Origin of the sequence: Pseudomonas sp. MWU349 (assembly GCF_017947325.1) — a bacterium.
Lineage (GTDB): Bacteria > Pseudomonadota > Gammaproteobacteria > Pseudomonadales > Pseudomonadaceae > Aquipseudomonas > Aquipseudomonas protegens.
In genome coordinates this window covers 225,992-340,095 of the sequence record NZ_JAFEVP010000004.1, presented here as the reverse complement: position 1 = coordinate 340,095, position 114,104 = coordinate 225,992, and the positions used below count along the sequence as shown (strand labels likewise).

Annotated in this window: 106 protein-coding genes and 1 pseudogene (2 of these 107 running past the window's edge); 54 read left to right on the top strand and 53 right to left on the bottom strand. The window is 64.4% G+C overall.

Annotated features, from left to right (window positions below; all coding sequences use genetic code 11):
* The 6 genes from KCG88_RS17885 to dadA form a co-directional block, all read right to left on the bottom strand.
* Positions 1–919 carry the start of an acetyl-CoA hydrolase/transferase family protein gene (locus KCG88_RS17885; RefSeq protein WP_210712818.1) on the bottom strand. It extends 1,013 nt beyond the left edge of the window, so only the first 919 of its 1,932 coding nucleotides appear in the window; its start codon is at positions 917–919; its stop codon lies beyond the left edge, outside the window.
* A gap of 136 nt (positions 920–1,055) precedes the next feature.
* On the bottom strand, positions 1,056–1,472 hold the full coding sequence (locus tag KCG88_RS17880; protein WP_011064205.1) for a c-type cytochrome: 417 nt from the start codon (positions 1,470–1,472) through the stop codon (positions 1,056–1,058).
* Between the two features lie 182 nt (positions 1,473–1,654).
* Complete coding sequence (locus KCG88_RS17875) at positions 1,655–2,203, bottom strand: cupin domain-containing protein (protein WP_015637462.1); 549 nt, start codon at positions 2,201–2,203, stop codon at positions 1,655–1,657.
* A 131-nt stretch (positions 2,204–2,334) separates the two neighbouring features.
* A complete protein-coding gene (gene alr, locus KCG88_RS17870; protein ID WP_210712817.1) occupies positions 2,335–3,408 on the bottom strand; it encodes an alanine racemase in 1,074 nt (357 codons plus the stop codon).
* A 91-nt stretch (positions 3,409–3,499) separates the two neighbouring features.
* Positions 3,500–3,853, bottom strand: coding sequence for a RidA family protein (locus KCG88_RS17865; RefSeq protein WP_047289946.1), 354 nt, complete (start codon positions 3,851–3,853; stop codon positions 3,500–3,502).
* Positions 3,825–5,126, bottom strand: coding sequence for a D-amino acid dehydrogenase (dadA, locus tag KCG88_RS17860; RefSeq protein ID WP_011064209.1), 1,302 nt, complete (start codon positions 5,124–5,126; stop codon positions 3,825–3,827). The genes KCG88_RS17865 and dadA overlap by 29 nt, the downstream gene beginning before the upstream one ends.
* Positions 5,127–5,282: 156 nt before the next feature.
* Here dadA and KCG88_RS17855 point away from each other — a divergent pair, with 156 nt between their 5' ends.
* Positions 5,283–5,771 carry an Lrp/AsnC ligand binding domain-containing protein gene (locus KCG88_RS17855; protein ID WP_011064210.1) on the top strand — a complete coding sequence of 163 codons (489 nt, stop codon included), beginning with the start codon at positions 5,283–5,285 and terminating at the stop codon, positions 5,769–5,771.
* Between the two features lie 44 nt (positions 5,772–5,815).
* Here the strand turns inward: KCG88_RS17855 and KCG88_RS17850 are convergent, their stop codons facing one another.
* Positions 5,816–6,169, bottom strand: a complete 354-nt coding sequence (locus KCG88_RS17850) for a YkgJ family cysteine cluster protein (protein ID WP_047289948.1) — start codon at positions 6,167–6,169, stop codon at positions 5,816–5,818.
* A gap of 148 nt (positions 6,170–6,317) precedes the next feature.
* Here KCG88_RS17850 and KCG88_RS17845 point away from each other — a divergent pair, with 148 nt between their 5' ends.
* Entirely contained in the window at positions 6,318–7,610 is a 1,293-nt protein-coding gene (locus KCG88_RS17845; RefSeq protein WP_210712816.1) for an FAD-binding oxidoreductase, read from the top strand.
* Between the two features lie 27 nt (positions 7,611–7,637).
* On the opposite strand, the gene KCG88_RS17840 is transcribed toward KCG88_RS17845, so the two are convergent.
* A complete protein-coding gene (locus KCG88_RS17840; protein ID WP_047289952.1) occupies positions 7,638–7,880 on the bottom strand; it encodes a DUF1127 domain-containing protein in 243 nt (80 codons plus the stop codon).
* A gap of 180 nt (positions 7,881–8,060) precedes the next feature.
* Between KCG88_RS17840 and KCG88_RS17835 the strand changes: the two genes are divergently transcribed.
* Together KCG88_RS17835 and KCG88_RS17830 are read left to right on the top strand one after the other, a co-directional pair.
* On the top strand, positions 8,061–9,485 hold the full coding sequence (locus KCG88_RS17835) for a PLP-dependent aminotransferase family protein (protein WP_047338120.1): 1,425 nt from the start codon (positions 8,061–8,063) through the stop codon (positions 9,483–9,485).
* 65 nt (positions 9,486–9,550) lie between these two features.
* Positions 9,551–11,119, top strand: coding sequence for a phospholipase D family protein (locus KCG88_RS17830; RefSeq protein ID WP_210712815.1), 1,569 nt, complete (start codon positions 9,551–9,553; stop codon positions 11,117–11,119).
* A 4-nt stretch (positions 11,120–11,123) separates the two neighbouring features.
* Here the strand turns inward: KCG88_RS17830 and KCG88_RS17825 are convergent, their stop codons facing one another.
* Both KCG88_RS17825 and KCG88_RS17820 read right to left on the bottom strand, forming a co-directional pair.
* Positions 11,124–12,269: an MFS transporter gene (locus KCG88_RS17825; RefSeq protein WP_210712814.1), complete on the bottom strand. Its 1,146-nt coding sequence runs from the start codon at positions 12,267–12,269 to the stop codon at positions 11,124–11,126.
* 127 nt (positions 12,270–12,396) lie between these two features.
* Positions 12,397–13,890: an aldehyde dehydrogenase gene (locus tag KCG88_RS17820; RefSeq protein ID WP_047289958.1), complete on the bottom strand. Its 1,494-nt coding sequence runs from the start codon at positions 13,888–13,890 to the stop codon at positions 12,397–12,399.
* A 238-nt stretch (positions 13,891–14,128) separates the two neighbouring features.
* Between KCG88_RS17820 and KCG88_RS17815 the strand changes: the two genes are divergently transcribed.
* A complete protein-coding gene (locus KCG88_RS17815; RefSeq protein WP_015637468.1) occupies positions 14,129–14,491 on the top strand; it encodes a cupin domain-containing protein in 363 nt (120 codons plus the stop codon).
* 58 nt (positions 14,492–14,549) lie between these two features.
* On the opposite strand, the gene rpmG is transcribed toward KCG88_RS17815, so the two are convergent.
* Both rpmG and rpmB read right to left on the bottom strand, forming a co-directional pair.
* Positions 14,550–14,705, bottom strand: coding sequence for a 50S ribosomal protein L33 (gene rpmG / locus KCG88_RS17810; protein WP_003177274.1), 156 nt, complete (start codon positions 14,703–14,705; stop codon positions 14,550–14,552).
* 11 nt (positions 14,706–14,716) lie between these two features.
* The gene (gene rpmB / locus KCG88_RS17805) at positions 14,717–14,953 is read right to left on the bottom strand and encodes a 50S ribosomal protein L28 (RefSeq protein WP_011064219.1); all 237 of its coding nucleotides are present in this window, start codon (positions 14,951–14,953) and stop codon (positions 14,717–14,719) included.
* A 475-nt stretch (positions 14,954–15,428) separates the two neighbouring features.
* Between rpmB and KCG88_RS17800 the strand changes: the two genes are divergently transcribed.
* Positions 15,429–17,012, top strand: a complete 1,584-nt coding sequence (locus KCG88_RS17800) for an ABC transporter substrate-binding protein (protein ID WP_011064220.1) — start codon at positions 15,429–15,431, stop codon at positions 17,010–17,012.
* Between the two features lie 48 nt (positions 17,013–17,060).
* Here the strand turns inward: KCG88_RS17800 and radC are convergent, their stop codons facing one another.
* A complete protein-coding gene (gene radC, locus KCG88_RS17795; RefSeq protein WP_210712813.1) occupies positions 17,061–17,735 on the bottom strand; it encodes a DNA repair protein RadC in 675 nt (224 codons plus the stop codon).
* A 132-nt stretch (positions 17,736–17,867) separates the two neighbouring features.
* On the opposite strand from radC, the gene coaBC reads away from it, so the two are divergent.
* The 4 genes and pseudogenes from coaBC to argB all read left to right on the top strand — a co-directional run bounded on the left by coaBC (position 17,868) and on the right by argB (position 22,125).
* Complete coding sequence (gene coaBC, locus KCG88_RS17790; protein ID WP_041120386.1) at positions 17,868–19,076, top strand: bifunctional phosphopantothenoylcysteine decarboxylase/phosphopantothenate--cysteine ligase CoaBC; 1,209 nt, start codon at positions 17,868–17,870, stop codon at positions 19,074–19,076.
* Between the two features lie 5 nt (positions 19,077–19,081).
* On the top strand, positions 19,082–19,537 hold the full coding sequence (gene dut, locus KCG88_RS17785) for a dUTP diphosphatase (protein ID WP_025130826.1): 456 nt from the start codon (positions 19,082–19,084) through the stop codon (positions 19,535–19,537).
* A 299-nt stretch (positions 19,538–19,836) separates the two neighbouring features.
* Positions 19,837–21,195: pseudogene (locus KCG88_RS17780) on the top strand (phosphomannomutase/phosphoglucomutase); the annotation flags it as partial.
* 24 nt (positions 21,196–21,219) lie between these two features.
* On the top strand, positions 21,220–22,125 hold the full coding sequence (gene argB / locus KCG88_RS17775) for an acetylglutamate kinase (protein ID WP_011064225.1): 906 nt from the start codon (positions 21,220–21,222) through the stop codon (positions 22,123–22,125).
* A gap of 149 nt (positions 22,126–22,274) precedes the next feature.
* Here argB and pyrE read toward each other — a convergent pair whose 3' ends face one another.
* A complete protein-coding gene (gene pyrE, locus KCG88_RS17770) occupies positions 22,275–22,919 on the bottom strand; it encodes an orotate phosphoribosyltransferase (RefSeq protein ID WP_011064226.1) in 645 nt (214 codons plus the stop codon).
* A gap of 81 nt (positions 22,920–23,000) precedes the next feature.
* On the opposite strand from pyrE, the gene KCG88_RS17765 reads away from it, so the two are divergent.
* The gene (locus KCG88_RS17765) at positions 23,001–23,780 is read left to right on the top strand and encodes an exodeoxyribonuclease III (RefSeq protein WP_011064227.1); all 780 of its coding nucleotides are present in this window, start codon (positions 23,001–23,003) and stop codon (positions 23,778–23,780) included.
* Between the two features lie 61 nt (positions 23,781–23,841).
* Here KCG88_RS17765 and KCG88_RS17760 read toward each other — a convergent pair whose 3' ends face one another.
* Complete coding sequence (locus tag KCG88_RS17760) at positions 23,842–24,210, bottom strand: DUF4870 domain-containing protein (protein WP_011064228.1); 369 nt, start codon at positions 24,208–24,210, stop codon at positions 23,842–23,844.
* A gap of 30 nt (positions 24,211–24,240) precedes the next feature.
* On the bottom strand, positions 24,241–24,963 hold the full coding sequence (rph, locus tag KCG88_RS17755; protein WP_011064229.1) for a ribonuclease PH: 723 nt from the start codon (positions 24,961–24,963) through the stop codon (positions 24,241–24,243).
* Positions 24,964–25,235: 272 nt separating this feature from the next.
* On the opposite strand from rph, the gene KCG88_RS17750 reads away from it, so the two are divergent.
* The 6 genes from KCG88_RS17750 to KCG88_RS17725 all read left to right on the top strand — a co-directional run bounded on the left by KCG88_RS17750 (position 25,236) and on the right by KCG88_RS17725 (position 30,526).
* On the top strand, positions 25,236–26,099 hold the full coding sequence (locus KCG88_RS17750; protein ID WP_210712812.1) for a YicC/YloC family endoribonuclease: 864 nt from the start codon (positions 25,236–25,238) through the stop codon (positions 26,097–26,099).
* A gap of 10 nt (positions 26,100–26,109) precedes the next feature.
* Complete coding sequence (gene gmk / locus KCG88_RS17745) at positions 26,110–26,730, top strand: guanylate kinase (protein ID WP_047289968.1); 621 nt, start codon at positions 26,110–26,112, stop codon at positions 26,728–26,730.
* 168 nt (positions 26,731–26,898) lie between these two features.
* Positions 26,899–27,162, top strand: a complete 264-nt coding sequence (gene rpoZ / locus KCG88_RS17740; protein ID WP_007921129.1) for a DNA-directed RNA polymerase subunit omega — start codon at positions 26,899–26,901, stop codon at positions 27,160–27,162.
* 57 nt (positions 27,163–27,219) lie between these two features.
* On the top strand, positions 27,220–29,325 hold the full coding sequence (spoT, locus tag KCG88_RS17735; protein WP_011064232.1) for a bifunctional GTP diphosphokinase/guanosine-3',5'-bis pyrophosphate 3'-pyrophosphohydrolase: 2,106 nt from the start codon (positions 27,220–27,222) through the stop codon (positions 29,323–29,325).
* Positions 29,326–29,349: 24 nt separating this feature from the next.
* Positions 29,350–29,730 (top strand): Rid family detoxifying hydrolase, encoded by a 381-nt coding sequence (locus KCG88_RS17730; protein WP_007921133.1) that lies wholly within the window; start codon positions 29,350–29,352, stop codon positions 29,728–29,730.
* Between the two features lie 55 nt (positions 29,731–29,785).
* Positions 29,786–30,526 (top strand): hypothetical protein, encoded by a 741-nt coding sequence (locus tag KCG88_RS17725; RefSeq protein ID WP_047289970.1) that lies wholly within the window; start codon positions 29,786–29,788, stop codon positions 30,524–30,526.
* Positions 30,527–30,650: 124 nt separating this feature from the next.
* Here the strand turns inward: KCG88_RS17725 and KCG88_RS17720 are convergent, their stop codons facing one another.
* Positions 30,651–31,508 (bottom strand): SDR family oxidoreductase, encoded by an 858-nt coding sequence (locus KCG88_RS17720; RefSeq protein WP_047289971.1) that lies wholly within the window; start codon positions 31,506–31,508, stop codon positions 30,651–30,653.
* A gap of 190 nt (positions 31,509–31,698) precedes the next feature.
* Here KCG88_RS17720 and exbB point away from each other — a divergent pair, with 190 nt between their 5' ends.
* The 6 genes from exbB (at position 31,699) to KCG88_RS17690 (ending at position 38,521) form a co-directional block, all read left to right on the top strand.
* Positions 31,699–32,703, top strand: a complete 1,005-nt coding sequence (exbB, locus tag KCG88_RS17715) for a tonB-system energizer ExbB (RefSeq protein ID WP_210712811.1) — start codon at positions 31,699–31,701, stop codon at positions 32,701–32,703.
* A gap of 6 nt (positions 32,704–32,709) precedes the next feature.
* Positions 32,710–33,138 carry a TonB system transport protein ExbD gene (gene exbD, locus KCG88_RS17710; protein ID WP_047289973.1) on the top strand — a complete coding sequence of 143 codons (429 nt, stop codon included), beginning with the start codon at positions 32,710–32,712 and terminating at the stop codon, positions 33,136–33,138.
* A complete protein-coding gene (locus tag KCG88_RS17705; protein ID WP_210712810.1) occupies positions 33,135–33,887 on the top strand; it encodes an energy transducer TonB in 753 nt (250 codons plus the stop codon). The genes exbD and KCG88_RS17705 overlap by 4 nt, the downstream gene beginning before the upstream one ends.
* A 148-nt stretch (positions 33,888–34,035) precedes the next feature.
* Positions 34,036–34,956 (top strand): hydrogen peroxide-inducible genes activator, encoded by a 921-nt coding sequence (locus KCG88_RS17700; RefSeq protein ID WP_011064238.1) that lies wholly within the window; start codon positions 34,036–34,038, stop codon positions 34,954–34,956.
* A 9-nt stretch (positions 34,957–34,965) separates the two neighbouring features.
* Complete coding sequence (recG, locus tag KCG88_RS17695; protein ID WP_047289974.1) at positions 34,966–37,041, top strand: ATP-dependent DNA helicase RecG; 2,076 nt, start codon at positions 34,966–34,968, stop codon at positions 37,039–37,041.
* Positions 37,042–37,120: 79 nt separating this feature from the next.
* The gene (locus KCG88_RS17690; protein ID WP_011064240.1) at positions 37,121–38,521 is read left to right on the top strand and encodes an aminoacyl-tRNA deacylase and HDOD domain-containing protein; all 1,401 of its coding nucleotides are present in this window, start codon (positions 37,121–37,123) and stop codon (positions 38,519–38,521) included.
* A gap of 58 nt (positions 38,522–38,579) precedes the next feature.
* Here the strand turns inward: KCG88_RS17690 and KCG88_RS17685 are convergent, their stop codons facing one another.
* The 13 genes from KCG88_RS17685 to tagH form a co-directional block, all read right to left on the bottom strand.
* Positions 38,580–38,963, bottom strand: a complete 384-nt coding sequence (locus KCG88_RS17685) for a hypothetical protein (protein WP_015637475.1) — start codon at positions 38,961–38,963, stop codon at positions 38,580–38,582.
* Between the two features lie 140 nt (positions 38,964–39,103).
* Positions 39,104–40,033: a type VI secretion system-associated lipoprotein TagQ gene (gene tagQ, locus KCG88_RS17680; RefSeq protein WP_047289975.1), complete on the bottom strand. Its 930-nt coding sequence runs from the start codon at positions 40,031–40,033 to the stop codon at positions 39,104–39,106.
* 83 nt (positions 40,034–40,116) lie between these two features.
* On the bottom strand, positions 40,117–41,799 hold the full coding sequence (locus KCG88_RS17675; RefSeq protein ID WP_246882754.1) for an SUMF1/EgtB/PvdO family nonheme iron enzyme: 1,683 nt from the start codon (positions 41,797–41,799) through the stop codon (positions 40,117–40,119).
* 22 nt (positions 41,800–41,821) lie between these two features.
* Positions 41,822–43,024, bottom strand: a complete 1,203-nt coding sequence (locus tag KCG88_RS17670; protein WP_210712808.1) for an ABC transporter permease — start codon at positions 43,022–43,024, stop codon at positions 41,822–41,824.
* Positions 43,024–43,740: an ABC transporter ATP-binding protein gene (locus KCG88_RS17665; RefSeq protein WP_210712807.1), complete on the bottom strand. Its 717-nt coding sequence runs from the start codon at positions 43,738–43,740 to the stop codon at positions 43,024–43,026. Before KCG88_RS17665 ends, KCG88_RS17670 begins: the two co-directional genes overlap by 1 nt.
* Entirely contained in the window at positions 43,740–46,841 is a 3,102-nt protein-coding gene (locus tag KCG88_RS17660; protein WP_210712806.1) for a serine/threonine-protein kinase, read from the bottom strand. The genes KCG88_RS17665 and KCG88_RS17660 overlap by 1 nt, the downstream gene beginning before the upstream one ends.
* A gap of 2 nt (positions 46,842–46,843) precedes the next feature.
* Positions 46,844–47,578 carry a protein phosphatase 2C domain-containing protein gene (locus tag KCG88_RS17655; protein ID WP_047289980.1) on the bottom strand — a complete coding sequence of 245 codons (735 nt, stop codon included), beginning with the start codon at positions 47,576–47,578 and terminating at the stop codon, positions 46,844–46,846.
* A complete protein-coding gene (gene tagF / locus KCG88_RS17650) occupies positions 47,579–48,232 on the bottom strand; it encodes a type VI secretion system-associated protein TagF (RefSeq protein WP_047289981.1) in 654 nt (217 codons plus the stop codon).
* Positions 48,229–51,735, bottom strand: coding sequence for a type VI secretion system membrane subunit TssM (gene tssM / locus KCG88_RS17645; RefSeq protein ID WP_047289983.1), 3,507 nt, complete (start codon positions 51,733–51,735; stop codon positions 48,229–48,231). Before tssM ends, tagF begins: the two co-directional genes overlap by 4 nt.
* Positions 51,732–53,057, bottom strand: a complete 1,326-nt coding sequence (locus KCG88_RS17640) for a DotU family type VI secretion system protein (protein ID WP_047338126.1) — start codon at positions 53,055–53,057, stop codon at positions 51,732–51,734. Before KCG88_RS17640 ends, tssM begins: the two co-directional genes overlap by 4 nt.
* A 6-nt stretch (positions 53,058–53,063) precedes the next feature.
* The gene (gene tssK / locus KCG88_RS17635; protein WP_047289986.1) at positions 53,064–54,398 is read right to left on the bottom strand and encodes a type VI secretion system baseplate subunit TssK; all 1,335 of its coding nucleotides are present in this window, start codon (positions 54,396–54,398) and stop codon (positions 53,064–53,066) included.
* A gap of 15 nt (positions 54,399–54,413) precedes the next feature.
* Entirely contained in the window at positions 54,414–54,920 is a 507-nt protein-coding gene (gene tssJ / locus KCG88_RS17630) for a type VI secretion system lipoprotein TssJ (protein ID WP_047289988.1), read from the bottom strand.
* Between the two features lie 64 nt (positions 54,921–54,984).
* A complete protein-coding gene (gene tagH / locus KCG88_RS17625) occupies positions 54,985–56,469 on the bottom strand; it encodes a type VI secretion system-associated FHA domain protein TagH (RefSeq protein ID WP_210712805.1) in 1,485 nt (494 codons plus the stop codon).
* Between the two features lie 392 nt (positions 56,470–56,861).
* Between tagH and tssA the strand changes: the two genes are divergently transcribed.
* The 12 genes from tssA (at position 56,862) to KCG88_RS17565 (ending at position 74,419) form a co-directional block, all read left to right on the top strand.
* Entirely contained in the window at positions 56,862–57,881 is a 1,020-nt protein-coding gene (gene tssA / locus KCG88_RS17620; RefSeq protein WP_047338129.1) for a type VI secretion system protein TssA, read from the top strand.
* A gap of 81 nt (positions 57,882–57,962) precedes the next feature.
* Positions 57,963–58,478, top strand: coding sequence for a type VI secretion system contractile sheath small subunit (gene tssB / locus KCG88_RS17615; protein WP_047289994.1), 516 nt, complete (start codon positions 57,963–57,965; stop codon positions 58,476–58,478).
* Between the two features lie 16 nt (positions 58,479–58,494).
* Positions 58,495–59,988, top strand: coding sequence for a type VI secretion system contractile sheath large subunit (gene tssC / locus KCG88_RS17610; protein ID WP_210712804.1), 1,494 nt, complete (start codon positions 58,495–58,497; stop codon positions 59,986–59,988).
* A 100-nt stretch (positions 59,989–60,088) separates the two neighbouring features.
* Entirely contained in the window at positions 60,089–60,577 is a 489-nt protein-coding gene (locus KCG88_RS17605) for a type VI secretion system tube protein Hcp (RefSeq protein WP_011064257.1), read from the top strand.
* A gap of 160 nt (positions 60,578–60,737) precedes the next feature.
* A complete protein-coding gene (tssE, locus tag KCG88_RS17600) occupies positions 60,738–61,253 on the top strand; it encodes a type VI secretion system baseplate subunit TssE (protein WP_011064258.1) in 516 nt (171 codons plus the stop codon).
* On the top strand, positions 61,250–63,109 hold the full coding sequence (gene tssF, locus KCG88_RS17595) for a type VI secretion system baseplate subunit TssF (RefSeq protein ID WP_210712803.1): 1,860 nt from the start codon (positions 61,250–61,252) through the stop codon (positions 63,107–63,109). The genes tssE and tssF overlap by 4 nt, the downstream gene beginning before the upstream one ends.
* Positions 63,073–64,125 carry a type VI secretion system baseplate subunit TssG gene (gene tssG / locus KCG88_RS17590; protein WP_047289999.1) on the top strand — a complete coding sequence of 351 codons (1,053 nt, stop codon included), beginning with the start codon at positions 63,073–63,075 and terminating at the stop codon, positions 64,123–64,125. The genes tssF and tssG overlap by 37 nt, the downstream gene beginning before the upstream one ends.
* A complete protein-coding gene (tssH, locus tag KCG88_RS17585) occupies positions 64,118–66,793 on the top strand; it encodes a type VI secretion system ATPase TssH (RefSeq protein ID WP_047290001.1) in 2,676 nt (891 codons plus the stop codon). Before tssG ends, tssH begins: the two co-directional genes overlap by 8 nt.
* A gap of 130 nt (positions 66,794–66,923) precedes the next feature.
* Positions 66,924–68,861 carry a type VI secretion system tip protein VgrG gene (locus tag KCG88_RS17580; RefSeq protein ID WP_047290002.1) on the top strand — a complete coding sequence of 646 codons (1,938 nt, stop codon included), beginning with the start codon at positions 66,924–66,926 and terminating at the stop codon, positions 68,859–68,861.
* Between the two features lie 18 nt (positions 68,862–68,879).
* Positions 68,880–69,305: a DcrB-related protein gene (locus KCG88_RS17575; RefSeq protein ID WP_047290004.1), complete on the top strand. Its 426-nt coding sequence runs from the start codon at positions 68,880–68,882 to the stop codon at positions 69,303–69,305.
* A gap of 9 nt (positions 69,306–69,314) precedes the next feature.
* Positions 69,315–73,742, top strand: coding sequence for an RHS repeat-associated core domain-containing protein (locus KCG88_RS17570; protein WP_210712802.1), 4,428 nt, complete (start codon positions 69,315–69,317; stop codon positions 73,740–73,742).
* 17 nt (positions 73,743–73,759) lie between these two features.
* Positions 73,760–74,419, top strand: coding sequence for a hypothetical protein (locus tag KCG88_RS17565; RefSeq protein ID WP_047290006.1), 660 nt, complete (start codon positions 73,760–73,762; stop codon positions 74,417–74,419).
* 24 nt (positions 74,420–74,443) lie between these two features.
* Here the strand turns inward: KCG88_RS17565 and KCG88_RS17560 are convergent, their stop codons facing one another.
* From KCG88_RS17560 to KCG88_RS17530, 7 genes are all read right to left on the bottom strand, one after another.
* Positions 74,444–74,707: a hypothetical protein gene (locus KCG88_RS17560; RefSeq protein WP_210712801.1), complete on the bottom strand. Its 264-nt coding sequence runs from the start codon at positions 74,705–74,707 to the stop codon at positions 74,444–74,446.
* A gap of 41 nt (positions 74,708–74,748) precedes the next feature.
* The gene (locus tag KCG88_RS17555) at positions 74,749–75,183 is read right to left on the bottom strand and encodes a DcrB-related protein (protein WP_047290010.1); all 435 of its coding nucleotides are present in this window, start codon (positions 75,181–75,183) and stop codon (positions 74,749–74,751) included.
* Between the two features lie 111 nt (positions 75,184–75,294).
* A complete protein-coding gene (locus KCG88_RS17550) occupies positions 75,295–75,666 on the bottom strand; it encodes a hypothetical protein (RefSeq protein ID WP_047338133.1) in 372 nt (123 codons plus the stop codon).
* Positions 75,654–76,178 (bottom strand): hypothetical protein, encoded by a 525-nt coding sequence (locus KCG88_RS17545; protein ID WP_210712800.1) that lies wholly within the window; start codon positions 76,176–76,178, stop codon positions 75,654–75,656. Before KCG88_RS17545 ends, KCG88_RS17550 begins: the two co-directional genes overlap by 13 nt.
* A gap of 164 nt (positions 76,179–76,342) precedes the next feature.
* Positions 76,343–76,618, bottom strand: a complete 276-nt coding sequence (locus KCG88_RS17540) for an HU family DNA-binding protein (RefSeq protein WP_011064269.1) — start codon at positions 76,616–76,618, stop codon at positions 76,343–76,345.
* A gap of 189 nt (positions 76,619–76,807) precedes the next feature.
* A complete protein-coding gene (locus KCG88_RS17535; RefSeq protein WP_011064270.1) occupies positions 76,808–77,956 on the bottom strand; it encodes an FAD-dependent oxidoreductase in 1,149 nt (382 codons plus the stop codon).
* Between the two features lie 42 nt (positions 77,957–77,998).
* The gene (locus tag KCG88_RS17530) at positions 77,999–78,166 is read right to left on the bottom strand and encodes a rubredoxin (RefSeq protein ID WP_011064271.1); all 168 of its coding nucleotides are present in this window, start codon (positions 78,164–78,166) and stop codon (positions 77,999–78,001) included.
* A gap of 215 nt (positions 78,167–78,381) precedes the next feature.
* On the opposite strand from KCG88_RS17530, the gene KCG88_RS17525 reads away from it, so the two are divergent.
* Positions 78,382–78,945 (top strand): chorismate lyase, encoded by a 564-nt coding sequence (locus tag KCG88_RS17525; RefSeq protein ID WP_041120419.1) that lies wholly within the window; start codon positions 78,382–78,384, stop codon positions 78,943–78,945.
* Positions 78,945–79,835, top strand: coding sequence for a 4-hydroxybenzoate octaprenyltransferase (gene ubiA, locus KCG88_RS17520; protein ID WP_210712799.1), 891 nt, complete (start codon positions 78,945–78,947; stop codon positions 79,833–79,835). Before KCG88_RS17525 ends, ubiA begins: the two co-directional genes overlap by 1 nt.
* Positions 79,836–79,951: 116 nt before the next feature.
* Here ubiA and KCG88_RS17515 read toward each other — a convergent pair whose 3' ends face one another.
* On the bottom strand, positions 79,952–80,335 hold the full coding sequence (locus KCG88_RS17515) for a hypothetical protein (RefSeq protein WP_210712798.1): 384 nt from the start codon (positions 80,333–80,335) through the stop codon (positions 79,952–79,954).
* Positions 80,336–80,486: 151 nt separating this feature from the next.
* Between KCG88_RS17515 and phoB the strand changes: the two genes are divergently transcribed.
* From phoB to KCG88_RS17500, 3 genes are all read left to right on the top strand, one after another.
* Positions 80,487–81,176: a phosphate regulon transcriptional regulator PhoB gene (gene phoB, locus KCG88_RS17510; protein ID WP_003177195.1), complete on the top strand. Its 690-nt coding sequence runs from the start codon at positions 80,487–80,489 to the stop codon at positions 81,174–81,176.
* A 128-nt stretch (positions 81,177–81,304) separates the two neighbouring features.
* Positions 81,305–82,597 (top strand): phosphate regulon sensor histidine kinase PhoR, encoded by a 1,293-nt coding sequence (gene phoR, locus KCG88_RS17505; RefSeq protein ID WP_217438475.1) that lies wholly within the window; start codon positions 81,305–81,307, stop codon positions 82,595–82,597.
* 117 nt (positions 82,598–82,714) lie between these two features.
* Complete coding sequence (locus KCG88_RS17500) at positions 82,715–84,055, top strand: hemolysin family protein (protein WP_047290024.1); 1,341 nt, start codon at positions 82,715–82,717, stop codon at positions 84,053–84,055.
* Between the two features lie 37 nt (positions 84,056–84,092).
* On the opposite strand, the gene KCG88_RS17495 is transcribed toward KCG88_RS17500, so the two are convergent.
* The 10 genes from KCG88_RS17495 to KCG88_RS17450 all read right to left on the bottom strand — a co-directional run bounded on the left by KCG88_RS17495 (position 84,093) and on the right by KCG88_RS17450 (position 96,219).
* Positions 84,093–84,989, bottom strand: a complete 897-nt coding sequence (locus KCG88_RS17495) for a M23 family metallopeptidase (RefSeq protein ID WP_210712797.1) — start codon at positions 84,987–84,989, stop codon at positions 84,093–84,095.
* 61 nt (positions 84,990–85,050) lie between these two features.
* The gene (locus tag KCG88_RS17490; RefSeq protein WP_047290027.1) at positions 85,051–85,365 is read right to left on the bottom strand and encodes an XRE family transcriptional regulator; all 315 of its coding nucleotides are present in this window, start codon (positions 85,363–85,365) and stop codon (positions 85,051–85,053) included.
* Positions 85,358–85,693 (bottom strand): type II toxin-antitoxin system RelE/ParE family toxin, encoded by a 336-nt coding sequence (locus KCG88_RS17485; protein ID WP_011064279.1) that lies wholly within the window; start codon positions 85,691–85,693, stop codon positions 85,358–85,360. The genes KCG88_RS17490 and KCG88_RS17485 overlap by 8 nt, the downstream gene beginning before the upstream one ends.
* Before the next feature lie 804 nt (positions 85,694–86,497).
* Complete coding sequence (locus tag KCG88_RS17480; RefSeq protein WP_019093932.1) at positions 86,498–87,457, bottom strand: response regulator; 960 nt, start codon at positions 87,455–87,457, stop codon at positions 86,498–86,500.
* A gap of 166 nt (positions 87,458–87,623) precedes the next feature.
* On the bottom strand, positions 87,624–88,385 hold the full coding sequence (phoU, locus tag KCG88_RS17475) for a phosphate signaling complex protein PhoU (protein ID WP_016964958.1): 762 nt from the start codon (positions 88,383–88,385) through the stop codon (positions 87,624–87,626).
* A gap of 121 nt (positions 88,386–88,506) precedes the next feature.
* Positions 88,507–89,340, bottom strand: coding sequence for a phosphate ABC transporter ATP-binding protein PstB (pstB, locus tag KCG88_RS17470; protein WP_011064282.1), 834 nt, complete (start codon positions 89,338–89,340; stop codon positions 88,507–88,509).
* Between the two features lie 170 nt (positions 89,341–89,510).
* Positions 89,511–91,181 carry a phosphate ABC transporter permease PstA gene (gene pstA, locus KCG88_RS17465; RefSeq protein ID WP_011064283.1) on the bottom strand — a complete coding sequence of 557 codons (1,671 nt, stop codon included), beginning with the start codon at positions 91,179–91,181 and terminating at the stop codon, positions 89,511–89,513.
* Between the two features lie 15 nt (positions 91,182–91,196).
* Positions 91,197–93,230, bottom strand: coding sequence for an ABC transporter permease subunit (locus tag KCG88_RS17460; RefSeq protein WP_210712970.1), 2,034 nt, complete (start codon positions 93,228–93,230; stop codon positions 91,197–91,199).
* A 474-nt stretch (positions 93,231–93,704) separates the two neighbouring features.
* Positions 93,705–94,688, bottom strand: coding sequence for a phosphate ABC transporter substrate-binding protein PstS (locus KCG88_RS17455; RefSeq protein WP_016964962.1), 984 nt, complete (start codon positions 94,686–94,688; stop codon positions 93,705–93,707).
* A gap of 241 nt (positions 94,689–94,929) precedes the next feature.
* Positions 94,930–96,219, bottom strand: a complete 1,290-nt coding sequence (locus KCG88_RS17450) for an MFS transporter (RefSeq protein ID WP_199522032.1) — start codon at positions 96,217–96,219, stop codon at positions 94,930–94,932.
* Between the two features lie 403 nt (positions 96,220–96,622).
* On the opposite strand from KCG88_RS17450, the gene KCG88_RS17445 reads away from it, so the two are divergent.
* Positions 96,623–97,027 carry an acyl-CoA thioesterase gene (locus tag KCG88_RS17445; RefSeq protein WP_003229628.1) on the top strand — a complete coding sequence of 135 codons (405 nt, stop codon included), beginning with the start codon at positions 96,623–96,625 and terminating at the stop codon, positions 97,025–97,027.
* 58 nt (positions 97,028–97,085) lie between these two features.
* The gene (locus KCG88_RS17440; protein ID WP_210712796.1) at positions 97,086–97,985 is read left to right on the top strand and encodes a D-hexose-6-phosphate mutarotase; all 900 of its coding nucleotides are present in this window, start codon (positions 97,086–97,088) and stop codon (positions 97,983–97,985) included.
* Positions 97,986–98,089: 104 nt separating this feature from the next.
* Here the strand turns inward: KCG88_RS17440 and KCG88_RS17435 are convergent, their stop codons facing one another.
* The 5 genes from KCG88_RS17435 to KCG88_RS17415 form a co-directional block, all read right to left on the bottom strand.
* Positions 98,090–98,626, bottom strand: coding sequence for a DUF3299 domain-containing protein (locus tag KCG88_RS17435; protein ID WP_011064288.1), 537 nt, complete (start codon positions 98,624–98,626; stop codon positions 98,090–98,092).
* A 137-nt stretch (positions 98,627–98,763) separates the two neighbouring features.
* Complete coding sequence (locus KCG88_RS17430; RefSeq protein WP_016967062.1) at positions 98,764–99,009, bottom strand: GlsB/YeaQ/YmgE family stress response membrane protein; 246 nt, start codon at positions 99,007–99,009, stop codon at positions 98,764–98,766.
* 107 nt (positions 99,010–99,116) lie between these two features.
* The gene (locus KCG88_RS17425) at positions 99,117–100,199 is read right to left on the bottom strand and encodes a 5-(carboxyamino)imidazole ribonucleotide synthase (RefSeq protein ID WP_047338142.1); all 1,083 of its coding nucleotides are present in this window, start codon (positions 100,197–100,199) and stop codon (positions 99,117–99,119) included.
* Between the two features lie 11 nt (positions 100,200–100,210).
* Positions 100,211–100,702 carry a 5-(carboxyamino)imidazole ribonucleotide mutase gene (gene purE, locus KCG88_RS17420; RefSeq protein ID WP_016967060.1) on the bottom strand — a complete coding sequence of 164 codons (492 nt, stop codon included), beginning with the start codon at positions 100,700–100,702 and terminating at the stop codon, positions 100,211–100,213.
* Positions 100,703–101,117: 415 nt separating this feature from the next.
* Positions 101,118–102,032, bottom strand: coding sequence for a LysR substrate-binding domain-containing protein (locus KCG88_RS17415; protein WP_011064292.1), 915 nt, complete (start codon positions 102,030–102,032; stop codon positions 101,118–101,120).
* 181 nt (positions 102,033–102,213) lie between these two features.
* On the opposite strand from KCG88_RS17415, the gene aspA reads away from it, so the two are divergent.
* The 12 genes from aspA to KCG88_RS17355 form a co-directional block, all read left to right on the top strand.
* On the top strand, positions 102,214–103,638 hold the full coding sequence (aspA, locus tag KCG88_RS17410; protein ID WP_047290036.1) for an aspartate ammonia-lyase: 1,425 nt from the start codon (positions 102,214–102,216) through the stop codon (positions 103,636–103,638).
* A gap of 480 nt (positions 103,639–104,118) precedes the next feature.
* Positions 104,119–104,475: a DUF3077 domain-containing protein gene (locus KCG88_RS17405; protein WP_047290038.1), complete on the top strand. Its 357-nt coding sequence runs from the start codon at positions 104,119–104,121 to the stop codon at positions 104,473–104,475.
* A 204-nt stretch (positions 104,476–104,679) separates the two neighbouring features.
* Positions 104,680–105,405 carry a hypothetical protein gene (locus KCG88_RS17400; RefSeq protein WP_210712795.1) on the top strand — a complete coding sequence of 242 codons (726 nt, stop codon included), beginning with the start codon at positions 104,680–104,682 and terminating at the stop codon, positions 105,403–105,405.
* Positions 105,406–105,498: 93 nt separating this feature from the next.
* A complete protein-coding gene (locus KCG88_RS17395; protein ID WP_210712794.1) occupies positions 105,499–106,146 on the top strand; it encodes a hypothetical protein in 648 nt (215 codons plus the stop codon).
* A 42-nt stretch (positions 106,147–106,188) separates the two neighbouring features.
* Positions 106,189–107,208 carry a beta-ketoacyl-ACP synthase 3 gene (locus tag KCG88_RS17390; RefSeq protein WP_210712793.1) on the top strand — a complete coding sequence of 340 codons (1,020 nt, stop codon included), beginning with the start codon at positions 106,189–106,191 and terminating at the stop codon, positions 107,206–107,208.
* Positions 107,208–108,215, top strand: a complete 1,008-nt coding sequence (locus KCG88_RS17385) for an NAD(P)-dependent oxidoreductase (protein WP_210712792.1) — start codon at positions 107,208–107,210, stop codon at positions 108,213–108,215. The genes KCG88_RS17390 and KCG88_RS17385 overlap by 1 nt, the downstream gene beginning before the upstream one ends.
* Positions 108,212–109,066: an MBL fold metallo-hydrolase gene (locus tag KCG88_RS17380; RefSeq protein ID WP_210712791.1), complete on the top strand. Its 855-nt coding sequence runs from the start codon at positions 108,212–108,214 to the stop codon at positions 109,064–109,066. Before KCG88_RS17385 ends, KCG88_RS17380 begins: the two co-directional genes overlap by 4 nt.
* Positions 109,056–110,414, top strand: coding sequence for a F390 synthetase-related protein (locus KCG88_RS17375; RefSeq protein ID WP_210712790.1), 1,359 nt, complete (start codon positions 109,056–109,058; stop codon positions 110,412–110,414). Before KCG88_RS17380 ends, KCG88_RS17375 begins: the two co-directional genes overlap by 11 nt.
* Positions 110,402–111,556, top strand: a complete 1,155-nt coding sequence (locus KCG88_RS17370) for an ATP-grasp domain-containing protein (RefSeq protein ID WP_210712789.1) — start codon at positions 110,402–110,404, stop codon at positions 111,554–111,556. Before KCG88_RS17375 ends, KCG88_RS17370 begins: the two co-directional genes overlap by 13 nt.
* Positions 111,553–112,692, top strand: coding sequence for a hypothetical protein (locus KCG88_RS17365; protein WP_210712788.1), 1,140 nt, complete (start codon positions 111,553–111,555; stop codon positions 112,690–112,692). Before KCG88_RS17370 ends, KCG88_RS17365 begins: the two co-directional genes overlap by 4 nt.
* Positions 112,689–113,702, top strand: coding sequence for an aromatic ring-hydroxylating dioxygenase subunit alpha (locus tag KCG88_RS17360; RefSeq protein ID WP_210712787.1), 1,014 nt, complete (start codon positions 112,689–112,691; stop codon positions 113,700–113,702). The genes KCG88_RS17365 and KCG88_RS17360 overlap by 4 nt, the downstream gene beginning before the upstream one ends.
* A 376-nt stretch (positions 113,703–114,078) precedes the next feature.
* Positions 114,079–114,104, top strand: the 5' portion of a protein-coding gene (locus KCG88_RS17355) for an alanine/glycine:cation symporter family protein (protein ID WP_047290058.1). 1,414 nt of this gene lie beyond the right edge of the window; the window shows 26 of its 1,440 coding nt (coding positions 1–26); the start codon lies at positions 114,079–114,081; its stop codon lies beyond the right edge, outside the window.

Sequence of the window (114,104 nt, the reverse complement as noted above, 5' to 3'; positions counted from 1 at the left end):
AGCCGTAGAGCCCCTGGGCAAAGGGCTCGACACCCCCTTCGCGATCGATCAGCGGCTGCCAGTAGTCCACCTGCAGGTCTGCCAGCAGTGCGCGGTAGCCGTCGTTGTCCGCCTGCCGCGCGAGCAAGGCCGCGGTCAGCGCATCGCCCATGGAGCCAATGCCGATCTGCAGGGTGCCGCCGTCGCGCACCAAGGTGCTGGCGTGCAGGCCTATGCAATGATCCTGGATGCCCACGGGCATGTTCGGCGTGGAGAACAACGTACTGCGTTCCTCCTCGTCGATCAGCAGGTCGAGGTCCGCGGCATCGATTTCCGAGTCCCCCGGCATATAGGGCAGGTCGCTGTGGACCTGGCCGAGGATCAGGATGGTTTCCCCCTGCGCCCGGCGCTTGGCAATCATCGGCAACATGTCGAGGGTGATGTCCGGGTTGCAGCTCAGGCTCAGGCGTCCCGGGTCTTGCGGATCCCTGGCCAGCAGTTGCGCCACCAGGTTCAGACCGGCAGCGTTGATGTCCCGGGCGGCATGGCTGTAGTTGCTGCTGACGTAGTCCTGCTGCGCCGGGGCACTGTGCAGGAGGCTGCCGGGCTGCATGAAGAACTGCTCGACGCGAATGTTCGCCGGCAGGCTGTCGCGGTGCAGGTCAGCGAGAAAATCCAGTTCCGGGTAGTCGCCGAATACCCGTTCGACGAAGGGTTCGAGGAAGCGCTTCTGCAAACCGTCGCCCAGGGCCGGCCGGCCCAGGCTCAGAGCGGTGTAGATGGTCAGTTGGCGTTCCGGCATCCCGGCGATGCGCCGGTACAAGGCATTGGCGAAACGGTTGGGTTTGCCCAACCCCAGAGGCATGCCCATGTGAATGTGTTGCGGCAAACGCGCGAGCACTTCATCCACCGCATGCTCGATAGAACAGGATTGCAGCATCTGACCCTCCGGGGACCGTCCATGAATTGAGGTTGGACCGAGCTTGCCGGGAGTTTGCTGCATTGACCAGTACACAGGGCAAATTACGCCCACAAAAAAGCCGCTCGTAAGCGGCTTTTTCGCTGAAGATGGCGGCTTATTTCAGGCCGGACATCTTCTGGATTGCACCTTTGAGCTCGTCATCGGAGCAATCGGCGCAGGTGCCTTTAGGCGGCATTGCGTTGATCCCGGTGATGGCCTTGGCCAGGATGCCGTCGAGGCCGCCCTGGTGATCGGCGCGCTCTTTCCAGGCGGCGGTGTCACCGATTTTCGGTGCGCCCAACAGGCCGGTGCCGTGGCAAGCGTTGCAGTGCTTGGCGATCACGTCATCCGGGGATTTCGCGCCACCGCCACCGCCCGCAGAGGCGGCCACTTCCATACCCTTGCATTCCTGCCCCTGGACGCAGACCTGGCCGACAGGCTCAAGGCGCTTGGCAATATCATCATTAGTCGCAGCTTGAGCGCTGACTGCCCAAAGGGCCAATACGGTTGCTGGTGCGGCCAGCATTTTCATAATTAGGTTCACGCGTACACCCTCAATGGTGGCTAGTCACGCCTGCGGCCACGGTTTCGCAGGCGGGCGAAAGTATAACGGTTAGCCCGCCACACTGAAACAACCCCAAAGTCGAAGGGGTCTTATTCGCGGCGAAATGTCGCTGGGGGCCTCCCTGCAAGCCTTGCAGGACGCCTCTTGATCTAGAAGTTCGCCGGGGTGGCTGCGCTGATTAGTCGCGCCGGAACATCGAACGGATTACGGAAACGATGCGGCTTCGTACTCTCAAAGTAGTAGCTGTCGCCGGCTTCGAGGACAAATGTTTCAAGCCCCACCACCAGTTCCAGGCGCCCCTCGAGGAGAATCCCGGTTTCCTCGCCGTCGTGGGTGAGCATCTCTTCACCGGTATCGGCACCCGGCGGGTAGATCTCGTTGAGGAAGGCAATGGCGCGGCTCGGATGAGCCCGGCCCACCAGCTTCATGGTCACCGCACCATCGGAGATGTCGATCAGTTCGTGGGCCTTGTAGACGATCTGAGAAGGCGTTTCCTGGAGAATTTCCTCGGAAAAGAACTCCACCATGGACATGGGAATGCCGCCCAGCACCTTGCGCAGCGAACTGATCGAGGGGCTGACGCTGTTCTTTTCGATCATTGAAATGGTGCTATTGGTGACGCCCGCACGCTTGGCGAGTTCACGCTGGGAAAGACCTTTCAGTTTACGGATGGATTGCAGTCGTTCACCGACGTCCAATGCGGCAGCCTCCTAGGCGGGAATCAGGCGTTGTTGTAATTGAGCGTTATCATGGCGACAGCGTTCAGTATTTACAACACTTGCTCCCGATTCCCCCCGGGAAGGCGACTTTCGGTACAGCCCACGGAATCTCAGCCTTCGCTGTACACCAACGGCACCCGGCGCAGGTTGCAGAACAGCTGATAAGGGATGGTATCGGCGGCCTGCGCAACATCGCTGGCGAGAATGTTCTTGCCCCACAACTCAACGGTCGAACCAAGACCGGCCTGGGGCACGTCCGTCAGGTCGACACACAGCATGTCCATGGACACCCGGCCCAGCAGGCGGCTGCGCTGGCCGGCCACCAGTACCGGCGTACCAGTAGGCGCATGGCGCGGATAACCGTCGGCATACCCCATGGCCACCACACCGATGCGCATTGGCCTGTCGGTGATGAACCTGGCGCCGTAGCCCACCGGTTCGCCGGCCGGCAGTTCACGCACGCAGATCACCTTGGACTCCAGGGTCATTACCGGCTGCAAGCGCGCGGCCACCGAGTTGTTTTCTTCGAACGGCGTCGAACCGTAGAGCATGATGCCCGGGCGCACCCAATCGCTGGGTACGCTGGGCCAGCCCATGACCGCCGGCGAATTGCGCAGGCTGATTTCCGCTCCGAGGCCCTGGCGAGCCGCTTCGAATATCGCCACCTGCTCGCTGCTACGCGGGCAGTCCAGTTCATCGGCGCGGGCAAAGTGGCTCATCAGCACGATCTTCTCGACCTTGCCGCTGGCCTGCAGGCGCTGATACGCCGCCTGGTAATCCTTGGGATGCAGGCCGACCCGGTGCATGCCCGAGTCCAGCTTGAGCCAGACCGTCAGTGGCTTGGCCACGGCCGCCTGCTCGATGGCTTCGAGTTGCCACAGCGAATGCACCACGCACCAGAAATCATGCTCGACGATCAGCGCCAGCTCGGATGCTTCGAAAAAACCTTCCAGCAGCAGCACCGGCGCACGAATGCCCGCGGCGCGCAGCTCCAGGGCTTCTTCGATGCAGGCCACGGCGAAACCGTCGGCCTCGCCTTCCAGTGCCTGGGCGCAGCGCACCGCACCATGGCCGTAGGCATCGGCCTTGATCACCGCGAGAGCACGAACTCCCGAGAGTTCACGGGCCAGTTGGTAGTTGTGACGCAGGGCTTGGAGATCGATCAGGGCACGGGCAGGGCGCATGGCGGCAGACTTCTAGGCGGTCATGGGGAATAAAAAACCGGTGCTGGATAACGGCGAGCCGCCACCGGCACCGGGAGAGGGATCTTGTCGCTTAAGGCAGGGCGGCCACTACGGACAGCTCGACCAGGATTTGCGGTTCGCACAGCTTGGCTTCGACGGTGGCCCGGGCCGGCGCCACGCCTTTTGGCAGCCACTGGTCCCAGACACTGTTCATGCCGGCGAAGTGGGCATCGATGTCCTTCAGGTAGATGGTCACCGACAGCAGCTTGGTCTTGTCGGTACCGGCCAGGTCCAGCAGGCGTTCGATGTTGGCCAGGGTCTCGCGGGTCTGCTGTTCGATCCCGGCCTGCATGTCATCGCCGACTTGCCCGGACAGATACACCGTACCGCCGTGGACAACGATCTGGCTCATGCGCTCATTGGTGAGCTGGCGCTGGATTGACATGTTTAGCTGACTCCTGAGGGTTACCGTAACGGGAAATATCGAGGCCTTCGGCGCTGATCTGCGGCTTTTTCTTGGCCATCAGGTCCGCCAGCAGGCGACCGGAGCCGCAAGCCATGGTCCAGCCGAGCGTACCGTGGCCAGTGTTCAAGAACAGGTTGCGGAACGGCGTGGCGCCCACAATCGGCGTGCCATCCGGGGTGGTAGGACGCAGCCCGGTCCAGAAACTGGCCTGGGACAGGTCGCCGCCCTGAGGATAGAGATCGTTGACGATCATCTCCAGCGTTTCACGCCGGCGCGGATTGAGCGAGAGGTCAAAACCGGCTATCTCAGCCATGCCGCCGACCCGGATCCGGTTGTCGAAACGGGTGATCGCGACCTTGTAGGTTTCGTCGAGGATGGTGGAAGTGGGGGCCATGGCCGGGTTGGTGATCGGCACGGTCAGGGAGTAACCCTTGAGCGGGTACACCGGCGCCTTGATGCCCAGGGGCTTGAGCAATTGCGGCGAGTAGCTGCCCAGGGCCAGCACGTAGCGGTCGGCGGTTTCCAGCTTGCCGTCGATCCACACGCCGTTGATCCGGTCACCGGCAAAGTCGATGCGCTGGATGTCCTGGCCGAAGCGGAATTCCACACCCAGCTTGCTGGCCATTTCCGCCAGGCGCGTGGTGAAGATCTGGCAGTCGCCAGTCTGGTCGTTGGGCAGGCGCAGGGCACCGGCGAGGATGTCAGTGACGTTGGCCAGGGCCGGCTCTACCCGGGCGATGCCTTCGCGGTCCAGCAGTTCGAACGGCACGCCGGATTCCTTGAGCACGGCGATGTCTTTCGCCGCGCCGTCCAACTGCGCCTGGGTGCGGAACAGCTGGGTAGTGCCCAGGCTGCGGCCTTCGTAGGCAATGCCGGTCTCCGCACGCAGTTCGTCGAGGCAGTCACGGCTGTATTCGGACAGGCGCACCATGCGTTCCTTGTTCACCGCATAGCGGCTGGCGGTGCAGTTGCGCAGCATCTGCGCCATCCACAGGTACTGGTCGATGTCGGCCGTGGCCTTGATCGCCAGTGGCGCGTGGCGCTGCAGCAGCCACTTGATGGCTTTGAGCGGTACACCCGGAGCGGCCCAGGGCGACGCATAGCCAGGCGAGACCTGGCCGGCGTTGGCGAAGCTGGTTTCCATGGCGGCGGCCGGCTGACGGTCCACTACGGTCACTTCAAATCCGGCTCGAGCCAGATAATAGGCACTGGTGGTTCCGATAACGCCACTGCCCAAGACCAGAACGCGCATTTTCATATCCTCATCGCGGCTTGACCGCTGACGTTTGTTATTCAGAGCAAAGATGGGCGCAGTGTAAGAAACATTGAGCAGTGATTTTCACTATATAACCGCCTATATTTGGCGAGAATTCTCGGCAATATTGCTTTTCACGGAGGGGCATCCCCTATGCGCACTAACCATCAGACCCGTCGGGCCCTGGACAAGATAGATCGCAATATCTTGCGGATACTCCAGGCCGACGGACGCATTTCCTTCACCGAGCTGGGGGAACGAGTGGGCCTCTCCACCACCCCCTGCACCGAGCGCGTGCGCCGCCTGGAACGCGAAGGGATCATCATGGGCTACAACGCGCGGCTCAATCCGCAGCACCTCAAGGGCAGCCTGCTGGTGTTCGTCGAGATCAGCCTGGACTACAAGTCCGGCGATACCTTCGAGGAGTTTCGCCGGGCGGTGCTGAAGCTGCCCCACGTGCTGGAGTGCCACCTGGTGTCCGGCGACTTCGACTATCTGGTCAAGGCGCGGATCTCTGAAATGGCGTCCTACCGCAAATTGCTGGGGGACATCCTGCTCAAGCTGCCCCACGTGCGCGAGTCCAAGAGCTACATCGTCATGGAAGAAGTGAAGGAGAGCCTGAGCCTGCCGATTCCGGATTGAAGCGAGAGGGTGCAGCCTTCGCCGGCAAGCCGGGGTGCGCGGGGCTAGACCAGGACCTGGCGAGTGCTGGCCATGTAGTCGTGGATCTGTTTTTCAACCCGGGGGTGGATCATCTCCACCGGGCGCCGGCCGTTGGGGCAAGGCAGGCTCGGCGTGGTGCCGAACAGGCGGCAGATCAGCGGACGCTCGTCATACACGGTGCAACCGTCGGGCCCCAGGTGCACGCAGTTGAGCTCGTCCATGGCAGCTTCCTGCTCGGCAGCGGTCTTGCGCGGCAGGCGGGACATTTCCTCCGGCGAGGTGGTCACCGGGCCGCAGCAGTCGTGGCAGCCGGGAACGCACTCGAAAGAGGGAATCTGCTGACGCAGGCTGCGGACGATTTGACGGTTACAGCTCATGAAAAAGACTACCGGGGCATGAATAGCCGTGAATTCTGCCCTAAATGCCTGGCGGCAGACAGGACCGGGCGTCCTGCGGTTGCCCCGGCGCAAAGGCCCGACTTATGCTCCGCGCATTTTTACCGACACCATCATCAGGACGCATCCCATGCCCGCCAGCCTCCAGCACGCCGCTTCCTACTATGCCGCCAGCAGCCTGCCGCAACCTGACTACCCAGCGTTGGCGGGCGATCTGACAGCTGATGTGTGCGTGGTCGGGGGCGGTTTTTCCGGGCTCAACACCGCGCTGGAACTGGCCGAGCGTGGCCTCAGCGTGGTCCTGCTGGAGGCGCACAAGATCGGCTGGGGCGCCAGCGGGCGCAATGGCGGGCAGTTGATTCGCGGCGTCGGCCACGGCCTCGACCAGTTCACCAAGGTGGTAGGCGAGGACGGAGTGCGGCAGATGAAGCTCATGGGCCTGGAGGCGGTGGAGATCGTCCGCCAGCGCATCGAGCGTTTCCAGATCCCTTGCGACCTGACCTGGGGCTACTGCGACCTGGCCAACAAGCCGGCCGACCTTGAAGGCTTCGCCGAAGACGCCGAGGAACTGCGCAGCCTGGGCTATCGCCACCCGACCCGGCTGCTGCAGGCCGATGAAATGCACAGCGTGGTGGGTTCCAAGCGCTATGTTGGCGGCTTGATCGACATGGGTTCGGGCCACCTGCACCCACTGAACCTGGCCCTGGGCGAAGCCCGGGCGGCGCAGCAGCTGGGGGTGCAACTGTTCGAGCACTCTGCCGTGACCCGCATCGACTACGGCCACGAGGTCAAGGTCCACAGCAGTCGCGGCACCGTCCGGGCCAAGACCCTGGTGCTGGGCTGCAACGCCTACCTCAACGACCTCAATCCGGAATTGGGGGGCAAGGTGCTTCCGGCCGGCAGCTATATCATCGCCACCGAACCCTTGAGCCCGGCCCTGGCCCAGGAACTGCTGCCGCAGAACATGGCGGTCTGCGACCAGCGCGTGGCCCTGGACTACTATCGCCTTTCGGCTGACCGGCGCCTGCTGTTCGGGGGGGCCTGTCATTATTCGGGGCGTGACCCCAAGGACATCGCCGCCTACATGCGGCCAAAGATGCTGGAAGTATTCCCGCAACTGGCCGCAGTAAAGATCGACTACCAGTGGGGCGGCATGATCGGCATCGGCGCCAACCGCCTGCCGCAGATCGGCCGGCTCAAGGACCAGCCCAATGTGTATTACGCCCAGGCCTATTCGGGCCACGGCCTGAATGCCACGCACCTGGCGGGCAAGCTGCTGGGCGAGGCCATCAGCGGCCAGCACGGCGGCGGTTTCGACCTGTTCGCCAAGGTGCCGCACATCACCTTCCCGGGCGGCAAGCACCTGCGCTCGCCGCTGCTGGCCCTGGGCATGCTCTGGCATCGCCTGAAGGAGCTGGTCTGACGGCCAGCGCCAGCCAAGCGCTGCCGGTCACAGCCGCCAGAATGGCTTGAGGCCCTCGGCCCGCGCTTGCTCAGGGTTCAATCCGACATCGCGCAACTGCTCGGCAGTCAACTCCAGCAATGCCTTGCGGGTGCGCAGCCGATGCCAGTACAGGCCCCAGGTGCCCAAGCCTGACGGCGCGCTGCGCGGCAGAGCCGCCGCCGACCCTTCATGCTCCGCCTCCAGCTCCTGACCGCGTAACGACAGCCGCACATCGCTCAAGCCGTTCATCTGTATTGCTCCTGTTTGCTCAAAGTTGCCATGAGCCAATAGGATGCTTGGTGCGCAAAAACCATTACAGACTCAATACAGCGGTATTAACTCCATACAGTTTTGCCAAAAATCCTGCTGAATCCTGTATTTTTGCCCCATCTGTACCGGTCCTCGCGTCCCCCACTACGAGCCAATGCCATGACCCTCTACGTCAACCTCGCCGAACTTCTGGGCACCCGCATTGAACAGGGCTTCTACCGCCCCGGAGATCGACTGCCCTCAGTGCGCGCCCTGAGCGTCGAGCACGGGGTCAGCCTCAGTACCGTGCAGCAGGCCTATCGCCTGCTGGAAGACAACGGCCTGGCGATGCCCAAGCCCAAGTCCGGCTACTTCGTGCCGCCCAGCCGCGAACTGCCCGCCCTGCCCGCCGTCGGCCGCCCGGCCCAGCGGCCGGTAGAGATCTCGCAGTGGGACCAGGTGCTGGAACTGATTCGCGCCGTACCGCGCAAGGACGTGGTGCAACTGGGCCGAGGCATGCCGGACATCACCACGCCCACCCTCAAGCCTCTGCTCCGGGCCCTGGCGCGCCTAAGCCGGCACCAGGACATGCCAGGCCTGCACTACGACAACATCTACGGCGTGCTGGCACTGCGCGAGCAGGTCGCGCGGCTGATGCTCGATTCCGGCTGCCAGTTGGGGGCCGGTGACCTGGTGATTACCACCGGCTGCCACGAGGCGCTATCCACCAGCATTCGCGCCATCTGCGAGCCGGGGGATATCGTCGCCGTGGACTCGCCTAGCTTCCACGGCGCCATGCAGACCCTCAAGGGCCTGGGCATGAAGGCCCTGGAGATCCCCACCGACCCCATTACCGGAATCAGCCTGGAAGCCCTGGAGCTGGCTTTGGAACAGTGGCCGATCAAGGCCATACAGTTGACGCCCAACTGCAACAACCCCCTGGGCTACATCATGCCGGAGCCGCGCAAGCGGGCACTGCTGACCCTGGCCCAGCGCTTCGACGTGGCGATCATCGAAGACGATGTGTATGGCGAACTGGCCTACACCTACCCGCGCCCGCGCACCATCAAGTCCTTCGACGATGATGGCCGGGTGCTGCTGTGCAGCTCGTTCTCGAAAACCCTGGCCCCAGGCCTGCGCATCGGCTGGGTGGCGCCCGGTCGCTACCTGGAACGTGTACTGCACATGAAATACATCAGCACCGGCTCCACGGCCCCGCAGCCCCAGGTAGCCATCGCCGAGTTTCTCAAGAGCGGCCACTTCGAACCGCATTTGCGCAAGATGCGCACCCAATACCAGCGCAATCGCGACCTGATGCTCGATTGGGTCAGCCGCTACTTCCCCGCCGGCACTCGCGCCAGCCGACCACAGGGCAGTTTCATGCTGTGGATCGAACTCCCCGAGGGCTTTGATGCTCTGAAGCTCAACCGAGTGCTGCTCGAGCAAGGGGTGCAGATTGCCGTGGGCAGCATCTTTTCCGCCTCGGGCAAGTACCGCAATTGCCTGCGGATGAACTACGCTGCCAAGCCAACCGCGCAGATCGAAGACGCGGTACGCAAGGTCGGCGCTGCAGCCATCAAGCTGCTCAGTGAAACCTCGGACTGACCCGATCCGCAGCAGGAAGCCAGCCGTCCCATGCCAACCCGTGCCGTGATGCGAGATGACCTGACTTGAACCCTATACAGGCCTTCACCTGGCTTCTGCTGCTGAGCCTCGGGCTGGGCGGCTGCGCTACCCGCGAGGTGCCGTACCAACCCAGCCAGGCCCTGCCCGCCCGCGATTCGGGCTTTGCCCAGTCGATCCGGGCCCAGGCCGCACCCTACCAGGGGCGTTCCGGCTTTCGCCTGCTGCCCAACAGTACCGAGGCGTTCATGGCCCGCGCCGAGCTGATCCGCAACGCGCAAAGCAGCCTCGACCTGCAGTACTACATCGTCCACGACGGCATCAGCACCCGCATGCTGGTGGATGAGCTGCTCAAGGCCGCCGACCGTGGCGTGCGGGTACGCATCCTGCTGGACGACACCACCAGCGACGGCCTGGACCAGATCATCGCTACCCTGGCCGCCCACCCGCAGATCCAGATCCGCCTGTTCAACCCGCTGCACCTGGGCCGCAGCACCGGCCTGACCCGGGGCATGGGCCGCCTGTTCAACCTGTCGCAGCAGCATCGGCGAATGCATAACAAGCTCTGGCTGGCAGACAACAGCGTGGCCATCGTCGGCGGGCGCAACCTGGGGGATGAATATTTCGATGCCGAGCCTAATCTGAATTTCACCGACATCGACATGTTCAGCGTGGGGCCGGTGGCCGAGCAACTGGGCCACAGCTTCGACCAGTACTGGAACAGCGCCCTGAGCCGCCCCATCGGCGAGTTCCTGTCCAGCACACCTTCCACCAAGGCGCTGGACAACACCCGGCTGCGCCTCGAGGAATCCTTGCAGGACAGCCGCCGACAGAACCAGGCGCTGTACCGGCAACTGATGACCTACCAGACCCAGCCGCGCATGGACATCTGGCGCAAGGAACTGATCTGGGCCTGGAACCAGGCCCTGTGGGACGCTCCGACCAAGGTCCTGGCCAAGGGCGACCCCGACCCGCACCTGCTGCTCACCACCCAGCTGGCACCGGAGCTGAGCGGGGTCGGCAAGGAGCTGATCATGATCTCGGCCTACTTCGTACCGGGGCAACCCGGGCTGGTGTACCTGACCGGGCGCGCGGACGCCGGGGTTTCGGTGAGCCTGTTGACCAACTCCCTGGAAGCCACCGACGTGCCAGTGGTGCATGGCGGCTATGCGCCCTATCGCAAGGCACTGCTGGAACATGGAGTGAAGCTCTACGAACTGCGCCGGCAACCCGGCGAGCGCGGCGGCAGCGGGCCGCACCTGTTCCACAGCGGCTCCTACAAGGGCTCCGACTCCAGCCTGCACAGCAAGGCGATGATCTTCGACCGACGAAAGAGCTTCATCGGCTCGTTCAACTTCGACCCCCGCTCGGTGCTGTGGAATACCGAGGTCGGGGTGCTGGTGGACAGCCCCGAGCTGGCCGAACATGTCCGCGCCCTGGCGCTGCAGGGGATGGCGCCGGCCCTGAGCTACCAGGTCAAGCTGCTGGACGGCAAGCTGGCCTGGGTGACCGAGGACCAGGGCCAGTTGCACAGCCTGGGCCATGAACCCGGCAACTGGTGGCGCCGCTTCAATGCCTGGCTGAGCACCCGCATCGGCCTGGAACGCATGCTCTGAGTGGCTACAACGCAGCCTGGGCTTCGCCAAAAGCCCCCTGGCGCAGCAGCAGGACAAGCAAGCCAAAAGCTCCGGCCGCCACCAGCAGCAACATGGCGTGGCCGCTGACCCACTGGCTGCCGGCCCCTGCCACCAGCGGCCCGATCAGGCAACCGATGCCCCAGAGCTGCGCCACATGGGCATTGGCCCGCACCAGGGCGTCATCGCGGTAACGCTCCCCGATCAGGATCAGCGACAAGGTGAACAAGCCCCCGGCGCTGGCCCCGAACAGCACCCACAGCGGCCAGATCAGCACGGTGCCCAGCAACAGCGGAATGGCCAGGCTGGAACACAGCAGGATCACCGCGCAGCCGGTGAACAGGCCGCGCCGGGAAATCCGATCCGCCAGGGCGCCAATCGGCAACTGCAAAAGTGCATCCCCCACCACCACGGTGCTGACCATGGCCAGGGCAATGTCTTCGGTGAACCCCTGGCTCAGGCAATACACCGGCAGCAGGGTCAGAATCAGCGCCTCGAAAGTAGCGAACAATGCAACTGCCCAGGCAATCGCCGGCAACTTCTGACAGAAGTGCCACAGGTCAAACAGGGTCACGCTGCACGACTCGGTGCTCGGCGCCCCGCTGCGCCCCAACAGCAGGAGCGGTGATGCCACCAGCAAACCCACCGCGGTCCAGAAGCCGTAATCATGCTCAGTACCCAGCAAGCCCAACAGCAGCGGCCCGGCCAACTGGCTCAAGGCATAGCTTGCGCCATACAGCGCCACCAGCCGGCCACGCCACTGCTCCACCACCAGCTGATTGATCCAGCTTTCCCCCAGAATGAAGATGATGGTCAGGACCACTCCCAGTATCAGGCGCAGCACCAACCACAACGGATAGCTGGGCAGCAGCGCCAGCAAGGCAATGGAGATCGCCCCACCCCACAGGCACAGGCGCATCAGGCTGGCGGTGCCGAAGCGCGCCGCCAGGCGGCTGGAGATCTTCGCCCCGAGCAACACGCCAATGGCCGGCATCGCCGCCACCACACCAATTGCAAAAGGCCCGTAGCCCCAGCTTTCGAGACGAAATGACACCAGGGGCATGGTCACGCCCAGGGCCAGGCCGACACTCAGGACTGCGGCCAAAACGGCGAAATAGGTCGCCCAACGCATTTCCACGCTCCTGTGGATCATTGTTTAACATGGCACAGACAACACAGCCGGACTCCCCTTGCGGAAAGTCCGGCTGCGCTATGGATCGACGTCAGGCGGGGCACTGCCCCGCCTCAAGCGACAAGACTCAGAGCTTGATCCAGGTGGCTTTCAGCTCGGTGTACTTGTCGAACGCATGCAGCGACTTGTCGCGACCGTTGCCCGACTGCTTGAAGCCGCCGAACGGCGCGGTCATGTCGCCGCCGTCGTATTGGTTGACCCAGACGCTGCCGGCACGCAGGGCCTTGGCGGTCTGGTGGGCCTTGGAGATGTTGGCGGTCCACACCGCAGCTGCCAGGCCGTAAGGCGTGTCGTTGGCAATCTGGATCGCCTCTTCCACGCTGTCGAAGGCAATCACCGACAGTACAGGGCCGAAGATCTCTTCCTGGGCAATTTTCATCGCGTTGCTGACACCATCGAAAATGGTCGGCTCGACGTAGGTGCCACCGGTTTCTTCCAGGGTGCGCTTGCCACCGGCCACCAGCTTGGCGCCATCGGCATGCCCGGCTTCGATGTAGGACAGCACGGTGTTCATCTGCTGGGTGTCCACCAGGGCACCGACGTTGGTGGCCGGGTCCAGCGGGTTGCCCGGCTTCCAGCCCTTGAGCGCCTCGATCACCAGCGGCAGGAACTTGTCCTTGATGGAGCGCTCCACCAGCAGGCGCGAGCCGGCGGTGCAGACTTCGCCCTGGTTGAAGGCAATGGCGCTGGCGGCGGATTCGGCGGCGGCCTGCAGGTCCGGAGCATCGGCGAACACGATGTTCGGGCTCTTGCCGCCAGCTTCCAGCCACACGCGCTTCATGTTGGATTCGCCGGAGTAGACCAGCAGCTGCTTGGCGATCTTGGTGGAACCGGTGAACACTAGGGTGTCCACGTCCATGTGCAGGGCCAGGGCCTTGCCGACGGTGTGGCCGTAACCTGGCAGTACGTTGAACACGCCCGCCGGAATCCCGGCTTCCACTGCCAGAGCAGCGATGCGGATGGCGGTCAGCGGGGATTTTTCCGAAGGCTTGAGGATCACCGAGTTACCGGTGGACAGCGCCGGGCCCAGTTTCCAGCAAGCCATCATCAGGGGGAAGTTCCACGGCACGATGGCCGCGACCACGCCTACCGGCTCGCGGGTGACCAGGCCTAACTGGTCGTGAGGGGTGGCAGCGACCTCATCGTAGATCTTGTCGATGGCCTCGCCGCTCCAGCTCAGGGCCTGGGCGGCGCCGGGAACGTCGATATCCAGGGAGTCGCTGATGGGCTTGCCCATGTCCAGGGTTTCCAGGAGCGCGAGTTCTTCAGCGTGCTGCTTCAACAGGCCGGCAAAGCGGATCATCACCGACTTGCGCTTGGCCGGCGCCAGGCGCGACCAGACGCCGGAATTGAACGTGGCGCGGGCGTTTTCCACGGCGCGCTGGGCATCGGCGGCATCGCAGCTGGCGATGGTCGCCAGTACTCGACCGTCTACCGGGCTGATGCATTCGAAGGTGTCATTGGAAGCCGATGCGGTGTATTCGCCGTTGATGTACGCGCGACCTTCGATTTTCAGGTCGCGGGCACGTTGTTCCCAGTCGGCACGAGTCAGGGTGGTCATACGAGTGTCCTCCTCTTATTTGTATACAAGCGCCATGCGAACTACGCCGGCACCGCTGAAGAATTCTGCCCGGCCAGCCTGTTTTCGGCCAAAGGCACCCGCCACCCTAAACCAGCGACACCTGTACTTTCAATATATTTGACAAAGCCCGGGCAAACGCCATTGCTATGTGCATTTTAATAAACATAGACTTTGGCCTTCATAGCCACTCGCGCCGCAATCACGGGGGAATACAACAATGAGCATCCACAACGTCGTCGACTTCAGCCAGGCCACCACCGAGGGCGAACGCTACCGCCCCGCTGCGGAAAAAATCCTCAAGGGCGACCCCGAGCAGGCGGTGTTCAACCATTACGCCAGCCCGTGCGGCCAGCTCAATGCCGGGATCTGGGAAGGCGCCGTAGGCCAGTGGACGGTGAACTTCACCGAACACGAATACTGCGAGATCCTCCAGGGCGTATCGGTACTGCGTGATCACGACGGCAACGCCAAGACTCTGCGGGTCGGCGACCGCTTCGTGATCCCGGCCGGCTTCAAGGGCACCTGGGAAGTGCTGGAACCCTGCCGCAAGGTCTATGTAGCCTTCGAACAGAAAGCCTGAATCCCGGGCACAAAAAAACCCGCTTGAAGGCGGGTTTTTTTGTCAGAAGAAAAATCAATTACTTGATTTTGCCTTCCTTGTAGATCACGTGCTTGCGAACAACCGGATCATATTTCTTGATCTCGATTTTGTCCGGAGTAGTACGCTTGTTCTTGTCGGTAGTGTAGAAGTGACCAGTACCGGCGCTCGAGATCAAACGAATCAATTCACGCATGATTAGCTCCCTTAAACCTTGCCGCCATCGCGACGGATTTCGGCCAGCACGACATCAATGCCGCGCTTGTCGATGATACGCATGCCTTTGGCAGATACGCGCAGACGCACAAAACGTTTCTCGGACTCAACCCAGAAGCGGTGATGCTGCAGGTTCGGCAGGAAACGACGACGGGTTTTGTTGTTTGCGTGGGAAATGTTATTCCCAGTCACCGGACCCTTACCGGTAACTTGACAGACTCTAGACATGCCTCAGCCCTCTAAAACCACATGCCCAACCCGGCATGGGTTGGCCGCTTAATCTCTCAGTCATTTGGCGCCAGGCGCCGCGTTTCTTTAGGGTCTTACCGGCTACACCTACAAGCGAAGGAACCGGGCCCCTAGAAAAGAGCGCTGCTTTATACCAGAAAGACCCCAGAGCAACAACAACCGCTGTGCCCAGGATGACGAAAAGTCCTGATTTTCTTGCGCCGGACGCCTGCGGCAAAGGCTACCGCAGAAATCTACCGCTCGTCGCAGAATATATTTCTCCCGAAAGCCCAGGCACAAAACCGCCATTGAGCGCGGTCATGCCTGCGGAAAATCACGCCAGGAACCCCGGCCTAGCACGAGGTTTCGTCACCCGATACAAAAGGGATAGTCATTTTACAAAGAGGTCACTAGGGTAAGGCATTTCCAGACTGCACTCGCAGATGGGCTTTCGATCTGCACAAGGAACCCGACCATGCGCCTTGCCGCCCTCCCGCTCCTGCTCGCCCCTCTCCTGAGCCCCCTGGCCCAGGCTGCCGCGTTGAGCGTCTGCACCGAAGCCAGCCCGGAGGGCTTCGACGTGGTGCAGTACAACTCACTGACCACCACCAACGCATCCGCCGACGTGCTGATGAACCGCCTGGTGGAGTTCGACGCCGATAGCGGCAAGGTAGTCCCCAGCCTTGCCGACAGCTGGGAGGTCTCTGCCGACGGCCTGACCTACGTGTTCAAGCTGCACCCCAAGGTCAAGTTCCACCGCACCGAGTATTTCAACCCCAGCCGCGAGCTGACCGCCGAAGACGTCAAGTTCAGCTTCGAGCGCATGCTCGATCCGGCCCATCCGTGGCACAAGATCGCCCAGAGCGGCTTTCCCCACGCCCAATCCCTGCAGTTGCCCAGCCTGATCAAGAAGATCGATGCCCTGGACCCGCTGACCGTACGCTTTACCCTGGACCACGCCGATTCGACCTTCCTCGCCACCTTGAGCATGGGCTTCGCCTCGATCTATTCGGCGGAGTACGCCGAGCAACTGCTCAAGGCCGGCACCCCGGAGAAGCTCAACAGCCAGCCGATCGGCAGCGGCCCGTTCATCTTCGGGCGCTTCCAGAAAGACGCCTCGATCCGCTACAAGGCCAACCGCGACTACTTTGCCGGCAAGCCGGCGGTCGACTCGCTGATCTTTGCCATCACCCCGGATGCCAACGTGCGCCTGCAGAAGCTGCGCCGCAACGAGTGCCAGATCGCACTGTCGCCCAAGCCCCTGGATGTCCAGGCCGCCAGCGAGGATCCGGCACTGAAGGTCGAGCACACCGCAGCCTTCATGACCGCCTTCGTCGCCATCAACAGCCAGCACCCCCCCCTGGACAAACCCGAGGTACGCCAGGCAATCAACCTGGCCTTCGACAAGGGCAGCTACCTCAAGGCGGTCTTTGAAGGCACCGCCGAAGCCGCCAACGGCCCTTACCCACCCAATACCTGGAGCTACGCCAAGGACCTGCCCGGGTACGCCCACGACCCGGAAAAAGCTCGCCAACTGCTGGCCAAGGCTGGCCTGAAGAACGGCTTCCAGACCACCATCTGGACCCGCCCTTCTGGCAGCCTGCTCAACCCCAACCCCAGCCTGGGCGCGCAGTTGCTGCAATCGGACCTGGCCCAAGTGGGGATCCAGGCGGAAATCCGCGTGATCGAATGGGGTGAACTGATCCGCCGCGCCAAGGCTGGCGAGCACGACCTGCTATTCATGGGCTGGGCAGGCGACAACGGCGACCCGGATAACTTCCTCTCACCACAGTTCACCTGCGCCGCCGTCAAGTCCGGCACCAACTTCGCCCGCTACTGCGACCAGAACCTGGACAAGTTGATCACGGCCGGCAAGACCACCAGCGAACAGGGTGTGCGCAGCAAGCTGTACCAACAGGCCCAGACCCAGATCCAGCAGCAGGCGCTGTGGCTGCCCCTGGCACACCCGACCGCTTTCGCCCTGACCCGCAAGCAGGTCGAGGGCTACCAGGTGAGCCCCTTCGGGCGCCAGGACTATTCGAAAGTCAGCATCAAGTGACCCGCCGGCAGGCTTCAAGGCCCACCCTGGCCTTGAAGCCTGCTGCATTCAGATCCAGCCGTACTCGGCCATCGACAGCGGGTCGCCCTCCCCCACGATGAAGTGGTCCAGCACCCGCACATCGATCAACTCCAGTGCCTCCTGCAAACGACGGGTCACCACCCGATCGGCCGGGCTGGGCTCGCAAATGCCTGACGGATGGTTGTGGCAGAGGATCACCGCCGCCGCGTTGTGCGCCAAGGCGCGCTTGATCACCTGCCGCGGGTACACCGTGGTGCTGTCGATGGAGCCCTGAAACAGCACTTCGAAAGTCAATACGCGATGCCGCGTGTCGAGAAACAGGCAACCGAACACTTCATGGGGCTCGTGGCGCAGCATCGACTTCAGGTAATCGCGCACCACCAGCGGGTTCTCCAACGCGGACTGGCGATGCAGTTTCTCCGCCAGATGTCGGCGGGCCATTTCCAGCACCGCCTGCAACAAGGCGTACTTGGCCGGGCCCAGCCCCAACTGGCGGGTGAAGGTCAGTTGATCGGCCTCCAGCAGCCCGCGCAGGCTGCCAAAGCGCCGCAACAGATGCCGCGCCAGGTCCACCGCGCTCTTACCGGCCACCCCGGTGCGCAGGAAAATAGCCAGTAGCTCGGCGTCGGAAAGGCGGATGGTGCCCTGCTCCAGAAGCCGTTCCCGCGGACGCTCCGCCGCGGGCCAGTCACGAATACTCATCACACCTCCCTGTGCATGGCGCCGCTGTTCGACAGCGGGCGCTGTGCTATCTTAGCCCCCTCTTTTTTGCGTGGTATTTCACCTGGGGAGGGGGCATGCCACGCAGCAATCACTGAACGGAAAGACAGGCCTATGCAGCGGCTGTATCGGAAACGCATCGTGCTCGGCGTCGGCGGCGGCATTGCCGCCTACAAGAGCGCGGAGCTGGTTCGCCGACTCCTCGACCAGGGCGCCGAAGTGCGCGTGGTCATGACCCGGGGCGGCAGTGAATTCATTACCCCGCTGACCATGCAAGCGCTTTCCGGGCACCCGGTCCACCTCGACCTGCTGGACCCGGCTGCCGAAGCCGCCATGGGCCATATCGAGCTGGCCAAGTGGGCCGACCTGGTGCTGATCGCGCCAGCCACCGCGGACCTGATTGCCCGCCTGGCCCAGGGCATCGCCGACGACCTGCTGACCACCCTGGTGCTGGCCACCGATGCCATCGTCGCCGTCGCCCCGGCGATGAATCAGGCCATGTGGCGCGACCCTGCCACCCAAGCCAACACCCAACTGCTGCAAAGCCGTGGCCTGAAGGTCTTCGGCCCGGCTTCCGGCAGCCAGGCCTGTGGCGATGTCGGCCTGGGCCGCATGCTGGAGGCCAACGACCTGGCCCAGTGCGCCGCCGATTGCTTCCAGCATCTGGCGCTGACCGGCAAGCACCTGTTGATTACCGCCGGGCCGACCCAGGAAAACATCGACCCGGTACGCTACATCACCAACCATAGCTCAGGAAAAATGGGCTTCGCCCTGGCCGAGGCCGCGGTTGAAGCCGGTGCCCGGGTGACCCTGATCACAGGGCCAGTACACCTGCCAACCCCCGATAGAGTCACGCGGATCGACGTTGTCAGCGCCCGGGACATGCTCGCGGCCTGTGAATCGGCGATCCCATGCGACGTTTTCATCGCCTCTGCGGCGGTCGCGGACTACCGGCCGGAAGTCGTCGCCCCACAGAAATTAAAGAAAGACCCTACGAAAGGTGACGGCCTGTTGCTGCAGATGGTGCGCAACCCGGACATCCTGGCCACCATTGCCAGCCGTCCCGATCGGCCCTTCAGTGTCGGTTTCGCCGCAGAAACCGAAAACTTGCTCGACTACGCTGCACGCAAATTGAAGGACAAGAACCTCGACCTGATCGTCGCCAACGACGTGGCCAACCCGAGCATTGGCTTCAACAGCGAGGAAAACGCCTGCAGCGTGATTGACCGGGAGTTGCACGCAACTCTCTTCGCCCAGACCAGCAAGGGCAAGATTGCCCGCCAGCTGATCTCTTTTATCGCCGAACGGCTGAACCAGGTTTAACTCGCATGCACGCTTTACAAGCCAAGATCCTCGACCCACGCATCGGCAACGAATTCCCCCTGCCGCAGTACGCCACGCCGGGCTCCGCCGGCCTAGACCTGCGGGCCATGCTCAAGGAAGACACCGTCCTGGAACCGGGCCAGACCTTGCTGATTCCTACCGGCCTGTCGGTGTACATCGGTGATCCGGGCCTGGCGGCGCTGATCCTGCCGCGCTCCGGCCTGGGCCATAAACACGGCATCGTGCTGGGCAATCTGGTGGGGCTGATCGACTCGGACTACCAGGGCGAACTGATGGTGTCCTGCTGGAACCGTGGCCAGACCGCCTTCAACATCGCCGTCGGCGAGCGCATCGCCCAGCTGGTGCTGGTGCCTGTGGTCCAGGCGCATTTCGAAGTGGTCGAGGCCTTTGATGAAAGCCAGCGTGGCGCAGGCGGCTTCGGCCACTCCGGCAGCCACTGATCTACCTCTCGGAGTGGGCAGCCTGCCTGCTCCGACCCCTTGCGATAGCAATCAAGGACCGAGCACCCGCATTTTTTGCAGGGCCTCTGCCCCCCGCCAGGCCGGGCTGCTGACCGGTTCTGGAGAGGGCGGAGCCCGTCAGATGGCACTTTCGCAGTACGAACTCTATGCTGAAAACGCCGTCATACCCTTCAGTTTGAGCCTGCCGGCCTATCCTCCCACGGCCGTACTGCACCCCTTCAGATGGAGCACCCTCAGTGATGAGCAACGCAGCTAAAGTCGCCCCGAAATTCCCCGACAGCATCTTCCGCGCCTACGACATCCGCGGCGTTGTACCGCAAACCCTGACCGCTGAAACCGCCTACTGGATCGGTCGCGCCATCGGCTCCCAGAGCCTGGCCCAGGGTGAACCGAACGTCTCCGTGGGCCGCGATGGCCGCCTGTCCGGGCCGGAACTGGTGGCGCAACTGATCCAGGGCCTGCACGACAGTGGCTGCCACGTCAGCGACGTCGGCCTGGTGCCGACCCCGGCCCTGTATTACGCGGCCAACGTACTGGCCGGCAAGTCCGGCGTGATGCTCACCGGCAGCCACAACCCCTCGAACTACAACGGTTTCAAGATCGTCATCGCCGGCGACACCCTGGCCAATGAACAGATCCAGGCCCTGCACGAGCGCCTCAAGAGCAACAACCTGAGCAGCGCCCAGGGCAGCGTCACCCAGGTCGACATCCTGCCGCGCTACGCCGAGGAGATCATCCGTGACGTCAAGCTGGCCCGACGCCTGAAAGTCGTGGTGGATTGCGGCAACGGCGCCGCCGGGGTGATTGCCCCGCAATTGATCGAAGCGCTGAACTGCGAAGTCATCCCGCTGTTCTGCGAAGTGGACGGCAACTTCCCCAACCACCACCCGGATCCGGGCAAGCCCGAGAACCTCGAGGACCTGATTGCCAAGGTCAAGGAAACCGGCGCCGACCTGGGCCTGGCCTTCGATGGCGACGGCGACCGCGTCGGCGTGGTGACCAACACCGGCAGCATCGTCTTCCCCGACCGCCTGCTGATGCTGTTCGCCAAGGACGTAGTGGCGCGCAATCCGGATGCGGAGATCATCTTCGACGTCAAATGCACCCGACGCCTGATTCCGCTGATCAAGGAATATGGCGGTCGCCCGCTAATGTGGAAGACCGGTCACTCGTTGATCAAAAAGAAAATGAAGCAGACCGGTGCTCTGCTGGCCGGCGAAATGAGCGGCCATGTGTTCTTCAAGGAACGCTGGTTCGGCTTTGACGACGGCATTTATAGCGCCGCACGGTTGCTGGAGATACTCAGCAAGGAAAAATCCACCGCGCAAGAGCTGTTCGCGACCTTCCCGAACGATATTTCTACGCCGGAAATCAATATCCATGTGACCGAAGAGAGCAAATTCAGCATCATTGACGCCCTGCACGACGCGCAGTGGGGCGCAGGCGCCGACCTGACCACCATTGACGGGGTGCGGGTCGACTATGCCAAGGGCTGGGGCCTGGTTCGCGCCTCCAACACCACCCCTGTGCTGGTGCTGCGCTTTGAGGCCGATGACGAAGCCGAGCTGCAGCGGATTAAGGACGTGTTCCACGTCCAGCTGAAACGTGTTGCACCCGATCTCCAACTACCGTTTTGACTGTTTGAAGCACCGGAGCCCTGAATGACCATCGAACGCGATGCCGCCGCCAATACCGCCAAGGTCCTATCCGAAGCGCTGCCTTATATTCGCCGCTATGTCGGCAAGACCCTGGTGATCAAGTACGGCGGCAACGCTATGGAAAGCGAGGAGCTGAAAACCGGCTTCGCCCGCGACATCGTGCTGATGAAGGCTGTCGGGATCAACCCGGTGGTGGTGCACGGTGGCGGCCCGCAGATCGGTGACCTGCTCAAGCGCCTTTCCATTGAAAGCCACTTCGTCGATGGCATGCGCGTGACCGATGCGCAAACCATGGACGTGGTGGAGATGGTCCTCGGTGGCCAGGTCAACAAGGACATCGTCAACCTGATCAACCGTCACGGCGGCAGCGCCATCGGCCTGACCGGCAAGGATGCCGAGCTGATCCGGGCGAAAAAACTCACCGTGACCCGCCAGACGCCGGAAATGACCACCCCGGAAATCATCGATATCGGCCATGTGGGCGAAGTGGTCGGGATCAACACCGACCTGCTGAACCTGCTGGTCAAGGGTGATTTCATCCCGGTGATCGCACCGATCGGGGTCGGCGCCAACGGCGAGTCCTACAACATCAACGCCGACCTGGTGGCTGGCAAGGTGGCCGAAGCATTGAAAGCCGAAAAGCTGATGCTGCTGACCAACATCGCCGGCCTGATGGACAAGTCGGGCAAGGTCCTCACCGGCCTGAGCACCCAGCAGGTCGACGAGCTGATCGCCGACGGCACCATCTACGGCGGCATGCTGCCGAAAATCCGCTGCGCACTGGAAGCGGTGCAAGGCGGGGTCGGCAGTTCGCTGATCATCGACGGTCGCGTGCCCAACGCGATCCTGCTGGAGATCTTCACCGATACCGGTGTCGGCACCCTGATCAGCAACCGCAAGCGCCCTTAAGCGCCAGGCACAAAAAAGCCCTCGTCCGGGATCCCGGGCGGGGGCTTTTTTATCGACGCAATCTTTGTGGGAGCTGGCTTGCCAGCGAAGGCGCTTACGCGGGCAACTCAAGACCCAAAGGCCTCTTCGCGCAAGCCGGCTCCTACAGGTCAGATTCCGTATTGCGCGCGGTAGGCTTCCACTGCGGGCAGATGCTGCTTGAGCGCCGGATCATCCGCCAGGAACTGCAGGACCTGGGTCAGGGAGACGATGCTCACTACGGGAATACCGAAGTCACGCTCGACTTCCTGGATCGCCGACAGCTCGCCGTTGCCGCGCTCCTGACGGTTCAGGGCGATCAACACCCCGGCCGCCTTGGCGCCATCCTGGGACTCGATGATCTGCATCACCTCGCGAATGGCGGTGCCTGCGGTGATCACGTCATCAATGATCAGCACGTCGCCGGTCAATGGCGCGCCCACCAGGCTACCGCCCTCGCCGTGCGCCTTGGCTTCCTTGCGGTTGAAGCACCAAGGCAGATCGCGCTGATGATGCTCAGCCAGAGCAACGGCCGTAGCCGCTGCCAGAGGAATGCCTTTATAAGCCGGGCCAAACAGCACATCGAAGGGAATGCCGCTTTCGACGATCGCCGCGGCATAGAAACGCCCCAGCTGGGCCAGGGCCGAACCGCTGTTGAACAGGCCGGCATTGAAGAAGTAAGGGCTGGTGCGCCCGGACTTCAGGGTGAACTCACCGAAGCGCAAAACCCCGCGATCGATGGCAAAACGAATGAAATCGCGCTGATACGCCTGCATGAAAAAACCCCAGATACCACGGATTTAGCTAATTAGGTAGAGCTCGGGTATCATACACGCACGTGATTTTTGGGGCCATTTATGCGGATCATCAGTGTGAACGTCAATGGTATTCAGGCTGCAGTGGAGCGTGGTTTGCTCAGTTGGCTGCAGGCACAGAATGCCGACGTCATCTGCCTGCAGGACACCCGCGCCTCTGCCTTTGAACTGGACGACCCAGCCTTCCAACTGGATGGCTACTTCCTTTATGCCTGCGATGCCGAAGTCCCTGCCCAAGGCGGTGTGGCTTTGTATTCGCGGTTGCAGCCGAAGGCGGTCATCAGCGGCCTCGGCTTCGAGACAGCCGATCGTTACGGGCGCTACCTGCAAGCCGATTTCGACAAGGTCAGCATCGCGACCTTGCTGCTTCCATCAGGGCAGAACGGCGATGAAGACTTGAACCAGAAGTTCAAGCTAATGGACGACTTCGCCCGTTATCTGGATAAACAGCGACGCAAACGTCGCGAGTACATTTATTGTGGCTCGCTGTACGTGGCGCAACAGAAGCTGGATATCAAGAACTGGCGCGACAGCCAGCAATCTCCGGGTTTCCTGGCACCTGAGCGTGCCTGGATGGACGAGATCATTGGCAACATGGGTTATGTCGACGCATTGCGTGAAGTCAGCCGTGAAGGCGACCAGTACAGCTGGTGGCCGGACAACGAACAGGCCGAGATGCTGAACCTGGGCTGGCGTTTCGACTACCAGTTGCTGACTCCCGGCCTGCGTCGCTTTGTCCGCAGCGCTCGCCTGCCGCGCCAGCCACGCTTCTCGCAGCACGCACCGCTGATCGTGGACTATGACTGGACGCTGACCATCTAAGCGTTTTTTCACCGCCACAAAAAAGCCGACATCACTGTCGGCTTTTTTGTACTTGCTCGCGCTACTTGATCAGGCGCCAGGTGAAGGGGTAGCGATAAGGCACCCCTTCACCAGCCTTGACTCCGCCGATGATGGTCAGCACCAGGGCTCCGATCGCCAGCAGGCCGAACATAAAGAACCCGATTACCACGATCATCAACAGGAAGCACACCGCCGACGCGATGGCGACGGTCAGCTGGAAGTTCAGTGCTTCCTTGCCCTGGGCATCGATAAAGGGATCGGTTTCGCGCTTCATCTGCCAGAGAATCAGCGGTCCGATCAGTGTACCGAACGGAACCCAGATCCCCAGCAAGGCGGACAGGTGACAAAACATCGCCCACTGCCGGACTTCGTGGCTCGGCGTAGGCAGCGGCAGTTGCTCATCACTCATGGTGCTCTCCTTGCTGAAGACCTGCGCCCATCAATCGGCGAGCGCGGCTTGCTGCAGTTGGAAAATCTCGTTCATGCCTTGCTGGGCCAGGGCCAGCATCGCATTCAGTTCAGCCGGCTGGAACGGCGCACCTTCGGCAGTGCCCTGCACTTCGATGAAACCACCAGTGCTGGTCATCACCACGTTGAGGTCGGTTTCGGCAGCCGAGTCTTCCAGATAATCCAGGTCCAGGACCGGTTCACCCTGGTACATGCCGACGGATACCGCGGCAATCATCTGCTTCAGCGGATCGCCGCCTTTGAGGCCACCGCGCTTCTTGATCACTTTCAAGGCGTCGACCAGGGCCACCATGGCGCCGGTGATCGATGCGGTACGAGTACCGCCATCGGCCTGGATCACATCGCAATCGACATACAGGGTGACGTCGCCCAGCTTGGACATGTCCAGCGCGGCGCGCAGCGAACGGCCGATCAGACGCTGGATCTCCAGGGTCCGACCGCCCTGCTTGCCACGGCTGGCTTCGCGCTGGTTACGCTCACCGGTGGCCCGCGGCAGCATGCCGTATTCGGCAGTCAGCCAACCCTGGCCCTGGCCCTTGAGGAAGCGCGGCACACCGTTCTCGACGCTGACCGTGCAGATCACTTTGGTATCACCGAACTCGACCAGTACAGATCCCTCGGCGTGTTTGGTGTAGTTGCGGGTGATGCGGATCGAGCGGAGCTGATCGGCGGCGCGACCACTTGGACGTTTCATAGGGGAACACCTGTACAAGGACGGAAAACTGCCGAGCATTATAAAGCCCGCAACCGCGCCAGGGCACGCCTAAAAAGGCCAAAGGAGCATTTGCACCGCAGATAAGTCCTGTTGCGACGAGCTGCAATGCATTGGCAGCGCCAGGGTTTGGGGGCTCCGACCGCACTGCGCTACAATCCTGCGCCTTCGCAGCCTGTCGGCTTCAATTCATCTTTATCAGGCCCGCCCAACCTCCTCACGGTTGGTGCCGGCACTGAATCGGAGGTACCTCCATGGTGCACAGCATGACCGCCTTCGCCCGGGTAGAACGGGCTGGCACTCAGGGCACCCTGAGCTGGGAACTACGCTCGGTCAACAGCCGCTACCTGGAGCCGCACCTGCGTTTGCCGGAAGCCTTTCGCGACCTTGAGGGCGCCGTCCGCGAAGCCCTGCGCCAGGGCCTGTCCCGTGGCAAGGTCGAGTGCACCTTGCGCTTCATCGAGGAAACTACCGGCAAACCGCTGCAGGTGGATCGCGAGCGCGCCGCGCAGCTGGTCGCCGCCGCCGAGTCCGTCGCCAGCCTGATCCAGCAGCCGGCCGCGCTCAACCCGCTGGAAGTCCTGGCCTGGCCGGGCGTACTGGTGGCCGACGCCACTGACCCGCAGGCCTTGAACAATGACGCCCTGGCCCTGTTCAACCAAGGCTTGAAGGAACTGAAGAACGGCCGCGAGCGGGAAGGCGCCGAACTGGCCAGGCTGATCGACGAACGCCTGTCCTCCATCGAGGAAGACGTGGCGACCCTGCGTGAACTGGTCCCGCAGATGCTCGCGACCCAGCGCCAGAAGATCCTCGACCGCTTCGCCGACATGCAGGCCGAGCTGGATCCGACCCGTCTCGAACAGGAGATGGTGCTGCTGGCACAGAAAAGCGACGTCGCCGAAGAACTGGACCGCCTGAGCACCCACATCATTGAAGTACGTCGCGTGCTCAAGTCCGGCGGCGCGGCCGGGCGGCGCCTGGACTTCCTGATGCAGGAACTCAACCGCGAAGCCAACACACTGGGCTCCAAGGCCTTCGACCCGCGCAGCACCCAAGCTGCGGTCAACCTCAAGGTGTTGATCGAGCAGATGCGCGAACAAGTGCAGAACATTGAGTAAGGCAACTGACATGACCCACAGCACCGGCACCCTGTACATCATTTCCGCCCCGTCGGGCGCGGGCAAGAGCAGCCTGGTCAAGGCCCTGACCGACGCCAAACCGGAGATTCGCGTCTCGGTCTCCCACACCACCCGTGCCATGCGCCCAGGCGAGGTGGACGGCGTGAACTATCACTTCGTCTCCCGCGAGACGTTCGTGAAGATGGGTGAGCACGGAGACTTCCTGGAGCGCGCCGAAGTATTTGGCAATCTCTACGGCACCTCGCAAAGCCACCTGCAGCAAACCCTGGACGCAGGTCACGACCTGATTCTGGAAATCGACTGGCAAGGCGCGGAACAGGTACGCAAGCTGATGCCCCAGGCCCGTTCGATCTTCATCCTGCCGCCGTCCCTGCAAGCCCTGCACCAGCGCCTGACCAACCGTGGGCAGGACAGTGACGAGGTCATCGACGGGCGGATGCGCGAAGCCGTCAGCGAAATGAGCCACTACGTCGACTACGACTATCTGATCATCAACGACGACTTCGCCCACGCGCTGGGCGACCTCAAGGCGATTTTCCGCTCCAATCAGCTGCAACAGAAACGCCAGCAGCAGCGTTTCGGCAAATTGCTGGCTGAACTCCTGGGTTAAAACAGCACTTCCCAAAACCGCTGCAAGCGCTTTACATTGGCACTTGCAGCGCGTTGAAGAGCTTGGTTAAAAAATCAGCGCTTCCCTTAACGCTGGTGATTTTTTAAACTGTTGAGTCCGCTCGCCCATCCGGGCAGCGCGCATATTGCATTTGCTACGAGGAAGACCATGGCCCGCGTAACCGTTGAAGACTGCCTAGAACACGTGGATAACCGCTTTGAGCTGGTCATGCTCTCTACCAAGCGTGCCCGTCAACTGGCCACCGGCGGCAAAGAGCCGAAAGTAGCATGGGAAAACGACAAGCCAACCGTCGTCGCCCTGCGCGAAATCGCTGAAGGCCTGATCGACTACGCAGCCATCGCCGAAGCCGAAATCGTTGAAGATGAGCCGCTTTTCGCTGCTTTCGAGGACGAGTCCAACGAGGCCGTCTGAGCCTATGCCTGGTCGACGTAGCACGGCGCGGGATCACAGCTTACGGCAGGAGACATCATGCCGAGCATAGACGCCCTCGCCGATCGCTTATCGACCTATCTCGGCACGGACCAGGTCAATCTGGTCCGCCGAGCGTATTTCTACGCCGAACAAGCCCATGACGGTCAACGCCGTCGCAGCGGCGAGGCGTACGTCACGCACCCACTCGCGGTAGCGAACATTCTTGCCGACATGCACATGGACCATCAGAGCCTGATGGCCGCGATGCTGCATGACGTCATCGAAGACACCGGCATCGCCAAGGAAGCGCTCAGCGCGCAGTTTGGCGAAACCGTGGCCGAATTGGTGGATGGGGTCAGCAAACTGACCCAGATGAACTTCGAAACCAAGGCCGAAGCCCAAGCGGAAAACTTCCAGAAGATGGCCATGGCCATGGCCCGCGACATTCGCGTGATCCTGGTCAAGCTGGCCGACCGCCTGCACAACATGCGCACCCTGGAAGTCCTTTCCGGCGAGAAACGTCGGCGGATCGCCAAGGAAACCCTGGAGATCTACGCCCCCATCGCCAACCGCCTGGGCATGCATGCCATCCGCATCGAATTCGAAGACCTGGGCTTCAAGGCGATGCACCCGATGCGTTCCGCGCGGATCTACCAGGCGGTCAAGCGCGCCCGGGGCAACCGCAAGGAAATCGTCAACAAGATCGAGGAATCCCTCAGCCACTGCCTGGCCATCGACGGCATCCAGGGCGAGGTCAGCGGTCGCCAGAAGCACCTGTACGGCATCTACAAGAAGATGCGCGGCAAGCGTCGGGCCTTCAACGAGATCATGGACGTCTATGCGTTCCGCATCATCGTCGACAAGGTGGACACCTGCTATCGCGTACTCGGCGCTGTACATAATTTGTACAAGCCACTGCCGGGACGCTTCAAGGACTACATCGCCATTCCCAAGGCCAACGGCTATCAGTCGCTGCATACCACGCTGTTCGGCATGCACGGAGTGCCAATCGAGATCCAGATTCGCACCCGGGAAATGGAAGAAATGGCCAATAACGGCATCGCCGCCCACTGGCTGTACAAATCCAGTGGCGACGAACAGCCCAAAGGCACTCACGCCCGCGCCCGCCAATGGGTCAAGGGCGTGCTGGAAATGCAGCAACGCGCCGGCAACTCCCTGGAATTCATCGAGAGCGTGAAGATCGACCTGTTCCCGGACGAGGTCTACGTGTTCACGCCCAAAGGCCGGATCATGGAGCTGCCCAAAGGCTCCACCGCGGTGGACTTCGCCTACGCGGTACACACCGACGTCGGCAACAGCTGCATCGCCTGCCGGATCAATCGTCGCCTGGCGCCGCTGTCCGAACCCCTGCAAAGCGGTTCCACAGTGGAAATCGTCAGCGCCCCGGGCGCGCGCCCGAACCCGGCCTGGCTGAATTTCGTGGTCACCGGCAAGGCCCGCACCCATATCCGCCATGCTCTCAAGCTGCAGCGCCGCTCCGAGTCCATCAGCCTCGGCGAACGCTTGCTGAACAAGGTGCTCAACGGCTTCGACAGCTCCCTGGAAAAGGTCCCGGCCGAACGCATCCAGGCGATTCTCCAGGAATACCGCCTGGAACTGATCGAAGACCTGCTGGAAGACATCGGCCTGGGCAACCGCATGGCCTACGTTGTGGCGCGCCGCCTGCTGGGCGAAGGCGAACAGCTGCCAAGCCCGGAAGGCCCGCTGGCAATCCGCGGCACCGAAGGTCTGGTGCTGAGCTACGCCAAGTGCTGCACGCCGATCCCGGGCGACCCGATCGTCGGCCACCTGTCCGCCGGCAAGGGGATGGTGGTGCACCTGGACAACTGCCGCAACATCAGCGAAATCCGCCACAACCCGGAAAAGTGCATCCAGCTCTCCTGGGCCAAGGATGTCACCGGCGAATTCAACGTCGAGCTGCGCGTCGAACTGGAACACCAACGCGGCCTGATCGCGCTGCTGGCCAGCAGTGTCAACGCCGCCGACGGCAACATCGAGAAAATCAGCATGGACGAACGCGATGGTCGCATCAGCGTGGTCCAACTGGTGGTCAGCGTGCACGACCGCGTACACCTGGCCCGCGTGATCAAGAAACTGCGCGCCCTGACCGGGGTCATCCGCATCACCCGCATGCGTGCGTAGCCCGTCCATTACAAGGAGTCATTCATGACCAAGACTGTTATCACCAGCGACAAGGCACCTGCTGCCATCGGCACCTACTCCCAGGCGATCAAGGCTGGCAACACCGTCTACATGTCCGGCCAGATCCCTCTGGATCCCAAGACCATGGAGCTGGTGGAAGGCTTCGAAGCCCAGACCGTCCAGGTGTTCGAGAACCTCAAGTCGGTAGCCGAGGCCGCTGGCGGTTCGTTCAAGGACATCGTCAAGCTGAATATCTTCCTCACCGACCTGAGCCACTTCGCCAAGGTCAACGAGATCATGGGCAAGTATTTCCAACAGCCTTACCCAGCCCGCGCCGCCATCGGCGTGGCCGCCCTGCCAAAGGGTGCACAGGTTGAAATGGATGCCATTCTGGTCATCGAGTAACACCTGCGGCGCAGCCCTCAAGGCTGCGCCGTTTTCGTTCTGAAAGGATTTCGTCATGCGCCAAGCGCTAGCTGTTTCGCTGCTCGCCGTACTGCTCGGCGGTTGTGCCAGCGACCCCGCCAAAAACGATGTGGGCGGCATCTGGATCAATCAGGTAGCGATCGACGCAGCCTCCAAGGGCGGCCCTTTGCGTGAAGCCCTCCAGGCCTACGGCCCGAACCTGGAATGGGAGCTCAATACCAAGGCTGGCCAGGCCCGCTACACCAACGGTTTCGAAACCGTCGAAGGCAAGATCATCGGCGACGGTTCCAGCACTGCAAAAGTCGAGTTCTATGGCAGCGCCGCCACCGACTTGAAGCGCCACGGCAAGCAACTGCTGCAAGAGGCCAACGACAATGAGCCCGAGCAGGTCTTCGACCGTCCCAAAGACCCCGCCCCCGAAGGCGCGCCGCTAGGCGCCAACTTCGAGCGCGCCTTGTATTCGGCGTATCTGGGTGGCAAGTGGAAGATCGTCAACGGACCGGGCCTGGGCAACGAAGTGCAGTTCCAGGCAAACGGCGCCGTCCAGGGCCTGCCGGGCGCCGATCGCTACGCCTTGTGCCTGGCGGGCGACTGCGCCTCGATGAGCGGCGGCAACGATAGCATCTGGCTGCAGCTCAACGGCCAGGGCAACTCCTGGATCTTCGTGCGCAAGGATCAACAGCTGGAGATCTTCCAGGCGGTGAATACCGCCCTGGCGGATGAAGTGCCCTCGCTGACGCCGGGCAGCCAGCAGTGGTTGCTGGAAAAGCAGTAGCCGCCCTGTAGCCGCTGCCGCAGCCTGCGACAAGGTCCACAGGACCTTCGGCCTGTCGGCAGCGGCGCCCTCGGGAAGCCGGTCGCAGCCTTCAACCGCCCTCCCCTAAAGCTGCTCGGGCAGCTTAGCCCTGCGTCGTCAGAATCGCTGCATAACCTTCGCGATAACTCGGATAGCGCGGCACCCAGCCCAGCGCCCTGGCCCGGGCGTTGCTGCAACGCTTGCTGCCGGTACGACGCACGCTGGCATCGTCCGCCCATTCGGTGACGCCCAGGTAATCGCGCAGCCAGTCGACGACCTCCGCCAGGGGCGCGGGCGCATCGTCCACGCCGATATAGCAATCATCCAGCGCCTTGCCACTGCGGTCCGCCTTGAGCAGGAACGCCAGCAGGCCCGCAGCATCGTCCGCGTGAATACGGTTGCCGTACAGCGGCGGCTCGATCGCCACACGATAACCCCGGCGCACCTGGGTCAGCAGCCACTCGCGACCCGGGCCATAAATGCCGGTCAAGCGCACCACAGTGGCGGGAATACCGCTGCCCAGAGCCACCTGCTCGGCTTCCAGCATCATGCGTCCCGAGTAGGCCTGGGCCCCGGCCACGGAAGTCTCGTCGACCCACTCACCGCCCTTCTGCTCATAAACGCTGCTGCTGGAGACAAACAGCAAACGCTTGGGCACCTGGCCGCGCTGCTTGAGCCAGCCCAGTACATGCTGCAGGCCATCGACATAAGCCGCGCGGTATCCGGCTTCGTCATGCTCGGTGGCCGCCGCGCAATACACCAGATAGTCCGGCGCCGCCTGCGGCCATTGCCCGGGGCATTGCTCACTGAACAGGTCACCCGCAACGCCCACCACCCCCTGCGGCAAGCGCGATACGTTGCGACGCAGGCCGTAAACCTGCCATTGCTCGGCCAGCAATTGAGTCGCCAGGCGACTCCCGACATCACCGCAACCGGCGATCAATACAGAGGGGGAGGACATCAGAAAACTCCTTTGGGAAAGGTCAAGACTAGCCCTCGCACTGGACGAACGGCTAGCAATCAAGGAAAAAAAGATACTCTATTACTTCTGTTAACAAGAATTACTTGCAATAATAACCGCCCATTTTGTTCTCGGCCCTGCGAGGCCTAGAAGGACATTTCACCCTTTTCTCCTCTCAGGTCCGGCCAGCATGACAAGCACCCAACTCTCCGTCTCGCCAACCAAACGCCCAAGCCCGCTGCGCGCCATGAGCGCGGTTGCAGCGTTGCTGTGCAGCCTGCTGCTGGCACCGACCGCAGCCTTTGCCGATCAGCACGCCCCAGCCACCGCCGCAGCCCCTGCCGCGACCGCTCCAGCCGCTGAACATACGGCCACCGACCCGACCGCTCCAGCCGCAGCCCCAGTGGCCGGCGAGCCAGTCCAGGCCGAAGGCCAGCCCACTATCGGCGAAGACGCTCCTGAAGTCCTGGAAGCCGACAACACCCTGGGCATGGCCCATGACCTGTCGCCGTGGGGCATGTACCAGAACGCCGACATCATCGTGAAACTGGTGATGATCGGCCTGGCCATCGCCTCGATCATCACCTGGACCATCTGGATCGCCAAAGGCTTCGAGCTGATGGGTGCCAAGCGCCGCCTGCGCAGTGAAATCGCCGCGCTGAAAAAGGCCACCACCCTCAAGGAAGCCAGCGCCACCGCCACCAGGGAAGGCACCCTGGCCAACCTGCTGGTGCACGATGCCCTGGAAGAGATGCGCCTGTCGGCTAACAGCCGCGAGAAGGAAGGCATCAAGGAGCGCGTCAGCTTCCGCCTGGAGCGCCTGGTGGCTGCCTGCGGCCGTAACATGAGCAGCGGCACCGGCGTGCTGGCCACCATCGGTTCCACCGCGCCGTTCGTCGGCCTGTTCGGTACCGTGTGGGGCATCATGAACAGCTTCATCGGCATCGCCAAAACCCAGACCACCAACCTTGCCGTGGTTGCCCCGGGTATCGCCGAAGCCCTGCTGGCCACCGCCCTGGGCCTGGTTGCCGCGATTCCTGCGGTGGTGATCTACAACGTCTTCGCCCGCTCCATCACCGGCTACAAGGCCCAGGTCACCGACGCCTCGGCCGAGGTCCTGCTGCTGGTCAGCCGCGACCTGGATCACCAGCCGAACGAGCGCTCCGCACAACCGCACATGGTGAAAGTGGGGTAATCAGCCATGGGCTTGCATTTGAAAGAAGGCGCAGGCGACGACCTGGCCGAAAACCACGAGATCAACGTCACGCCGTTCATCGACGTGATGCTGGTGCTGCTGATCATCTTCATGGTGGCCGCACCGCTGGCCACCGTGGACATCAAGGTCGACCTGCCCGCCTCCAGCGCCAAACCGGCGCCGCGGCCGGAAAAACCGGTGTTCCTCAGCGTCAAGGCCGACAAGCGCCTGTTCCTCGGCGAAGACGAAGTCAAGGCTGAAACCCTTGGCTCCATCCTTGACGCCCGGACCCAGGGCAAGAAAGACACGACCATCTTCTTCCAGGCCGACAAAGGTGTGGATTACGGCGACCTGATGAGTGTGATGGACACCCTGCGGGCGGCCGGCTACCTGAAAGTCGGCCTGGTCGGACTTGAGACGGCAGCCAAGAAATGATCACGACGCGCCAAAGACTGACGCGTTACAGCGGTAGCCTGGCGGTGGTGTTGGGCGTCCATGGGTTGGCGATCCTGCTCGCCCTCAACTGGTCCAAGCCACAGCCCATGCCCATCCCACCCCAAGCCATGGTGGTGGAATTGGCACCTGCCCCTGTGCCGCCTCCACCGGCGCCGCCGAAAGTGGTGACCCCACCACAACCGCCGGCCCCCGTGGAAGAACTGCCCTTGCCGAAACTGGCCGAAGCGCCGAAGCCGACCATCTCGGTCCCCAAGCCGGTGAAACAGAAGCCCAAGCCGCAACCGCCAAAGCCGGTGGTCAAGCCTAAGCCGCCCAAGGAAAAGCCTTCCGAGGAAAAGCCCAGCGACGCCCCGGTCACACCGGCTCCGTCCAAGCAGCCCGCCCCTGCGACCTCTGGCCCGTCACCGGCCCAGGCCGCCGCCAAGGCTAACTGGCAGGGGGAATTGCAGGCGCACCTGGCCAAGTACAAGCGCTATCCGAGCGAGGCCCAGCGTCGAGGCAAGGAAGGCACCAACTCCCTGCGCTTCGTCGTCGATGCCGAAGGCAAGGTGCTGTCCTATGAGCTGGTAGGCAGATCGGGCAATGCCGATCTGGACCGAGCCACCCTGGACATGATCCGTCGTGCCCAGCCGTTGCCCAAGCCACCGGCAGACATGCTCAACAACGGCAGCGTGGAAATCACCGCCTCGTACAACTACGAGATTGACCGCAGCCGCGGCCGCCGCTGACCCACCGCAAGGGCACCTTCAAGGTGCCCTTCGCGTTTGGGCCGCCTGAAGCAGGCATTGGCGGGTGTCGCATTCCACCCTCGGTCTGATAACGTGCGTCTATCGATTGCAGCCGTTATGCTTGGCCGCAACCTCATGGACGCCCGCTATGACTCTTACAGAATTGCGCTACATCGTTACCCTCGCCCAAGAGCAACACTTCGGCCATGCCGCCGAGCGTTGCCATGTCAGCCAGCCCACCTTGTCGGTCGGCGTGAAAAAGCTAGAAGACGAACTCGGCGTGCTGATTTTCGAGCGCAGCAAGAGCGCCGTGCGCCTGACCCCGGTGGGCGAAACCATCGTCGCCCAGGCGCAAAAGGTCCTGGAACAGGCCCAGGGCATCCGTGAACTGGCCCAGGCCGGCAAGAACCAGCTGACCGCGCCGCTCAAGGTCGGGGCGATCTACACCGTCGGCCCCTACCTGTTCCCGCACCTGATTCCCCAGCTGCACCGGGTCGCCCCGCAGATGCCGCTGTATATAGAAGAGAACTTCACCCACGTACTGCGCGACAAACTGCGCAACGGCGAACTGGACGCGATCATCATCGCCCTGCCGTTCAACGAGGCCGATGTCCTGACCCTGCCGCTGTACGACGAACCCTTCTATGTGCTGATGCCCAGCGGCCACCCCTGGACCAAGAAGGAAACCATCGACGCCAACCTGCTCAACGACAAGAGCCTGTTGCTGCTGGGCGAAGGCCACTGCTTCCGCGACCAGGTGCTGGAGGCCTGCCCGACCCTGACCAAGGGCAACGACGGCGCCAAGCACACCACCGTGGAGTCCAGCTCCCTGGAAACCATCCGCCACATGGTCGCCTCCGGCCTGGGCATCTCGATCCTGCCGCTGTCGGCGGTGGACAGCCATCACTATGCCCCCGGGGTGATCGAAGTCCGCCCATTGACCCCGCCGGTGCCGTTCCGCACCGTAGCCATCGCCTGGCGCGCCAGCTTCCCGCGGCCCAAGGCCATCGAGATCCTCGCCGACTCGATCCGCCTGTGCTCGGTGGCCAAGCCGCCCGCCGCGAGCTAAGCAAGCACAATGACTGAGCTGTCGAAGGTGCCGGTCACGGCACTCAAGGGCGTCGGCGAAGCCATGGCCGAGAAGCTGGCCAAGGTCGGCCTGGAAAACCTTCAGGACGTGCTGTTCCACCTGCCCCTGCGCTACCAGGACCGCACCCGCGTGGTACCGATCGGCGCCCTGCGCCCCGGCCAGGATGCGGTGATCGAAGGCACCGTCAGTGGCGCCGATGTGGTCATGGGCAAGCGCCGCAGCCTGCTGGTACGCCTGCAGGACGGCACCGGCGGCCTGAGCCTGCGCTTCTACCATTTCAGCAACGCGCAGAAAGAAGGCCTGAAGCGCGGCACCCGCGTGCGCTGCTATGGCGAAGCCCGGCCCGGCGCCTCGGGCCTGGAGATCTACCACCCGGAATACCGCGCCATCAGTGGCGACGAACCGCCGCCGGTAGACCAGACCCTGACGCCGATCTACCCCCTCACCGAAGGCCTGACCCAGCAACGCCTGCGCCTGCTGTGCCAACAGAGCCTGGCCCTGCTGGGCCCGCGCAGCCTGCCCGACTGGCTGCCGGAAGAACTGGCCCGGGACTATCAGCTGGCCCCCCTGGACGATGCGATCCGCTACCTGCATCACCCGCCGGCGGACGCCGATGTCGACGAGCTGGCCCTGGGTCACCACTGGGCCCAGCACCGCCTGGCGTTCGAGGAACTGCTGACCCACCAGCTGTCCCAGCAGCGCCTGCGCGACAGCCTGCGCTCCCAGCGCGCCCCGGTGCTGCCATTGGCCAGGAAACTACCGGCCAAGTACCTGAAGAACCTGGGCTTCGCTCCCACCGGGGCGCAACAGCGCGTGGGCAACGAGATCGCCTACGACCTGAGCCAGCCCGAGCCCATGCTGCGGCTGATCCAGGGCGATGTGGGCGCCGGCAAGACCGTGGTCGCCGCACTGGCCGCCCTGCAGGCGCTGGAGGCCGGCTACCAGGTGGCACTGATGGCGCCGACGGAAATCCTCGCCGAGCAGCACTTCATCACCTTCAAGCGCTGGCTCGAGCCCCTGGGCCTGGAGGTCGCCTGGCTGGCAGGCAAGCTCAAGGGCAAGGCCCGCAGCGCAGCCCTGGAACAGATTGCCGGTGGCGCGCCGATGGTGGTGGGCACCCACGCGCTGTTCCAGGATGAAGTGCAGTTCAAGAACCTGGCCCTGGTGATCATCGACGAACAGCACCGCTTCGGCGTGCAGCAGCGCCTGGCCCTGCGCCAGAAAGGCGTGGGCGGCCGCCTGTGCCCGCACCAGTTGATCATGACCGCCACGCCGATCCCGCGAACCCTGGCCATGAGCGCCTACGCCGACCTGGACACTTCCATCCTCGACGAACTGCCTCCCGGGCGCACCCCGGTGAACACCGTGCTGGTGACCGACAGCCGGCGCATCGAAGTCATCGAGCGGGTACGCGCCGCCTGCGCCGAAGGGCGCCAGGCCTACTGGGTCTGCACCCTGATCGAAGAGTCCGAGGAACTGACCTGCCAGGCCGCGGAAACCACCTTCGAAGACCTTTCCAGCGCCCTCGGCGAATTGCGCGTGGGGCTGATCCACGGCCGCATGAAGGCCCCCGAGAAAGCCGCAGTGATGGCCGAGTTCAAGGCCGGCCACCTGCAACTGCTGGTGGCCACCACGGTGATCGAGGTCGGGGTCGACGTACCCAATGCCAGCCTGATGATCATCGAAAACCCCGAACGCCTGGGCCTGGCCCAATTGCACCAGCTGCGCGGCCGGGTCGGGCGTGGCAGCGCCGCCAGCCACTGCGTGCTGCTCTACCACCCACCGCTTTCACAGATCGGTCGCCAGCGCCTGGGCATCATGCGTGAAACCAACGACGGTTTCGTCATCGCCGAAAAGGACCTGGAGCTGCGTGGCCCCGGGGAAATGCTCGGCACCCGGCAGACCGGCCTCCTGCAATTCAAGGTCGCCGACCTGATGCGCGACGCCGACCTGCTACCGGCGGTACGCGATGCCGCCCAGGCCCTGCTGGAGCGCTGGCCGGACCATGTCAGCCCGTTGCTGGAGCGCTGGCTGCGCCACGGACAGCAATACGGCCAAGTGTGAATCAACACTCAGTTAGTGAACCCTCGCCATAACCAAGCTGGTTATACTCGTCAAATTGTAGAAAAACGGATACCAGACCATGACAGAAGTTGCCCTCGACATTGCAACCCCACACGCTCCGTCTGTTATCCGGTTGCTGCTCGGCAAGCTGGCCATCAGCTATAACGAAGTGATCGACCAGCCGGGCCTGCCGGCTGCGCGCAAGGTCCAGGCGGTGCTGCTGGACGACGCCGTCGGCGCGCTGATGGTGCTGTTCCCGCAGAGCCAGTTACTGGACCTCAACCGCCTGGCCGAACTCACCGGCCGCCGCCTGACCGCCGTTTCCACCGAACGCCTGGAGCGCATGCTCGGCAAGCACAGCCTGAGCCTGCTGCCCGGCCTGCCGGCGCTCACCAGCTCACCGTGCCTGTACGAAGAAAGCCTGCTGCGCGAGCCCTGCCTGCTGATCAACTCCGGCGAGCCCGGGGTACTGCTGGAGATCACCAGCGAAGCCTTCAAGAGCATGCTCAGCAAAGCCAGCGCCGGCAATTTCGGCGAGCCCCTGAGCAGCATTCGCCCCAACCTCGACCGCCCGGACGATGACCGCGAGGAAATCTCCCAGGCAATGCAGGCCTTTACCGCGCGGCGCATCCAGCAGCGCCTGGAAGCCACCATCGAGATCCCGCCCCTGGCGGAAACCGCGCAGAAGATCATCAAGCTGCGGGTCGACCCCAACGCCACCATCGACGACATCACCGGCGTGGTGGAAACCGACCCGGCCCTGGCCGCCCAGGTGGTCAGCTGGGCCGCCTCGCCCTACTACGCCTCGCCCGGCAAGATCCGCTCGGTGGAAGACGCCATCGTCCGCGTGCTGGGCTTCGACCTGGTGATCAACCTGGCGCTGGGCCTGGCCCTGGGCAAGACCCTGAGCCTGCCCAAGGACCAGCCGCAGCACGCCACGCCTTACTGGCAGCAGTCGATCTACACCGCCGCGGTGATCGAGGGCCTGACCCGCGCCATGCCCCGTGCCCAACGCCCGGAAGCCGGCCTGACCTACCTGGCCGGCCTGCTGCACAACTTCGGCTACCTGCTGCTGGCCCACGTGTTCCCGCCGCACTTCTCGCTGATCTGCCGACACCTGGAGGTCAACCCGCACCTGTGCCACAGCTACGTCGAGCAGCACCTGCTGGGTATCAGCCGCGAACAGATCGGCGCCTGGCTGATGCGCTACTGGGACATGCCGGAAGAGCTGTGCACTGCCCTGCGCTTCCAGCACGACCCGAGCTACGACGGCGCCTATGCCGAGTACCCGAACCTGGTGTGCCTGGCCGTGCGCCTGCTGCGCAGCCGGGGCATCGGCTCCGGGCCCCACGAGGACATCCCCGACGCCCTGCTGGAACGCCTGGGCCTGACCCGGGACAAGGCAGACGACGTGGTGAGCAAGGTGCTGGAAGCCGAAGTACTGCTGCGGGAACTGGCTTCGCAGTTCAGCCAGGCCTGAGCCCATTCGCCGGCCAGCCCGCTCCTGCAGGAGCCGGCTGGCCGGCGAAGTTTCCCGGTCAAGCCTTGGGCTTGGCCTTTTTCGGCTTCAGGTACTTGGTCAGCCCCTGGAACCAGATCACCAGGGCCGGGTTGCCCTTGATCTGGATCGACTTGTCCTGAATACCGGTCATGAATGCCAACTGCTTGTTCTTCGCCTGCAGGGTGGCGAAGCCGTAGGCGGCATCCTTGAAGGCGATGGCGAATGCCGGCTCGGGATAGAACCCCGAACGGCTGGTGACGCGCTGGTCCTTGACGAAAAAATGCCGAGCAACCTTGCCGTCGAGCGTCTGCAGCTGGAACACCAGCTCCTTGTCACCCAACTGTTGCTGGAAAGCAGGATTGTTGCGGCTGGCTTTGCCCATCAACAGGCCAAGCACCCAGAGAAGAAAACGGAATTTCATGCACGGCGCCTCAGTGGAATTATTGGATGGCCGGCGCAGTTTAACCTGTAACTCGTAGAGCGCCAGCCGATCTGTTCGATTGCTCGGAGATCGGCTGGCGTTCAACGCTTATCGCGACATCTTGTCAGACAATCGCTGACTCAGACGTTAGGGCAAGGCACCGGTGCCCAGTCACCCAGGTCCGGGTTCTTGCACATGCTGTTGACCTGAGTCTGGCCGGTGGTCGCCACCTTGTTGCTCTCGGCCTGCTTGGTCTTGGCCTCCTGGATCGACTTCTCGGTGCTCACCGCTTCTGCCGGCACGGTCGGCAGCTTGGGCTGTTTGACCTTCGGCGGCTGTTTTTTCTTGCCACCGGTGGTCACCGGGGTGGTATCGGCGGTCGCGACTTTCACCACGTCGGTGCGCTGCACGCCCACTTGCTGCAGATCCTGCTCGTAGGCCTGGTTGTACTTGTTCAGGTCTTCGCTGGCACGGCCGTTCACCGCGGTGATCAGGTCGTTGGACTCTTTCAGGCCGCTGACGATTTCCGCCAGGCGCTTGCGCCCTTCCACGTCATTGATGGTGTTGGCCTTGCGGGAGCTGATCAGGCTGTCGAAAGCGCGCTGGTAGCAGGTCTGGGAAGCGCGGGCATAGGCCGTGCTGCGGTCGATGTCGGCCGCGCTCTTGTTGACGTCGGCAGCGTAGGAAGCGATGCGCTGATTGTCGTCGGCGATCTGCTTCTGGCGCTCGGTGTAGTAGCCGGCTGCGCCACCAGCCAGGGCACCGCCTGCGGCGCCGATGGCGGCGTTGCGGCCACGGTGGTCGCCGTCACCGGTCAGGGCTCCGAGCAAGGCGCCGCCAGCAGCGCCCAGGGCAGCACCGGTGACCACCGACTTGGTCATGTCCGAATCCGTGGCGCGCAGGTGCTGCACCGGCTCGTAGCAGCTGGGGTAGTACTCGACCTTGGTGGTCGAGGCGACCTTGGACACCGGAGAGGTCGCGCAACCGGTCAATACGGTGCTGAACCCGGCGGCAACCAACAGCAGGTGACGCTTGGACGTTGAAGCAAATGGGTTGCGGGAAAAAAGCATGTTCGTGATCTCGATTAAGTTTGACCAACTCGGCGCGACGCAATGTCGTCCGAGATCCTCCAGGCTCGACAGACAGCGGCCGGTCATGACTTCTGACCGGTCGATGCGAGCAGTTCCTTCAAAATCGTCGCCGGGTCGGCTCGCCGTTGCTGGCGATAATTCCCGACATGGCGGACGAATAACGTAGCGCGCGTCACCAGGCTCTTGCCGAGCACCGGCTTGCGATTGAGCTCTTCCTTGATTCGTTGAAATTGCGCCTGGATCACCGCGTCGGTATAGCGGGTGCCCGTGGCCAGGTTGTCGATGTAGATCGCCACCGCCCCGTCCAGCGCACTGCGGCCGTTGTCGATGGCTTCGGCGAACAGCTTGGCGCTGGGTTCGTCCTTGGCATCGATGGCCTGCTGCTGGCTCTTCTTCAGGTTGGTCAGGCGGATGTTGTAGTTGTTGATGGTCTCGGCCACCAGGGCCGACGACTGGATCAGGTTGCCGGCCGCTTCCTCGCGCTGCTGGGCAATCAGCGAGACGTTGCGCTTGAGCTCTTCGTTGACCAGCCCCAGTTCCGCCTGCAGACGCGGGTCGACGCTGGCGGCGATGATGGCGTCCAGGCGCTTGGTGGGGTCCTGGGCGTCGTCGATGGCATCGGTCAGGGACGCCAGGCGACCCTCTTTCTGCCACTGGGCGAACAGCTCCTTGTAGCGCGAACGGGGCGCCGACAGGGCGCCGATAGCCACCCGAAAGCCGGTGGTTTCGTTGCTCTGCTCAGTGCCATCGGCGCCAAACAGCGGGTACTCGCGGCGCATCCCGGTAAACAGCGTGCCTTCGCCTTCCAAGTAGTTGCCGCCCTTGACCACGAAGCCGCCGTAGGTGCCCTGGCGGCGCCCGGCGCGCACCAGCTGGAAGGACTCCTGGACCATCTCGGCGGCGTTGCCGATCACGTCGAACATGCCGATGGGGTTGGGCAGCTTGGTGCCGATGGGCATCAAGCGCGCGGCCTGGCCGGTGCCGCCGGCCACCTGGTTGAACACCGCCCAGTCCGCCAGTGGGCCATCCTCTTCGCTGCCCTCCACACGCCGTGGGAACAGCCGGCCCTCCAGCTCCTGGCGGCTGACCGCCTGGCCGCCGCGGGCGGCGTATTCCCACTCCACCTCGGTGGGCAGGCGCACAAAGCCCAGGCCACCGTCTTCCGAGGAACTGCCACGACCGCTGACCGGCAGCAGGTCGCGGTGGTTCTTCATCAGCCAGGCGCTGTACACCGCGGCAAAGCGCTCGGCCTCGAAGCGCGACAGCTTGACCTTGGGCAGGCGCCCCTGCAGGCCATCCGGTACCTCACAGGCCGGGGCCGGATCCCCGCTGGCCAGGGACTGGGCCTGGGCCATGACTTGGGCGTACTGGCGGGCAGTGACCTCGTACTTGCCGATGAAATACAGCATTGGCTTGAGGGGTACCCCGGCACCACTTTTCGGCAACGCCGGGCCAATGGTCTTGCTCCAGGCGCCAGGCAGGTCCTTGAGGGTGAACTGGCCGTTGATGTAGTCCCGGCGATAGCCGGAAATGAACGACTGCTGGTAACCGCTCTCGCCCTCGCTGAAGGGGTAGCCGAGGTTCACCTCACGGTCGTCCAGGGTGCCCTGGGCCAGCACATAGACGTAGCGGAATACCATCTCGCCGTCACAGGGAAGCGGCAGGCTGACGTCGTCCGGCAACGGCTTGGGGTTGTCCATCTTGTTCACCGGCTCTTCGGCCCACACGGCTCCGGCCAGGGTCATGGCCAGCACGGTGCTGATCAACTTATACATCGCGAATTCCTTCACAGGCTTCTATGCGCGACACCCGCCAGCCACCCAGCGCGGCGGCCAGAGTGCTGACGCCCAGCGTCGCCAACAGGGCCAGCCCGTAATGGGCCGGCAGCAGGTGGCTGGCGTATTCGCCGGGCGCCTGCATGAACAAATGATTCAGCCCGGCCTGGGCCAGGCCATACAGGGCGCCGCTCAACAGCGCGGCAAAACCGGCGCTGTACAGCGCCTGGGCCACCACGAACAGCAGCAGCGCACCGGTGGAAAACCCCAGCAGGCGCAACACCGACAGCTCCCGGCGCTTGCGCTCCACCGCCGCCAGGGCCCCGGCGAAGATCGCCGCGAAGGCACCCGCCAGGGCCAGCCCGGCAATCACCCAGAAGACGATGGCCAGGTTGCGGCTCAAGGACTGCACCTGGGCTATGGTCTGGGCCTGGGTCGACACCAGCAGGCCGCGCTCGGCGAAATACAGACGCAATGGCTCGACATCCTCCAGGTCGCGGGCATACAGGCGAAACGCCGGGTAAACCCGCTGCCCGGCAGTTGCCTGGGCATCGCCGAGCCAGCCCAGGGCCGCCACAGCGCGTCCGTCGCGGTAATCCTCGGCGGCTTCCAGCAGCGCCAGCGGGGCGAACAGCGCGTCCCGGGCAAAGGCCTCCAGCGGCAGAACGCCCTCCACCTGGACCCGGGTCCGCTGTACCTCGCTGCGCCCTGCGACCTGCCGGCCAAAGGTCGCCTGCAACCAGTCCCCCGGCTGCACCCCAAGCTTCTCGGCGGCGGTGCGGCTGAGCAGCACGCCACTCATGCCCCGGGGCGCCGGCAAGCGCCCGAGCAAGGGGTCGCCGGCCGCGGTGGGGAGCATTTCCACGGTCAGGCCGATATCCCCCGTACCCCGGGACAGGTCCGCGGTGGCGGCGATCTGCCGGGTGCGCGGCAAGGCAAAGGCCACGTCCGGACGCTGCCCCAACTGGGCGATGAAGTCAGCGCTGAAACGCCCGCCGCCCAGGGGAATGATCTCGCGCACCGCCGGGTCCTTTTCCAGGCGTTCGGTGAGGCTGCTGACCAGCCCGAACTTGAGCCCGAACAGCACCAGCAAGGGGGCGATCACCGCCACCAGGGCCAGCACCGAACAGGCCGACAGCCAGCTGTCGGCCCGGTAGTCCTGCCAGGCCAGTGCCGCGGTCAGGGAGGCGCGCATCAGCAGGCCTCCCCAAGCGTGGCAGTGACTCCGCCATCGGCGTCACGCTGGCAGGCGATGCGGCGCACCTGCAAGCCGTTGGCCCGGGCCAGGGGTTCGTCGTGGGTGGCGATCACACAGCACACCCCCTGGTCCCGAGACTGGCGCACCAGCAGTTGCATCACCCGCTGGGCGTTCAAGGGGTCCAGGGCCGCTGTCGGCTCGTCCGCCAGCAATACCTGAGGGTTGTGGGCCAGGGCCCGGGCGCAACTGACCCGCTGGCGCTGGCCCACCGACAACGCGGCGGGCTTCTTGTGCAACTGGTCGGCGATCTCCAGGCGCTCGGCCAGGCGCCGGGGAATGCCCTCGTCCGCCAGCCCCAGCAACTGCCGGGGCAGGCTGATATTCGCGCGCACGTCGAGAAAGCCCAGCAGGCCGCCGGTCTGCAGCACATACCCCAGGTGCCGGCTGCGCAACTGCGCCAGCGCGCTGTGGCCGTCGCCGCGCCAGATCCCGGCAATGTCGATGGCATCCCTGGCCGGGGCGAATTCGAAGCGCGCCGCCGAATCCGGGGCCAGCACCAGCGCCAGCAGGTCCAGCAGCGTGCTCTTGCCGCAACCGCTGGGGCCGACCACCGCCAGTTGATCACCGGCACGCAGTTGCAGCCTGGGGATCACCAGGCTGTAGCGTTGGCGACCCTCGCCGCGGCTCTTGTGCACCTGCGCCAGATCGAGCATCACGGCAGGGTCGACAACGGAACGCGGTACAGGGCATCACCCGGCTCGGCATCACCGAAGCGCACCCAGTTGGCCAGGTCGTTGTGGAAGGTTTCGTAGAGGCGGATCTTCGAATCCAGCTCGTCAATGAAGTCTTCCTGCTCGGCCACGCTCAGGGACAGCCACAGGTCCTGGGTCATGTTCAGCGACTTGCTGCGGTACGGCAGGCCCTCCAGGTATTCCCCCAGCACGCCGCCGTCGGCCAGGTTGCCGCCCTTGCGCAGGGCCGACGGGTCGCGGCTCATGTAGGCACTGGCGCTGGCGATTTCCTGGAAGAAATCCTTGGGCGAGGTCTGGGTCTTGCGCGCCGCGTCGACAATCAGTTTCAGCGACTGCTGCAAGTCGTTGAGTTGCAGCTTGGTGAGCATCACACAGACCTGGAACGCCGGCAGCGCCGGGTTGGTCAGGTCGCGGTCGGCGGTCCAGGCGCTGACCAGCTGGGGCGCCTGGCTGGCGGATTTGCGGCCGAGGAAATCCATGTGCATGGCGTAGCCGATGGCCGCCGACTTCTGCGCGATGCTCGGCGCCGCCGCCAGCACCGGGACTTCCTGGCTCTGGTTGCTGCGTACCTGATGCACCAGGTCGGCGAACACCGTGCCGATCTCGTCGACCCGCTCGCCGAACTTGCGCACGTCGCCACCGGGCACCGGAATGTACAGGTCGCCGATCTTCGGGTTGGCGTCGGCGGTCAGTACCCGGTACTGGGTTTCCGCCTGGGCGTGGTTCTTCTTGCCGGCATCGGTGCGCAGGTGCAGGGCATAGATCTTGATCTGCTTGCCCAGGGCGGCCTGGCGCACTTCTGCCTCGTTCATCTGGGTGCGGCTGTAAGGGTCGTTCTTGCGCAGCGCCCCGGCATCGCTGACCAGCAGGATCAGGCGGCCGCCATAGCCCTTCCAGTCCATGCCCTCCACGGCCTGCATCACGCCGGCAAAAGCGTCTTCGTTGAACGAATGGCTGGAGACATTGGTGGCCTTGACCTGGCTCACCAGCTCCTGGAAGCGCTGCGGGTCGCGACCCTGGTCCAGGGTCACCAGGGTCTTGGTCACGTACTCCAGGCCCGGGGTCTTGCTGGTGTTGTTGCGAAAGCCCACCAGGCCGAAGCTGACGCTGTCCAGCTCGCCGCGCTGGGCGATCTTGCTTTGCAGCTCGTGCACCACATCGCGCACCTGGTCGATGTAGGGCTGCATCGAGACCGAGGTGTCCACCACCAGCACCACCGCGGTGCGGAAGGCATCGCCAGCCGCTGGCGGAGTATTGGCCGGCAGACGCTGGCCGCTGCTGTCACTGATGCTCTGCGAGCTGTTGCCCGGGTCGATGGAGGCCACATTGAGCAACTGCACCGGCTGGCCGTTCTCGTCGAAACTCTCCTTGGAATCGAAGATCGGCAGCAGGTAGAACTGGTCCTGGGGCACCGCGCTGGCATTGGGCTCCAGGGCCAGCACCTGCTGCTCGTCCTGGGGATTCTTCTGTGCCTTGAGCAGCAGGTTCTTGGCCGCCGCAGGGTCCGCCAACAAACGCTCCAGCTCGCTGGCCTGACGCACGAACATCACCGGTGCACGACCGGAACGCTCGGTGAACTTCAGCACCAGGCTCTGCTTCCAGTCGCTGACCTGTTCGGCCGGCAACCAGCCGGCGCTGCGGCCGTCGCTGGCGGCCCCCAGGCGCAGCCAGGAGCGGCCGTCGAAGTTCTTGCGCTGATACACGTAGAGCACCGAGAACGCCGGCACCGGCTTGTCCGGTGTGGCCCCAGGCTCGCTGGAGAAACTCGCCCCCGGCTTGCTCAGCACGCGCTGGAACAGGGTCTTCTTGCCCGGCATCAGCAACGGCCGCTGGCCGCCATCGACATCCGCGGCCAACGCCTGCTCAACCGGCGGCGCCACCACGGCAGGCGGGGTGCCAACCGGCGAAGCGGTCTTGGGCACAGGCGCCGGGCTGTCGCCGGACAGCCACCAGTAAGCACCGCCCGCCACGGCCAGAGCGACAGCCACGGCGACCCCGGCCAGGGCCAATACCGGGCCGCGCCGCTGTTCGGAAGCCCCGCTACCGACTGGTGGCAGATTGGCCGTGCGTGGTGGCGCAGGCGGCTCCTCGGGCGGCTCGCGGCGCGACGCCGGCTGGGGCGCCGGCGCCCGCCGCGGGATCTCGATGGACACCGGGGTCAGCCCGGCCAGGTCGTTGCCCTGAGGTGCAGGCTGGGACACTGACTGGGGTACAGCCTGAGGTGGCAGCGGCAACGGCTGGATCAGCGTCGCCTCCACCTCGGCAGTGGCGGCCGGCAGGTTGTCCAGGGCCGCCAGCAGGGCGGCGGCATCCGGGTAGCGCTCGGCCGGGTCCTTGGCCAACAGCTTGCGCAGGATGTGCTGGTAGCGACCGTGGTGCAGCGGCAACTCCGGCAGTGGCTCGGTCAGGTGGGCCAGGGCCGTGGACAGCGCATCGGTGCCGTTGTAAGGCAGCTCGCCCACCAGGATTTCATACAGCACCACGCCCAGGGCATACAGGTCGGCGCGGCCATCGATGTCCTGGCCACGGGCCTGCTCGGGGCTCATGTAGCTCGGGGTGCCCACGGCAAAACCGGCCTGGGTGAACTGGGTGCGGTCGTCCAGGGACTTGGCGATGCCGAAGTCCGAGAGCACCGCCGTGCCGTCGGCGCGGAACAGGATGTTGGCTGGCTTCACATCGCGGTGTACCAGGCCCTGGGCATGGGCATAGCCCAGGGCCGAGGCGATCTGGCGGATATAGGTCAGGCCCTGCTCCGGGGTCAGCCCGGCGGCGATGCGCTCTTTCAGCGTGCCGTTGGGCAGGTACTCCATGGCCATGTAGTACAGCTCGCCGACATTGCCGATGTCGTGGATGGTCACGGTGTGCGGGTGCGACAGCCGCGCCAGGGTCTTGCCCTCGCGCAGGAAGCGCTCGCAGAAGCTCGGGTCGGCGGCCAGCGCCGCGGCCATCACCTTGAGTGCCACCTTGCGTTCCAGGGAACGCTGGGTCGCCAGGTACACGCTGGCCATGGCGCCTTCGCCAATTTCGCCCTGGATGTCAAAGCCGGGAATCAGAATGTCCATGGTCAGTGTCCTGCGGCCTTGATCACGATGGCGGTGATGTTGTCCGGGGCGCCCCGGGTCAGGCCCAGGTGGATCAGGCTGCGCACCACGTCATTGGGCTCACTGTGGCTGAGCACGTCGCGCAGCTCAAAGTCCTCGGCGGTCTTGTTCAGGCCGTCGCTGCACAGCAGGAAGGTGTCGCCGTCCTTTACCTGCAGGTCGACCTGGGACAGCTCCAACTGGGCCTCGACGCCAATCGCCCGGGTCACGATGTTGGCCCGCGGGTGCACCCGCGCCTCGGCCTCGCTGAGCAGGCCGCTGTCCTGCAGGTCCTGGACGTAGCTGTGGTCCCGGGAAATGCCTTCCAACTGTTCGTCCCGCAACCGGTACAGGCGGCTGTCGCCGGCCCACAGGCACACCGCCCGGGCCCCGCGTACCGCCAGCAGCACCACGGTGCTGCCCATCATGGTCACTCCACGGTTGGCGGTTTCCTCGCGCACCGCGGCGTTGACCGCGGCCAGGCCGTTGCGCAGCGCGGCGACATAGTCGTCCAGGCTGTCGGCGGCCGGAACCGCCCGCAGGCTGTCGACGATCAGGCTGCTGACATAATCCCCGGCGGCGTGCCCGCCCATACCGTCGGCCACCAGCCACAGGCCGGTCTCCGGGGCTTCGAGCCAGGCGTCTTCATTGATTTTCCGCACCATGCCGACATGGCTGTAGCTGGCGGACTGGTAGGACAGTTGCGGCGCTGAACGCATTTAGACGGCACCCTCTTGTCCAAGCAAAAATTGCGCAAATTCACTGGCCGGCGGCAGGCCCTGGCAGCGCAACAGCATTGGGCTGATGTACTGCGAACCGCGCCCCCACCAGGCACTCGATCCCGCGCAGGCCTGGGCCGCAAGTACCGCGCCCCGGGCCTGTGGATCGCTGACGTAAAACCGCTGCAGGCCGGCATAGTGGCTGCCTTCGATCCGCCTGGCCGGGCTTGGCGCGCCCAGGGCCTGCAAGCCCTCTTCCAGGGCTTCGAAACTGGCGCCCTCTTCCAGGGTCGCCAGCAACAGCTCTTCCACCTGTTCGAACCACTGCTCCGGGCCGCTGATCAACGAAGCCAGGTCAGCCTCGGGCTCCAGCAGCGCAGCCACGGTCAGGGGGAAATAGCGCCCCACCCGGTCGATGCTCGGCATCACCACCCCGACCACCGCCTGGGGCCCGCAGACCCCGGGGGCCAGGGCGAAGCGCCACAGCGGGCTGATCAGGTAGGCGTTCAGCCACTGCTCGCCCAGGGCGTTCTGGCTGGCCAGCAACCCCGCCGCCAGCCAACTGTCCCAGGGGCCGATGAAGCTCTGCGGCAGGCCACGGCTGACAAAATCGCCGCGGCTGGCCAACTTGCCGTACAGGCCTGGCGCCGTCATAGCCGCTCCGGCAGGCTGAAGCCACTGAGCACCCGGCTCTTGAACGGGTTGAAGGCGCTGCTGGCCCGCAGCTCATAGGAAATGCTCGCACCGTCCACCCGCAGCCGCAGGTTGAAGCGGTCCGGCGAATTGGTGGCGGTCAGGTCCGACTGCTCCAGCAGGCGGAACCAGGCCCAGGGGCCATCCAGGGTGATCCCGGAACGCCCGGTGGCCGATGGCGGCATGATCGACAGGCGCACCACGCCGATGCTCCCCGGGTTGGGCCATTGCATGGCCACCGGCCGGCTCGGGCCGTGGTCGTAGCTCAGTTGCTGGCCGTCCAGGTCGAGGAGGAACTGGCTGATATTGGCGTCCATCGCCACCGGCTTGAGTTCGAAACGCACGGCCGGCTGGGTACCGCCACTGGAGCGGAAGAAGGCATCGCGAATGTTCGAAGCGCGCTGGAAGGTCTGCAGCACGCCTGGGGAAATCCCCAGCTTCTGCGCCGCGCCTGGCTGCCAGCTCCAGGTGGTGGTCGAGGTGTTGACGTAGGGCTGCAGGTACTTGCGGAAGTAGTTGTCCATCACCCCGCCGGTGCCGAAGAACTGGCCGAAGTCTTCCAGGGTCGCGTCCCGGGAGCTGCCCGGCGACATCGGATAACGGCCGCTCAGGGACTGGCGATAGACGTTCACCACTTCGCTGACCCAGGCCGCGTTCAGCTGGTTGCGCACGCCGCCCATCATGGTGTTGGTGGTGGAACCCACCACCGACTTGACCAGCCCCTGGACCACCGGTGGCTGACGCTCGGCGGTCAGGCTGACCCGCGCCGCAGCGGCGCTGGCCTGGTTCTTGGCCTCGCCCAGCAGCGCGTCGCCGCTGGCCCCGACCATGGCACTGACCTGCACGTACAGGGCGTTCATGTCCGCCAGCAGGCCGTCGATGGCCGCCGGCTCGCCCTCGCCCTTGCTCACCAGGCTGTTGAGTTCGGCGAAGTGCGCGCTCACCGGGTCTTCGCTGCTGGCCACGGCAGCCGGGTTGGCCGACTGTTCCTGGCCCAGCAGAGAACCCAGGCGTTGCTTGAGCTGGTCCACACCGCCCTCGACCTTCTGGCCCTGGGCCGCCAGCAGGCGCTCTTCCTGTTGCAGGTCGGTTTCCTTGGCCACGGCCACCAGCAGCTTCTTCAGCGGCGAAGTGGGCCCGGACAGAATCCGCAGCACGTCGGCGGCCTGGGCCACGCTGGTGATCGGCACAAAGTCGATGTCCGCCAGCAAGGCGTCCCACTGGCGCAGGTAATCCTGGAAGTACAGGCGGCGCACGTCGGCGGCAAGGCTGGCGACGTTCTGCTGGTCGGCCTGATCGCGACCCAGCACCCACTGCTCCTCCGCCAGGGTGCCAGCCTGGTTGAGGCTGGCCAGCAGGAAGCCCTGGCGGTAGCCCTTGGCGGTGAACAACCCACTCAGGGGCTCGCTCAACGGCTTGCCGCTCTTGCGGGTGAACACCAGCGCGGCGTCACGGCCACCGGCCTCGCTGAGGCGAAAGTCCGGCACGCCGTCCGGCAACTTGGCGCGCTTGACCCGGTCATACACCCGCTGGGCCACCGGCAGCTGTTGCAGCTGGCGGCGCAGGTCGTCGATCAGGCGCTGGTCCAGGCGCGCGTTGGGCGGGTGCTTCTCGAACAGCGCCTGCAGGTGGCCGGTCAGGGCCTGGCGTTGGTCGGGCGGCAGGTCGCGGGCCAGGGTGTGATCCCAGTCCAGGGTGATCCAGGCCTTGATGAAGTCCGGGTCGTAGTGCTCGCTGTCCGCCAGCATCAGGTAGGCCTTGAGCCCCTCGTAGAGGAAGTCCGAGTTGCCGCCGCTGTGCAGTTGCTCTTCGATGCGGGTCATCAGCCGTGGGGCGAACACCGCCACCAGCAGCTTGCGATAGACGCTGGCGGACTCGGCTTCGAGCATGTCGCCCTGGTACAGGCCCAGGCCTTCGGCCCAGCCTGGTGCGTCGCCGGCCAGGTGGCGGGTGGCGTTGAGCAGCGGCAGCACCGCCAGCACATCGCGCTGGGCCGGGCTGAGGTTCTGCACGTCCTGGCGCACCGGGCCGACGCGCTGGTCGACCTGGGCAATGTAGGCCTGGTTGGCCCGGTAGCTGATGATCCACAAGGTGCTGACCACCAGCACCAGGGCTACGGTGCCAGCCAGGGCGCCACGGGCGATCCATTTGCGCCGGCGCTCGACCTTGGGGTTGACCCCCACCAGCCCGCGCTCGGCAAAGGCCACGGCACTGAACAGCTTCTCGATGAAGTAGCTGCGCCCGGTGCCGGTCTGCCGCGCCAGGTGCTGGCGGTCCAGGTTCATGCTCTGGGCCATGGCGCCGATCAGGCGGTCGATCGGGCTGCCTTCCTGGGTGCCGCTGGTGAAGTACACCCCGCGCAGCAGTACCCGTTCCTCGAAGGCATTGGGCTTGAACACCCCCTCCAGGAAGCTCTGCAAGGACTCCTTGAGCGCGGCGAACTGCTGCGGGAAGCCGTAGATCAGGTCACGCCGCGCCGGGTCGCGTTCCTGCTGCAGGCGTTCCACCAGGCGCTCGTTGAGCCGCTGCTCCAGGGCCGCCAGCTCCTCCGGCAGGTGGGCCAGGGGGCTGTCACTGCTCTTGCCGTCGTCCAGGGCGAAGGTCATGCCCCAGACCTGGGCCCGCTCTTCCTTGCTCAGGGAGTCGAAGAACTCCATGAAACCCGGCACCAGATCGAGCTTGGTGAGCATCAGGTAGATCGGGAAGCGCACGCCCAGCTGGGTGTACAGCTCCTGGATCCGCAGGCGGATCGCTGCGGCGTGGGCAGCGCGCTCCGCTTCGCTGCCGAGCAGCAGGTCGGAAAGGCTGATGGCAACGAAGGCGCCATCGATCGGCCGCCGCGAGCGCTGGGTTTTCAGCAGGTCGAGAAAGCCCAGCCAGGCCGCCTTGTCCACCGTGGCGTGGCTGTCCTGGGTGGTGTAGCGGCCGGCGGTATCGAGCAGCACGGCCTGGTCGGTGAACCACCAGTCGCAGTTGCGGGTGCCGCCCACACCGCGCACGGCACCGGCGCCCAACTGGGCGGCCAGGGGGAAATGCAGGCCGGAATTGACCAGCGCGGTGGTCTTGCCGGAACCCGGCGGACCGATGATTACGTACCACGGCAGCTCGTAGAGATTGCGTCGCTCGTCACCGCCGAGCTTGGCCTTCTTCAGCAGTGCCAGGGCTTCGTCCATGCGCTGGCGCAGGGCGGCCAGTTCCTCGGCAGTGGCCACGCTGTCCGGGTCCGGCGGGGTGTCGGCGGCCAGGCTCTGCAAGACCTTGGCCGCATGCCGGCGGGCCTGGATGATGCGAAACACCCGGTAGCCGATCCACAGCGCAAAGATGAAAATGATCAGCGCCCAACGCCGACCTTCCGGTACCAGGAACTCCAGCAGCGGGCCAATGAACCAGATGATCAGGCTCAGGGCGATCAGCCCCAGCAGCGGGATCACCCAGCGAATCACAAAACTGAAAAACGCCTTCACTCGACCCCCTCCGCCAATACGCTGATTTCTACCCGACGATTACGTGCCCGCCCTTCGGCGGTGGCATTGGTTGCCAGTGGCTCGGTGTCGCTGCGGCCTTCGGCGCTGAAGCGCTCCGGCTGGCCGGTCTTCGCCGCGAGGATCTGCAGCACCGATTCGGCGCGCGCCTGGGACAGCTTCCAGTTCGACGGGAAGCGCAAGGTGGCGATCGGCCGGTTGTCGCTGTGGCCGGTGATGCGCACCTGGCCCTTGACCTTGCGCACGGCGTCGGCGATGCGCAGCATCAACGGCTGGTAGTCGTCGAGGATGCTGGCGCTGGCCGAGGCGAACAGCTCGTCGCCACGGATGGTCACCACCGAACGGTCGACGGCGTCTTCCACCGCCACCCGCCCGGCCTTGATGTCCTCGGCGAGGAAGCCCGCCAGGCGCGGACGCTCGACGATCTTCGGCTGGATCACCGGGCGGTCCAGGGTCTGCACCGGGATCTCGCCCAGGGCATGGATGTTCTTGAACACCGGCTCGGCGTCCGCCGCCAGTTTCAGGCGCAGGCCGAACAGCAGCGCCAGCAGCAGGGCCACGCCGATGGCGATACCGACCCAGGGCGGCATGAACTGGGCCAGCCGGTCACGGGCCACGCTGACCCCGCGCCAGTGCGGCGACAGCTCGCGCTCGTGCTCGCCACGGGCGCTGCGGATGGTGGCCGCGGTGCGCTCGCGCAGGGCCTCCAGCTGGCTGCGGCCATCGATCATCACCCGGTAGCGGCCTTCGAAACCCAGGCACATGCACAGGTACAACAGCTCCAGCAGGTACAGGCGCTCGCGCGGGCTTTGCAGGCAGTGTTCCAGCAGCTGGAAGACCTTCTCGCCGCCCCAGGCCTCGTTGTGCACGGTGATCAGCAGGCTCTGCTTGCCCCAGTCGCTGGTGCTGCCCCAGGGCGTGCTCAGCACGGCTTCATCCAGGGCAGTACAGAGCGCATAGCGGGCCAGCAGCACGTCGTTGCGCGGCACGCCGGCGGCTTCCGCGCGCTCCTCGAACTGGCGCAGGTAGGCCAGCAGTTGCGCCCGCAGGCTGGCCGGCGCCGGGTGCGCCAGGGTGCTGCGCAGCCTTGTGAGCAAGGCCAGCAGAGGGCCCGCGGCGCTTTCCAGGGGGTTCAGGCCACGGGCCTGGCCGGCCGGCAGCGGCGCCGCCGGCATGGCCAGCGACGGCGCAGGGGCAGCGGCCGGGCGCCCGGGCTCGGGAGCACGGCCCCCGGGGCGCGGCATGAATTGGGTACGGTCGTTGGCCGGGGACGGCTGCCCTGCCGAATCGTCGAAAGGATGCATCGCGACTTATCCTCGAATGGCCCAGAAGGCCAGGTTCAAGCCCGGGAATTCTCCCGCGACGTGGAACGCGAAGCCGCCGGAGTGAACCAGTTGTTTCCAGTGCTCGCTGCCACGGTCCAGCTCGTAGTAGGTCGAGCCTGCGTGGTACGGCAGTTGCCGCGGTGCCACCGGCAGCGGCAGCAGGCCGATGCCCGGCAGTTGCAGGTTGACCAGGTCGCGGATGTGCTCCACCGAACCCACCTTGCTCTGCTGGGCGAAGCGCCCGCGCAGGGTCTCGCCCGGTACGTCGGCACGCACCACCAGGATGAAGCTGGCGTTCTCCAGCAGGGTGCGGTCGGCCAGCATTGCCACGTGTACGCCGTAGGCTTTCTCGACGATGGGGATCGGCGTTGCCTTGCTGTCGATCAGCATCGACAGCGCTTCACGCAGGGCCTGCATCACCGGGGCGAAACTCATGGCCAGCTCATCGTGCTGGTACTGCGGGTATTGCTCTGGGCGCCGGGCGCTGTGGGTGAAGGTCGAGAACTCGCCGGCCAGGCTCACCAGCTCGCTGAACAAGCGCTCGGGGTGCAGCGGGCTGATCTGGTTCAGGTGGCTGACCAGGGGCTGGGCGCGGTTCACCAGTTGCAGGAGCATGAAGTCGGCAATTTCCGAAGCGCCGCCAGCGCCCGACGCCACCACACGCCCGGCCAGGGCCTCGCCGCGCTGGTGCAGCAGGCCCAGCAGCTCGCTGCGAAAGGCGCTCAGCGGCTTGGAGGCGGCCACGTCCAGCACCGGCGGAATGTAGCTATCGTCCAGCACCAGAGCACGGTCGGCACGCTTCTCCTTGACCCGCACCACGCCGATGGCGGCGTAGTCGCTGAGGCCGTCCTGGGCGGTGAGCAGACGCAGCGCCCGAGAACCCACGGCCACCGGCGCGCGGTTCTCGAACGGCGCATTGTCGTCACGCACTTCGCGTACCTGGCTCAGGTAGCGGGCGCCGCCCAGTTCCTCGCCTTCGTCCACGGTATCCCGGGCACCGGCACGCTTGAGGGGCAGCGCCAGGTACACCAGGCCGTCGCGCAGGTTGTCGTCGATGCACAGGGGGCTGGGCGCCAGGTCGTCATGGGGAATGTTGAACGGCGTACCATCGGGCAGCAGGCCGCGGGCGCTGACGATGGCCAGCTTGCCCTGGGCCAGCAGGCCCTGATCGATATGCAGCTCGGAGAACCCCCAGGCTCCCGTCGACAGCGGGCGGCTGCGGGCGTCGATGAGGTTTTCCAGGTACCGGTCATGCTGCTGGAAGTGCTGGGTTCCAATGAACATGCCTTCCGACCAGACCACGCGATTGTTCCAGGACATGGTTGCTCCGATTACCTATTGGGCAGGGCTGGATGGGGATGCCACGAGCTCGGCGCTGACCGCGCGGACGTCGAGGACGATCTGATATGGGTTGCTCTGGCGCTGTGCGGTATCGACCCCGACCCGCCACAGGGCCTGGTCCACTTCGCGATAGCCCACCAGCAGGCCGACCTGACGGGTGGCCGGGTCCAGGGTGCGCTTGAGGGTGAACTGGTCGCCGGGCTTGACCAGCACTTCATCCTGGTCGATCAGGTCCGGGCCGAGGGTAGCCGGCGCCCGCTCCGCCAGGGCGAAGTAGTCGGCGCGCATGAAAGTGGCCGGATTCTTCAGCTCGAAGATCCGTACCCGCACCGGCGTGCTCTGGCCATCAGGCCCGGGGTTGAGCCCCCTCACCGCCTGGAAATGCAGCTCCACGGTCGTGGCGCCGGGCGTTTCCTTGGCCGGTTCGCCGGGAGGTGGTGCGTCCTTGGCACAGGCCGCCAGTACCAGCATGGCAACCAATGTCAGCAATCGTTGAATCATCCTGCGTCCTCAATGACGTATCAGCTGTCCGTGTATCCGTGTTTTTCGGGTGTTCCAGGCGCGCTCAGGAACGGCGCAGCCGATGGGTGTGTTCTTCGTAGGCGCGGCTGAACTCACGACCGAAGAGGTCCTGGAAATCGTCCTGGGCCTCTTGGGAAATCTGTTTGTAGAGTGCCGTGAACTGCTGCCAGTTCTGCGCCTGGCGCGAGCCACTGAACAGGTTGCCCAGGCCGCCGGGGCGGGCCATGCGGGCTTCCAGCTCAGTGGGCTCGAAGCGCCCCAGCAGGTGTTTGATGGCCGCTTCCACACCGGCCATGACCGCCAGCTGGTGGGCCCGCAGGTCATCGAAACTGTCCTGCACGGCCTGATCCGGGGCCATGAATGCCTGGTTGCTGTGGCGCAGCAGCAGGAGCATGGCCTCGTCCACATTGGGTGCGAACTTCAGCGGGTTGTTTTCCACCGGTCGGATCATCGTCTGCTGCATGCGGAACTCGCCCTTGAGGCTGCTGCGGGCACGCAACACATCGATCAGGCCTTCGACCATCAACCGGTAGCTGCGGCCCAGGCTCTCCATCTGGGCCTGGGCCTGCTGCGGGTCGATGCGCAACTGATCGAGCCCGGCCCCACGCAGAAAGGCCTGGAGCAGATCCCCCTGGGGGGCGACCGGGGCCGGCGCGGGCGGAGCCAACTGCGCCTCGGAAACCACGGGGGCCACGGGCGCTTGAGCGATCGGCTGCGGTTGCGGTTGCGGTTGCGGTTGCGGTTGCGGTTGCGGTTGCGCAGGTTCTGCCGCGAACGGGGCCAGGTGGGCAACCGGCGCGGCGGCAACCATCGGCGGTGCCACCACCGGCGGCGCACTGGGCACCGGCGCAGGGCTTGCCGGCGTCGAGCCGAACAGGTCCCAGTCTTCCGGGATCATTGCCCCGCCCTGGGGGACCGATGGCGGCGGTGGCGCCACGGGCTGGGGCACCGCGGTGGGGGTCGGCGGGCGGAAATCGTGCTGCTCGGCCGGCACGTGGTCGGGCTGGGTGGCCGGCGGGGTCGCGCTGGGGGCAAGAAAGTCGAACAGGTCGGGAAAGGTGTCCTGGGCCGAGGCCCCCTGGAAGTGCGCCACCGGGGCCATGGAAATCGGTTCGATGGGGGTCGGCGACGCCTGACGCCCCATCAGCGCCTCGAAACTATTGGAGCTGTCCCCGGAAAAGGGTTCAGCCCCCGGGCGATTCAGGCTGAAATCGATGCGTGCACTGATTTCATAATCGCCAATGCGAATAACCTCGCCATCTTCCAGAGGCTCGCTGCTACCCCGGCGCATACGAATACCGGCACGGACTAACTCCACACCATTAGTACTGTTATCGGTCAAATAATAACGGCCATCCTTGTATTGGATGACGCAGTGCCGCGCGGAAACTAAGCGTTCGGGATCAGGAAGTACCCAGTCATTATCGGAACTGCGGCCAATTGCCATCATTCCCTGGTCCATTAGTTTTTCAGGGCACTGACCAGGGGTAATCTTGTGATAACTAGTGATAGTCAAACACAGCGACATCGCGCCTCCTTGCTGTACTTCCGCGTGCGAACCGGCGAAGGGAAAAAAGTTCCGTAAAAAAATGAAAAGTCCGCAAAAAACCCTTTAAACAGCGCCGTTCACAGCATGATCGCTCAACTTAAACTACACGCATGACAAAAGCCTTTCGTACCGCCCCGATCTGACTCGCCGGTCAAGGAACTAATAAGGCGACATAACACTGTCATGCGGGGCGAATAGCTTACCTTGACAAGGCACAACTACTACACCAAAAATGCACAACTTCTTGAACACGGATGATGGCTCACTAGTATCAACGAGTCTATATAAACCAAGAAATGTGCGCGAGTTCACAAACAACTAGTGCATTAATTGCCTGACTGTCCTGCAGGCTGATAGGGAGATCAAACCAGGTGGATGTACCGATGTTGCTCGCCGCGATTTCAGCAACTTCGCCTTGTGGCGAAGACCTGGAATATGACGCGGATTTCTTGCACTTGGAGCGGGCCGCACAGGGCCAGCCCGAGCGCAGCATGGGCGACTCGATCCTGCCGGCCGAACCGCCGGACTGGCGCAGCATCCAGCAACAGAGCCTGGATCTGCTGGCGCGCAGCAAAGACCTGCGCATCACCCATTTTCTCCTGCAGAGCACCCTGGCCCTCGAAGGCCTGCCGGGCCTGGCCACCAGCCTCGAACTGATCGACGGCCTGCTTCGGGACTACTGGGCGGACCTGCATCCGCGCCTGGACGCCGACGACGACAATGACCCCACGGTGCGCATCAACGCCCTGGCCGGCCTGGCGTCCAACACCACCATCGGCCTGCTCCGCGAAGCCATCCTGACCCGTTCCCGAGCCTTCGGCCCGGTGAGCCTGCGAGCCGCGCTGAACGCCGCCGGCCTGCAGCACTTTTCCGGCGAGAGCCTGGGCTCCGACCACCTGGCCGGCGCCCTGCAGGACAGCGACCCCGAGCACCTGGATGCTATTCGCAGCGCCTTGAGCACAGCCCGCTCGGCGGCCGAAAGCATCGAGAAACAGGTCAGCGAACAGGTAGGCTCGGCCAGCGGTGTGGACCTCACGGCCCTCAAGCAGCCCCTGCGCCTGGCGCTGCAGGTGCTGGGCCAGCACGCCCCGCAAGGCGCCCAGAACGCAGCCGAGGAACACTCCGACGGGCCGTCCACCGAAGTGCCCGACGCGCCCGCAGCGCCAGCCCCGGCACGGATTTCCGGCGAGATAAACAGCCGCGAAGACGTGCTGCGCAGCCTTGACCGGCTGCTGGCCTACTACAGCCGCCACGAGCCTTCGAGCCCGCTGCCGGTGTTGCTCAACCGGGCCAAGAACCTGGTCAACGCCGACTTCGCGGCCATCGTGCGCAATCTGATTCCCGACGGCATGTCCCAATTTGAAAACCTGCGCGGCCCTGAATCCGACTAACCCCGGAACAGCCGAGCAGTATCGTCAGCGGCAACCACCGACCGACGCCAACACCGTCGCAGCAGCGACCAGGAGCACAACGTGGCGAAGCAAAGTTCTCAAAAGTTCATCGCGCGCAACCGCGCGCCCCGGGTGCAGATCGAGTACGACGTCGAACTCTACGGCGCCGAGAAAAAGGTCCAACTGCCCTTCGTCATGGGCGTGATGGCCGATCTCGCCGGCAAGCCCGCGGAGCCCCTGGCGGCCGTGGCCGATCGCAAGTTCCTGGAAATCGACGTCGATAACTTCGACTCGCGCCTCAAGGCCATGCAGCCTCGGGTGGCCTTCCACGTGCCCAACGAGCTGACCGGCGAAGGCAACCTGAGCCTGGACATCACCTTCGAGAGCATGGACGACTTCAGCCCGGCGGCCGTGGCGCGCAAGGTCGATTCCTTGAACCAGTTGCTGGAAGCCCGTACCCAGCTGGCCAACCTGCTGACCTACATGGACGGCAAGACCGGCGCCGAAGAAATCATCATGAAAGCCATCAAGGATCCGGCGTTGCTCCAGGCCCTGGCCAGTGCGCCAAAGCCTGCTGACTCCGAGCCGAACGCATAAATCAGGACCAACGATCATGACCGAATTGATGCGTGACAATCAGGCGCAACCCGGCGCCACCGAGCAGGCCAGCGAATTCGCCTCGCTGCTGCTACAGGAATTCAAGCCCAAGACCGAGCGTGCTCGCGAAGCTGTTGAAACCGCGGTGCGAACCCTGGCCGAGCAGGCCCTGGCGCAGACCGACCTGGTGTCCAACGATGCCATCAAGTCGATCGAGTCGATCATCGCCGCCATCGACGCCAAGCTCACCGCCCAGGTCAACCAGGTGATCCATCACCCGGAATTCCAGAAGCTGGAAAGCGCCTGGCGCGGCCTGCACTACCTGGTGAACAACACCGAGACCGACGAGCAGCTCAAGATCCGCGTGCTCAATATCTCCAAGCCGGAGCTGCACAAGACCCTGAAGAAATTCAAGGGCACGGCCTGGGACCAGAGCCCGCTCTTCAAGAAGATGTACGAAGAGGAATACGGCCAGTTCGGCGGCGAGCCCTACGGCTGCCTGGTGGGCGACTACTACTTCGACCAGTCGCCACCGGATGTGGAGCTGCTGGGCGAGCTGTCCAAGGTCTGCGCCGCCATGCACGCCCCGTTCATCGCCGCGGCTTCGCCGACCGTGATGGGCATGGGCTCGTGGCAGGAACTGTCGAACCCGCGCGACCTGACCAAGATCTTCACCACCCCGGAATACGCCGGCTGGCGCTCGCTGCGTGAATCGGAAGACTCGCGCTACATCGGCCTGACCATGCCGCGTTTCCTGGCGCGCCTGCCATACGGAGCCAAGACCGACCCGGTGGAAGCCTTCGCCTTCGAGGAAAACACCGACGGCGCCGACAGCTCCAAGTACACCTGGGCCAACGCCGCCTACGCCATGGCCGTGAACATCAACCGTTCGTTCAAGCATTTCGGCTGGTGCTCGCGGATCCGCGGCGTGGAGTCCGGTGGCGAGGTGGAAAACCTCCCGGCCCACACCTTCCCCACCGACGACGGTGGCGTGGACATGAAGTGCCCGACCGAGATCGCCATCTCCGACCGCCGTGAAGCGGAACTGGCGAAGAACGGCTTCATGCCACTGCTGCACAAGAAGAACACCGACTTCGCCGCCTTCATCGGCGCCCAGTCGCTGCAGAAGCCGGCCGAATACGACGACCCGGACGCTACCGCCAACGCCAACCTGGCCGCGCGCCTGCCGTACCTGTTCGCCACCTGCCGCTTCGCTCACTACTTGAAGTGCATCGTGCGCGACAAGATCGGCTCCTTCAAAGAGAAGGACGAGATGCAACGCTGGCTGCAGGACTGGATCCTCAACTACGTCGACGGTGACCCCGCGCACTCCACCGAAACCACCAAGGCCCAGCACCCACTGGCCGCGGCAGAGGTGGTGGTCGAGGAAGTCGAAGGTAACCCCGGCTACTACAACTCGAAGTTCTTCCTGCGCCCGCACTATCAGCTTGAAGGGCTGACCGTGTCGCTGCGCCTGGTATCCAAACTGCCGTCCGCCAAGGGCGCCTGACCCATAACCGACTCAAACCTGTCGTCGCGGCCCCAAGGCCTGGTGCAGCGGCGACAGACGCTGAATCAACATCGTGGCAAGTGCCACACAGGGAGAAAACATGGCTGTTGATATTTTCATCAAGATCGGTGACATCAAGGGCGAGTCCATGGACAAAGCCCACAAGGACGAAATCGACGTGCTGAACTGGAGCTGGGGCATGTCCCAGTCCGGCAACATGCACGTGGGCGGTGGCGGCGGTGCGGGCAAGGTGAACATCCAGGACCTGTCGCTGACCAAGTACGTGGACAAGGCATCGCCGAACCTGATGATGCATTGCTCCAGCGGCAAGCACATCGACAAGGTGCGCCTGACCGTGCGCAAGGCCGGCGGCGAAAGCCAGGTCGAGTACATGATCATCGACCTGGAAGAAGTGCTGATCACTTCGCTGAGCACCGGCGGTTCGGGCAGCGATGACCGCCTGACCGAAAACATCACCCTGAACTTCGCTCAGGTGATGGTCGAGTACCAGCCGCAGAAAGCCGACGGCACCAAGGACGGCGGCCCGATCAAGTACGGCTGGAACATCCGCTCCAACACCAAGCGCTGATCCGCTGCGGTCGCCGCCCTGTGGCGGCGACCGACCCGGCCCTCGCGTTGCGCCTGGCGCAACGCGAGGACGGTTGGCCAGGACCGCGTTCTCGTGAGTCTTTGGTTATGCCCCTTTTCGTGACGTCATGCCTGCGCCATCCGATCCTGGAGCGAACCCTTTGGTAACCGACATCGCCGCCCGCGATCGCTTGCAACCCTCTTTGCTGGATCGTCTGACCGACGATGAACCCGGCAACCTGAAAGAAAGCCCGGACAAGCGCGTGCTGTCCCTGAGCCAGCTCAAGGCCTCGGTACTGCGCGACCTGGCCTGGCTGCTCAACACCACTTCCCTGCTGGAAGCCGACGCCACCCTGCACACCCCCGCCGGTACTTCGGTGGTCAACTACGGCCTGCCGGCCCTGGCCGGGTACAGCGCTTCGAGCATCGATATCCCGGCCCTGGAGGCGCTGATCCACCAGGCCATCGCTACTTTTGAGCCGCGCATCCTGCGCAGCACCCTGCGGGTACGCGCACGCACCGCGCCCGGGGAAATGAACCACAACGCCCTGAGCTTCGAGATCGAAGGCGACCTCTGGGCCCAGCCGATGCCCCTGCGCCTGCTGCTGCAAACCGACATGGACCTGGAATCGGGCCATGTACGGGTGGTGCACGCCGACTCTCGGAGGCGCTCATGAACCCGCGCCTGTTGGAGCTGTACAACCAGGAACTGCACCACGTGCGCGAAAGCGCCGCGGAGTTCGCCAAGGAATTCCCGAAGATCGCCAGCCGCCTGACCCTGTCGGGCATGGACTGCGCCGACCCCTATGTCGAGCGCCTGCTGGAGGGCTTCGCCTACCTGACGGCCCGGGTGCAGCTCAAGCTTGATGCCGAGTACCCGACCTTCACCCACAACCTGCTGGAGATCGCCTACCCGCACTACCTGGCACCGACCCCGTCGATGACCGTGGTGCAGTTGCAGGCCGATCCCGACGAAGGCTCCCTGAGCAGCGGCTTCACCCTGGAGCGCGGCACCAGCCTGCGCGCCGCCCTGGGCCGCGATACCCAGACCTGCTGCGAATACCGCACCGCGCACCCGGTGACCCTGTGGCCGCTGCAAGTGGCCCAGGCCGAGTACTTCGGCAACCCGTCGGCAGTGCTCGGGCGCCTGGCCGCCAGCGAGCCCAGGGCCAAGGCCGGGCTGCGCCTGACCCTGCGCACCGGCGCCGAGCTGCCGTTCAACAGCCTGGCCCTGGACGAGTTGCCGCTGTACCTGAACGGCAATGACGAACAGCCGTTCCGCCTCTACGAACAGCTGCTGGGCAACGTCTGCGCGGTGTTCGCCCGGGCCCCGGGCGGCGACTGGGTCGAGCGCCTGCCCCCGGACGCCCTGCGCTCGCGCGGTTTCGACGACCGCGACGCGGCGCTGCCGGTGGTGCCCCAGGCCTTCCAGGGCTACCGCCTGTTGCAGGAATACTTCGCCCTGCCCAACCGCTTCCTGTTCGTCGAATTCGCCCAGCTGGGCCGCGCGGTCCAGCGCTGCGCCGGCCAGGAGCTGGAACTGATCGTGCTCTTCGAGCGCTTCGACCAGAGCCTGGAAGGCAGCGTCGGCACCGCTCAGTTCGTGCCCTTCTGCACCCCGGCGATCAACCTGTTTCCCAAGCGCCTGGACCGTATCCACCTGTCCGACCGGGTCAACGAGCACCATGTGATCGCCGACCGCACCCGGCCGATGGATTTCGAGGTCCACTCGCTGACCGCCATCAGCGGCCACGGCACCGGCCCGGAACAGCCGTTCCTGCCCTTCTACGCCGTGCGTGATCCGTCCCGCTACGGTCGCGACCAGTCCTACTACATCGTCCGGCGCGAGCCACGGGTGCTGTCCAGCGACCAGCGTCGCAACGGCCCGCGCTCCACCTACATCGGCAGTGAATCCTTCGTCAGCCTGGTGGATAGCCGGCAGGCGCCCTACCGCCACGACCTGCGCCAGCTCGGGGTCAGCGCCCTGTGCACCAACCGCGACCTGCCGCTGTTCATGAACGTGGGCAGCGGCAAGACTGACTTCACCCTGGCCGACAGCGCCCCGGTACAGGCCATCCGCTGCCTGGCGGGCCCGAGCCGGCCGCGCCCCAGCCATGCCCACGACGGCAAGGCCTGGCGCCTGATCAGCCAGCTGTCGCTGAACTACCTGTCCCTCGCCGAACAGGGCCAGGGCGCGGCGGCCCTGCGCGAGCTGCTGCGGCTGTACGGCGACAGCAACGACGCAGCCCTGCAGTTGCAGATCGAGGGCCTGCGGGAAGTCAGCAGCAAGGCGGTGACCCGGCGCCTGCCGATGCCCGGGCCGATCGTCTTCGGCCGGGGCCTGGAGATCACCCTGGAGTTCGATGAAAACGCGTTTCGCGGCACCGGGGTGTTTCTGCTCGGCGCGGTATTCGAGCGCTTCCTGGCACGTTATGTGTCGATCAACAGTTTTACCGAGACGGTGATCCGTACCACCGAACGCGGCGAGATCATGCGATGGAAAGCCAAGCCCGGACGTCGTCCGACTCTTTGAATACGCTGACGGCGATGCGCGCCGAGCCCTGGGAGTACGACTTCTTCCAGGCCCTGCGGCGTATCGAATGCCTGTCGCCGCAACTGCCGCGCTTCGGTCACTCCCTGCGCCTGGCGGACGATCCCTTGCGCCTGGGCCAGCAGGCCGACTGCACCTTCGCCCCGGCCACCCTGGCCTCCGTCACCCCCGGCAGCGACGGCGCCGCAACCCGTCTGGAGCAGTTCTTCTTTGGCCTTGGCGGGCCCAACGGGCCGCTGCCGCTGCACATCACCGAGTACGTGCGCGAGCGCCAGCGCAACAACGCCGACAGCACCAGCAAGCGCTTTCTCGATGTGTTCCACCACCGCCTGCTGAGCCTGTTCTACCGGGCCTGGGCCGAAGCCCGGCCGACAGTGAGCCACGACCGCCCGGACGACGACTACTGGTCGGCGCGCCTCGCCGCCCTGAGTGGCCGGGGCATGCCCAGCCTGCTCAAGCAGGGGCTGATCCCCGACACCGCCAAGCTGCACTACAGCGGCCACCTGGCGGCCCAGACCCGCTACCCGGATGGCCTGCGGGCGATCATCGGCGAGTACTTCGGCCTGCCGGTGCAGATCGAGGAATACGTCGGCCAGTGGCTGGAGCTGCCCGATCGCAGCCGGCTCGGGGTGCAGTCCCATCAGCTGGGGGTGGACTTCTGCCTGGGCAGCCACGTCTGGGACCGCCAGCACAAATTCCGCATTCGCCTGGGTCCGCTGAAGCTCGACGAGTACCTGGGGATGCTGCCCGACGGCCAGCAGTTCAAGGAACTGGTGGCCTGGGTCGCCGAATACCTGGGGCATGAACTGGACTGGGACCTGAACCTGGTCCTGCTCAAGGACGAAGTGCCCAAGCTGCAACTCAACGGCCGCCAGCGCCTGGGTTTCAACACCTGGCTCGGCCAACCCGGCAGCGATGCCAAGGATCTAATACTGGCCCGGCACTACGCCGACCTGGCCACTACCTCACATACACCAAGGAGCACAGAGCATGGGTGAAATCAGTCGCGCGGCGCTGTTCGGCAAACTCAACAGCGTTGCCTACAAAGCCATCGAAGCCGCCACGGTCTTCTGCAAACTGCGGGGCAACCCCTATGTGGAACTGGCCCACTGGTTTCACCAGTTGCTGCAACTTACGGACTCGGACCTGCACCGCATCATCCGCCAGTTCAACCTGGAGCCGGCGCGCCTGGCCAAGGACCTGACCGAGGCCCTGGACCGCCTGCCCCGGGGCTCGACCTCGATCACCGACCTGTCGTCCCACGTCGAGGAGGCGGTGGAACGCGGTTGGGTCTACGGCAGCCTGATGTTCGGCGAAAGCCAGGTGCGCACCGGCTACCTGGTGATCGGCATCCTCAAGACCCCGAGCCTGCGCCATGCGTTGCTGGGGCTGTCCCGCGAGTTCGACAAGATCAAGGTCGAGACCCTGTGCGAGCGCTTTGACGAGTACATCGGCGACTCGCCGGAAAACGCCCTGAGCGCCAGCGACGGCTTCAGTGCCGGCGCGGTGCCCGGTGAAGCCAGCGGCGCCATGGCCCCCAGCGCCCTGGGCAAGCAGGAAGCCCTCAAGCGCTTCACCGTCGACCTCACCGAACAGGCCCGCAGCGGCAAGCTGGACCCCATCGTCGGCCGTGACGAAGAGATCCGCCAACTGGTGGACATCCTCATGCGCCGCCGGCAGAACAACCCGATCCTCACCGGTGAAGCCGGGGTCGGCAAGACCGCGGTGGTGGAAGGTTTCGCCCTGCGCATCGTCGCCGGCGACGTGCCGCCGGCGCTCAAGGACGTCGAGCTGCGCAGCCTCGACGTCGGCCTGCTGCAGGCCGGCGCCAGCATGAAGGGCGAGTTCGAACAGCGCCTGCGCCAGGTCATCGAGGACGTCCAGGCCTCGCCCAAGCCAATCATCCTGTTCATCGACGAAGCCCACACCCTGGTAGGGGCCGGTGGCGCCGCCGGCACCGGCGACGCGGCCAACCTGCTCAAGCCGGCCCTGGCCCGTGGCACCCTGCGCACCGTGGCCGCCACCACCTGGGCCGAGTACAAGAAGCACATCGAGAAGGACCCGGCCCTGACCCGGCGCTTCCAGGTGGTGCAAGTGGCCGAGCCTTCGGAAGACAAGGCGCTGCTGATGATGCGCGGCGTGGCCTCGACCATGGAACAGCACCATCAGGTGCAGATCCTCGACGAAGCCCTGGAAGCCTCGGTCAAGCTGTCGCACCGCTACATTCCCGCGCGCCAGTTGCCGGACAAGTCCGTCAGCCTGCTGGATACCGCTTGCGCCCGCGTCGCCATCAGCCTGCACGCCGTGCCGGCCGAGGTGGACGATAGCCGCCGGCGCATCGAGGCCCTGGAAACCGAGCTGCAGATCATCGCCCGGGAACAGGCGATCGGCGTGGCCATCGGCAACCGCCAGGCCAACAGCGAGAGCCTCCTGGCTGCCGAGCGCGAGCGCCTGGCCGAGCTGGAAAGCCGCTGGGCGCAAGAGAAGACCCTGGTGGACGAACTGCTGGCGACCCGCGCCCAACTGCGCGAGAACGTCGGCCTGGTGGACAGCGACGTCGGCGACGACAGCCACGGCCTGCGGGAAAAACTGGTGGACCTGCAACAGCGCCTCAACGCCCTGCAAGGCGAAAGCCCGCTGATCCTGCCGACCGTGGACTACCAGGCCGTGGCCTCGGTGGTGGCCGACTGGACCGGGATTCCCGTGGGGCGCATGGCCCGCAACGAACTGGAAACCGTGCTCAACCTGGACCAGCACCTGAAAAAACGCATCATCGGCCAGGACCACGCCCTGCAGATGATCGCCAAGCGCATCCAGACCTCCCGCGCCGGCCTCGACAACCCCAACAAGCCGATCGGCGTGTTCATGCTGGCCGGCACCTCCGGGGTGGGCAAGACCGAAACCGCCCTGGCCCTGGCCGAAGCCATGTATGGCGGCGAGCAGAACGTCATCACCATCAACATGAGCGAGTTCCAGGAAGCCCACACCGTATCCACCCTCAAGGGCGCCCCGCCGGGCTATGTCGGCTACGGCGAAGGCGGCGTGCTCACCGAAGCGGTACGACGCAAGCCCTACAGCGTGGTGCTGCTGGACGAAGTGGAAAAGGCCCACCCGGACGTGCACGAGATCTTCTTCCAGGTGTTCGACAAGGGCGTCATGGAAGACGGCGAAGGCCGCATGATCGACTTCAAGAACACCCTGATCCTGCTCACCACCAACGCCGGCACCGAACTGATCGCCAACGTCTGCAAGAACCCGCAGGCGGTGCCCGAGCCGGAGGAAATCGCCAAGGCCCTGCGCCAGCCACTGCTGGAGATCTTCCCGCCGGCACTGCTGGGGCGCCTGGTGACCATTCCCTACTACCCGCTGAGCGACGAGATGCTCAAGGCCATCACCCGCCTGCAACTGGGGCGGATCAAGAAGCGCGTGGAAAGCACCCACAAGGTGGATTTCGACTTCGACGACGAGGTCATCGACCTGATCGTCTCGCGCTGCACAGAGACCGAAAGCGGCGGGCGGATGATCGACGCCATCCTGACCAACAGCCTGCTGCCGGACATGAGCCGCGAGTTCCTCACCCGCATGCTCGAAGGCCGCTCTCTGGCCGGGGTACGCATCCGACAGCGCGACAACGAACTGCACTACGACTTCAGCGAGCCGGCCTGACCCCGCGCCCTCTGCAGGAGCTGGCTTGCCAGCGAAGTGCCCGCCACCCTGATGGACCTGGCGCCTTCGCGAGCAAGCTCGCTCCTACAGGGGGCTGGCCTGGCACACCACGCATTCAACGAGACTGACGATGTTATTTCAGCAATCCACACGACTGGCACAGGTCAACAGCCCCCTGGGACCGGACGTCCTGCTGCTCAAGAGCCTGGGCGGCGGCGAAGAGCTGGGGCGGCTGTTCGACTACCAGCTGCAACTGGCCTCCACTGACGCCAACATCGACCTCAACCAGTTGCTAGGCAAGCCCATGGGCCTGAGCGTGAAACTGGACAGCGGCGGCCAGCGACACTTCCACGGCATCGTCGCGCGCTGCAGCCAGAACATCGACACCGGGCAGTTCGCCAGCTACGAGGTGACGCTGCGCCCCTGGCTGTGGCTGCTGAGCCGCACCTCCGACTGCCGGATTTTCCAGAACCTGAGCATCCCGCAGATCATCAAGCAGGTGTTCCGCGACCTGGGCTTTTCCGATTTCGAGGACGCCCTGAGCCGCCCCTACCGGGAGTGGGAGTACTGCGTGCAGTACCGCGAGACCAGCTTCGATTTCGTCAGCCGGCTGATGGAACAGGAAGGCATCTACTACTTCTTCCGCCACGAGAAGGACCGCCACGTACTGGTTCTGGCCGACGCCTATGGCGCCCACAGCAGCGTGCCCGGCTACGCCTCGGTGCCCTACTACCCGCGAGACGAGCAGCAGCGCGAGCGCGACCACATGTTCGACTGGCACCTGGCCCAGGAGGTGCAGCCCGGCTCGCTGGAGCTCAACGACTACGATTTCCAGCGCCCCAGCGCCCGGATCGACGTGCGCTCGGCCATGCCGCGGCCCCACAGCGCCGGCGACTACCCGCTCTACGACTACCCCGGCACCTACGTGCAGAGCAGCGACGGCGAGCACTATGCCCAGACCCGCATCGAGGCCCTGCAAAGCCTGCATGAGCGCATCGAGCTCAGCGGCAACGCGCGAGGCCTGGGCGTGGGCAACCTGTTCAGCCTCACCGGCTTCAGCCGCCAGGACCAGAACCGCGAATACCTGATCGTCAACATCCGCTACTACCTGGTCCAGGAAAGCCTGGAGAGCGGCGCTGGCGGCGGCTCGGCGCAGTTCGAGAGCCACCTGACCTGCATCGACGCCCAGCAGAGCTTCCGCCCCCTGGCCACCACCCACAAGCCCATGGTGCAGGGCCCGCAAACCGCGCGAGTGGTGGGCCCGGCCGGGGAAGAGATCTGGACCGACCAGTACGGCCGGGTCAAGGTGCACTTCCACTGGGACCGCCACGACCAGTCCAACGAAAACAGCTCGTGCTGGATTCGCGTGTCCCAGGCCTGGGCCGGGAAGAACTGGGGCTCGATGCAGATCCCGCGCATCGGCCAGGAAGTCATCGTCAGCTTCCTGGAAGGCGATCCCGACCGCCCGATCATCACTGGCCGGGTGTACAACGCCGAACAGACCGTGCCCTACGACCTGCCCGCCAATGCCACCCAGAGCGGCATGAAGAGCCGCTCCAGCAAGGGCGGCAGCCCGGCCAACTTCAACGAAATCCGCATGGAAGACAAAAAGGGTGCGGAGCAGTTGTACATCCACGCCGAGCGCAACCAGGACATCGTGGTCGAGGTCAACGAAAGCCACTCGGTGGGCAACAACCGCAACAAGAGCATCGGCCACGACGAGTACGTGACCATCGGCAACAAGCGCACGCGCATCGTCCAGCACGTGGATGAGCTGACGGTGGGCGAGAAGAAGCTCGACAGCATCGGCCAGAGCTACGTGATCGAGGTCGGCGAGCGCCTGCGCCTGGTGTGCGGGGCCAGCATCCTGGAGCTCAACGCCAGCGGCCAGATCAACCTGTGCGGGGTCAACATCAGCGTGCATGCCTCGGCCGATGCCCAGATCAATACCGGTGGCGTGCTGCACCTGAACAACGGCGGCGGCCCAGGTACCACCACCGAGGGCCAGGGCGTGCAGGGTGCCATCAGCGCCAAGGCCAAAGCACCCTTTACCGCCCCCAAAGGCTAATGAACGGATGCCCATGCCATGACCTATCGCCTCAATGAATTGCAGTTCCAGCCGCCTGCCGGCGAACTGCAGGACGCCTCGATCAACATCCTCAAGTTCCCGGCCCTGGGCACTTCACTGATCGTCAGCCGCAGCTTGCTGGGCGACGGCGAAACCCTGGAGAGCAACCTGGCCAGCCAGCTGCAGCGGCTGGAGCAGCAAGTGCAGGACCTGCGCTGCCAGGCTCCGCAACCGGTGCTGCTGGGCCCGGCCCAGGACATCCAGGGCCTGGAGCTGCGCAGCCAGTTCAACAAGGGCAAAGAACAGGTGTTCCAGTTCCAGCTGGCCCTGGTGCTGCCCGGCACCCGACAGATGCTCGCCATGAGCTACGTCAAGGCACAGAAGCTCGGCGACGCGGAAGCCGCCCATTGGGCGCAGATCAAGAACACCCTGGTGCTGGGCTGAGGCAGGGCCATGTCTGACGCACTGTGGGCCGCCCGCCTGGGTGACGGGCTGGAACACACCTCGATGATGGCCGACATTCTCGGCGGTGTGCTGGAGGTGGCGGCCACCATCGCCATTGGCACCCTGGCCACCATGGCAGTGGCCGCGGCGGTGGGTATCAGCCTGGCCACCGGTGGCCTCGGCGCCTGTGTGCTGGGACTGGTGGTGAGCATTGCGGTCGGCGTGGCGATGAACAAGACCGGAGCCGACAAGGGCCTGAGCAGTTTATGCGAGGGCCTGGCCAATGCGTTGTTCCCGCCCTCGATCCAGGCCACCATCGCCAGCGGCTCGAACAAGGTGCTGACCAACAACAAGCCCGCGGCCCGCGCTGCCGGCACCGCACCGCCCTCGCACATCAGCGGCGACGGCGCCGAGGAAGGCGAAGCCACCGATACGCCTTCGGCCACCCCCGAGGAAGAATCCGGCTTTATCGACATGGCCAAGGAGTTCTTCGCCCAGATGTGGCGGCCCACCGTGGCCTACCCCGCGCCCGGAACCACTCCCAAGGACCTGGACCTGGTGACCTGCACCAAGCACCCGCCGATGCCGCCACAGTACCTGGCCGAGGGTTCGGATAAGGTCAGCATCGAAGGCCAGCCGGCGGTGCGCAGCGGCGATCGCAGCACGTGCGACGCCAAGGTGGTGTCTGCGGGGCCAATCTCCCCTGACGTGACCATCGGCGGCGGTTCGGTGGTGGTGCGCGAGATCCGCAGCGGCAAGACCCCCGGCGTGGGCCTTGCCATGACCGCGCTGCTGATGCTCAAGGGCGGCAAGGGCAAGTTCTGGAGCAACCTGCCATGCATGCTGATGGCCGGGGTCAACTCCTTTGTCGTCGGCCAGGCCACCAATGCGCTGACCCAAGCCATCTCCGGTTCGCCGAACCCGGTGCATGCCGCCACCGGGGCCAAGGTGCTGGGTGACGACCACGACCTGGATTTCATCCTCCCCGGCCTTCTGGAAATAGCCTGGCAACGCTTCTACAACAGCCATGATCTGCGCCGCGACGGGATGTTCGGGGCCGGCTGGAGCGTGCCTTACGAGGTGAGCGTGGAGCTTGTGCCCCACGCCGAAGGCGGTCAGAGCCTGATCTACTGCGACGAGCAGGGCCGGCGCATCGATATGGGTTGGATCGCCCCGGGCGCGGCCGTGTTCAGCCCTGGCGAGGGTCTGAGCGTCAGGCGCCATACCGACGGACGTTTGCTGATCGAGGGCGTGGATGGCCTGTACCGCCTGTTCGAAGCGAGCCCGACCCAGGCTTCCAGGCTACGCCTCTGCCTGCTGGGAGACCGCAACGACAACCGCATCCACATCGACTACGACCCGCTGGGACGCCTCTGTGCCCTGCATGACGCCGACCGGCTGATCCGGGTGGAGCTGACCTACAGCAGCCAGTGGCCACAGCGCGTGGCGCGGATCGACCGCCTGTATCCCGATCAGCAGCGCGAGCAACTGGCCGGCTACGACTACGATGCCCAGGGCGATCTGGCACAGGTTCGCGACGTCGACAACCTGGTGCAGCGGCGCTTCGCCTACGACAGCGGCCGGCGCATGATCGAGCACCAGTTGCCCAGCGGCCTGCGCTGTTTCTATGAATGGGCCTGCATCGACGAGCGCGAATGGCGGGTGAGCCGGCACTGGACCGACGAGGGCGCCGAGTACCGCTTCGCTTACGACCTGCAGGCCGGCACCACCCTGATCATCGACAACCTGCAACGCCAGAGCAGCCGGCGCTGGAATGCCCAGCAGCAGATCACCGAATACACCGACAACCTGGGCCTGACCTGGTGCTTTGAGTGGAACGACGAGCGCCAGCTGCTCGGCGCCACCGATCCACAGGGCGGCCAGTACCGCTTCGGCTATGACGAAGCCGGCAACCTGTGCTCGGGCTCCGACCCGCTGGGGCGCTCCGAAACCACCCTGTGGCTGGAACACTGGGCCCTGCCCCGGATTCATACCGACGCGGCGGGCAACAGCTGGAGCTACGACTACGACAAACGCGGCAATTGCATTCGCGAGACCGACCCGTTGGGCCATGCCACCTGTTACCGGCACGATGCCAGGGGCCAGGTGGTGGAGCTGACCGACGCCACCGGCAAGCGCAAGCAACTGTCCTGGAACGCCGTCGGGCAGTTGGTCAAGCATGTGGACTGCTCGGGTTACCCCACCACGTTCGGCTACGACTGGCGGGGCAACCTGCAGGTCGTGACCAATGCCCTGGGTGAGCGCCAGACCTATGAACACGACGCCAACGGCTACCTGCTCAACAGCCAGTTGGCGGACGGGCGCGTGGAACGCTTCCAGCGCGATGCCAGTGGCCAACTGATCGCTTATATCGATCCGGCCGGACACGCCACTGGCTACCAGTACGACCGCCAAGGCCAGGTGCAGCAGCGTATCGACGCCCTGGGTCGCCAGGTGCGCTTCAATTACGACAGCTTTGGGCGCCTGCTGAGCCTGACCAACGAGAACGGCGAGAGCTATGGTTTTTCCTGGGATGCGGGCGATCGCCTGGTCGCCCAGCGAAACCTGGACGGCAGCGTCCGCCACTATGCCTATGACGCCCTGGACAACCCCGTCCGCATAGAGTTCGTGGCCGCGCCCCAGCACCCGGACCAAACGGCGCCGATCGTTCATCAACTGCAACGTGACGCGGCGGGACGGCTGGTCGCCAAGCTCACCAACGACGGCCAGACCCGCTACAGCTACGACCCGCTGGACCAACTGAGCAGCGTTGAATTCATTGCCAACGACGGTCAGCAGCACAGGCTCGGCTTTGTCTATAACGCCCTCGGCCAACTGGTGGAGGAACAGAGTGGATCGGGGCTCCTGCAGCATCAGTACGACGAGTTGGGCAACCTGATCCAGACCCGCCTGCCCGATGGCCGCCCACTCAATCGCCTGTATTACGGCAGCGGTCACCTGCACCAGATCAACCTCGACGGCCAGCTGGTCAGCGATTTCGAGCGCGACCGCCTGCACCGCGAGGTGCTGCGCACCCAGGGCCGGCTCAGCACCACCAGCGAATACGATCGCTGCGGCCGTCTGCGCTCGCGCACGCTCGGTATGGCGTCAACTAGGGCACCAACACTGCCGGCAAAGGCACAGCGGCATTTCGAATTCGACCCTGGCGACAACCTGATCGGGCGCGAAGAACGACACGCCAATGGCCAAGATCGGCAACTGCTGAGTTACGACGCCAGCGGCCGCATCATCGCCAGCCAGGGACGCCTGATCGGCCAAAACGAAACCTTCGCCTATGACGCTGCGGCCAACCTGCTCGATGGCCCGCAAGCCGGCACCGGCAGAGTGCGGCACAATCAACTGCTGACCTACCAGGACAAGCGCTATCGCTACGATGCCTTTGGCCGCCTGAGCGAGAAACGCAGCGCCCGCCGCGGCGTGCAGCATTTCACCTATGACGCTGAACACCGACTGGTCGAGGTGCACAACCAAAGCGCGGGCAGAGAAACCCGGGTGCGCATGAGCTACGACCCGCTGGGGCGACGCATCGCCAAGCGCGTCTACGACAGCCAGGGACTGTTGCTGGGCGAAACCCGCTTTACCTGGGAAGGCATGCGGCTACTGCAGGAGCACAGTGATGCCCGGAGTAGCCTGTACATCTATGCCGAGGATGAATACGAGCCCCTGGCCCGGGTCGATGGAGAGGCTGCGCAGCAGAAGATCCGCTACTACCACAACGACCCCAGCGGGCTGCCGGAACAGTTGACCGAAAGCGACGGCCACGAGGTCTGGCGCGCACGCTATCAGGTCTGGGGCAACACCGTGGAAGAGGTACGCGAGCCCTATTACATCGAAGAGCAGAACTTGCGCTTCCAGGGCCAGTACCTGGACCGGGAAACCGGCCTGCACTACAACATCCTGCGTTATTACGACCCCGACATCGGGCGCTTCACCACCCCGGACCCGATCGGCCTGGGCGGTGGCATCAATGCCTACACCTACGCCGACAACCCTTTCGGCTGGATCGATCCGCTGGGCCTGGCGCCGTGCGGCACCGCGGGCGCCCGCGGCAAAGTCCATGGCAACAGCAACGCGAGCACCAAGCCCAACCACGTGTATGTGATCGTCGATACGCGGACGGGGAAGATGCTGAAACCGGGGATCAGTGGCCAGCCCCTGAACAAGAACGGCACGTCCCCCCGGGCGAACACACAGTTGGCCGAGCTCAACAAACCGACGCCGGGACGTTACAAGGCCGTGATCGTGGAGAAGAACAAGAGCCGGGTCCAGGCCAAGGCCACCGAGCGGAAAATCACCGACAAATACGGTGCCCGCAACAGAGGCAAACCGCCCTCTCCCATCCACAAGAGGCCGGTGACGCAAGTTGACACTCGAGATGGCTACACGAAACTATACGGCACGCCAGACAACCGCTAGAAGGCACAGCGCCCCCCATGAAACTCAACATGCTGACCCTCCAGGAAAGTGACGCCGCCCCCCGCACGGTGGGAATCCGCCTGCGCCAGCTGAGCCACCCGCTCACTGAAATCTTCATGGCCTTGCTGCCGAAAATCGAAGTCGACGGCAGCAGCAAGATAACCGTAGCGCTGGGACCGCAGGGAGACGAAGAGGCGTTCGACAACGTGCTGGGCGCCACCTGTGTGTTCATTGAGGATTTTGACTTCAAACACTTCCTGGCCCAGGACCCCGACACGCAGAACCGCCAATTGCTGGAGTTGCTGCGACAGAACCTGATCGCGATTGCCACCCGCAAAGGCGAAAATGCACAAGCGGTCGACGCAATCAACGCCACCGCCGACGCCGTCGCTCAGACCCAGTTCCAGTTGACCCTGCCCATCAAGAAGCTGAGTAAAAGCAGCAAGGACCGAAAAACCCGCTTCGAGATTTTCCGGCGCCTTGATTCGGCCGTCGGCGAAGCCTGGTACTGCGCGGTCACCCGGCCGGGCGCCGAGGCCGTGGAAAAGATCTGCATGAACGATATTCCAGGGCTGATCGACCGCCGCGATTTCTTCAAGACCGCCGAAGTGACCGACACCGGCTATATCGTCAAGAACAGCTTTGGCACAGTGGTTTTCCAAGCCCCGCTTGCCTGAAGCGATGAACCACCGGGCTTGGGCTCAAATCGCCGTGCCGCGATTCTTGCCCGGCTTGATGATCAGCAACGCGTCCAGCTCGCGCTTTCTGGCACGGCTGACGAACGCCAGCGCGGCCTGCAGATCCTGTTCGAACAGGTCGAAGGTCGCGCGCTCGATGGCGTAGTACTCCTCGTACTCGACCACCCCAAGGCTCACCGGAAAGGTCAGGTAGTACTGGCCGGTGGATTCCTCGATGCCCATCGCGAACATCTCTTCGCGGTTGACCAACAGATCGTTGAACTTCATGTCGGTTCCTACCGGGCAATGCGCCTCAGGGCAGGGACCGATCAGGCTTTCGAAGGCTGCGGCTTGAGGCTCTGCATGGCCTGTTTCCAGGCCGGTTCATGATGCACCAGGTCGTTGACCGTGGTGGTCAGGGTGGTGATCAGCACGGCCGGCTTACGCTCGATGAAGACCTGGCGCAGCATCAGCTCGCGCCCTTCGCGTTTCCAGCTGTAGTCCAGCAGCACCGCGGCATGGCCGTGCATGTCGAAGTCCCAGCGCTTGATCAGGTTGAAACCTGGCAGTTGCTGCTCGGCAGCATTCAGCTGCGCGGCGACATAATCGGCAAAGGCGGCGTCGCCCTGGCTCGGGTCGCGGCTGATGACGAAGCTGGCTTCCTGGGCACCGCCGACGGCCGGCAGCTTGAAGATATTGATGCTCTGGTCCTGCCAGGCGTCAGGAATATCGAGATCGGCTTCTTGAATGCGATAGCTGGACAAGAGTTTGGCGTTCCATGCTGAAAGAGTGATTCGGAGAGTGGCAAATATTCAGGCAACCGCCGGCAACAATCAAGGAACCACTCGGCAACTCTGCCCAGCGGCCGCGGCCCCTCAACGCGCTTCCAGGCAGGACGCGTAGGCACGGGCGAAGCCTTGATCGAACTTGAGGGCCTGGGGCTCTTCGGGGTCGATGCTGACGTTCCACAGGGCCTGCTGCGGCACGTCGTAGCGGACCCAGCCGATGATCCCGCTGCCGGAGGTTTCGTAGAACAGCTGCAGGCTCAGCTGGTCGCCATCGTCGCGGTCGATCAGCAGCTTGAGGTGCTCCGGGGTAGTGAAGTCGCGGTAGGGAAAATCGCTGCTGCGTACCAGTTCGGTGAGGTAGCCGTAGCAACCCTTGCCCGGGTTCGATTCCTCCGCCAGGGCGGGCGTGGCCGCGCAGGCAATCAGCAGGCCCAGGCCTGTCAGGTTCAGATACCGCATGATTGCCCCTTGAGGGTGAGGGTTTCGACCTGGTCGTTCATCTCGATGCGCGCCAGCACCTGGCGGTCGTGAGACTCCTGGTACTCGCTGAAATTGTTGCGTTTGAGAATGTTCAGGGTGACCCGGATATGAGCGCCGGTGTTCTGGTACTCGCTGCGTTCCGGGCCCTGGGCGGCGCCGGTGAGTTCCACCAGCTGGCCGGCGGTCTTGAGGTAAAGAAAGCGCTGGTCCACTTCCACCAGCAGGCGCGGAGCCTTGGGCGCCACGCTGTAGTCCTCGCGGGCCAGGGAATAGCCGCAGAGCCAGGCGCCGGAACTGTCGTATTTCTGGCTGTGGAACCAGCTGAGGGCCTCGCGATAGCCGATCTGCTGCAGTCGCGAGTCGTTGCCGGCAGCGGCCGATGACAGGCCAAGGCTGAACAGGCAGCCCACAATCAGGGCAACTGAACCGGGGCTTGCAAGGCCGTGCAGCAGTGCGGCCCATGAAAGGGGGCTGTCAGTGGGGCGGGTCATCCTTGGCCTTAGATCAAAAATCGAACGATCGCGCATCCTAGCCACGCCAACGCGGCTTCGCAAGAACATCTACGGGCACACGGCAGGCAAAAAAATAGGCACCCGATGCGCTCGGCGTGCCTATTTCCCCTGCGTGCTCCCGCTGCCGGGAGCGCGCTCAATGCTTATGGGTTGACGCTGTCTTTCAGCGACTTGCCCGGTTTGAATGCCACGGTGTTGCTGGCCTTGATCTTTACCGGCTCGCCGGTCTGCGGGTTCTTGCCGGTGCGGGCGCCACGGTGACGTTGCAGGAAGGTGCCAAAACCAACCAGGGTGACGCTGTCTTTGCGGTGCAGAGCCCCGGTGATCTCTTCAAGAATGGCGTTGAGCACGCGATTGGCCTGCTCTTTGGTCAGGTCCGCTTTTTCAGCAATGGCTGCGGCGAGTTCTGGTTTACGCATAGTGTGAAGCCTCTTTGACGGTTTTTTGTTGTTATGTCCGTGCTGTTCACGGGAACAGCGCCCAAGGCGCCGCAGGCTCTACGCTGCGGCAGACGGGTGTGAGGATGGCACGCGCTTGAGAGTGGCGCCAGTCTCCCCGCGACCTTTGTGGGGGCAAGAACCGGGTTATTCCGACAGAACGACCGGTATTTAAGCCAGCAACGCAGGAAGTTCCTTGTTCAGGGCCAGTTTCTCCATCACCGCGGCCCCGGTCAGGGCGTAGCCCAGCAACTGGCCATCGGCGTTGCGGCACAGGACCTTGATGTCGGCCCCCTGCCCTTCGGCGGTCCATACGCCTTCGGCCCCACGGGGCGGCGGCGACACCACCAGGGGGCAGACCGGAGTCTTGACGGTGATCGGCATGGGCCCGTAGCTGACCGCGGTCGGCTTGCCCGCCAGGGTCTGCGCCAGCGCCCGGGCGCAGCTCATCAGCGGCATCACGTACAGCAGGTTGAGCCCGTCGACCTCGGCGCAATCGCCCAGGGCGTAGATATTGGCGTGGGAGGTTTTCAGCTCGCGGTCCACCACCACTCCGCGATTGACCACCAGCCCGGCGGCAGCCGCCAGGTCGATGCGCGGGCGCAGGCCGATGGCCGAGACCACCAGGTCGCAGGCGATCACCTGGCCATCGGACAGGTGGGCTTCCAGACCGTCGGCGCTGCGCTGCAGGCGGTTGAGCACCGGGCCCAGGTGGAAGCGCGCGCCCAGGCTCTCCAGCCCGGCCTGGACCGCCGCCGCTGCGGCCGGGTGCAGCAGGGTCGGCATCACCTGCTCGCAAGGTGCCACCAGGTCCACGCTGTAGCCGCCGAGGATCAGGTCATTGGCGAACTCGCAGCCGATCAGCCCGGCGCCCAGCAGCAGCACCCGACGCTTGCCGGCCGCGGCGCTGCGAAAGCGCGCGTAGTCTTCCAGGTCATTGATGGGGAAAATCAGCTCGGATGCGTCGCCCTGCACCGGCACCCGCACGGTTTCCGCGCCCCAGGCCAGGATCAGGTCGCGATAGGCCACCGCTTCCTCGCCGATCCACAGGCGCTTGTGGCCCGGGTCGATGCCGCTGATGCGGGTGTGGGTGCGGACCTCGGCCTTGAGCTGCTCGGCCATGGCGCCAGGCTCGGCCATGCTCAGGCCGTCGGCGTCCTTGTTCTTGCCGAAGCCGGTGGACAGCATCGGCTTGGAGTAGGAACGGCCATCGTCGGCAGTGATCAACAGCAGCGGCGTCTCGCTGTCGAGCTTGCGAAACTCCCGGGCCAGGTTGTAACCCGCCAGGCCCGTCCCCACGATCACTACCGGTGCGCTCATTCCCTGCTCCTTGTTATTGGTTGTTCAAGCCACAAAAGTCGATCAAGCGATCTCGATCATTTCGAAATCCATCTTGCCCACGCCGCAGTCCGGGCAGAGCCAGTCCGCGGGCACATCTTCCCAACGGGTACCCGGCAAAATACCGTCGTCCGGCCAGCCTTCCGCTTCGTTGTAAATCAGGCCGCAGACCACACATTGCCACTTTTTCATTGATGCATTTCCTCAAGGGTTCAGGCTTCGCCGGTGGGTCGGTCGATGGATCGACTCTAGAAGGCCACGCTGATCAGCGTCCGGCACTGGGGTTTTTTACTGATCACTACCGGCAGATGCAAGCACGTTCGTGCCGCCGGGCGCGCTGGATCAATCAAAACCGGCGATCGCCATGCTAAGCTCGCCGCCTCATTTGCTGCCAATACTGACCCACTGTGCCGCACTCAATGCCCCCCGCCCCGGCCCCCACCTGGCTGGTGCAAAGCCGTTTGTCCCCCTTCCCCGGCGCAGCCGTTGCCAACTGGCTGTTCGATGAAGGGTCGCTGACCCGGCGCCTGACCCGGCTGTCCCACAACGCCTTCAGCGTCACCCCGCTGGTGCAAGAGTGGCAAACCCTGCGCAACGACGAATGCGCCGCCTTGGGCCTGCCCGAACAGAGCGAAGGCTGGGTGCGCGAGGTGTACTTGCGCGGGCACGGCCAGGCCTGGGTGTTCGCCCGTAGCGTCGCCGCCCGCAGTGCCCTGCTCGAAGGCGGCCTGAATATCGACGAACTGGGCAGCCGCTCCCTGGGCGAGTTGCTGTTCTGCGACCAGGCCTTTACCCGCCAGCCCATCGAAGTCTGCCGCTACCCCCGGCACTGGCTGCCCGCTGCCGTTGCCGACAACGGCCTGTGGGGCCGTCGCTCACGCTTTGACCGCGGCCCCCTGAGCCTGCTGGTGGCGGAAATCTTCCTGCCCAGCCTGTGGACCGCCATAGACGCCCGACCGGAGGCCTGCTGATGTACCTGAGCCTGCTCAAATCCCTCAATCGCCTGCACCCGCGGGCCTGGGACTTCCTGCAACTGGCGCGCATGGACAAGCCCATCGGCATCTATCTGCTGCTATGGCCAACCCTGGTGGCGCTGTGGATCGCCGCCGAGGGCCAGCCGTCCCTGAGCCATGTGCTGATTTTCACCTTCGGCGTGATCCTGACCCGGGCCGGCGGCTGCGCCATCAACGACTTCGCCGACCGCAAGGTCGACGGCCAGGTCAAGCGCACCGACCAGCGGCCCCTGGCCACCGGCAAGGTCAGCGCCAAGGAAGCCCTGGCACTGTTCGCGATCCTCATGGGCGCAGCCTTCCTGCTGGTGCTGTGCACCAACGCCACCACGGTCTGGCTGTCGTTCGGCGCCCTGGCTCTGGCGGCCTGCTACCCCTTCATGAAGCGCTACACCTATTACCCACAGGTGGTGCTGGGGGCGGCGTATTCCTGGGGCATCCTGATGACCTTCACCGCGCAGAACGGCGAACTGCCGGCCACCGCGTGGCTGCTGTACATCGCCAACCTGCTGTGGACCGTGGGCTACGACACTTACTACGCCATGACCGACCGCGATGACGACCTGAAAATCGGGGTCAAGTCCACGGCGATCCTGTTCGGCGATGCCGACCGGGTAATCATTCTGACCCTGCAGGGCCTGTCCCTGGGCTGCCTGCTGCTGGCCGGGGCACGGTTCAACCTGGGGGGCTGGTTCCACCTGGGGCTGGCGGTGGCGGCGGCGTGTTTCGCCTGGGAGTTCTGGTACACCCGGGATCGCGACCGGATGAAGTGCTTCAAGGCCTTCCTGCACAACCACTGGGCGGGCCTGGCGATCTTTGTCGGGGTGGTGCTGGATTACGCATTGCGCTAGACCGTCAAGCAAGGCCCTGCGGGCCTTTTCGCAGCTTCGCCATGGCTCGGCAGCGGCTACAGGGATCGGTGTAGCCGCTGCCGCAAGCTGCGAATGGCCCGGAGGGCGGCGGGAGGTCAGTCGGATTTGGCGACCTTCCAGGCGCCGTCCATCTTGCCTTCGCCGGTCATGTCACCGGCCTTCTTGTCCATCACGAAGCCGTACAGCGGCTTGCCGTCGTAGGCCCACTGCATCTTGCCGTCGTCACGCTTGATCACCGTCCACTTGCCCATGGCCTTGTCACTGCCCTCGGCCATCAGCGGCGGCCAGTTGGCAGCGCATTTGTCATTGCACATGGACTTGCCGTCGGCATCCTTGGCAAAGGTGTAGAGGGTCATGCCCTTGTGGTCCACCAGCACACCGTCCTTGCTCATCGCCGGGTCGGCGGCCAGGGCGAATGTCGGCAGGGCCAGGGCAGCGCCTACCAAAAGGACTTTCAACGATTGCTTGAACAGAGTCATGGAAACCTTCTTTTGTGGTTGTCAGGAATCGGACTCAAAGCTTAGTCGACGAAGCAGCGCCCCGCCCCGCGACCTGAAATACTGTCACACGACTGCAATAATTCCGTTATCTAATGCGGCGCAAGACAGTTAAATGACAAGAGGTTCAAGCATGGTTGGCAGAAGCATTCTGATCGTTGACGACGAAGCGCCTATTCGCGAAATGATCGCCGTTGCGTTGGAAATGGCCGGCTATGACTGCATGGAGGCAGAGAACTCTCAGCAGGCCCATGCCATCATCGTCGACCGCAAGCCGGACCTGATCCTGCTGGACTGGATGCTGCCCGGTACTTCCGGTATCGAGCTGGCGCGGCGCCTCAAGCGCGACGAGCTGACCGGGGACATCCCGATCATCATGCTCACCGCCAAGGGCGAAGAGGACAACAAGATCCAGGGCCTGGAAGTCGGCGCCGACGACTACATCACCAAGCCGTTCTCCCCGCGCGAACTGGTGGCCCGCCTCAAGGCCGTGCTGCGCCGTGCCGGCCCTACCGATGGCGAAGCGCCAATCGAAGTCGGCGGCCTGCTGCTGGACCCCATCAGCCACCGGGTGACCATCGACGGCAAGCCCGCGGAAATGGGCCCTACCGAATACCGCCTGCTGCAATTTTTTATGACCCACCAGGAGCGCGCCTACACCCGTGGCCAGTTGCTGGACCAGGTTTGGGGCGGCAACGTGTACGTCGAGGAACGCACCGTGGACGTGCATATCCGCCGGCTGCGCAAGGCCCTGGGCGATGCCTACGAGAATCTGGTACAAACCGTGCGCGGCACCGGCTATCGTTTTTCCACCAAGGCCTGACGGCAGCGGCAAGCAAAGAGCGGCACGCCGATGAGTGACCGCTTCAACACTTGCAGCTTGGAGCTGCGCCACCCTCCACGGACGTGTTTCAAGTGAATCAAAACTGGCATGGCACCCTGATTCGCCACATGTTGCTGTTGATCACCGGCTGCCTGCTGGTGGGCCTGATCAGCGGCTACTACGGCTGGAGCCTGGCCGCCGGCCTGGGCATCTACCTGGCCTGGACCCTCAAGCAGTTGCTGCGCCTGCACGAATGGCTGCGCCTGCATCAACCCGACGAAGCGCCCCCCGACGGCTATGGCCTGTGGGGCGAGGTGTTCGACAGCATCTACCACCTGCAACGCCGCGATCAGCGGGTGCGCGGGCGCCTGCAGGCGGTGATCGACCGGGTCCAGGAGTCCACCGCGGCCCTTAAGGACGCGGTGATCATGCTCGACAGCGACGGCAACCTGGAATGGTGGAACCGCGCCGCCGAGACCCTGCTGGGGCTCAAGACGCCCCAGGACAGCGGCCAGCCGGTGACCAACCTGGTGCGCCATCCGCGCTTCAAGGAATACTTCGAGCAGGACAACTACGCCGAGCCGCTGGAAATCCCCTCCCCGGCCAACGACCGGGTACGCATCCAGCTCTATATCACCCGCTACGGCAACAACGAGCACCTGATGCTGGTGCGCGACGTAACCCGCATCCACCAGCTGGAACAGATGCGCAAGGACTTCATCGCCAACGTCTCCCACGAGCTGCGCACACCGCTGACGGTGATCTGCGGCTACCTGGAGACCCTGCTGGACAACGTCGAGGAAGTGAACCCGCGCTGGAGCCGCGCTCTGCAGCAGATGCAGCAGCAAGGCGGACGCATGCAGACCTTGCTCAACGACCTGCTGTTGCTGGCCAAGCTGGAGGCCACGGACTACCCGTCGGACAACCAGCCAGTGCCCATCGACGTGCTGCTGCAATCGATCAAGAGCGACGCCCAGGCGCTGTCCGGGGAACGCAACCAGCGCATCACCCTGGAAGCCGATGCCTCGGTACAACTCAAGGGCAGCGAGGCGGAGCTGCGCAGCGCCTTCTCCAACCTGGTGTTCAACGCAGTGAAATACACCCCGGCCGAAGGCAATATCCGCATTCGCTGGTGGGGCGACGAACAGGGGGCGCACCTGAGCGTGCAGGACTCGGGGATCGGCATCGACAACAAGCACCTGCCGCGCCTCACCGAACGCTTCTATCGGGTGGATTCGAGCCGCAACTCCAACACCGGCGGCACCGGCCTGGGCCTGGCCATCGTCAAGCATGTGCTGCTGCGCCACCGTGCGCGCCTGGAGATCAGCAGCGTGCTGGGCCACGGCAGCACCTTCACCTGCCATTTCGTTCCGGCCCAAGTGAAGAAAAACCGCACCCAGAGCCTGACCGACCAGCGCTGACAGCCACTCGCCCCTAGGCAATTGCCCTGTCAGCCGCTACATTGCGTAACTTGTGCCTGCCTTTCAGGCACCGCATTTCCTTCCTTTTCGAATACACGGAACCCGCAAAACTCCATCATGGACCCTTCCCCTGGTTTTACCCTCGCGTCTCTTTTCGCCGACTTCGGCATGATTCTTTTTGCTCTGATCCTGGTCCTGCTCAACGGCTTTTTCGTTGCGGCGGAGTTCGCCATGGTCAAGCTGCGCTCGACCCGGGTCGAGGCCATTGCCCACAAGAACGGCTGGCGCGGGCAGATCCTGCGCACCGTGCACAGCCAGCTCGACGCCTACCTCTCGGCCTGCCAGCTGGGCATCACCCTGGCCTCCCTGGGCCTGGGCTGGGTCGGTGAGCCGGCCTTCGCCCATCTGCTGGAACCGCTGCTGGGCGCGGTGGGCGTGAGCTCCCCGGAAGTGATCCGCGGCGTGTCGTTCTTTACCGCGTTCTTCATCATTTCCTACCTGCACATCGTGGTCGGCGAGCTGGCGCCCAAATCCTGGGCGATCCGCAAGCCGGAGCTGCTGTCGCTGTGGACGGCGGTGCCGCTGTACCTGTTCTACTGGCTGATGTACCCGGCCATCTACCTGCTCAACGCCAGCGCCAACACCATCTTGCGCATCGCCGGCCAGGGCGAGCCCGGCCCGCACCACGAGCACCACTACAGCCGTGAAGAGCTCAAGCTGATCCTGCACTCCAGCCGCGGCCAGGACCCCAGTGACCAGGGCATGCGCGTACTGGCCTCGGCAGTGGAAATGGGCGAACTGGAAGTGGTGGACTGGGCCAATTCCCGGGAAGACCTGATCAGCGTCGAGTTCAACGCGCCGCTCAAGGAAATCCTCGCCCTGTTCCGCCGCCACAAGTTCAGCCGCTACCCGGTCTACGACAGCGAGCGCAACGAGTTCGTCGGCCTGCTGCACATCAAGGACCTGCTGCTGGAACTGGCGGCCCTGGACCACATTCCCGAGTCGTTCAACCTGGCCGAGCTGACCCGCCCGCTGGAGCGTGTATCCCGGCACATGCCGCTGTCGCAGTTGCTGGAGCAGTTCCGCAAGGGCGGCTCGCACTTCGCCCTGGTGGAAGAAGCCGACGGCAAGGTCATTGGCTACCTGACCATGGAAGACGTGCTTGAAGTGCTGGTGGGCGATATCCAGGACGAACACCGCAAGACCGAGCGCGGCATCCTGGCCTACCAGCCGGGCAAGCTGCTGGTGCGCGGTGACACCCCGCTGTTCAAGGTGGAACGCCTGCTGGGCATCGACCTGGACCATATCGAGGCCGAAACCCTCGCCGGCCTGGTGTACGAAACCCTGAAACGGGTGCCGGAAGAGGAAGAAGTACTGGAGGTCGAAGGCCTGCGCATCATCATCAAGAAGATGAAGGGACCGAAGATCATCCTGGCCAAGGTGCTGATGCTGGATTGACGGCCCTTTCGCCGCCAAGCCGGCTCCTACGGGCAGGTTATTGGTTGCCCAGGGCAAAATTCGGCAAATCCCCCAGGGGCTGGTTGAACTGATAGGGAATCGACACCAGCCCCAACCCGGTATTGCGCTGCACCACGAAATGCAGGTGCGGCCCACTGCTGTTGCCGGTGTTGCCCGACAGCCCCAGGGCGCTGCCCACCGCCACTCGCTGGCCCTCCCGCACGCTGACCGAACCCTGCTTGAGGTGCAGGTACACGCCCATGGTGCCGTCGTCGTGCAGCACCCGGACGAAATTGCCCGCCGGGTTATTGCCCCGCCCGTTCTGGGCGTTCTCGGTCTTCACCACCACCCCGCCCCGGGCGGCAATGATCGGCGTACCCACCGGCATGGCGATATCCATCGCATAGCGGCTCTTGGGGCTGAAATGGCTGTATTGGCCGTTGGCGCCCTGGGTCAGGCGAAACGGCCCGCCACGCCAGGGCAGCGGGTAGCGATAGGCCTGGGTGGCGCCTGCCGGATCCCCCAGGGAATAACGGAACCTGGGGGCATAGCTCAGAGGCTGGTCGGCGCGAATCGCCGTGAGCAGCGCCAGGCGCTGCCTGCTGCGGGCCGGCAGCACTTGGCGGATCGGCTGCCCCGGAGCGCCGCTAACATTGTTCAACCCGGCAAAGCTCAATTCCACTTCCACCGGGGCATACAGGTCATTGCGCACATACACCGCATCCACCCCCCTGTGCTTCTGGATATCCAGGCGCACCTGGTGCTCAAGGTGCTCCACCATGCGGTCGCGGAACACGAACGCCTGGGCCCCCGGCGAAGGTCGGTCGCTGTAGGAGACCACGCCATTGGCGTCGATGGACTTGTACACAGTCATCGCCGCCAGCGACGTGGCGGCTAAAGACAATCCACAGAAAAACAGCAGGCGCACAAACATTCGGCAGCTTCTTGGCAGAGGGTGGAATCACGCTAGCAGCCTGATATGGAGCTTGTATGAATCAGGCGGGCGCCAGGGGTTCAATGCCGCCAGCTCCGAAGTGGATGTCCACCCCCAGTTGCGCCGCCTCGCAGAGGTTGACCAGCGCATCGAGGGAGAACTTGTTGATCTTGCCGCTGAGCACATCGTTGAGCCGGGGCTGGGTGATATTGAGGCGCTTGGCCGCCTCCTTCTGCGACACCCCCCAGGCCTGCACGGTCTTGCCCAGTTCCAGCATCAGCTTGGCCCGCAGGCGCATGTTGGCGGCCTCCTGGGGGGTGGCTTCAAGGGCATCCCAGACACTGGCAAAGCGCTGGTTGATCGGTTGGTCAGTCATGGCGTGAACCTGTTTCCTGGTATCTGGCACGAGCCAGCTCTATATCCCGCGCCTCGGTCTTGCGGGTGGTCTTGCGCACCGCGTGCAGCACATAAATGGCCGCGGCCCGCCGGACCACATAGAACAGCCGAAACGCCCCTGAATCCTCATGGATCCTGATCTCGAAAACGCCCGGGCCAATGGTTTTCACCGACCTGCAATCGTAGGGCTGTTCACCCTGCTGCAGCAGATCCAGCTGGAAACCGGCGGCCCGACGGGCATCTTCAGGGAACGCCCTGAGATCCCGCAGCGCGCTCCCGACAAACACCACATCCTTGTGCCTGGGCATCGAACCTCTCCTGTTAATGACCAGGAACAAGGCTAATCAACACGGCCAGGACCCGCCGCGCCGGGTTGTTTCAAGGCATGGCCGCAAGAGATGAGCAACAAAGAGCGCCCCTTGAAATCTATATCCAAACAGATATAAATCAAGCGCAAAGAAATTAACCTGACGTACGGCAGAGAGTGCCGAGGGGGACGGCGCACGCCTTGTGGCTTGAGGGTTACGGCCTATGTTGCGAGTTGCTCGCTCGATAGCGGGATGACGCGGCAGCCCGCCTCGGCGGCCGGCAAAAGCCCGTAGTGGGAAAGTGTTTTCAGCAGATTTCCGCTGCCTCCCATCACCGTAGGAACCAGCTTGCTGGCAAAGAGGCCTTCAGGCCTTGTGCTGCCCTTGCGGGCGCCTTCGCTGGCAAGCCAGCTCCTACACAGCAAGAGGGTGTTCTCGCGGCTTACGCACCCGCCACCGTAGGAGCCGGCTTGCCGGCGAAGAGGCCTTCAGGCCTTGTGCTGCCCTTACGGGCGCCTTCGCTGGCAAGCCAGCTCCTACACAGCAAGAGGGTGTTCTCGCGGCTTGCACACCTGCCACCGTAGGAGCCGGCTTGCCGGCGAAGAGGCCTTCAAGCCTTGTGCTGCCCTTGCGGGCGCCTTCGCTGGCAAGCCAGCTCCTACACAGCAAGAGGGTGTTCTCGCGGCTTACACACCTGCCACCGTAGGAGCCGGCTTGCCGGCGAAGAGGCCTTCAAGCCTTGTGCTGCCCTTGCGGGCGCCTTCGCTGGCAAGCCAGCTCCTACAGCGAGGCGGCTGGCAAGGATCAGGCGCCGGGAACGAAGTGCTTCTGTGCGGTGCCGCGGGCGATCAGGCGGGAGATGTAGTCGAGCTTCTGGGCATCCTGGTCCACGAAACGGAAAGTCAGCTGCAGCCACTCGCTGTCCGGCTTGGGTTCAAAGGCCACCACCGCATGCAGGTAGCCATTGAGCCGCGCCACTTCGGCGTTGTCGCCCTGCTCCAGGTCCAGCACCGCGCTCTCCAGCACCTGGGGCAGGCTGTCGGTGCGCTTCACCACCAGCAAGGCTTCCTTGATGCTCAGGGCCTTGATCACACACTGCTGGTTGCCGCTGGACAGCCGCAGCTGGCCCTGGCCACGACCACCACCGGCCGCTGCCGCAGGCGCCGGGGCCTTGACCGGAGGGCTGTTGAGCAAACCGCGGGCCGGCGCTGCTGCCGCTGGAGCTGGAGCCGGGGCGGCAGCCGCCGGTTTGGCGAAAGGATTGACCGGAGCCGAAGCCGCCCCCACCACCGCCGGCTTGCCGCCGGTCAGGGCGCTCAGGGAGTCGTTGCCAAAGGCCGAGTTCATCTTGGTCGGCGCGCTGTTCATCAAGGTGTCGAGCTTGCCGACCTTGTTCAGCGCCTGCTTGACCTTGGTCAGCAGCTGTTCGTTGGTAAAAGGCTTGCTCACATAACCGGAAACCCCGGCCTGGATCGCCTGCACCACGTTTTCCTTGTCGCCCCGGCTGGTGACCATGATGAACGGCATGGCCTTCAGCGCATCTTGCTCACGGCACCAGGTCAGCAGCTCAAGGCCGGACATTTCCGGCATTTCCCAGTCGCACAGGACCAGGTCGAAGGCTTCACGGGCGAGCATCGCCTGGGCCTTCTTGCCATTGATCGCGTCTTCGATCTTGATGCCAGGGAAGTAGTTGCGCAGGCACTTCTTCACCAGGTCACGAATGAACGAAGCGTCATCCACCACCAACACACTTACCTTACTCATCGACCACCCCTTTAAAAATCCCGGCAAGCATAACGCTGGCTGATGGCACTTTGCCAAAACTCTTCAGTCACGCCGGGACTTTTCGTTCGCGGGTGCTGCTTTTCAATTTTGAGGCGCCCAAACAAAAACGCCCGGCCAAAGGGCCGGGCGCTCTTCTAGGGCACTCTTACTTATCGTCAGCTTGATCCGGAACATTAGCGGATTCGCCACTTGTGCCTTCAACTTCTTCCTTCATGCGCTTGAGTCCCAGATGGCGCACATCGGTGCCGCGCACCAGGTAAATCACCAGCTCGGAAATGTTGCGCGCGTGATCGCCGATCCGCTCCAGCGAGCGCAGCACCCAGATAATGCTCAGAACCCGCGAGATAGAGCGCGGGTCTTCCATCATGTAGGTGGCCAGCTCGCGCAGCGCGGTCTTGTATTCGCGATCGATGATCTTGTCGTACTGGGCCACCGAAAGCGCCAGGTCGGCATCGAAGCGGGCAAAGGCGTCCAGGGCATCGCGCACCATGTTGCGCACCTGATCGCCGATATGCCGCACTTCCACGTAGCCACGCGGGGCCTCGCCCTCTTCGCAGAGCTGGATGGCCCGGCGGGCGATCTTGGTGGCTTCGTCGCCGATGCGCTCCAGGTCGATCACCGACTTGGAGATGCTGATGATCAAACGCAGGTCCGAGGCCGCCGGTTGGCGACGGGCGAGAATGCGCAGGCATTCCTCGTCGATATTGCGCTCCATCTGGTTGATCTGGTCGTCGATCTCGCGCACCTGCTGGGCCAGGCCGGAGTCGGCCTCGATCAGCGCGGTGACCGCGTCATTGACTTGCTTCTCCACCAGCCCGCCCATGGCCAGCAGATGGCTGCGTACTTCTTCCAGCTCGGCATTGAACTGCTGGGAGATGTGGTGGGTTAAGCCTTCCTTCGAAATCATCGTGTTCGCTCCGCGAAAGTTGCAAGCTTCAAGCCGCAAGCTTCAAGCAGTTAAATAGTGATCCGGATGTCGCGCACCGCCTCTGTTGCGCCGCGTTAAACCTGCGGCTGGCAGCTGCCTTCTAGCCATAGCGCCCGGTAATGTAGTCTTCGGTCTGCTTCTTCGCCGGGTTGGTGAACAGCGTGTCGGTGTCGCCGAACTCCACCAGTTTGCCCATGTACATGAAGGCGGTGTAGTCGGAAACCCGCGCCGCCTGCTGCATGTTGTGGGTCACGATGACGATGGTGAACTTGGACTTGAGCTCATAGATCAGCTCCTCGACCTTCAGGGTCGAGATCGGGTCCAGGGCCGAGCAGGGCTCGTCCAGCAGCAGCACTTCCGGTTCCACGGCGATGGTCCGGGCGATCACCAGACGCTGTTGCTGACCGCCGGACAGGCCCAGGGCCGAATCGTGCAGGCGGTCCTTGACCTCGTCCCACAGCGCCGCGCCCTTGAGGGCCCACTCCACGGCTTCGTCGAGCACGCGCTTCTTGTTGATGCCCTGGATGCGCAGGCCGTAGACCACGTTTTCATAGATGGTCTTGGGGAACGGGTTGGGCTTCTGGAACACCATGCCGACCCGGCGACGCAGCTCGGCCACGTCTTCGCCCTTGCGATAGATGTTGTTGCCGTAGAGGTTGATCGCACCCTCTACGCGGCAGCCGTCCACCAGGTCGTTCATGCGGTTGAAAGTGCGCAGCAGGGTCGACTTGCCGCAACCGGACGGGCCGATGAAGGCGGTCACGCGCTGCTTGGGGATGTTCATGCTGACGTCGAACAGCGCCTGTTTCTCGCCGTAGTACAGGCTCAGGCCGGGCACTTCGATGGCCACGGTTTCCTGTTCCAGGCTCAGGCTCTGCTTGTCGCGGCCCAGGGCGGACATGTTGATGCCATGAGTGTGTGCTTCGTGTTGCATGGGATGCTCCCTGTGCTACCAATTCGTTTGTCGTGAACCGCAGGCATCGGGCCTGCGGCGACATCATTCTGTTCCGTAGGAGCCGGCTTGCCGGCGAAGAGGCCTTGAAGCCCTGCGTCGCCCTTGCGGGCGCCTTCGCTGGCAAGCCAGCTCCTACACAAGCCAGCCGATCAGCTGTCCAGTGCCTTGTATTTCTCGCGCAGGTGGTTACGGATCCACACCGCCGACAGGTTCAGGGTGGCGATCACCAGCACCAGCAGCAGCGCGGTGGCGTACACCAGCGGCCGCGCCGCCTCGACGTTGGGGCTCTGGAAGCCGACGTCGTAGATGTGGAAGCCCAGGTGCATGATCTTCTGGTCCAGGTGCAGGTACGGGTAGTTGCCGTCCAGCGGCAGCGACGGCGCCAGCTTCACCACGCCCACCAGCATCAGCGGCGCTACTTCACCGGCAGCGCGGGCCACCGCGAGGATCATCCCGGTCATCATCGCCGGGCTGGCCATGGGCAGGACGATCTTCCACAGGGTCTCGGCCTTGGTCGCACCCAGGGCCAGGGACCCTTCGCGCACGGTGCGGGGAATCCGCGCCAGGCCTTCTTCGGTGGCCACGATCACCACCGGCACCGCCAGCAGCGCCAGGGTCAGGGAAGCCCAGAGCAGGCCCGGGGTGCCGAAGGTCGGCGCCGGCAAGGCTTCGGGGAAGAACAGGCGGTCCACGGAGCCGCCCAGAACGTAGACGAAGAAGCCCAGGCCGAACACGCCGTAGACGATGGCCGGAACCCCCGCCAGGTTGTTCACCGCAATGCGGATCACCCGGGTCAGGGTGTTCTGCTTGGCATATTCACGCAGGTAGACCGCTGCCAGCACGCCGAACGGGGTGACGATCATGGCCATGATCAGGGTCATCATCACGGTGCCGAAAATGGCCGGGAAAATGCCGCCCTCGGTGTTGGCTTCGCGCGGGTCATCGCTGAGGAACTCCCAGACCTTGCTGAAGTAGAAGCCGATCTTGGTGAAGGTGCCCATGGCGTTCGGCTGGTAGGCGTGCACCACCTTGCCCAGGCCGATCTCCACTTCCTTGCCGTTGGCATCACGGGCGGTCAGGCTGTCGCGGTTGAACTGGGCGTGCAGGTCGCTCAGGCGCGCCTCGATGTCCTGGTAGCGGGCGTTGAGCTCGGCGCGCTCGGCATCCATGTCGGCCTGGGCCGCGGCATCCAGCTTGCCGTCCAGCTCCAGCTTGCGGCCGTGCAGGCGGATGCGTTCCAGGCCGGCGTTGATGGCGCCGATGTCGGATTTCTCCAGGGTCTTGAGCTGGGCGGCCAGCTTGTTCACCCGGTCGATCCGCGCTTGCAGCTCGGGCCAGGCGGCTTCGCCTTCGGCGATCACCTTGCCGCTTTCCTTCACGTTGACCAGGTAGCCGTAGAAGTTGCCCCACTCACGGCGCTCGATGGCCATCAGCTCTTTGGGGTAGCTCTGGTTGGTCAGCCACTCGCCGACGATCCAGGTGAAGTCGTTGCCGTTCAGGTCACGGTTACCGACCTTGATCAGCTCGCGGGTCATGAACTCCGGGCCCTGGTCGGGCACCGGCAGGCCGGCACTCTTCAGGCGCGCCCGGGGCACTTCTTCCTTCTGCACCACTTCACCGATGACCAGGTGGTTGGCCTGGCCCGGAACGTCGTAGTTGGCGTGCACCAGGTCGGCCGGCCAGAAGTGGCCGAGGCCACGCACAGCGATCACCGCCAGCAGGCCAATGGTCATGATGACCGCGATGGACACCGCGCCACCGCTGATCCAGACGCCGGGGGCGCCGCTCTTGAACCAGTCTTTTAGGGAGTTCTGTTTCACAGACTTCTACCTTTCTTAAAGCGACGAGTATTTCTTGCGCAGACGCTGACGGATCAGCTCGGCGAGGGTGTTCATGATGAAGGTGAACAGCAGCAGCACCAGCGCCGAGAGGAACAGCACGCGGTAGTGGCTGCCGCCGACTTCCGATTCGGGCATTTCCACCGCGACGTTGGCGGCCAGGGTGCGCAGGCCTTCGAACAGGTTCATTTCCATGACCGGGGTGTTGCCGGTGGCCATCAGCACGATCATGGTCTCGCCCACGGCGCGGCCCATGCCGATCATCAGCGCCGAGAAGATCCCCGGGCTGGCGGTGAGGATCACCACCCGCGTCATGGTCTGCCACGGCGTGGCGCCCAGGGCCAGGGAGCCCAGGGTCAAGCCCCGCGGCACGCTGAACACGGCGTCTTCGGCGATCGAGTAGATGTTCGGGATCACCGCAAAGCCCATGGCCAGACCCACTACCAGGGCGTTGCGCTGGTCGTAGGTGATCCCCAGGTCGTGGGAGATCCACATGCGCATGTCACCGCCGAAGAACCAGTTCTCCATGAACGGGCTCATGTACAGCGAGAGGAAGCCGACGAAAATGATCACCGGGATCAGGATCGCGCTTTCCCAGCCTTCCGGCACTTTAAGGCGCAACGACTCGGGCAAACGACTCCAGGCGAAACCCGCCACCAGGATGCCGATCGGCAGCAGGAGCAGCAGGCTGAAGATGCCCGGCAAGTGGCCTTCGACATAAGGCGCGAGGAACAGGCCGGCGAAGAAACCGAGGATCACCGTCGGCATCGCTTCCATCAGCTCGATCACCGGCTTGACCTTGCGGCGCATGCCCGGGGCCATGAAGTAGGCGGTGTAGATCGCCGCCGCCACCGCCAATGGCGCCGCCAGCAGCATGGCGTAGAACGCCGCCTTCAGGGTGCCGAAGGTCAGGGGCGAGAGGCTCAGCTTGGGTTCGAAATCGGTGTTGGCCGCGGTGGATTGCCAGACGTATTTAGGCTCGTCGTAGTTCTCGTACCAGACCTTGCTCCACAGCGCGCTCCAGGACACTTCCGGGTGCGGGTTGTCGAGCACCAGGGGCTGCAGCTTGCCGCCGGCCTCGACGATCACCCGGTTGGCCCGTGGCGACAGGCCGAACAGGCCCTGGCCGTCTACCACCTGGTCCACCAGCAGGGTGCGGTGGGCGGTGCTGTGGAACACCCCGAGCTTGCCGGCGGCGTCCAGGGCAACGAAGCCCTTGCGACGCTCTTCGGCGGTGATTTCAACAATGGGCGCGGTGCCCATCTGGAAGGTGCGGATCTGCTTCAGGCGCAGCTCGCCGTCCGGGTCGCGGGCCATGAACCACTGGGCCAGGCCGCCCTTGGAGGTACCGATGATCAGCGAGATGCCGCCCACCAGCTGGGTACTGGCGGTGACTTCGGTATCGGCGTCTTCCAGCAGTTTGTAGCGACCGTTGAGGCTCTTGTCCCGCAGGCTGAAAACGTCGGCCTGGGCGCGCCCATTGACCACGTACAGCCACTGCTGGCGCGGGTCGATGTACATGGCCTTGACCGGCTCGGTCATCTGCGGCAGCTCGATGCGGCTCTGCTCGCTGGTGACCTCGCCGGTCATCATGTTCTCTTCGCGAGTCAGTTTCAGCACATGCAGTTGCGCACCGGTGGAACCGGCGACGATCAGCGACGAATCGGTGGCATTGAGGTTGACGTGCTCCAGCACGCCACCCTGCTCGTTGAGGGTGATGGGGGTTTCGCCGTAAGGGTACTCGATGGCCGGCGAGATGGTCTTCTTGCCGTCCGGGTAGCTGACCTTGTAGGTGTGGCGGAACACCAGGGCCTGGCCGTTGGACAGGCCGACCACCACCAGCGGGTTGCCGGGCTGGTCCTTGCCGATGGAGGTGACGCTGGCGCCCGCCGGGATCGGCAGGTCGACCTTGCGCAGCTCGGCGCCACTGTCGATGTCGAAGAACAGCGCCTGGCCCTTGTCGGAGACGCGCATGCCGACCTGGTTCTGCTCTTCGAGGGAGAACATCAGCGGCTTGCCGGCGTCCTGCATCCAGGCGGGCGTCAGAGGGTCCTTGGCGGTCAGCTCGGCGCCCTGGAACAGCGGCGCGACGACGTAGGCAAGGAAGAAGAAGATCAGGGTGATAGCACCCAGTACCGCGAGGCCGCCGACAAGGACGTACCAACGGGTCAGGCGGTCTTTGAGCGCGCGGATGCGGCGCTTGCGTTGCAGTTCAGGCGTATTGAAGTCAATGCGCTTGGGGGGAGAAGTCGTAGTCATGGTGGAGTTGGCCAGATCATTCATGCGCACACCCTAGCGATCCTGTATGACAGAAAGATGACAATGCAGTGACGCAACAAATCCGCCGCATAGCAGGGCTGGCAGCGGACAGAAAAATGAGGTTGCAGGAGCCGGCTGGCCGGCGCACCGGCCTTGAGCCTGGGTCGCCCTTTCGGGCGCTTACGCCGCCCGGCCAACTCCTACGAAAACGAGAAGGTCCGGGGAACCCGGACCTTCGGCGGCGGCTTATGCGCCTTCTTTCAAGCCCAGGTCAGCCAGGGCCTTGGCGGCCACCTTGGCTGGCAGTGGGATGTAGCCGTCTTTGACCACCACTTCCTGGCCTTGTTTGGACAGGACCAGTTTCACGAACTCGGCTTCCAGCGGGGCCAGAGGCTTGTTCGGGGCCTTGTTGACGTAAACGTAGAGGAAGCGCGACAGCGGGTACTTGCCGTTCAGAGCGTTTTCTTCGGTGTCTTCGATGAAGTCGCTGCTGCCTTTCTTGGCCAGGGCCACGGTCTTCACGCTGGCGGTCTTGTAGCCGATGCCCGAGTAGCCGATGCCGTTCAGCGAGGAGCTGATGGATTGCACCACCGACGCCGAACCAGGTTGTTCGTTGACGTTAGGCTTGTAGTCGCCTTTGCACAGGGCTTCTTCCTTGAAGTAGCCGTAGGTGCCGGATACCGAGTTGCGACCGAACAGCTGAACCGGCTTGTTGGCCAGGTCGCCCTTCACGCCCAGGTCGCCCCAGGTCTTCACTTCTTCCTTGGCGCCGCACAGACGAGTCGAGGAGAAGATCGCATCGACCTGTTCCATGGTCAGGTGCTGGATCGGGTTGTCCTTGTGCACGAACACGGCCAGGGCGTCCACGGCCACCGGGATAGCGGTTGGCTTGTAGCCGTACTTCTGCTCGAAGGCCGCCAGTTCGGTGTCCTTCATCTTGCGGCTCATAGGGCCCAGGTTGGAGGTGCCTTCGGTCAGCGCGGGTGGCGCGGTGGCGGAGCCGGCGGCCTGAATCTGAATGTTGACGTTCGGGTATTCCTTTTTGTAGTTCTCGGCCCACAGGGTCATCAGGTTCGCCAAGGTATCGGAACCGACGCTGGACAGGTTGCCCGACACACCAGTGGTCTTGGTGTAGCTCGGGATAGCAGGGTCAACAGCGGCAACCGCGTGGGCAGTCGCAACGCCAGCGGCGACAAAGGTCATTGCCGCCATCAAACGCTTCAGTTTCATGCCTTACTCCTAGCAGATAGGGTGTGTTAAGTCGGGGCCAAGTATCTGTAGGCCGTGTGAACACTCTATGTCCGGAATATGACAATTAGATGAAAGGCCAGCATTCCTGAACGGAAGCTGGCCTTTCTTTGTTCGGCGATAAAAACCTCTGTAGCCGCTGCCGCAGGCTGCAATCGACCCGCAGGGTCGCGGCGCCCTTCAGCGCACAGCAGGGCCTGCGGCAGCGATTACAGGGTGGTGGTCAGCGGCCCTTGGCCCACAGGTACAGCCCCACCAGCAGGCCGATGCCGCAAATAATTGCAACATAATAGGCCGGGCCCATGGGGCTTTCCTTGAGCAGCCAGGTCACCACCATCGGCGTCAGGCCACCGAAGATCGCGTACGCCAGGTTGTAGGAAAACGACAGGCCGCTGAAGCGCACCACCGCCGGGAACGCCTTGACCATTACATAAGGCACCGCACCGATGGTGCCGACGAACAGGCCGGTCAAGGCATACAGCGGGAACAGCCACTGCGGGTTGTCCAGCAGGCCGTGGTAGAAGGTCCAGGAAGTGGCCAGCAACAAGGCGCTGCCGAACACGAACACCTTGCCCGCACCGAATCGGTCCGCCAGGGCACCCGAGGCCACGCAGCCCAGGCTCAGGAAGATAATGGCCAGGCTGTTGGCTTCCAGGGCGGTAATGGCCGGGAATTTATAGACGGTCTGCAGCACGGTGGGGGTCATCAGGATCACCACGATGATCCCGGCGGACAGCAGCCAGGTCAGCAGCATGGAAATCACGATCGCCCCGCGGTGATCGCGCAGCACCGTGCGCAGCGGCAGTTCTTCGGCCAGGGCCTTGCGCAGTTGCAGTTCGGCGAACACCGGGGTTTCGTGGAGCAGGCGGCGCAGGTACACCGAGAACAGGCCGAACACCCCACCCAGCAGGAACGGGATCCGCCAGGCGTAATCCGCCACTTCCACCGGGGTATAGATGCTGTTGATCGCAGTGGCCACCAGCGACCCCAGGAGAATCCCGGCAGTCAGGCCCGAGGTCAGGGTGCCGCAGGCATAGCCGATATGCCGCTGGGGCACGTGTTCGGAAACGAACACCCAGGCCCCGGGCACTTCACCACCGATGGCCGCCCCCTGGATCACCCGCATCAGCAACAGCAGGATCGGCGCCCACAGGCCGATCTGCGCGTAGGTCGGCAACAGGCCCATGATCAGGGTCGGCACCGCCATCATGAAGATGCTCAGGGTGAACATCTTCTTGCGCCCCAGCAGGTCGCCAAAGTGGGCCATGACGATCCCGCCCAGGGGCCGCGCCAGGTAACCGGCCGCGAAGATCCCGAAGGTCTGCATCAGGCGCAGCCACTCGGGCATGTCCGCCGGGAAGAACAGCTTGCCGACCACGGTGGCAAAGAACACGAAGATGATGAAGTCGTAGAACTCCAGCGCCCCGCCCAGGGCAGACAGGGACAATGTCTTGTAGTCACTACGGGTCAGCGGACGGGCGGGTTGCGCAGGCTGCGCGGCGCTCGAAGGCACAGTGGTCATGGCAAGGGCTTCTCTTATTAGTCGGTTCTGGAAGCCGCAACAGCGCTGGTTGGGGCCTGGCAGGTTCGGCACGATAGCAAATTGTTCGAATGCGTACACAGCGGCGCACAAATGACTCACAAATTTGCGAACTGGACGGGTCGTCGCGGAGTCTATCGACCGATATACTCGCAGACCTCGAAGCGCAAAGCCGCTTCTGGCAAGGGTTGCTGTGCGAAAACGCTGCTGCGCGCCCCTGGCCCTGGCCAGCGCCAGTCGATTTCGCAGAGTTTCCCTTTAGCACGCCTTAGAAAGAACGTGACGAACGTAGTATGTTCGGGCTGAATCGTTTTTCCTGAAGACGGCTATTCACCTGAAGTACCCATGAAGCGTCACGGGTCAGAGGCCCCCCGGCATGATAGAACTCGAACAAGAAGATCCAATCCCGCAAGGCGACCTGGCCTTGCAAATCACCGCACTGCCCCGTGAAACCAACGGCTTTGGCGATATTTTCGGCGGCTGGCTGGTCGCGCAGATGGACCTGGCGGGCACCGCCATGGCCAGCCGCGTGGCCGGCGGCCGGGTGGCCACGGTGGCCATCGACCGCATGGCGTTCCTGGTGCCGGTGGCGGTGGGCGCGCAGCTGTCCTTCTATACCCAGACCCTGGAAATCGGCCGCAGCTCGATCCAGATGATGGTCGAAGTGTGGAGCGACGACCCGCTGTCCAGCGAATGGCGCAAGGTCACCGAGGCGGTGTTCGTGTTCGTCGCCATCGACGGCAGCGGCCGCACCCGCTCGGTTCCACCCCGCGCACGTTAAACCTGGAGGCGGTCATGCGCGCCATGACCGCCCACACCTTGCGAACGAGAACAGCAGCATGCCTACGCCCCAGGTCGAAACGCTCAAACTGGATGAATTGAACTGCTGGCGCATCCGCCACGGTGACGCCGAACTGCTGGTGGCCCAGCAGGGCGCGCACATCCTCAGTTATCAAGTGGCCGGGCAACAGCCGCTGATCTGGCTCAACGACGAGGCCGTGTTCAAGCGCGGCAAGAGCATCCGCGCCGGGGTGCCGGTGTGCTGGCCCTGGTTCGGCAACTTTGCCCGCAACCCGCAGGCGGTGCAGGCCATGCGCCAAGGCACTGACCCGGCGCCGGCCCACGGCCTGGTGCGGGCCACCGACTGGGAACTGCTGGGCATCGAAAGCCAGGGCGACAGCCTGCTGGTGGAGCTGCGCCTGCCCTGCCCCGCGGGTGGTTTTCCCGGCTGGCCCCATCCAGTGGAACCGCGCCTGAGCATCCGCCTCGACCAGCAACTGCACATCAGCCTCACCAGCCACAACCTGGGTACTGAAAGCGTGAGCATCAGCCAGGCGCTGCACAGCTACTTCGCGGTCAGCGATGTGCGCAACGTGCAGGTGGAGGGCGTGGACGGGCTGAACTACATCGAGACCCTGGAAGACTGGAAGACCAAGGTCCAAAGCGGCGCCCTGCGCTTTAGCGGCGAGACCGACCGCATCTACCTGAATGCTCCGACGCAGTTGGAGATCGTCGACCCCGAGTGGCAACGGCGGATCCGCCTGAGCAGCGAAGGCTCGCGCACCGCGGTGATCTGGAACCCCTGGGTCGACCGCGCCGCCCAATTCAGCGACATGGCCGACGACGGCTGGCAGCGCATGCTGTGCATCGAGACCGCCAACGTGATGGACGACATCGTCACCCTGGCACCGGGCGCCAGCCACACCCTGAGCGTCAGCATCAGCGCCGCCCCGCTCTGAGCCCACCTGCCCCGTAGGAGCTGGCTTGCCAGCGAAGAGGCCCTCAAGACCGCTTTCGCCGGCAAGCCGGCTCCTACCGTTCAGCGGCGTTCAAATGCGCCGCTTCAGAGATCCGATTCCTTGACCACCCGCACCTTCGCCGCATCCAGGGCGTAGGCGGCGTCGGCCAGGTCGTTGCTGACCTTCTCGATCTTCAGGGTGCCGGTCACCCACAGCGGCGTGTAGATGTCATCGAGCTTCAAGCCCTTGGGAAAGCGCACCAGCACCAGCTGGTTGGGCGGCGGCGGCGGCACGTGGATACAAGCGCCCGGGTACGGCACCAGGAAGAACAGCGTGCTACGCCCCTTGGCATCGGCTTCCAGCGGCACCGGATAACCGCCGATGCGAATCTGCTTGTCATTCATGGCCGGCACGGTCTTGGTGGAATACATCACCGCCGGCAACCCCTTGCTCTGCTTCAGGCCGCCCTTTTCGGTGAAGGTGCCATTGGCTTCCGGGGAGTTGTGGTCGATTTCCGGCATCTGCTCCAGGGCTTTCTGGTCCGACTTGGGCATCAGTTCCAGCCAATCGGTTTCCGGCAGTTCGCCAGCCTGGGCCAGGCCGCAGCCCAGCAGAACAAAGGTCAATAGAAGACGGCGCATGTGAGGGTAGCTCGGTCAAAAGGGAAGGACGGGAAAACCCGGGCATTCTAGTGCCCAGACCGTCAGATGCGTTGAAGTTTCAGATGAAGAAAAAGGCTCCCCTCCGCGCGAACGGCAGAGGGGGCTTGCAGCGTGGTTCAGCTCTTCTTGACGAAGCCGTAGATCACCAGCAGAACGATCGCGCCCACCAGTGCACCGATGAAACCGGCGCCCTGGCCCGCATGGTAGATACCCAGGGCCTGACCGCCATAAGTGGCGGCGAAGGAGCCGGCGATACCCAGCAGGATGGTCATGATCCAGCCCATGCTGTCGTCTCCCGGCTTGAGGAAACGCGCCAGCAGACCAACGATCAAGCCGATGAAAATGGTTCCGATAATGCCCATGGCTGTTCCTCTGTAAGGGGGGATCAAGCCAAAGCCTAGCCAGCACTTTGGCATCCTGCTATCAGAGAACGGCGGGAAACGAAGGTTCCCGCCCGCCGGTGGATTTGTTACTCGGCGATCAGTGCTTGCACCTTGAGGATCTGCGCTTGCAGGGTCGCCTGATCGGCGCAGCGCAGGTTGGCGTGGCCGACCTTGCGCCCGACCTTGAAGGCCTTGCCGTAGTGATGCAGGTGGCAGTCGTCGATGGCGATGACTTGGTCCACCGGTGGCACTTCGCCGATGAAGTTGATCATCGCGCTCTCACCGACCTTGGCCGTGGAGCCCAGGGGCAGGCCGGCCACCGCCCGCAGGTGGTTTTCGAACTGGCTGCACTCGGCGCCTTCGGTGGTCCAGTGCCCGGAGTTGTGCACCCGCGGAGCGATCTCGTTGGCCTTGAGGCCGCCGTCCACTTCGAAGAACTCGAAAGCCATGACGCCCACGTAATCCAACTGCTTGAGCACGCGGCTGGAGTAGTCCTCGGCCAGGGCCTGCAACGGGTGGTCGCTGCTGGCCACCGACAGGCGCAGGATGCCGCTGTCGTGGGTGTTGTGCACCAGCGGGTAGAAACGGGTTTCACCGTCACGGGCACGCACGGCGATCAGCGAGACTTCGCCGGTGAAGGGCACGAAGCCTTCCAGCAGGCAAGGCACGCTGCCCAGTTCGGCGAAGGTGCCTGCGACGTCGGCGGCGCTGCGCAGGACCTTCTGGCCCTTGCCGTCGTAACCCAGGGTGCGGGTCTTGAGCACGGCTGGCAGGCCGATGCGCGCCACGGCGGCGTCGAGATCCACCTGGGACTGGATGTCGGCGAACTCCGGGGTAGGAATCCCCAGGTCCTTGAACATGCTCTTCTCGAACCAGCGATCGCGGGCGATGCGCAGGGCTTCGGCGCTCGGGTAGACCGGCACGAACTGCGAGAGGAAGGCCACGGTTTCCGCTGGCACGCTCTCGAATTCGAAGGTCACCAGGTCCACTTCATCGGCCAGCTGGCGCAGATGGTCCTGGTCGCCGTAGTCGGCCCGCAGGTGTTCGCCCAGAGGGGCGGCACAGGCATCCGGCGCCGGGTCGAGGAAAGCGAAGTTCATTCCCAGCGGAGTCCCCGCCAGGGCCAACATGCGGCCCAGCTGGCCGCCACCGATTACACCGATCTTCATCGTCAACAACCTCAGGCGACGCGCGGGTCTGGATTGTCCAGGACGCTGTCTGTCTGTTCAGCACGGAATTTTTTCAGCACCGCGTGGAACTGCGGGTGCTTGGCGCCCAGGATGCTCGCCGAGAGCAGCGCCGCGTTGATCGCGCCAGCCTTGCCGATGGCCAGGGTGGCCACGGGGATGCCAGCGGGCATCTGCACGATGGACAGCAGCGAATCCACGCCCGAGAGCATCGACGACTGCACCGGCACGCCCAGCACCGGCAGGTGGGTCTTGGCCGCGCACATGCCCGGCAAGTGCGCCGCGCCGCCGGCCCCGGCGATGATCACCTCGATGCCACGCGCCTCAGCCTCTTCGGCGTACTGGAACAGCAGGTCCGGGGTGCGGTGTGCAGACACCACCTTCACCTCGTAAGGGATGCCGAGCTTTTCCAGCATATCGGCGGTGTGGCTAAGGGTGGACCAATCGGACTTGGAGCCCATGATCACGCCAACCAGTGCACTCATCGTCGTGCCTCTTCTCTCTGGGCGCCCGCAGGCGCGTCAAAAACAACAAGCCACGCGAAATGCGTGGCTTAAATTGTACGAATTATGGCCAGGCGAACCGGCCGAAGGCCGCGCAGTATACCGAAAAAGGCGCGTTAAACGCACTTTCGCCGACCATCTGCAAAACAAAGTATTTGCGGCGCAAAACCCCGGTTTTATTGACCCCAAGGTCAATCCCGCCCCCCTCGCAGGCGCTGGCTTGCCAGCGAAGAGGCCAGCCCTGCGATCACCACCCTCCCGGTCGACGCTTTCGCCGGCAAGCCGGCTCCTACAAAAAAACCTGCGCCTATCTCCCATAAGAGCGGGCTTGCCAGCGAAGAGGCCAGCCCTGCGATCACCACCTTCCCGGTCGACGCTTTCGCCGGCAAGCCGGCTCCTACGTGGCCGCAGCTTGCGCGGCAGCACCTTCCAGCTTGCGCCACAGCAAGCGCACGTTGGCCTTGCGCACCAGGGCGCAGCGGTACAGGCGAATCTCCAGCGGGACATGCCATTGCGCCCCGCCGCACACCACCAGCTCGCCCCGGGCCAGTTCGGCGCGCACGCTCAACTGCGGCACCCAGGCAATGCCCAGCCCTTCCAGGGCCATGCTCTTGAGGCTGTCGGCCATGGCGGTTTCATAGACGGTGGTGAAACGCAGGTTGCGCTGGCGCAGCAGCAGGTTCACCGAACGCCCGAGGAAAGCCCCGGCGCTGTAGGCCAGCAACGGCACGCTGGCCTCGCCTTCCAGGTCGAACAGCGGCTTGCCCTGGGCATCGGCGGCGCACACCGGGAGCATCTCGGTGTGCCCCAGGTGCAGCGAGGGGAAGATTTCCGAGTCCATCTGCAAGGCCGCGTCCGGGTCATAGAAGGCCAGCATCAGGTCGCAGCCGCCTTCGCGCAGGGCATGCACCGCATCACCGACGTTGGTGGCCACCAGCCGCGTGGCGATGTTCAGCCCTTCGTTGCGCAATTGCGCGATCCAGCGCGGGAAGAAGCCCAGCGCCAGGGAGTGGGCGGCCGCCACCTGCATCACCTCGCCCTGCCCGCCTTCCAGGTGGTGCAGGTGACGCACCACCTCGCCAAGCTGTTCGACCACGGTGCGCGCGGTGACCAGGAACAGCTGCCCCGCCGCCGTCAGCTCCACTGGCGTGCGCGAGCGGTTGACCAGGGTCAGGCCCAGGGCCGCTTCCAGGCTGCGGATCCGCCGGCTGAAGGCCGGCTGGGTCACGAAACGTCGCTCGGCCGCCTGGGAAAAGCTGCGGGTGGCGGCCAGGGCACTGAAGTCCTCGAGCCATTTGCTTTCCAGATTCATCACGTCCTCCCGGACACGCACCATTTTAGGTCACACGTTCGCCGGCAACCCGGCGTCACACCGGCATTATGCCGAATATGCATAGCCCAGTGTTTAACAGCATTGGCCCAAAAATTCCCTTCGGCCTAGGATTCGCAGCGTTCCCGGCACAGACCGGGTCCCTATCGAGATGATCTCCGTCATGTCCTCCGCTGCATCTTTCCGCACAGAAAAAGACCTGCTTGGCGTACTCGAAGTACCGGCTCAAGCGTATTACGGCATCCAGACCCTGCGAGCGGTGAACAACTTCCGTCTCTCCGGCGTTCCGATTTCGCACTACCCAAAACTGGTCGTGGCCCTGGCAATGGTCAAGCAGGCAGCTGCTGACGCCAACCGCGAACTGGGTCATCTGAGCGAAGCCAAGCATGCCGCCATCAGCGAGGCCTGTGCCCGCCTGATCCGCGGCGACTTCCACGAAGAGTTCGTGGTGGACATGATTCAAGGCGGCGCTGGCACTTCGACCAACATGAATGCCAACGAAGTCATCGCCAACATCGCGCTGGAGGCCATGGGCCACAGCAAGGGCGAATACCAGTACCTGCACCCGAACAACGACGTGAACATGGCGCAGTCCACCAACGACGCCTACCCGACCGCGATCCGCCTGGGTCTGCTGCTGGGTCACGACGCCCTGCTGGCCAGCCTCGACAGCCTGATCCAGTCGTTCGCCGCCAAGGGTGAAGAATTCAGCCACGTCCTGAAAATGGGCCGTACCCAGCTGCAAGACGCCGTGCCGATGACCCTCGGCCAGGAATTCCACGCCTTCGCCACCACCCTGGGTGAAGACCTGGCTCGCCTGAAGACCCTGGCGCCGGAAGTGCTGACCGAAGTCAACCTGGGCGGCACCGCCATCGGCACCGGCATCAACGCCGACCCGCGCTACCAGCACCTGGCCGTACAGCGCCTGGCCACCATCAGCGGCCAGCCGCTGGTACCGGCGGCCGACCTGATCGAGGCCACCTCCGACATGGGCGCCTTCGTGCTGTTCTCCGGCATGCTCAAGCGCACCGCGGTCAAGCTGTCGAAGATCTGCAACGACCTGCGCCTGCTGTCCAGCGGCCCACGCACCGGCATCAACGAAATCAACCTGCCAGCGCGTCAGCCCGGCAGCTCGATCATGCCCGGCAAGGTCAACCCGGTCATCCCGGAAGCGGTCAACCAAGTGGCGTTCCAGATCATCGGCAACGACCTGGCCCTGACCATCGCGGCCGAAGGCGGCCAGTTGCAACTGAACGTGATGGAGCCGCTGATCGCCTTCAAGATCTTCGACTCGATCCGCCTGCTGCAACGCGCCATGGACATGCTGCGCGAGCACTGCATCACCGGCATCACCGCCAACGAAACCCGTTGCCGCGAACTGGTGGAGCACTCCATCGGCCTGGTCACCGCGCTGAACCCGTACATCGGCTATGAAAACGCCACCCGTATCGCCCGCATCGCCCTGGAAAGTGGCCGTGGCGTACTGGAACTGGTGCGCGAAGAAGGCCTGCTGGACGACGCCATGCTCGACGACATCCTGCGTCCGGAAAACATGATTGCCCCGCGACTGGTTCCGCTGAAAGCCTAACCGCCGCGCCCCCGAAACATGCAACACCGCTCACCAGGTTGAGGGACTAGACACCTCTCACCTTTTGAGGGCTTGGAGCTTCGTCTCCAGGCCCTTTTTTTTGTCTGGAGAAAAGCAGAGTTTGTAAGGGGATGCCGCCCGGCATCGAAGCGGATTCGCTTTGTTTTGTAGGGCAAATCCGAGAGAATCCCCCACGCCTTTGAGCGCCTTGTACCCCTTCGAACGATCAGGCAGTCTCCCGGTGCCGCTGCCAAATCAGCGGCCCGGATGTGGAAGTCTGGGATAAAGGACGTGCAGTCGTCTCATTCGAACATCCTTGCCGATCCGGCTTGGGTGAACTCGATCTATGGCGGCTGTGCGTAGGGCACCTTCGGGTGCGCCGGTTCCTTTAGCCCGGTCTTCCACACCTGCGCACGGCTGCCACCCTCTCATGTGGAAGTGAGATCCGGCGGTTTCTTAAACGCTAAAGGAACCAGTCTCATGAAAAAGCTCGTCCCCGATCCACCCTTGCCCACCGCTCATCCGCGCCGCGACCCGGAGCTGGACCGCAGCAACGCCAACCTGCTGGCCGCCTTGCATGGCACCCGCCATCGCCCCTTCGGCCTGCGCGACGCCCAGGGCCACCCACTGTTCGCCGTACAGCCCCAGGTGAATGCCGAAGACGCCCTGATGCACGTTTCCTTGCTGCTCAAGTGCGCCGAAGAGGTGTCCGATGAAATCACCGAACGGGCCAGCGGCATCGAGCGTGGGCTGATCTGGTCCATGGTGCATTCCGTGGAAATGGCCCGCGCCGTGGTGGACGCCCTGCTCGACGGCGCCCGCCCCGGCCCCGCCTAAAACACCGCCCCGTAGGAGCTGGCTTGCCAGCGAAGAGGCTTGCCCTGCCTTCACCGGCATCCCGGCCGACGCCTTCGCCGGCAAGCCGGCTCCTACAGGTCTTGCGAACGTCATGGGGCCCTTGTTTTAAACCAGCACAATCCATCGCCCAAGGTGGATAATCGCTCCTCCCAAACATCCGCCATCCCCGAGGCACCGCAGTCGATGGACCCGACGCACACCCAAGCCCTGCAACAGCTACGCAAGCTGATCCCCATCGGCCTGCGCCATGCCCAGGCCCTGCTGGAACGCTGCGCAGGCGATCCGCAGCAAGCCGCCGAGCTCTACAAAGGCGAGCTGTTGCAGGTGCTGGTAGACAAATCCGGCCTGCCCCCCGAGCAAGCACGAGAACACTTGCTCAACGCCGGTTACGACCTGAACCGCGCCCTGCACGCTATAGAAGAAGCGCGCTTCAGCCTGACCCAGCGCATCCTGCGCAAGCATCACCGGGACAAGGGCCAGGCCCTGGACCTGATCGCCCAGGCCATCGAAACCGCCGAGCAACTGCCGCGCCAGTACTGGCTGGATTTCCAGCGTCTGGAACAACTGCCCACGGTGCTGCGCTGCTTCATGGTGCTCCACGAGTGGCTGGCCTTCGAGGACTGGGAGGGTTTCGACAGCGCCCTGCACTTTCACCTGCCCCAGGCCATCGCTCAGTTCAGGCACCTGCAACTGGACGCCCTGGCGCACACCCTGGAACAGGCCGATCAGCGCCAGCAACAGGTGCGGGCCGCCCATGCTGCAAGCGACAGTGCCACCGAGCTGGCGGCTCGGGTCAACCAGGACCCGCTCTTCAACCGTTGCCAGGACAGTTATCGCCAACATCGAGCCCAGCTCGACGAGCGTCTGTTGGAGTGGGTGGAACAGCATCTGCCAGCATTTCCCGCCTGAGCGGCGCTGTCGCCGCTCACGCCACTCCTCGTCACACCCCAGAAGCCGGTAGACTGCCGCCCTCACCGAACACGGACCTCGGATTCAGCCCCCATGGAATTGCACTACCGCATCACCCCCGCCCACACCGAAGCCTGGATTGCCGAACCGCTGAAGCAGGAACTGCTCAAGGGTGATCAGCAGCATGTCCGGGTCATGACCTCATTTGCCCGTTGGCAAAGCCGCTTGATCGGTCCAGTGATGTTCACCCTGTGCCTGATCGGCGGCTGCCTGTCGATCTACTTCCCCGAGCGGACCTTCACCCCGGAGAAGGTCATCGCCATGGTGGCGTTCGCCTTGATCTTCATCCCCCTGTGGTGGCGTTTTTCCGGACGCTGGATCAAGCACCTGCAAGCCCGGATTGCCGCCACCCCGATCAAACCCCAAGCGCCGTTGCGCGGGTTGAGTCAGCGCCTGATCGAAACCCGGTTGCGGGCCGTCGAAGGCACCTATTACCTGAACTTCGACGACCAGGGCTTCACCCTGCTCAACGCTCGCGGAGGTCAGAGCAGCCTGGCCTGGAAGCAGATCGCAAGCATGCAGGAAATACCCGACTTCTACCTCGTGGCAGACGCCGATATGGAGCGTCAGGGCAAGGCCTATTTCATCGCCAAACACAGTGACCTGATGCCGATCGAGGAGTACCAGCAAAGGCTGCAGGCGTTTCTAAGCAAATGCCCAGTGGCACCGCCAGCCCACTGAGCGCGCCTCGCCTCCCCTCGACGCCCCACCAACGGACTTTGCATGCACACATCAGCGTTCTCCCCCCGCCCGGCCCGCGCGCTGGCCATCCTCGGCACCGGCCACGCCCTGCCGCAGCGGGTGGTCACCAGTGCCGAGCTGGACCGCCAGCTCGGCCTGGAAGCCGGCAGCGTGGCGCGCATCAGCGGAGTGCAGCAGCGCCATGTCGCCGACCCTGCGGATACCGCCGCCAGCCTCGGCGCCAGCGCCGCGCGCCGGGCCCTGCACGCGGCGGGCCTGGCGCTTGGCCAACTGGACCTGATCGTCTGCGCCAGCGGCACCCAGGACCAAGGCATGCCCTGCAACGCCGCGCTGCTGCAACGGGAATTGGGCCTGGGGCAGTCGGGCATCCCGGCCATGGACATCAACGCCAGCTGCCTGGGCTTTATTGCCGCCCTGGATACCTTGTCCTGGCCGATCCAGGCCGGGCATTACCGGCGCGTGCTGCTGGTGTGCGCCGACATCGCCTCCTGCGGCCTGGACTGGCAGCAGGTGGAAGTCTGCGGCATCTTCGGCGACGGTGCGGCAGCGGTGGTGCTGGGGGCGGGCAATGCCGGGCAGAATATCCTCGCCTCGCGCCTCAGGACCTACGCCGAGGGCGCTGCGCTGTGCCAGATCCCCGCCGGCGGTTCGCGCTTTCATCCACGGCGCATCGAGGTGCCGTTCGAGCCCCTGACCAGTTTCACCATGCAGGGCAAGGGCGTGTTCCGCCTCGCCGCCAAGCACCTGCCCGAACTGATGGACGATTTGCTGCAGCAAGCCGCACTGTCCCTTGCGCAGATCGACTGGATCATCCCCCATCAGGCCAGCCAACAGGCCATGCAGCATGCGACCAAACGCCTGAGCCTGGGGCCGGAGAAAGTCATCGATATCTTTGCCCGGCATGGCAATCAGGTGGCGGCCTCGCTGCCCACCGCTCTGGACATCGCGGTGCGCGACGGGCGCATTCAACGCGGGCAGACCCTGATGCTGATCGGCACCGGCGCGGGCCTGTCCCTCGGCGGCCTGATCCTGGAGTTCTGATGAAGATCCTGGTCACCGGCGGCACCGGTTTTATCGGTCGGCATCTGGTCTGGAAGCTGGCCGCCGAAGGCTGCGAGGTGCAGTTCAGCGGGCGCAACCCCGAGGCGGCGGCGCAAGTCATTGCCCACAGCCCGGCGCCCGTGCGTTGGCTGCCCCTGGAGCACGGCAGCCGCCATGCCAAGCGCCTGATGGCCGACGCTACCCGGGGGTATGACGCCATCGTCCATTGCGCGGCGCTGTCCTCGCCCTGGGGTTCGCCCCAAGCATTTGCCCAGGCCAACCTCGATTCCACCGCCGAGGTGATCCACGCCTGCGGCAAGAACCGCATCCCGCGGCTGGTGCATATCTCCACCCCGAGCCTGTATTTCAACTTCAGCGACCGCCTGGGCATCCGCGAGGACCAGCCGCTGCCACCACCGGTGAACGACTACGCCCGCAGCAAGGCCCAGGCCGAAACCCTGCTGGCAGACGCCAAGCTGCCCGAATGCGTGATCCTGCGGCCCCGGGCGGTGTTCGGCCCCTGGGACGCAACCCTGATGCCGCGCCTGCTGCGGGTGATGCAACGCGGGGCGATTCCGCTGATGCGCGGCGGCCAGGCGCAGCTGGACCTGACCTGCGTCGACAATCTGGTGCACGCGGTGTGGCTGGCCCTGACCCGGCCCCTACCGCGACCGCTGTGCGTCTACAACCTGAGCAACGCCACGCCGCTGGCCTTCAAGGACCTGCTGCAACAGATGGCCGAGCACTTCCAACTGCCGCTGCGCACCCGTCGCCTGCCCTGGCCCCTGGTGCATGGCGTGGCGCGCCTGCTGGAGCTCAAGGCACGGCTGGGCAACGGCGCCGAACCCTTGATCACCCGCTATGGCGCCGGCGTCCTGGCCTTCAGCCAGACCCTGGACATCAGCGCCATCCAGCGCGAGCTGGGCTACCACCCGGTGATCAGCCAGGACCAGGGCATCGCCCAGCACGCCCAATGGTGGCTGGCCCAGCAGAGGCAACGAGCATGAGCCGCCGTGTGAGCTTGAAGATCCTCCGGGCCGGCTGGTGCCAGCATCTGGAATGCATGGCCGACCGTGGCGGGCGCCTGGCGCCGGTGCAATTTCCGGCACTGTGCGGACTGATCCAGCACCCGGAGCACGGCTGGATTTTGTACGACACTGGCTACGCCGAACACTTCTTCCAGGCCACACGCACCCTGCCCGAGCGCCTGTACCGCAGCGCGGTGCCGGTGCAGCTGCCGGTGGCCGAGCAGTTGGGCGCGCAATTGCATGAGCTGGGCATCGGCCCGGGGGATATCCGCCATGTGATCATTTCCCACTTCCACGCCGACCACATCGCCGGGCTGCGGGATTTTGCCAATGCCCGTTTCATCGCCCTGGAAGCCGATTACCGGCATATCCACAGCCTGCGCGGCCAGCGTTGGCGCGCCACCTTGGGCGGCCATCTGCCGGGCCTGCTGCCGGACGATTTCAGCGCCCGCCTGCGCCTGGCCGAAGCCAGCCCCAGCTGTGCGCTGCCAAGCTGGATGGCGCCCTTCGAGCAAGGCCTGGACCTGTTTGGCGATGGCAGCCTGATCGGCGTGCCGCTGCCGGGGCACAGTGCCGGCCAGCTGGGCCTGTTCATCCCCGACGCCCAGGGCCGGCCGGTGTTCCTGGTGGCCGACGCCTGCTGGTCGGTGCCGGCCTGCCGCGCCGAGCGCCTGCCCGCTGCACCGGCACTGTGGTTTGCCAGCGCCGACCGTCAGCAATACGTGCGCACCTACAGCGGCCTGGGCCAGCTGATTCGCCGCGAACCAGCGGTGGCGGTGCTGCCGTCCCATTGCACCCACGCCTGGGAGGCCTTCGTTAATGAACAGTGAACGCCTACTGGGCACCCTGCGCAGCATCGGCGCCTTCGTGTTCAGCCGCTACGCCCTGCGCTTTCGCCGCCGCGAGCGGTTGGAAGCCTGGCAGGCCCGGCGCCTGCGGCACTTCATGACCAAAGTCCTGCCCCGTGGCCAGCGCTTCAACGGGCTGACCCAAGACGGCCTGCACAGCTTGCCGCTCATGGACAAAGCCGCCCTGATGAGCGACTTCGCCGGCTTCAACACCCGCGCCCTGAGCCTGGAACAAGTGTTGCCGATGGCCCTGCAGGCCGAGCGTTCCCGGGACTTCAGCCCGACCCTGGGGGACATCACCGTGGGCCTGTCCAGCGGCACCTCGGGGGCCCAGGGGGTGTTCCTGGTCAGCAGCGTGGAGCGCCAACGCTGGGCCGGCATCCTGCTGGCGCGCACCCTGCCCCGGGCCCTGTTGCCCCGGCTGCTGTGCCCCTGGCTGGCGCCGCTGCGCATCGCCTTTTTCCTGCGGGCCAACAGCCGCCTGTACACCACCCTGGCCAGCCGCCGCATCGACTTCGCCTTTCATGACCTGACCCTGGGCCTGGCCGCCTCCCTGCAACGCCTCAACCAGCAGAACCCGGACGTGCTGGTGGCCCCGGCCACGGTGCTGCGCGGGCTGGCCCAGGCGGCCCTGGCCGGGCAGCTGACGATCCGCCCACGGCATATCCTGTCGGTGGCCGAAGTGCTGGAAAGCACCGACGCCGAGCGGGTGCAGCAAGCCTTCGGGCGCCAGCCGCAGCAGATCTATCAGGCCAGCGAAGGCTTCCTCGGCTACACCTGCGAGGCCGGCACCCTGCACCTGAATGAAAGCCACCTGCACATCGAGCCGCAATGGCTGGACCCTGAGCGCACGCGCTTCCAGCCGATCATCACCGACTTTTCCCGGCGTACGCAGTTGATCGTGCGTTATCGCCTCAACGACATCCTGCGGGTGGCCAGCGCGCCCTGCCCCTGTGGCCGTGCGGAGCGGGCCATCGCCGCCGTGGAAGGCCGCGCCGACGAAATACTCTGGCTGCCGCGGCTCGACGGCCAGCAGCTGGCACCGCTCTATCCCGATGTGTTGCGCCGGGCCCTGCTGATGCTGGGGGCGGAACTGGAGGAATACCAGATCCAGCAGCGCGGGCTGCTCTGGCAGGCCAGCCTGCATACCTCGGGCGACTACCACGGGCTGTGCCAGCGCTTGAGCGAAGCCCTGGCCGAACTCTGCGCGCAACAAGGGCTGCAGGCGCCGCAGTTGAGCTTCGGCCACTGGCAGGCAGCGCCGCCACAAGCGAAAAGACGCCGCCTGCTGATGCTGCAACTACCCGAGGGACTGCCATGCGTGTACTGATTCTCGGCGCCCGGGCCCCGGCCTGCCTGGAGTGGGCCCGGGCCTTTGGCCAAGCCGGCTGGACGGTGACCGTGGCCGACTCCCTGGCCCAACCCCTGAGCCGCTTCAGCCGCGCCGCCGAGCACTTCGTGCGCCTGCCGGAGCCGCGCCACGACCCGGATGCCTGGATCGAAGCCCTGGCCGGGGTCATCCGCCAACAGGCCATCGACCTGCTGCTGCCGACCTGCGAAGAGGTGTTCTACCTGGCCCACGGTCTGGAGCGCCTGCGGCCTTTGTGCCGGGTGTTCACCAGCGACTTCGAGCTGCTGCACCGCCTGCATCACAAGGGCGATTTTGCGGCCATGACCCAGGGCTGGGATGTGGCCGCGCCGCCAACCCGGGTGCTGCATGATCCGGCTGCGCTGCAAGCGCTGGCCGCCGAGCACGACGCCCTGGTGTTCAAGCCGGCCTATTCGCGCTTCGCCTCACAGACCCTGATCCGCCCGAGCCCGGCGCAACTGGCCAAGGTCCGGCCCAGCGCCGAGGCCCCCTGGGTGGCCCAGCAGTTCGTCCCCGGCCAGGAATACTGCAGCTTCAGCGTGCTGGTGGGCGGCCAGTTGCGTGCCCACAGCAGCTACCAGCCGCGCTACCGGGTCGGACGCGGCTCGGGGATCTACTTCCACAGCTGCGCCCCGGCGCCGATCCGCGCCTTTCTTGAGCAGTTCGGCCAGGCCACCGGCTACACCGGGCAGGTGGGTTTCGACTTCATCGAAGACCACCAGGGCCGCTTCCATGTCCTGGAGTGCAACCCCAGGGCCACCAGCGGCGTGCACCTGTTCGACGACCAGCGCGCGCAATTGGTAGCGGCGCTGGGCAGCGAAGCCGACGAAACGCTGGAGGCGACCCTGGAACCGCGGATGATCGCCCTGGCCATGCTGCTTCTGGCGGCGCCGCAACGGGCCTTGAGCCGGGCGTTCTGGCACGACTACCAACAAGCCCGGGACGTGATAGTGCAGGACGGCGATCGCGGCCCGCTGACCGCCCAGCTGCTGAGCCTGAGCGAGATCATCGGCCGCGCCCTGACCCGCCGCTGCGGGCTGCTGGCTGCCTCCACCGCCGATATCGAGTGGAACGGCCAGCCCCTGGGGGCACCGCGCCGATGAAGCTGCTGCTGCCCGAACAACTGGCCCTGGAGCCTCCGAGCGCTGGCGACAGCCACGCCCGGCAGTACGTGCGCACCTGCGCCGGCGGCGCGCTGATCGGCAACGTCAGCACCACCCTGGCCCTGCTGGACACCGGCCGCCAGCAGTTCCCGGTGAGCATCAACCACAGCCACGACCCTGTGGATAACTGTTACGTGGTGTCGCCGCAGACCGCCTACAGCGGCTATGCCCGGGAAGAACTGCAGCGTCTGCGCCGGCCCTGGCTGGCCTGGCCCTTGAAGCTGCTGACCCAAGGTGTGGACCGGCTGCTGAGCGCGGCCAAGGTCGACCGCCTGGTGCAGGTCAACAACTGGCTGCTGTCGACCAACCTCTACCCCGCCGATTGGGATGGTTCGGATTTGCCGGCGATCACCGAACTGCTGCGCCGGCAGTTTCCCGACCACGGCTTTGGCTTTCGCTCCCTCAACGACTTCAGTAACCGCGCACTGCGCAAGCGCCTGCAAGCCCTGGGCTACCTGGCGATTCCCAGCCGTCAGGTGTACCTGTTCGACGGCCGCGAGGGCGAAAATTCAGCCTTCCTGCGCCACCACAACACCCGCCTGGACGCCACCCTGCTGCGCCGCAGCCCATATACGGTGGTGCCCGGCAGCGAGCTGAACGAGGCCGACTTCCAGCGCATCGAGCAGCTATACAACCTGCTGTACCTGGACAAATACAGCCACCTCAACCCCCACTACAGCGCCCAATGGCTGCAACGCGGGCAGGCCGAAGGCTGGCTGGAGGTGCGCGCCCTGCGCAACGCCGAAGGGCGCATCGACGGCGCCTTGGGCTGGTTCGCCAACAGCGCGCTGATCAGCACCCCCATCGTCGGCTACGACACCGCCCTGCCCCAGCGCGCCGGCCTGTACCGGCAACTGACCAGGCTGTGCCTGCAAGAGGCGGTGAACCGCCGTCAGGTGCTCAACTTCAGCTCCGGCGCCGCCGCCTTCAAGCGCCTGCGCGGCGGTGAGCCAGAGATCGAATACAGCCTGATCCACGTCGCCCACCTGCCCTGGCCACGGCGCCTGGTGTGGCAACTGATGGGCCTGCTGCTGCAACGGATCGGCGTGCCCCTGATGAGGAAGCTCAAATTGTGAACAGTCACGCGGGCTGGTGGCCCGTCGCCCTGAGCCGGCAGCTGCACAAGCAGCCCCTGGCCTGCACCCTGCACGGCGTACCGCTGGTGCTGTTTCGCGATGCCGACGGCGCCGCCGTGCTGCCGGACCGCTGCCCCCACCGCTTTGCGCCGCTGAGCGCCGGGCGGGTGCGCGACGGGCAGCTCCAGTGCCCCTACCACGGCTGGCGCTTCGACCCCCAGGGCCGCTGCACCCAGTTGCCCGGCCAGGAGCAGCAGCGGTGCAGCCAGCCCTTGCTGCAACCCGTGCACAGCTGCGAAGCCCAGGGGCTGGTGTGGGCCAGCCTCGCCAGCGAGCGGCCGAATGCCCCGCCGGTGGCCGCCGCCGAGCAAGCGCAGGCGCTGGATGTGTTCTGGATCAGCGACCGAGTGCAGTGCAGCTTGCAGGACGCCGCGGAGAACTTCCTCGACGGTTTCCACACCCATTTCGTGCATGCCGGCTGGATTCGCCACGATCGCCAGCGCCAGCGCATTCGCGCCTGGGTGCATCAGCTCGAAGACGGGGTTGAAGCGCAGTACAGCGAAGAAGGCACCCAGTCCGGGCTGATATCGCGGCTGTTCGAAGGCGAACGCGGCCTCAGCATGGGGCGCTTTCGCCTGCCGGGGCTGGCGGAAATCGAATACCGCGACCGCCAGGGCCGGCTCAACCTGCTGGTCAGCGCCTGGCTCAGCCCGGCCGCCGAGGGCGAACTGCGCCTGTTCGCGCGCATCGCCACGGCCCGCGGGCGCTTGCCGGGCTGGCTCAAGCGCGGCGTGCTGCAACCCTTGTTCAAGGTGATCCTCAAGCAGGACCGGCAGATCCTGGAAACAGTCAGCGCCAACCAACAGCGCTTCGCCCAGGTGCCGCTACGCTGGCAGCGGCCCACCCCTCTGGACAGCTCGCTGGATCTGCTGGGGCCGTGGATTCGCCAGTTGCTGGAGCAGGGTGAACTGAAGGACTTCCAAGAGCGCCGAGAGCAATTCTGGCTGTAATCCCGTAGGAGCCGGCTTGCCAGCGCCTACGGCTTGGCAGCGAGATCAAAGGGATGCTGCAGGCCTCTGTTCGCGGGGTTTTGCGGGGCCTCGCAAGAACCGATTCAGCCCCCCGTACAGCCTGCCGTTCCTCGGCTCGACGCGCTATATGCAGACGGCGAGCCCGCGCACCGGTATAGTGCGCCCCCTCTTCACGTGGACAGCCGTCGGTAACGAGGCTCAAACCCACGGGAAACCCGAACTAATAACAACCCGCGAATAGAGAACCGGGACGAACAATCGCCCCACCGCTTTGCCGTGCGTGCAATCAGCGGTGTAACAGAATGTTTCCGTCTGCTCTGCTTTTGCCTACACAAAAAACAGCGAGGAATAATCCATGCTCGAAGTCATCAACGACTTCCT

Bases quoted from the DNA above. Each gene is read 5' to 3' on its own strand.
- KCG88_RS17880 (WP_011064205.1), bottom strand. From the start codon at position 1,472: ATGAAAATGCTGGCCGCACCAGCAACCGTATTGGCCCTTTGGGCAGTC.
- alr (WP_210712817.1), bottom strand. From the start codon at position 3,408: ATGCGCCCTGCCCGTGCCCTGATCGATCTCCAAGCCCTGCGTCACAAC.
- KCG88_RS17865 (WP_047289946.1), bottom strand. From the start codon at position 3,853: ATGTCAATCCAGCGCCAGCTCACCAATGAGCGCATGAGCCAGATCGTT.
- dadA (WP_011064209.1), bottom strand. From the start codon at position 5,126: ATGCGCGTTCTGGTCTTGGGCAGTGGCGTTATCGGAACCACCAGTGCC.
- KCG88_RS17855 (WP_011064210.1), top strand. From the start codon at position 5,283: ATGCGCACTAACCATCAGACCCGTCGGGCCCTGGACAAGATAGATCGC.
- KCG88_RS17850 (WP_047289948.1), bottom strand. From the start codon at position 6,169: ATGAGCTGTAACCGTCAAATCGTCCGCAGCCTGCGTCAGCAGATTCCC.
- KCG88_RS17845 (WP_210712816.1), top strand. From the start codon at position 6,318: ATGCCCGCCAGCCTCCAGCACGCCGCTTCCTACTATGCCGCCAGCAGC.
- KCG88_RS17840 (WP_047289952.1), bottom strand. From the start codon at position 7,880: ATGAACGGCTTGAGCGATGTGCGGCTGTCGTTACGCGGTCAGGAGCTG.
- KCG88_RS17835 (WP_047338120.1), top strand. From the start codon at position 8,061: ATGACCCTCTACGTCAACCTCGCCGAACTTCTGGGCACCCGCATTGAA.
- KCG88_RS17825 (WP_210712814.1), bottom strand. From the start codon at position 12,269: ATGCGTTGGGCGACCTATTTCGCCGTTTTGGCCGCAGTCCTGAGTGTC.
- KCG88_RS17820 (WP_047289958.1), bottom strand. From the start codon at position 13,890: ATGACCACCCTGACTCGTGCCGACTGGGAACAACGTGCCCGCGACCTG.
- KCG88_RS17815 (WP_015637468.1), top strand. From the start codon at position 14,129: ATGAGCATCCACAACGTCGTCGACTTCAGCCAGGCCACCACCGAGGGC.
- rpmG (WP_003177274.1), bottom strand. From the start codon at position 14,705: ATGCGTGAATTGATTCGTTTGATCTCGAGCGCCGGTACTGGTCACTTC.
- rpmB (WP_011064219.1), bottom strand. From the start codon at position 14,953: ATGTCTAGAGTCTGTCAAGTTACCGGTAAGGGTCCGGTGACTGGGAAT.
- KCG88_RS17800 (WP_011064220.1), top strand. From the start codon at position 15,429: ATGCGCCTTGCCGCCCTCCCGCTCCTGCTCGCCCCTCTCCTGAGCCCC.
- radC (WP_210712813.1), bottom strand. From the start codon at position 17,735: ATGAGTATTCGTGACTGGCCCGCGGCGGAGCGTCCGCGGGAACGGCTT.
- coaBC (WP_041120386.1), top strand. From the start codon at position 17,868: ATGCAGCGGCTGTATCGGAAACGCATCGTGCTCGGCGTCGGCGGCGGC.
- dut (WP_025130826.1), top strand. From the start codon at position 19,082: ATGCACGCTTTACAAGCCAAGATCCTCGACCCACGCATCGGCAACGAA.
- argB (WP_011064225.1), top strand. From the start codon at position 21,220: ATGACCATCGAACGCGATGCCGCCGCCAATACCGCCAAGGTCCTATCC.
- pyrE (WP_011064226.1), bottom strand. From the start codon at position 22,919: ATGCAGGCGTATCAGCGCGATTTCATTCGTTTTGCCATCGATCGCGGG.
- KCG88_RS17765 (WP_011064227.1), top strand. From the start codon at position 23,001: ATGCGGATCATCAGTGTGAACGTCAATGGTATTCAGGCTGCAGTGGAG.
- KCG88_RS17760 (WP_011064228.1), bottom strand. From the start codon at position 24,210: ATGAGTGATGAGCAACTGCCGCTGCCTACGCCGAGCCACGAAGTCCGG.
- rph (WP_011064229.1), bottom strand. From the start codon at position 24,963: ATGAAACGTCCAAGTGGTCGCGCCGCCGATCAGCTCCGCTCGATCCGC.
- KCG88_RS17750 (WP_210712812.1), top strand. From the start codon at position 25,236: ATGGTGCACAGCATGACCGCCTTCGCCCGGGTAGAACGGGCTGGCACT.
- gmk (WP_047289968.1), top strand. From the start codon at position 26,110: ATGACCCACAGCACCGGCACCCTGTACATCATTTCCGCCCCGTCGGGC.
- rpoZ (WP_007921129.1), top strand. From the start codon at position 26,899: ATGGCCCGCGTAACCGTTGAAGACTGCCTAGAACACGTGGATAACCGC.
- spoT (WP_011064232.1), top strand. From the start codon at position 27,220: ATGCCGAGCATAGACGCCCTCGCCGATCGCTTATCGACCTATCTCGGC.
- KCG88_RS17730 (WP_007921133.1), top strand. From the start codon at position 29,350: ATGACCAAGACTGTTATCACCAGCGACAAGGCACCTGCTGCCATCGGC.
- KCG88_RS17725 (WP_047289970.1), top strand. From the start codon at position 29,786: ATGCGCCAAGCGCTAGCTGTTTCGCTGCTCGCCGTACTGCTCGGCGGT.
- KCG88_RS17720 (WP_047289971.1), bottom strand. From the start codon at position 31,508: ATGTCCTCCCCCTCTGTATTGATCGCCGGTTGCGGTGATGTCGGGAGT.
- exbB (WP_210712811.1), top strand. From the start codon at position 31,699: ATGACAAGCACCCAACTCTCCGTCTCGCCAACCAAACGCCCAAGCCCG.
- exbD (WP_047289973.1), top strand. From the start codon at position 32,710: ATGGGCTTGCATTTGAAAGAAGGCGCAGGCGACGACCTGGCCGAAAAC.
- KCG88_RS17705 (WP_210712810.1), top strand. From the start codon at position 33,135: ATGATCACGACGCGCCAAAGACTGACGCGTTACAGCGGTAGCCTGGCG.
- KCG88_RS17700 (WP_011064238.1), top strand. From the start codon at position 34,036: ATGACTCTTACAGAATTGCGCTACATCGTTACCCTCGCCCAAGAGCAA.
- recG (WP_047289974.1), top strand. From the start codon at position 34,966: ATGACTGAGCTGTCGAAGGTGCCGGTCACGGCACTCAAGGGCGTCGGC.
- KCG88_RS17690 (WP_011064240.1), top strand. From the start codon at position 37,121: ATGACAGAAGTTGCCCTCGACATTGCAACCCCACACGCTCCGTCTGTT.
- KCG88_RS17685 (WP_015637475.1), bottom strand. From the start codon at position 38,963: ATGAAATTCCGTTTTCTTCTCTGGGTGCTTGGCCTGTTGATGGGCAAA.
- tagQ (WP_047289975.1), bottom strand. From the start codon at position 40,033: ATGCTTTTTTCCCGCAACCCATTTGCTTCAACGTCCAAGCGTCACCTG.
- KCG88_RS17675 (WP_246882754.1), bottom strand. From the start codon at position 41,799: ATGACCCTGGCCGGAGCCGTGTGGGCCGAAGAGCCGGTGAACAAGATG.
- KCG88_RS17670 (WP_210712808.1), bottom strand. From the start codon at position 43,024: ATGCGCGCCTCCCTGACCGCGGCACTGGCCTGGCAGGACTACCGGGCC.
- KCG88_RS17665 (WP_210712807.1), bottom strand. From the start codon at position 43,740: ATGCTCGATCTGGCGCAGGTGCACAAGAGCCGCGGCGAGGGTCGCCAA.
- KCG88_RS17660 (WP_210712806.1), bottom strand. From the start codon at position 46,841: ATGGACATTCTGATTCCCGGCTTTGACATCCAGGGCGAAATTGGCGAA.
- KCG88_RS17655 (WP_047289980.1), bottom strand. From the start codon at position 47,578: ATGCGTTCAGCGCCGCAACTGTCCTACCAGTCCGCCAGCTACAGCCAT.
- tagF (WP_047289981.1), bottom strand. From the start codon at position 48,232: ATGACGGCGCCAGGCCTGTACGGCAAGTTGGCCAGCCGCGGCGATTTT.
- KCG88_RS17640 (WP_047338126.1), bottom strand. From the start codon at position 53,057: ATGCATCCTTTCGACGATTCGGCAGGGCAGCCGTCCCCGGCCAACGAC.
- tssK (WP_047289986.1), bottom strand. From the start codon at position 54,398: ATGTCCTGGAACAATCGCGTGGTCTGGTCGGAAGGCATGTTCATTGGA.
- tssJ (WP_047289988.1), bottom strand. From the start codon at position 54,920: ATGATTCAACGATTGCTGACATTGGTTGCCATGCTGGTACTGGCGGCC.
- tagH (WP_210712805.1), bottom strand. From the start codon at position 56,469: ATGTCGCTGTGTTTGACTATCACTAGTTATCACAAGATTACCCCTGGT.
- tssC (WP_210712804.1), top strand. From the start codon at position 58,495: ATGACCGAATTGATGCGTGACAATCAGGCGCAACCCGGCGCCACCGAG.
- KCG88_RS17605 (WP_011064257.1), top strand. From the start codon at position 60,089: ATGGCTGTTGATATTTTCATCAAGATCGGTGACATCAAGGGCGAGTCC.
- tssF (WP_210712803.1), top strand. From the start codon at position 61,250: ATGAACCCGCGCCTGTTGGAGCTGTACAACCAGGAACTGCACCACGTG.
- tssG (WP_047289999.1), top strand. From the start codon at position 63,073: ATGGAAAGCCAAGCCCGGACGTCGTCCGACTCTTTGAATACGCTGACG.
- tssH (WP_047290001.1), top strand. From the start codon at position 64,118: ATGGGTGAAATCAGTCGCGCGGCGCTGTTCGGCAAACTCAACAGCGTT.
- KCG88_RS17580 (WP_047290002.1), top strand. From the start codon at position 66,924: ATGTTATTTCAGCAATCCACACGACTGGCACAGGTCAACAGCCCCCTG.
- KCG88_RS17575 (WP_047290004.1), top strand. From the start codon at position 68,880: ATGACCTATCGCCTCAATGAATTGCAGTTCCAGCCGCCTGCCGGCGAA.
- KCG88_RS17570 (WP_210712802.1), top strand. From the start codon at position 69,315: ATGTCTGACGCACTGTGGGCCGCCCGCCTGGGTGACGGGCTGGAACAC.
- KCG88_RS17565 (WP_047290006.1), top strand. From the start codon at position 73,760: ATGAAACTCAACATGCTGACCCTCCAGGAAAGTGACGCCGCCCCCCGC.
- KCG88_RS17560 (WP_210712801.1), bottom strand. From the start codon at position 74,707: ATGAAGTTCAACGATCTGTTGGTCAACCGCGAAGAGATGTTCGCGATG.
- KCG88_RS17550 (WP_047338133.1), bottom strand. From the start codon at position 75,666: ATGCGGTATCTGAACCTGACAGGCCTGGGCCTGCTGATTGCCTGCGCG.
- KCG88_RS17545 (WP_210712800.1), bottom strand. From the start codon at position 76,178: ATGACCCGCCCCACTGACAGCCCCCTTTCATGGGCCGCACTGCTGCAC.
- KCG88_RS17540 (WP_011064269.1), bottom strand. From the start codon at position 76,618: ATGCGTAAACCAGAACTCGCCGCAGCCATTGCTGAAAAAGCGGACCTG.
- KCG88_RS17535 (WP_011064270.1), bottom strand. From the start codon at position 77,956: ATGAGCGCACCGGTAGTGATCGTGGGGACGGGCCTGGCGGGTTACAAC.
- KCG88_RS17530 (WP_011064271.1), bottom strand. From the start codon at position 78,166: ATGAAAAAGTGGCAATGTGTGGTCTGCGGCCTGATTTACAACGAAGCG.
- ubiA (WP_210712799.1), top strand. From the start codon at position 78,945: ATGTACCTGAGCCTGCTCAAATCCCTCAATCGCCTGCACCCGCGGGCC.
- KCG88_RS17515 (WP_210712798.1), bottom strand. From the start codon at position 80,335: ATGACTCTGTTCAAGCAATCGTTGAAAGTCCTTTTGGTAGGCGCTGCC.
- phoB (WP_003177195.1), top strand. From the start codon at position 80,487: ATGGTTGGCAGAAGCATTCTGATCGTTGACGACGAAGCGCCTATTCGC.
- phoR (WP_217438475.1), top strand. From the start codon at position 81,305: ATGTTGCTGTTGATCACCGGCTGCCTGCTGGTGGGCCTGATCAGCGGC.
- KCG88_RS17500 (WP_047290024.1), top strand. From the start codon at position 82,715: ATGGACCCTTCCCCTGGTTTTACCCTCGCGTCTCTTTTCGCCGACTTC.
- KCG88_RS17495 (WP_210712797.1), bottom strand. From the start codon at position 84,989: ATGTTTGTGCGCCTGCTGTTTTTCTGTGGATTGTCTTTAGCCGCCACG.
- KCG88_RS17490 (WP_047290027.1), bottom strand. From the start codon at position 85,365: ATGACTGACCAACCGATCAACCAGCGCTTTGCCAGTGTCTGGGATGCC.
- KCG88_RS17485 (WP_011064279.1), bottom strand. From the start codon at position 85,693: ATGCCCAGGCACAAGGATGTGGTGTTTGTCGGGAGCGCGCTGCGGGAT.
- KCG88_RS17480 (WP_019093932.1), bottom strand. From the start codon at position 87,457: ATGAGTAAGGTAAGTGTGTTGGTGGTGGATGACGCTTCGTTCATTCGT.
- phoU (WP_016964958.1), bottom strand. From the start codon at position 88,385: ATGATTTCGAAGGAAGGCTTAACCCACCACATCTCCCAGCAGTTCAAT.
- pstB (WP_011064282.1), bottom strand. From the start codon at position 89,340: ATGCAACACGAAGCACACACTCATGGCATCAACATGTCCGCCCTGGGC.
- KCG88_RS17460 (WP_210712970.1), bottom strand. From the start codon at position 93,230: ATGCAGGACGCCGGCAAGCCGCTGATGTTCTCCCTCGAAGAGCAGAAC.
- KCG88_RS17455 (WP_016964962.1), bottom strand. From the start codon at position 94,688: ATGAAACTGAAGCGTTTGATGGCGGCAATGACCTTTGTCGCCGCTGGC.
- KCG88_RS17445 (WP_003229628.1), top strand. From the start codon at position 96,623: ATGATAGAACTCGAACAAGAAGATCCAATCCCGCAAGGCGACCTGGCC.
- KCG88_RS17440 (WP_210712796.1), top strand. From the start codon at position 97,086: ATGCCTACGCCCCAGGTCGAAACGCTCAAACTGGATGAATTGAACTGC.
- KCG88_RS17435 (WP_011064288.1), bottom strand. From the start codon at position 98,626: ATGCGCCGTCTTCTATTGACCTTTGTTCTGCTGGGCTGCGGCCTGGCC.
- KCG88_RS17430 (WP_016967062.1), bottom strand. From the start codon at position 99,009: ATGGGCATTATCGGAACCATTTTCATCGGCTTGATCGTTGGTCTGCTG.
- KCG88_RS17425 (WP_047338142.1), bottom strand. From the start codon at position 100,199: ATGAAGATCGGTGTAATCGGTGGCGGCCAGCTGGGCCGCATGTTGGCC.
- purE (WP_016967060.1), bottom strand. From the start codon at position 100,702: ATGAGTGCACTGGTTGGCGTGATCATGGGCTCCAAGTCCGATTGGTCC.
- KCG88_RS17415 (WP_011064292.1), bottom strand. From the start codon at position 102,032: ATGAATCTGGAAAGCAAATGGCTCGAGGACTTCAGTGCCCTGGCCGCC.
- aspA (WP_047290036.1), top strand. From the start codon at position 102,214: ATGTCCTCCGCTGCATCTTTCCGCACAGAAAAAGACCTGCTTGGCGTA.
- KCG88_RS17405 (WP_047290038.1), top strand. From the start codon at position 104,119: ATGAAAAAGCTCGTCCCCGATCCACCCTTGCCCACCGCTCATCCGCGC.
- KCG88_RS17400 (WP_210712795.1), top strand. From the start codon at position 104,680: ATGGACCCGACGCACACCCAAGCCCTGCAACAGCTACGCAAGCTGATC.
- KCG88_RS17395 (WP_210712794.1), top strand. From the start codon at position 105,499: ATGGAATTGCACTACCGCATCACCCCCGCCCACACCGAAGCCTGGATT.
- KCG88_RS17390 (WP_210712793.1), top strand. From the start codon at position 106,189: ATGCACACATCAGCGTTCTCCCCCCGCCCGGCCCGCGCGCTGGCCATC.
- KCG88_RS17385 (WP_210712792.1), top strand. From the start codon at position 107,208: ATGAAGATCCTGGTCACCGGCGGCACCGGTTTTATCGGTCGGCATCTG.
- KCG88_RS17380 (WP_210712791.1), top strand. From the start codon at position 108,212: ATGAGCCGCCGTGTGAGCTTGAAGATCCTCCGGGCCGGCTGGTGCCAG.
- KCG88_RS17375 (WP_210712790.1), top strand. From the start codon at position 109,056: ATGAACAGTGAACGCCTACTGGGCACCCTGCGCAGCATCGGCGCCTTC.
- KCG88_RS17370 (WP_210712789.1), top strand. From the start codon at position 110,402: ATGCGTGTACTGATTCTCGGCGCCCGGGCCCCGGCCTGCCTGGAGTGG.
- KCG88_RS17365 (WP_210712788.1), top strand. From the start codon at position 111,553: ATGAAGCTGCTGCTGCCCGAACAACTGGCCCTGGAGCCTCCGAGCGCT.